This window comes from Micromonospora parva, assembly GCF_040649675.1.
GTDB lineage: Bacteria > Actinomycetota > Actinomycetes > Mycobacteriales > Micromonosporaceae > Micromonospora > Micromonospora parva.
The window spans coordinates 57,672-160,183 of record NZ_JBEZFX010000014.1; the positions used below are offsets into that span (position 1 = coordinate 57,672).

The 102,512-nt window shown below is 71.4% G+C and carries 96 protein-coding genes and 2 pseudogenes (1 of these 98 only partly in view); 53 read left to right on the plus strand and 45 right to left on the minus strand.

Going from position 1 to position 102,512, the window contains the following annotated elements; genetic code table 11:
• On the plus strand, window positions 1–918 hold the 3' portion of the coding sequence (locus tag AB0C03_RS28410) for an NADP-dependent isocitrate dehydrogenase (protein WP_030337461.1). The gene continues 300 nt to the left of window position 1, outside the view; 918 of the gene's 1,218 nt are visible here — the last part of the coding sequence; its start codon lies off the left edge, out of view; its stop codon occupies window positions 916–918.
• Between the two features lie 316 nt (window positions 919–1,234).
• Here AB0C03_RS28410 and galT read toward each other — a convergent pair whose 3' ends face one another.
• The 4 genes from galT to AB0C03_RS28430 form a co-directional block, all read right to left on the minus strand.
• A complete protein-coding gene (gene galT / locus AB0C03_RS28415; RefSeq protein ID WP_210858955.1) occupies window positions 1,235–2,311 on the minus strand; it encodes a galactose-1-phosphate uridylyltransferase in 1,077 nt (358 codons plus the stop codon).
• Window positions 2,312–2,323: 12 nt separating this feature from the next.
• Window positions 2,324–3,133 carry a DeoR/GlpR family DNA-binding transcription regulator gene (locus AB0C03_RS28420; protein WP_030337465.1) on the minus strand — a complete coding sequence of 270 codons (810 nt, stop codon included), beginning with the start codon at window positions 3,131–3,133 and terminating at the stop codon, window positions 2,324–2,326.
• 112 nt (window positions 3,134–3,245) lie between these two features.
• A complete protein-coding gene (gene cysC / locus AB0C03_RS28425) occupies window positions 3,246–4,775 on the minus strand; it encodes an adenylyl-sulfate kinase (protein WP_030337466.1) in 1,530 nt (509 codons plus the stop codon).
• A gap of 88 nt (window positions 4,776–4,863) precedes the next feature.
• Window positions 4,864–6,378, minus strand: coding sequence for a glycosyltransferase family 2 protein (locus AB0C03_RS28430; protein WP_357640025.1), 1,515 nt, complete (start codon window positions 6,376–6,378; stop codon window positions 4,864–4,866).
• A 237-nt stretch (window positions 6,379–6,615) separates the two neighbouring features.
• On the opposite strand from AB0C03_RS28430, the gene AB0C03_RS28435 reads away from it, so the two are divergent.
• From AB0C03_RS28435 to AB0C03_RS28455, 5 genes are all read left to right on the plus strand, one after another.
• Window positions 6,616–7,530: an ABC transporter ATP-binding protein gene (locus AB0C03_RS28435; protein WP_030337468.1), complete on the plus strand. Its 915-nt coding sequence runs from the start codon at window positions 6,616–6,618 to the stop codon at window positions 7,528–7,530.
• On the plus strand, window positions 7,523–8,428 hold the full coding sequence (locus AB0C03_RS28440) for an ABC transporter permease (RefSeq protein ID WP_051708851.1): 906 nt from the start codon (window positions 7,523–7,525) through the stop codon (window positions 8,426–8,428). Before AB0C03_RS28435 ends, AB0C03_RS28440 begins: the two co-directional genes overlap by 8 nt.
• Window positions 8,428–9,339, plus strand: coding sequence for an ABC transporter ATP-binding protein (locus AB0C03_RS28445; RefSeq protein ID WP_210866470.1), 912 nt, complete (start codon window positions 8,428–8,430; stop codon window positions 9,337–9,339). Before AB0C03_RS28440 ends, AB0C03_RS28445 begins: the two co-directional genes overlap by 1 nt.
• Window positions 9,340–10,050, plus strand: coding sequence for an ABC transporter permease (locus AB0C03_RS28450; RefSeq protein ID WP_030337472.1), 711 nt, complete (start codon window positions 9,340–9,342; stop codon window positions 10,048–10,050).
• A 93-nt stretch (window positions 10,051–10,143) separates the two neighbouring features.
• Complete coding sequence (locus tag AB0C03_RS28455) at window positions 10,144–10,788, plus strand: hypothetical protein (RefSeq protein WP_210861554.1); 645 nt, start codon at window positions 10,144–10,146, stop codon at window positions 10,786–10,788.
• 44 nt (window positions 10,789–10,832) lie between these two features.
• On the opposite strand, the gene valS is transcribed toward AB0C03_RS28455, so the two are convergent.
• From valS to AB0C03_RS28495, 9 genes and pseudogenes are all read right to left on the minus strand, one after another.
• Window positions 10,833–13,397 carry a valine--tRNA ligase gene (gene valS, locus AB0C03_RS28460; protein ID WP_357640030.1) on the minus strand — a complete coding sequence of 855 codons (2,565 nt, stop codon included), beginning with the start codon at window positions 13,395–13,397 and terminating at the stop codon, window positions 10,833–10,835.
• A gap of 93 nt (window positions 13,398–13,490) precedes the next feature.
• Window positions 13,491–15,371 (minus strand): ABC transporter ATP-binding protein, encoded by a 1,881-nt coding sequence (locus AB0C03_RS28465; RefSeq protein WP_051708852.1) that lies wholly within the window; start codon window positions 15,369–15,371, stop codon window positions 13,491–13,493.
• A complete protein-coding gene (locus AB0C03_RS28470) occupies window positions 15,368–17,224 on the minus strand; it encodes an ABC transporter ATP-binding protein (protein ID WP_030337476.1) in 1,857 nt (618 codons plus the stop codon). Before AB0C03_RS28470 ends, AB0C03_RS28465 begins: the two co-directional genes overlap by 4 nt.
• Window positions 17,225–17,262: 38 nt before the next feature.
• A complete protein-coding gene (locus AB0C03_RS28475; RefSeq protein WP_210861158.1) occupies window positions 17,263–17,772 on the minus strand; it encodes a methylated-DNA--[protein]-cysteine S-methyltransferase in 510 nt (169 codons plus the stop codon).
• A pseudogene (locus tag AB0C03_RS32370) lies at window positions 17,769–18,152 on the minus strand (DNA-3-methyladenine glycosylase family protein); the annotation flags it as partial. The gene AB0C03_RS28475 and the pseudogene AB0C03_RS32370, both read right to left, overlap by 4 nt.
• Before the next feature lie 72 nt (window positions 18,153–18,224).
• Window positions 18,225–19,247, minus strand: a pseudogene (locus AB0C03_RS28480) (bifunctional transcriptional activator/DNA repair enzyme AdaA); the annotation flags it as partial.
• 78 nt (window positions 19,248–19,325) lie between these two features.
• Window positions 19,326–20,723: an FAD-binding oxidoreductase gene (locus AB0C03_RS28485; RefSeq protein WP_357640038.1), complete on the minus strand. Its 1,398-nt coding sequence runs from the start codon at window positions 20,721–20,723 to the stop codon at window positions 19,326–19,328.
• A gap of 251 nt (window positions 20,724–20,974) precedes the next feature.
• Entirely contained in the window at window positions 20,975–21,475 is a 501-nt protein-coding gene (locus tag AB0C03_RS28490; RefSeq protein ID WP_051708854.1) for a hypothetical protein, read from the minus strand.
• Window positions 21,472–21,981, minus strand: a complete 510-nt coding sequence (locus AB0C03_RS28495; protein ID WP_030337483.1) for a SigE family RNA polymerase sigma factor — start codon at window positions 21,979–21,981, stop codon at window positions 21,472–21,474. The genes AB0C03_RS28490 and AB0C03_RS28495 overlap by 4 nt, the downstream gene beginning before the upstream one ends.
• Window positions 21,982–22,119: 138 nt before the next feature.
• Here AB0C03_RS28495 and AB0C03_RS28500 point away from each other — a divergent pair, with 138 nt between their 5' ends.
• A complete protein-coding gene (locus AB0C03_RS28500; protein ID WP_030337485.1) occupies window positions 22,120–22,623 on the plus strand; it encodes a hypothetical protein in 504 nt (167 codons plus the stop codon).
• Between the two features lie 153 nt (window positions 22,624–22,776).
• Window positions 22,777–23,511, plus strand: coding sequence for a Type 1 glutamine amidotransferase-like domain-containing protein (locus AB0C03_RS28505; protein ID WP_030337486.1), 735 nt, complete (start codon window positions 22,777–22,779; stop codon window positions 23,509–23,511).
• Window positions 23,512–23,557: 46 nt separating this feature from the next.
• On the opposite strand, the gene AB0C03_RS28510 is transcribed toward AB0C03_RS28505, so the two are convergent.
• Window positions 23,558–24,148, minus strand: a complete 591-nt coding sequence (locus AB0C03_RS28510) for a hypothetical protein (protein ID WP_030337487.1) — start codon at window positions 24,146–24,148, stop codon at window positions 23,558–23,560.
• Window positions 24,149–24,291: 143 nt separating this feature from the next.
• Between AB0C03_RS28510 and ychF the strand changes: the two genes are divergently transcribed.
• On the plus strand, window positions 24,292–25,377 hold the full coding sequence (gene ychF / locus AB0C03_RS28515) for a redox-regulated ATPase YchF (protein ID WP_030337488.1): 1,086 nt from the start codon (window positions 24,292–24,294) through the stop codon (window positions 25,375–25,377).
• 20 nt (window positions 25,378–25,397) lie between these two features.
• On the opposite strand, the gene AB0C03_RS28520 is transcribed toward ychF, so the two are convergent.
• Both AB0C03_RS28520 and AB0C03_RS28525 read right to left on the minus strand, forming a co-directional pair.
• On the minus strand, window positions 25,398–26,504 hold the full coding sequence (locus tag AB0C03_RS28520) for a tyrosine-type recombinase/integrase (protein ID WP_357640045.1): 1,107 nt from the start codon (window positions 26,502–26,504) through the stop codon (window positions 25,398–25,400).
• A 1,606-nt stretch (window positions 26,505–28,110) separates the two neighbouring features.
• Window positions 28,111–28,689 (minus strand): hypothetical protein, encoded by a 579-nt coding sequence (locus AB0C03_RS28525; protein WP_357640048.1) that lies wholly within the window; start codon window positions 28,687–28,689, stop codon window positions 28,111–28,113.
• Window positions 28,690–29,036: 347 nt separating this feature from the next.
• Between AB0C03_RS28525 and AB0C03_RS28530 the strand changes: the two genes are divergently transcribed.
• The 3 genes from AB0C03_RS28530 to AB0C03_RS28540 all read left to right on the plus strand — a co-directional run bounded on the left by AB0C03_RS28530 (window position 29,037) and on the right by AB0C03_RS28540 (window position 31,185).
• The gene (locus AB0C03_RS28530) at window positions 29,037–29,567 is read left to right on the plus strand and encodes a hypothetical protein (RefSeq protein WP_357640051.1); all 531 of its coding nucleotides are present in this window, start codon (window positions 29,037–29,039) and stop codon (window positions 29,565–29,567) included.
• A 454-nt stretch (window positions 29,568–30,021) separates the two neighbouring features.
• On the plus strand, window positions 30,022–30,792 hold the full coding sequence (locus AB0C03_RS28535) for a class I SAM-dependent methyltransferase (RefSeq protein ID WP_030337489.1): 771 nt from the start codon (window positions 30,022–30,024) through the stop codon (window positions 30,790–30,792).
• Window positions 30,793–30,840: 48 nt separating this feature from the next.
• Window positions 30,841–31,185, plus strand: a complete 345-nt coding sequence (locus tag AB0C03_RS28540) for an HflX GTPase family protein (RefSeq protein ID WP_156057966.1) — start codon at window positions 30,841–30,843, stop codon at window positions 31,183–31,185.
• 39 nt (window positions 31,186–31,224) lie between these two features.
• On the opposite strand, the gene AB0C03_RS28545 is transcribed toward AB0C03_RS28540, so the two are convergent.
• A complete protein-coding gene (locus tag AB0C03_RS28545; protein WP_030337493.1) occupies window positions 31,225–31,599 on the minus strand; it encodes a VOC family protein in 375 nt (124 codons plus the stop codon).
• A gap of 116 nt (window positions 31,600–31,715) precedes the next feature.
• On the opposite strand from AB0C03_RS28545, the gene AB0C03_RS28550 reads away from it, so the two are divergent.
• Entirely contained in the window at window positions 31,716–32,174 is a 459-nt protein-coding gene (locus tag AB0C03_RS28550; protein ID WP_030337494.1) for an SRPBCC domain-containing protein, read from the plus strand.
• The gene (locus AB0C03_RS28555; RefSeq protein ID WP_030337495.1) at window positions 32,171–32,518 is read left to right on the plus strand and encodes an ArsR/SmtB family transcription factor; all 348 of its coding nucleotides are present in this window, start codon (window positions 32,171–32,173) and stop codon (window positions 32,516–32,518) included. The genes AB0C03_RS28550 and AB0C03_RS28555 overlap by 4 nt, the downstream gene beginning before the upstream one ends.
• An 18-nt stretch (window positions 32,519–32,536) precedes the next feature.
• Here the strand turns inward: AB0C03_RS28555 and AB0C03_RS28560 are convergent, their stop codons facing one another.
• The 4 genes from AB0C03_RS28560 to AB0C03_RS28575 all read right to left on the minus strand — a co-directional run bounded on the left by AB0C03_RS28560 (window position 32,537) and on the right by AB0C03_RS28575 (window position 36,363).
• On the minus strand, window positions 32,537–33,814 hold the full coding sequence (locus AB0C03_RS28560; protein ID WP_030337497.1) for an MFS transporter: 1,278 nt from the start codon (window positions 33,812–33,814) through the stop codon (window positions 32,537–32,539).
• A gap of 247 nt (window positions 33,815–34,061) precedes the next feature.
• Window positions 34,062–34,796: a class I SAM-dependent methyltransferase gene (locus AB0C03_RS28565; protein ID WP_030337499.1), complete on the minus strand. Its 735-nt coding sequence runs from the start codon at window positions 34,794–34,796 to the stop codon at window positions 34,062–34,064.
• A 220-nt stretch (window positions 34,797–35,016) separates the two neighbouring features.
• The gene (locus tag AB0C03_RS28570; protein WP_030337500.1) at window positions 35,017–35,379 is read right to left on the minus strand and encodes a PH domain-containing protein; all 363 of its coding nucleotides are present in this window, start codon (window positions 35,377–35,379) and stop codon (window positions 35,017–35,019) included.
• A gap of 63 nt (window positions 35,380–35,442) precedes the next feature.
• Window positions 35,443–36,363 (minus strand): LysR family transcriptional regulator, encoded by a 921-nt coding sequence (locus tag AB0C03_RS28575; protein WP_051708855.1) that lies wholly within the window; start codon window positions 36,361–36,363, stop codon window positions 35,443–35,445.
• Between the two features lie 115 nt (window positions 36,364–36,478).
• Here AB0C03_RS28575 and AB0C03_RS28580 point away from each other — a divergent pair, with 115 nt between their 5' ends.
• Window positions 36,479–36,832 (plus strand): DUF1801 domain-containing protein, encoded by a 354-nt coding sequence (locus tag AB0C03_RS28580; protein ID WP_210859787.1) that lies wholly within the window; start codon window positions 36,479–36,481, stop codon window positions 36,830–36,832.
• A complete protein-coding gene (locus AB0C03_RS28585) occupies window positions 36,829–37,245 on the plus strand; it encodes a VOC family protein (RefSeq protein WP_030337505.1) in 417 nt (138 codons plus the stop codon). The genes AB0C03_RS28580 and AB0C03_RS28585 overlap by 4 nt, the downstream gene beginning before the upstream one ends.
• On the opposite strand, the gene AB0C03_RS28590 is transcribed toward AB0C03_RS28585, so the two are convergent.
• Window positions 37,232–37,540 (minus strand): 4a-hydroxytetrahydrobiopterin dehydratase, encoded by a 309-nt coding sequence (locus AB0C03_RS28590; protein ID WP_030337506.1) that lies wholly within the window; start codon window positions 37,538–37,540, stop codon window positions 37,232–37,234. The genes AB0C03_RS28585 and AB0C03_RS28590 overlap by 14 nt on opposite strands.
• A gap of 183 nt (window positions 37,541–37,723) precedes the next feature.
• On the opposite strand from AB0C03_RS28590, the gene AB0C03_RS28595 reads away from it, so the two are divergent.
• A complete protein-coding gene (locus tag AB0C03_RS28595; protein WP_357640061.1) occupies window positions 37,724–38,164 on the plus strand; it encodes a (deoxy)nucleoside triphosphate pyrophosphohydrolase in 441 nt (146 codons plus the stop codon).
• Between the two features lie 80 nt (window positions 38,165–38,244).
• Here the strand turns inward: AB0C03_RS28595 and AB0C03_RS28600 are convergent, their stop codons facing one another.
• The 6 genes from AB0C03_RS28600 to AB0C03_RS28625 all read right to left on the minus strand — a co-directional run bounded on the left by AB0C03_RS28600 (window position 38,245) and on the right by AB0C03_RS28625 (window position 45,700).
• Entirely contained in the window at window positions 38,245–39,309 is a 1,065-nt protein-coding gene (locus tag AB0C03_RS28600) for a succinate dehydrogenase/fumarate reductase iron-sulfur subunit (RefSeq protein WP_030337510.1), read from the minus strand.
• Window positions 39,306–41,234 carry a fumarate reductase/succinate dehydrogenase flavoprotein subunit gene (locus AB0C03_RS28605; protein ID WP_030337511.1) on the minus strand — a complete coding sequence of 643 codons (1,929 nt, stop codon included), beginning with the start codon at window positions 41,232–41,234 and terminating at the stop codon, window positions 39,306–39,308. Before AB0C03_RS28605 ends, AB0C03_RS28600 begins: the two co-directional genes overlap by 4 nt.
• A gap of 12 nt (window positions 41,235–41,246) precedes the next feature.
• Complete coding sequence (gene sdhC, locus AB0C03_RS28610) at window positions 41,247–42,053, minus strand: succinate dehydrogenase subunit SdhC (RefSeq protein WP_279519808.1); 807 nt, start codon at window positions 42,051–42,053, stop codon at window positions 41,247–41,249.
• Window positions 42,054–42,296: 243 nt separating this feature from the next.
• Entirely contained in the window at window positions 42,297–43,703 is a 1,407-nt protein-coding gene (locus tag AB0C03_RS28615; protein ID WP_400447924.1) for a TldD/PmbA family protein, read from the minus strand.
• Window positions 43,704–43,761: 58 nt separating this feature from the next.
• On the minus strand, window positions 43,762–45,198 hold the full coding sequence (locus tag AB0C03_RS28620) for a TldD/PmbA family protein (protein WP_210866483.1): 1,437 nt from the start codon (window positions 45,196–45,198) through the stop codon (window positions 43,762–43,764).
• A gap of 31 nt (window positions 45,199–45,229) precedes the next feature.
• Window positions 45,230–45,700, minus strand: coding sequence for a Uma2 family endonuclease (locus AB0C03_RS28625; protein ID WP_081884146.1), 471 nt, complete (start codon window positions 45,698–45,700; stop codon window positions 45,230–45,232).
• 637 nt (window positions 45,701–46,337) lie between these two features.
• Here AB0C03_RS28625 and AB0C03_RS28630 point away from each other — a divergent pair.
• From AB0C03_RS28630 to AB0C03_RS28675, 10 genes are all read left to right on the plus strand, one after another.
• Window positions 46,338–47,393 (plus strand): ABC transporter ATP-binding protein, encoded by a 1,056-nt coding sequence (locus tag AB0C03_RS28630; RefSeq protein ID WP_210862071.1) that lies wholly within the window; start codon window positions 46,338–46,340, stop codon window positions 47,391–47,393.
• Entirely contained in the window at window positions 47,390–48,481 is a 1,092-nt protein-coding gene (locus AB0C03_RS28635) for an ABC transporter ATP-binding protein (protein WP_357640066.1), read from the plus strand. Before AB0C03_RS28630 ends, AB0C03_RS28635 begins: the two co-directional genes overlap by 4 nt.
• Window positions 48,478–49,485, plus strand: coding sequence for an ABC transporter permease (locus AB0C03_RS28640; RefSeq protein ID WP_210866485.1), 1,008 nt, complete (start codon window positions 48,478–48,480; stop codon window positions 49,483–49,485). The genes AB0C03_RS28635 and AB0C03_RS28640 overlap by 4 nt, the downstream gene beginning before the upstream one ends.
• Before the next feature lie 10 nt (window positions 49,486–49,495).
• Entirely contained in the window at window positions 49,496–50,482 is a 987-nt protein-coding gene (locus AB0C03_RS28645) for an ABC transporter permease (protein WP_030337522.1), read from the plus strand.
• A 146-nt stretch (window positions 50,483–50,628) separates the two neighbouring features.
• On the plus strand, window positions 50,629–52,371 hold the full coding sequence (locus AB0C03_RS28650; RefSeq protein WP_030337523.1) for an ABC transporter substrate-binding protein: 1,743 nt from the start codon (window positions 50,629–50,631) through the stop codon (window positions 52,369–52,371).
• A gap of 157 nt (window positions 52,372–52,528) precedes the next feature.
• On the plus strand, window positions 52,529–53,398 hold the full coding sequence (locus AB0C03_RS28655) for an AraC family transcriptional regulator (protein WP_030337525.1): 870 nt from the start codon (window positions 52,529–52,531) through the stop codon (window positions 53,396–53,398).
• Window positions 53,399–53,502: 104 nt separating this feature from the next.
• The gene (locus tag AB0C03_RS28660; RefSeq protein WP_030337527.1) at window positions 53,503–53,820 is read left to right on the plus strand and encodes an ArsR/SmtB family transcription factor; all 318 of its coding nucleotides are present in this window, start codon (window positions 53,503–53,505) and stop codon (window positions 53,818–53,820) included.
• A complete protein-coding gene (locus AB0C03_RS28665) occupies window positions 53,817–54,341 on the plus strand; it encodes an SRPBCC domain-containing protein (protein ID WP_030337528.1) in 525 nt (174 codons plus the stop codon). The genes AB0C03_RS28660 and AB0C03_RS28665 overlap by 4 nt, the downstream gene beginning before the upstream one ends.
• On the plus strand, window positions 54,341–54,721 hold the full coding sequence (locus AB0C03_RS28670; RefSeq protein ID WP_030337533.1) for a VOC family protein: 381 nt from the start codon (window positions 54,341–54,343) through the stop codon (window positions 54,719–54,721). The genes AB0C03_RS28665 and AB0C03_RS28670 overlap by 1 nt, the downstream gene beginning before the upstream one ends.
• Window positions 54,722–55,028: 307 nt before the next feature.
• A complete protein-coding gene (locus AB0C03_RS28675; protein ID WP_030337534.1) occupies window positions 55,029–55,400 on the plus strand; it encodes a DUF805 domain-containing protein in 372 nt (123 codons plus the stop codon).
• Between the two features lie 136 nt (window positions 55,401–55,536).
• Here AB0C03_RS28675 and AB0C03_RS28680 read toward each other — a convergent pair whose 3' ends face one another.
• Window positions 55,537–56,439, minus strand: a complete 903-nt coding sequence (locus AB0C03_RS28680; RefSeq protein ID WP_030337535.1) for an NADP-dependent oxidoreductase — start codon at window positions 56,437–56,439, stop codon at window positions 55,537–55,539.
• Between the two features lie 107 nt (window positions 56,440–56,546).
• Here AB0C03_RS28680 and AB0C03_RS28685 point away from each other — a divergent pair, with 107 nt between their 5' ends.
• On the plus strand, window positions 56,547–56,945 hold the full coding sequence (locus tag AB0C03_RS28685) for a winged helix-turn-helix transcriptional regulator (RefSeq protein WP_210866487.1): 399 nt from the start codon (window positions 56,547–56,549) through the stop codon (window positions 56,943–56,945).
• A 96-nt stretch (window positions 56,946–57,041) separates the two neighbouring features.
• Window positions 57,042–57,425: a nuclear transport factor 2 family protein gene (locus AB0C03_RS28690; RefSeq protein WP_245233763.1), complete on the plus strand. Its 384-nt coding sequence runs from the start codon at window positions 57,042–57,044 to the stop codon at window positions 57,423–57,425.
• Window positions 57,426–57,435: 10 nt separating this feature from the next.
• On the opposite strand, the gene AB0C03_RS28695 is transcribed toward AB0C03_RS28690, so the two are convergent.
• Window positions 57,436–59,580 carry a S9 family peptidase gene (locus AB0C03_RS28695; RefSeq protein WP_030337539.1) on the minus strand — a complete coding sequence of 715 codons (2,145 nt, stop codon included), beginning with the start codon at window positions 59,578–59,580 and terminating at the stop codon, window positions 57,436–57,438.
• 86 nt (window positions 59,581–59,666) lie between these two features.
• Here AB0C03_RS28695 and mshB point away from each other — a divergent pair, with 86 nt between their 5' ends.
• The 3 genes from mshB to AB0C03_RS28710 all read left to right on the plus strand — a co-directional run bounded on the left by mshB (window position 59,667) and on the right by AB0C03_RS28710 (window position 61,607).
• Window positions 59,667–60,593: an N-acetyl-1-D-myo-inositol-2-amino-2-deoxy-alpha-D-glucopyranoside deacetylase gene (mshB, locus tag AB0C03_RS28700; RefSeq protein WP_030337540.1), complete on the plus strand. Its 927-nt coding sequence runs from the start codon at window positions 59,667–59,669 to the stop codon at window positions 60,591–60,593.
• Window positions 60,590–61,048: a hypothetical protein gene (locus tag AB0C03_RS28705; RefSeq protein ID WP_030337541.1), complete on the plus strand. Its 459-nt coding sequence runs from the start codon at window positions 60,590–60,592 to the stop codon at window positions 61,046–61,048. Before mshB ends, AB0C03_RS28705 begins: the two co-directional genes overlap by 4 nt.
• Window positions 61,049–61,142: 94 nt before the next feature.
• Window positions 61,143–61,607, plus strand: coding sequence for a hypothetical protein (locus AB0C03_RS28710; RefSeq protein WP_030337542.1), 465 nt, complete (start codon window positions 61,143–61,145; stop codon window positions 61,605–61,607).
• A 193-nt stretch (window positions 61,608–61,800) separates the two neighbouring features.
• Here AB0C03_RS28710 and AB0C03_RS28715 read toward each other — a convergent pair whose 3' ends face one another.
• Window positions 61,801–62,886, minus strand: a complete 1,086-nt coding sequence (locus AB0C03_RS28715) for a GNAT family N-acetyltransferase (RefSeq protein WP_210862135.1) — start codon at window positions 62,884–62,886, stop codon at window positions 61,801–61,803.
• Between the two features lie 79 nt (window positions 62,887–62,965).
• Here AB0C03_RS28715 and fdxA point away from each other — a divergent pair, with 79 nt between their 5' ends.
• The 5 genes from fdxA (at window position 62,966) to AB0C03_RS28740 (ending at window position 66,852) form a co-directional block, all read left to right on the plus strand.
• Window positions 62,966–63,292: a ferredoxin gene (gene fdxA / locus AB0C03_RS28720; RefSeq protein WP_007464872.1), complete on the plus strand. Its 327-nt coding sequence runs from the start codon at window positions 62,966–62,968 to the stop codon at window positions 63,290–63,292.
• Window positions 63,289–64,392 carry a succinyldiaminopimelate transaminase gene (gene dapC, locus AB0C03_RS28725; protein WP_036412562.1) on the plus strand — a complete coding sequence of 368 codons (1,104 nt, stop codon included), beginning with the start codon at window positions 63,289–63,291 and terminating at the stop codon, window positions 64,390–64,392. The genes fdxA and dapC overlap by 4 nt, the downstream gene beginning before the upstream one ends.
• Window positions 64,393–64,527: 135 nt before the next feature.
• The gene (locus AB0C03_RS28730) at window positions 64,528–65,547 is read left to right on the plus strand and encodes a prephenate dehydrogenase (protein ID WP_357640079.1); all 1,020 of its coding nucleotides are present in this window, start codon (window positions 64,528–64,530) and stop codon (window positions 65,545–65,547) included.
• A 10-nt stretch (window positions 65,548–65,557) separates the two neighbouring features.
• On the plus strand, window positions 65,558–66,205 hold the full coding sequence (locus AB0C03_RS28735; protein WP_357640082.1) for an SIMPL domain-containing protein: 648 nt from the start codon (window positions 65,558–65,560) through the stop codon (window positions 66,203–66,205).
• Entirely contained in the window at window positions 66,205–66,852 is a 648-nt protein-coding gene (locus AB0C03_RS28740; RefSeq protein WP_030337549.1) for a nucleoside/nucleotide kinase family protein, read from the plus strand. The genes AB0C03_RS28735 and AB0C03_RS28740 overlap by 1 nt, the downstream gene beginning before the upstream one ends.
• Before the next feature lie 21 nt (window positions 66,853–66,873).
• Here the strand turns inward: AB0C03_RS28740 and AB0C03_RS28745 are convergent, their stop codons facing one another.
• Window positions 66,874–67,512, minus strand: a complete 639-nt coding sequence (locus AB0C03_RS28745) for a dihydrofolate reductase family protein (RefSeq protein ID WP_357640086.1) — start codon at window positions 67,510–67,512, stop codon at window positions 66,874–66,876.
• A gap of 45 nt (window positions 67,513–67,557) precedes the next feature.
• Entirely contained in the window at window positions 67,558–68,115 is a 558-nt protein-coding gene (locus tag AB0C03_RS28750) for a sugar O-acetyltransferase (protein ID WP_357640089.1), read from the minus strand.
• A 138-nt stretch (window positions 68,116–68,253) separates the two neighbouring features.
• Here AB0C03_RS28750 and AB0C03_RS28755 point away from each other — a divergent pair, with 138 nt between their 5' ends.
• The gene (locus tag AB0C03_RS28755; RefSeq protein ID WP_357640092.1) at window positions 68,254–71,610 is read left to right on the plus strand and encodes a S8 family serine peptidase; all 3,357 of its coding nucleotides are present in this window, start codon (window positions 68,254–68,256) and stop codon (window positions 71,608–71,610) included.
• A gap of 50 nt (window positions 71,611–71,660) precedes the next feature.
• On the opposite strand, the gene dapD is transcribed toward AB0C03_RS28755, so the two are convergent.
• Window positions 71,661–72,620: a 2,3,4,5-tetrahydropyridine-2,6-dicarboxylate N-succinyltransferase gene (gene dapD / locus AB0C03_RS28760; RefSeq protein WP_030337555.1), complete on the minus strand. Its 960-nt coding sequence runs from the start codon at window positions 72,618–72,620 to the stop codon at window positions 71,661–71,663.
• Between the two features lie 78 nt (window positions 72,621–72,698).
• Here dapD and dapE point away from each other — a divergent pair, with 78 nt between their 5' ends.
• Entirely contained in the window at window positions 72,699–73,772 is a 1,074-nt protein-coding gene (dapE, locus tag AB0C03_RS28765) for a succinyl-diaminopimelate desuccinylase (RefSeq protein WP_357640096.1), read from the plus strand.
• A gap of 42 nt (window positions 73,773–73,814) precedes the next feature.
• Here the strand turns inward: dapE and AB0C03_RS28770 are convergent, their stop codons facing one another.
• Window positions 73,815–73,982, minus strand: coding sequence for a hypothetical protein (locus AB0C03_RS28770; RefSeq protein WP_156057972.1), 168 nt, complete (start codon window positions 73,980–73,982; stop codon window positions 73,815–73,817).
• Window positions 73,983–74,136: 154 nt separating this feature from the next.
• Between AB0C03_RS28770 and AB0C03_RS28775 the strand changes: the two genes are divergently transcribed.
• From AB0C03_RS28775 to AB0C03_RS28805, 7 genes are all read left to right on the plus strand, one after another.
• Complete coding sequence (locus AB0C03_RS28775) at window positions 74,137–75,003, plus strand: LOG family protein (protein WP_030337558.1); 867 nt, start codon at window positions 74,137–74,139, stop codon at window positions 75,001–75,003.
• Complete coding sequence (locus tag AB0C03_RS28780) at window positions 75,003–75,548, plus strand: LOG family protein (protein WP_210866493.1); 546 nt, start codon at window positions 75,003–75,005, stop codon at window positions 75,546–75,548. The genes AB0C03_RS28775 and AB0C03_RS28780 overlap by 1 nt, the downstream gene beginning before the upstream one ends.
• 140 nt (window positions 75,549–75,688) lie before the next feature.
• Window positions 75,689–79,243, plus strand: coding sequence for an ATP-dependent helicase (locus AB0C03_RS28785; RefSeq protein WP_357640101.1), 3,555 nt, complete (start codon window positions 75,689–75,691; stop codon window positions 79,241–79,243).
• Between the two features lie 86 nt (window positions 79,244–79,329).
• Window positions 79,330–82,821 (plus strand): ATP-dependent helicase, encoded by a 3,492-nt coding sequence (locus tag AB0C03_RS28790; protein WP_357640104.1) that lies wholly within the window; start codon window positions 79,330–79,332, stop codon window positions 82,819–82,821.
• 226 nt (window positions 82,822–83,047) lie between these two features.
• The gene (cspE, locus tag AB0C03_RS28795; protein WP_007464836.1) at window positions 83,048–83,251 is read left to right on the plus strand and encodes a transcription antiterminator/RNA stability regulator CspE; all 204 of its coding nucleotides are present in this window, start codon (window positions 83,048–83,050) and stop codon (window positions 83,249–83,251) included.
• Window positions 83,252–83,474: 223 nt separating this feature from the next.
• A complete protein-coding gene (locus AB0C03_RS28800; protein ID WP_030337563.1) occupies window positions 83,475–84,788 on the plus strand; it encodes a DEAD/DEAH box helicase in 1,314 nt (437 codons plus the stop codon).
• Between the two features lie 228 nt (window positions 84,789–85,016).
• Complete coding sequence (locus AB0C03_RS28805; protein ID WP_036412564.1) at window positions 85,017–85,217, plus strand: hypothetical protein; 201 nt, start codon at window positions 85,017–85,019, stop codon at window positions 85,215–85,217.
• Between the two features lie 246 nt (window positions 85,218–85,463).
• On the opposite strand, the gene AB0C03_RS28810 is transcribed toward AB0C03_RS28805, so the two are convergent.
• The 4 genes from AB0C03_RS28810 to AB0C03_RS28825 are packed head-to-tail and all read right to left on the minus strand — an operon-like array spanning window position 85,464 to window position 88,632.
• Window positions 85,464–85,916, minus strand: coding sequence for an RrF2 family transcriptional regulator (locus AB0C03_RS28810; protein WP_357640108.1), 453 nt, complete (start codon window positions 85,914–85,916; stop codon window positions 85,464–85,466).
• Between the two features lies 1 nt (window position 85,917).
• Window positions 85,918–86,802 carry an ABC transporter permease gene (locus AB0C03_RS28815; RefSeq protein ID WP_030337566.1) on the minus strand — a complete coding sequence of 295 codons (885 nt, stop codon included), beginning with the start codon at window positions 86,800–86,802 and terminating at the stop codon, window positions 85,918–85,920.
• The gene (locus AB0C03_RS28820; protein ID WP_030337567.1) at window positions 86,792–87,571 is read right to left on the minus strand and encodes an ABC transporter ATP-binding protein; all 780 of its coding nucleotides are present in this window, start codon (window positions 87,569–87,571) and stop codon (window positions 86,792–86,794) included. Before AB0C03_RS28820 ends, AB0C03_RS28815 begins: the two co-directional genes overlap by 11 nt.
• Entirely contained in the window at window positions 87,568–88,632 is a 1,065-nt protein-coding gene (locus tag AB0C03_RS28825; protein ID WP_357640113.1) for an ABC transporter substrate-binding protein, read from the minus strand. The genes AB0C03_RS28820 and AB0C03_RS28825 overlap by 4 nt, the downstream gene beginning before the upstream one ends.
• A gap of 354 nt (window positions 88,633–88,986) precedes the next feature.
• Here AB0C03_RS28825 and AB0C03_RS28830 point away from each other — a divergent pair, with 354 nt between their 5' ends.
• From AB0C03_RS28830 to nudC, 3 genes are read left to right on the plus strand one after another with little or no spacing between them, the layout of a single operon-like run.
• Window positions 88,987–90,297 carry a M16 family metallopeptidase gene (locus AB0C03_RS28830; RefSeq protein WP_357640116.1) on the plus strand — a complete coding sequence of 437 codons (1,311 nt, stop codon included), beginning with the start codon at window positions 88,987–88,989 and terminating at the stop codon, window positions 90,295–90,297.
• Window positions 90,294–91,634 (plus strand): M16 family metallopeptidase, encoded by a 1,341-nt coding sequence (locus tag AB0C03_RS28835; RefSeq protein ID WP_030337571.1) that lies wholly within the window; start codon window positions 90,294–90,296, stop codon window positions 91,632–91,634. Before AB0C03_RS28830 ends, AB0C03_RS28835 begins: the two co-directional genes overlap by 4 nt.
• Complete coding sequence (nudC, locus tag AB0C03_RS28840; RefSeq protein ID WP_210857825.1) at window positions 91,631–92,590, plus strand: NAD(+) diphosphatase; 960 nt, start codon at window positions 91,631–91,633, stop codon at window positions 92,588–92,590. The genes AB0C03_RS28835 and nudC overlap by 4 nt, the downstream gene beginning before the upstream one ends.
• 126 nt (window positions 92,591–92,716) lie before the next feature.
• On the opposite strand, the gene AB0C03_RS28845 is transcribed toward nudC, so the two are convergent.
• The 3 genes from AB0C03_RS28845 to AB0C03_RS28855 all read right to left on the minus strand — a co-directional run bounded on the left by AB0C03_RS28845 (window position 92,717) and on the right by AB0C03_RS28855 (window position 94,512).
• Complete coding sequence (locus AB0C03_RS28845; RefSeq protein WP_030337574.1) at window positions 92,717–92,992, minus strand: hypothetical protein; 276 nt, start codon at window positions 92,990–92,992, stop codon at window positions 92,717–92,719.
• Between the two features lie 227 nt (window positions 92,993–93,219).
• Entirely contained in the window at window positions 93,220–93,459 is a 240-nt protein-coding gene (locus AB0C03_RS28850; protein ID WP_030337575.1) for a DUF397 domain-containing protein, read from the minus strand.
• Between the two features lie 72 nt (window positions 93,460–93,531).
• Window positions 93,532–94,512, minus strand: coding sequence for a helix-turn-helix domain-containing protein (locus tag AB0C03_RS28855; protein ID WP_357640121.1), 981 nt, complete (start codon window positions 94,510–94,512; stop codon window positions 93,532–93,534).
• A gap of 213 nt (window positions 94,513–94,725) precedes the next feature.
• Here AB0C03_RS28855 and AB0C03_RS28860 point away from each other — a divergent pair, with 213 nt between their 5' ends.
• The gene (locus tag AB0C03_RS28860; RefSeq protein WP_051708858.1) at window positions 94,726–96,078 is read left to right on the plus strand and encodes an MFS transporter; all 1,353 of its coding nucleotides are present in this window, start codon (window positions 94,726–94,728) and stop codon (window positions 96,076–96,078) included.
• A 9-nt stretch (window positions 96,079–96,087) separates the two neighbouring features.
• Here the strand turns inward: AB0C03_RS28860 and AB0C03_RS28865 are convergent, their stop codons facing one another.
• Entirely contained in the window at window positions 96,088–96,330 is a 243-nt protein-coding gene (locus AB0C03_RS28865) for a mycoredoxin (RefSeq protein ID WP_030337579.1), read from the minus strand.
• 92 nt (window positions 96,331–96,422) lie between these two features.
• Here AB0C03_RS28865 and AB0C03_RS28870 point away from each other — a divergent pair, with 92 nt between their 5' ends.
• The 3 genes from AB0C03_RS28870 (at window position 96,423) to AB0C03_RS28880 (ending at window position 99,451) form a co-directional block, all read left to right on the plus strand.
• Window positions 96,423–98,585 carry an ATP-dependent DNA helicase UvrD2 gene (locus AB0C03_RS28870; protein WP_357640125.1) on the plus strand — a complete coding sequence of 721 codons (2,163 nt, stop codon included), beginning with the start codon at window positions 96,423–96,425 and terminating at the stop codon, window positions 98,583–98,585.
• Window positions 98,586–98,706: 121 nt separating this feature from the next.
• A complete protein-coding gene (locus AB0C03_RS28875; protein ID WP_357640127.1) occupies window positions 98,707–98,955 on the plus strand; it encodes a hypothetical protein in 249 nt (82 codons plus the stop codon).
• 130 nt (window positions 98,956–99,085) lie between these two features.
• Window positions 99,086–99,451: a WhiB family transcriptional regulator gene (locus tag AB0C03_RS28880; RefSeq protein ID WP_030337583.1), complete on the plus strand. Its 366-nt coding sequence runs from the start codon at window positions 99,086–99,088 to the stop codon at window positions 99,449–99,451.
• A gap of 332 nt (window positions 99,452–99,783) precedes the next feature.
• Here AB0C03_RS28880 and AB0C03_RS28885 read toward each other — a convergent pair whose 3' ends face one another.
• Both AB0C03_RS28885 and AB0C03_RS28890 read right to left on the minus strand, forming a co-directional pair.
• Complete coding sequence (locus AB0C03_RS28885; protein WP_357640131.1) at window positions 99,784–101,130, minus strand: ABC1 kinase family protein; 1,347 nt, start codon at window positions 101,128–101,130, stop codon at window positions 99,784–99,786.
• On the minus strand, window positions 101,127–102,239 hold the full coding sequence (locus AB0C03_RS28890; protein ID WP_357640134.1) for a TOMM precursor leader peptide-binding protein: 1,113 nt from the start codon (window positions 102,237–102,239) through the stop codon (window positions 101,127–101,129). The genes AB0C03_RS28885 and AB0C03_RS28890 overlap by 4 nt, the downstream gene beginning before the upstream one ends.
• Window positions 102,240–102,512 lie beyond the last annotated feature (273 nt).

Below are 102,512 nucleotides of genomic sequence, written 5' to 3' on the forward strand. Positions count from 1 at the left end.
AACATCCTCGGCGGCGTCGTCTTCCGTGAGCCGATCATCATGTCCAACGTGCCGCGGCTGGTCCCCGGCTGGACCAAGCCGATCATCATCGGCCGGCACGCCCACGGTGACCAGTACAAGGCCACCGACTTCGTCGTCCCCGGCCCGGGCACGGTGACCATCACCTACACCCCGGCCGACGGCGGCACGCCGATGGAGATGGAGGTCGCCAACTTCCCCGGCGGCGGCATCGCCATGGGCATGTACAACTACGACGAGTCGATCCGGGACTTCGCCCGCGCCTCGTTCCGGTACGGCCTGGACCGCAACTACCCGGTCTACATGTCGACCAAGAACACCATCCTCAAGGCGTACGACGGCCGCTTCAAGGACATCTTCGCCGAGGTGTTCGAGGCGGAGTTCAAGGCCGAGTTCGACGCCGCCGGCCTCACCTACGAGCACCGGCTCATCGACGACATGGTCGCCGCCGCGCTCAAGTGGGAGGGCGGCTACGTCTGGGCCTGCAAGAACTACGACGGTGACGTGCAGTCCGACACCGTGGCGCAGGGCTTCGGCTCGCTGGGTCTGATGACCTCCGTCCTGCTCTCCCCGGACGGCCGTACCGTCGAGGCCGAGGCCGCGCACGGCACTGTCACCCGGCACTACCGGCAGTACCAGAAGGGCGAGAAGACCTCGACCAACCCGATCGCGTCGATCTACGCCTGGACCCGGGGCCTGGCCCACCGGGGCAAGCTGGACGGCACGCCGGCGGTCACCGAGTTCGCCAACACGCTGGAGCAGGTCATCGTCGACACCGTCGAGGGTGGCCAGATGACCAAGGACCTCGCGCTGCTCATCTCGCGCGACGCCCCGTGGCTGACCACCGACGAGTTCATGAACGCTCTCGACGAGAACCTGGCCCGCAAGCTCGCCGCCTGATCCGGGCGTACCGCGTCATCGGAGCCCGCCGGCACCCTGCCGGCGGGCTCCGGTGTGTCCGGGGCCGCCACGCCGGCCGGCGTCACTGCTGCCGGCGCGCCTCGTTGACCAGGATGGACGAGATGCCAGTCGCGTCCAGGAAGGTTGACCACGGTCGACCCGCGGCACCGTGCGCCGATCAGCCAGCCTTCCCGGCTGTGCCGTGCACAGCCAGCCGTCCCTTCCCTGCGGGGGGCCCTGTCCCGGGCCCCCCGCGCCCTGTTTCCCGCAACGTCGGCCCGGCCGTGCTCAGCCCCACCGGCCACCGCGGGCCCGCTCAGGCGGCACGCAGCAGGTCGGCGGCGCGTTCCGGGGCGATGTCGTTGATGAAGACGCCCATCCCGGACTCGGAGCCCGCCAGGAACTTCAGCTTGTCGGTGGCCCGCCGGATGCTGAACAGCTGCAGGTGCAGGTAACCCAACTCGCGATCGATCCGTACCGGGGCCTGGTGCCAGGCCGAGATGTACGGCATCGGCATGTCGAACAGGCCGTCGAAGCGGCGCAGCAGATCCAGGTAGAGCGGACCGAACGACTCCCGCTCGCTGTCGCTGAGCGCCGGGATGTCCGGCAGCACCCGGTGCGGCGCGACGTGCACCTCGAACGGCCAGCGGGCGGCCGCCGGGACGTACGCCGTCCAGTGTTCGTTCTCGGCGACCACCCGGTCACCGGTGGCCCGCTCGGCGGCCAGCACGTCCGCGTACAGGTTGCCCCCGCCGGTCCGCTCGGCGTGCCGGCGGGCCGCGGCCAGCATCGCGCGGGTGCGCGGCGTCACGAAGGGGTACGCGTAGATCTGCCCGTGCGGGTGGTGCAGCGTGACACCGATCTCGACGCCCCGGTTCTCGAAGCAGAAGACCTGCTCGACGCCGGGCAGCGCGCCGAGCGCCTCGGTGCGGTCGGCGAGCGCGTCCAACACGGTGCGGACCCGGCGCGGCGGCAGGCTGGCGAAGGACGCGTTGTGGTCGGAGGTGAAGCAGACCACCTCGCACCGGCCGACGCCCGGCCGGACCGGTGTGAACGGGGTGATCTCCCCGGGCTCCTCGGCCACCCGACCGCTCAGCGACGGAAACCGGTTCTCGAAGACCACCACGTCGTAGTCGGGTGCGGGGATCTCGGTCAGCCGGTCGCCCACCGACGGGTCGAGCGGGCACTCGTTCGCCGGTGGGAGGAAGGTGCGGGTCTGCCGGTGCACGGCGACCGCCACCCACTCGTCGGTCAGCGGGTCGTAGCGCAGTTGCGACGCGGGGGGAGGCGGTGGCAGGTCCCGGCGGTCCGGCTGGTCGCGGACCGCGTCGTCGCGCTCGTCGAAGTAGATCAGCTCCCGGCCGTCGGCCAGGTCGATCGCGGTGCGCTTCACGGCGCCGTCCCCTCAGTTGTCGGCGTGCGCGTCACGCGGCCCGCCCCCTGTCGCCTTCACCATGATCAGTTCGCCCACCCGTTCGTCGAGTACCCGCCGTGCGGCTGGGGGCAACCGATCGTCGCTGACCAGTACGTGGGCCGCCGCCAACTCGACGATCGAGGAGATGCCCACGGTGCCCCACTTGGTGTGGTCGGCGAGCACCACCAGTTGGTCCGCCGCGGCCACCAGCGCCCGGTCGGTCTCCGCCTCCATCAGGTTCGGGGTGGTGAAGCCGGCCCGCTCGGTGATGCCGTGCACGCCCAGGAAGAGCAGATCCAGGTGCAGTGACCGGACGGCCCCCACCGCGAGTGGGCCGACCAGCGCGTCCGACGGTGTGCGTACCCCGCCGGTGAGCACCACCGTCTGGTCCGGACGACCGCCCGCGTGCATGATCTCGGCCACCGGCAGCGAGTTCGTCACGACGGTCAGGTCGGGGACGTCCACCAGCCGGCGGGCCAGCTCGGCGGTGGTGGTGCCGGCGGAGAGCGCGACCGCCGCGCCGGGCCGGACCAGTTGGGCGGCCCGATCGGCGATGGCCGCCTTCTCCGGCAGTTGGCGGACCGACTTGGCGCGGAAGCCCGGCTCGTCGGTCGCGCTCGGCCCGGTCGTGGTGGCACCGCCGTGCACCTTGGCCAGCAGGCCGCGCTCGTGCAGCGCGTCCAGGTCACGCCGGATGGTCATGTCGGACACGCCGAACTCGCCGGCCAGCTCGCTGACCCGGACGCCGCCGGTCGAGCGGACCCGCTCCAGGATGGCCGCCTGCCGCTGCTGAGCGAGCATCCGCCGTGCCTCCCCGGGGTCCACGTACCCTCACGCGGTCAAACGTGTTCCAACAAAGATGAACACTAGCGCGTGCCGGTCAGCGGCGGAAGAAACGGGGTACGGCGACGCCTCAGGTGGACGGGATGGTCAGCTCCACCCAACCGGTCTCGGTCAGATGGTGCAGCACCGCCTGAACCGCGTCCGCCACGCTCACGTCACTGGTGTCGAGAACCAGATCCGCGTCGGTCGGCTCCTCGTACGGGTCGTCGATGCCGGTCATCCCGGTGAGCAGGCCGGCCCGCGCCCGCGCGTACAGGCCCTTGCGGTCCCTGCGCTCGCACACCTCCAGCGGAGTGGCCACGTGCACCAGCACGAAACCCGCCCCGGCGGCGAGAGCCATCTCCCGGGCGGTGGCGCGGGCCGCCGCGTACGGGGCGATCGGGCAGCAGATGCTCACCCCACGGTGCCGGGCGATCTCGGCGGCCACCCAGCCGATCCGCCGGACGTTGAGGTCCCGGTCGGCCTTGCTGAAACTCAACCCGGCGGAGAGCTCCCGGCGCACCACGTCCCCGTCGAGCAGGGTCACCGTCCGGTCGCCGCTCTCCCGCAACGCGTCCGCCAGCCCCCGGGCGACAGTCGACTTGCCGGAGCCGGACAGGCCGGTCAGGAAGACCACCAGCCCTCGCTGCCGGCGCGGCGGCCGGGCCCGGGCCAACTCCCGCGCCACAGCGGGCGGCGTGTGCCACTCCGGCAGCGGGAAACCCCTGTCGAGCAGGTCGTCGATCTCCGCCTGGGTCAGCGCGAGCCGGCGGTTGCGCGGTGGGATGTCCTCCCGCCACCGCCACTGCCCGTCCCGGTTGTCGTAGGCGAGTTCGCGGGGCACCAGCACCCGCAGCCCGGCACCGGAGAGCATCTCCCCGGTGGAGAGCAGGTGGGTGACCCCGTACGCGGCGGAGACCCGGGCGCGCAGCAACGCGTCGCTGATCTCCTCGTGGCGGTGCGACAGCGGCACCGCGACCAGCGTGGCGGGCGGCATCCGGTCCCGGGCGGCGAAGATCGTACGGACCAGCGCCTCCGGCGGGAGCCCACCGACGCCGCCCTCACCGACCGGGATCATCACGAGCAGATGAGCGGCCAGGGTGCGGGCGGCATGGGCGATCTGGGCGAGCTGCGGACGATGCAACGGCCGATCGGCGATCACCCCGAGCACCCGGCCCGGGGGCAGCAGCGCGCGGACCTCCTCCGGGTCACGACGCAGCCGCTGGAACGGGCCGTGCCCACCGTCGCCCAGTCGTCGGACCTGGCCGCCCACCCCCGCCACACCCTCGCGGATCGGCCAGACGTCGGCCACGTCCAGGGCCGCAGCCGGGGCACCCTCCCCGTCGGTCAACACGAGCGCCCGGCGGGCCGGGTCGCGCGGATCGAAGCTCTGCGCCAGCGCGGTCGGCACCTGGAGAACCACCGCCACCTGCCACGGGGTGCCGTCGGCCAGCCGGCCGCGCCGGCTCACCGAGACCAGGTCAGCGCGGGTCATGAAGCCGGTCAGCGGGGCGTACGCGCCGGTCAGCAGCAGCTCCAGATCCGCGAGCTCACCGGGACGTGGCGTGTACGCCGGCGCGTCCCGTAGCACCTCGTCGGGCAGCACCCAGCCGTTGCTCATTCACGCTCCCCACTCGCTGACCGGCACACAGTTTCGCAGCCGACCGCCGATCGGTCGAGGGTGCCACTCCAAGACCCCCGCCGACGGGTCAGCGTTTGATCCGCCGGCCCACCGCCGACCGCAGCCGGTTCCACACCTTCCGCTCGTCGCGGATGCGCGGTCGCGAGCCGTCGGCACGGCAGATGAACACCAGCGGCAGTCGCGCGTCCTCGGTCCAGCCCACGTTGGTGATCCGGGCCTTGAGCAGCCAGCTACCCCGCGTCCGGCCGCCGTTGAGGGCGGCGAAGTCGATGGTGGCGGTGGCCCGGTGCACCAGGTGGACCGTGTCCGCCGCTGTCGTACCGGTGATCCGTTCGGTCTCGAAGGTGTTCGGCAGGAAGATCTCGGCGCCGGTCTCCCGGTGGCGGGCCACCAGGTCCAGGCGGGCCTTGCGCACCTGCGCGGTCGCGTCGAGCACCTCGGGCTCGATCTCCTCCATCGGCAGCATCAGCACGTCGCGGTCACCGTCGGCGCGAAAGCTGACCGGCTGGTCCGCGGAGCGCAGCTCGGCGGCGACGGTCACCGTGACGGCGTGATCGGCGCGCCGAAGCTCACCGACGGTGCCGTGGGCGCCGATGCCCGCCTCCCAGTGGGCAAGCCTGCGCAGGTCCGCGACCCGGCCCCGCTCCGCCAGGTACGCCATCGCCCGGAGCATCGGCGGCAGTCCACCGGCGACGCCAGGGGCGAAGCGGTCCTGCATGATCTTCTGGACCTCCAGCGCGACCTGCTCCACCCATGCCTCAGGGGCGTTCAGCAGCCGCTTGCCGCGCAGCCGGCTGAGCATCTCGTTGCGCAGCCAGCGCCGGTGCAGCCGGTCCCGCAGCGCACCCGGCTCGGTGTGGGCGTCCACCACGTCCAGCGCCTCCCGCACGCTGGCGTAGTAGCTCGACGGGTCCAGCGGGGCCGCGGTGACGTTGCGTGCGTCGCCCCGTTGAACGTGGTGGTAGCAGATGTAGTCGGACAACACGGAGGTCCGCCGGGACAGGAAGTAGGCCCGGACCACCAGCGAATGATCCTCCAGCCGACGCTTGCCGCCCTCCGGGAACCGTAGACCGTGCTCGTTGAGGAACGACCGCCGGAACAGCTTGTGGCAGGTCAGGCTGTCGATCAGAGGTGAGTTGCCGAGCGTCGCGTCGAAGCGGTTCTTCCGGAACAGCTCCCGCGGCACGGGCCGGCCGTACCCGGCCATCTTCCCGATCACGATGTCGGCGTCGTTCGCCGTCGCGCAGGCGTACAGCCGCTCCAACGCCTCGTCGGCGAACCAGTCGTCGTCGTCGGCGAAGAAGACGTACTCGCCGCGGGCCTGCTCGATGCCGAGGTTGCGCGGACGCGACGGCCAGCCGGAGTTCTCGATGTGCAGCACAGTGACGTGTCGGTGCTCAGCGGCCAGCCGATCCAGCCGCTCGGCCGTCTCGTCGGTCGAGCCGTCGTCGACGAAGATCACCTCGAACTCGTCGGCGGGCAGTGACTGGCGCAGCAGTGAGGCGACGAGCTTCTCGATGTGCGGGCCGCAGTTGTACGCCGGCACCACGACGCTCACCTTCGGGACGCCCACCTCGGCCATCAGGATCCCTCCCGCGTCGTCGGTCGATCGCCAGGCGGATCGATGCCCGGTGAACGAGAGGTGAATGGTGTCACCTCGGATGGGTCTTTCCGGAAGCGGGGTCCGACCGAACGCGGGACCGGCGAAAACGCCGCGAAAGCCCGCCGCGGACCTTAGGGGGCCGGCCGGGAAAGGATCAGGGGAGCGCCGGGGGCGTGCCGGTGTCCATGCTGGGCATCGACTCCCTACGCTGGGCGCGTGACACTGATCGCGACCCAGTCGCTCACCAAGACGTACGGAGGTCGGGTCACCGCGTTGGCCGACCTCACCGTCGCCGTCGAGCCCGGGATCATCGGCCTGGTGGGCGCGAACGGCGCCGGCAAATCCACCTTGATCAAGATCCTGCTCGGCCTGATCGCACCAACCAGCGGCCAGGTCTCGGTGCTGGGCATCGACCCGACCGCGGACCCGGCGGCCGTCCGCAACCGGGTCGGTTACATGCCGGAGCACGACTGCCTCCCACCGGACCTGTCCGCCGCCGAGCTGGTCACCCACCTCGGCCGGATGAGCGGCCTGCCCCGCACCGCGGCCCGCGAGCGGGCCTCGGAGGCGCTGCGGCACGTGGGGCTCTACGAGGAGCGCTACCGGCCGGTCGGTGGCTACTCGACCGGCATGAAGCAGCGCGTCAAGCTGGCCCAGGCGCTCGTGCACGACCCCGACCTGCTGTTGCTCGACGAGCCGACGAACGGTCTGGACCCGGCCGGCCGCGACGCCATGCTGGCCCTGGTGCACCGGATCGGCACCGAGTTCGGCATCTCCGTCCTGGTCTGCTCACACCTCCTCGGCGAGGTCGAGCGGATCTGCGACACGCTGATCGCCATCGACGGTGGCCGGTTGCTGCGCGCCGACAACATCTCCGCGATGACCACGGCCACCGACGTGCTCGCCGTCGAGGTCAGTGAGGGCACCGAGGAGCTCGCCGCCCGACTCGCCGAGCTGAAGCTGCCGGTCGCCCGGGACGGGCGGCTGCTCCTCGTGCCGCTCGCCGACGACGGCACCTACGACCTGATCCTCGGCGCGGTCGCCGACCTCGACCTGCCACTGCACCGACTCGACCAGCGCCGGCACCGGGTGGCCGAACTCTTCGCCACGAGGGAGCTCACTCATGCCTGAGCCGTCCACCACCACCGCCCGGCAGACGCCGACCGGAGTCATCCACGACATCGGCTACCAGCGCTACGAGGGCCCGAGGCTGGGCCGTCGGCAGGTCTTCGGCGCGCTCTACCTGCACGGTCTGCGCACCGCGTTCGGGTTCGGGCGCAGCGCCAAGGCCAAGATCTTCCCGTGGCTGGTGGTCGGCATCGTCACCCTGGTCGCGGTGGCCCTGGCCGCCATCCGTAGCCAGATCGGCGAGCCGGTCGCCACGTACGCCCAGTTCGCCGACTCGATGAGCTGGCTGGTCATCTTCTTCGTCGCGGTCGTCGCCCCGGAGCTGGTCTCCCGCGATCTGCGCAGCGGTGTGCTGCCGCTGTACTTCTCCCGGCCGCTGCCGCGCAGCGACTACGCGTTGGCCAAGCTGCTGGCGCTGGCCACCGCGCTCTGGCTGCTGCTCGGCGGGCCGCAGCTGCTGATGTTCCTGGGCGCCGCGTTCACCACCAAGCAGGGCATGCGCGGGGTGTGGAACGAGTTGCTCGACCTGCTGCCCGGGCTGCTCTACGCCGGCCTGTGGGCGGTGGTCTTCGCCTCGGTCGGCCTGCTCGTCGCGTCGCTGACCGGCAAGCGTGCCTTCGCCGCCGGCGGTGTGGTCGCGGTCTTCCTGATGACCACCCCGATCGTGGGCGTGCTGAGCATCCTGCCGTCGCGCGCCGCCAACGAACTGGCCGGGCTCGCCTCCCCGTCCACGCTGGTGCAGGGGGTGGGCATCTGGTCGCTCGGTGACCTGCTCGTCGAAGGTGACCAGGGCGGCCCGTCCATCGGCGGGTTCGGCCCGGTCTACGCCCTGGCCGCGGTGCTGCTGGTCGCCGGCGCGACCGCTCTGCTGCTGGCCCGCTACCGGAAGGTCGCCTCCTGATGAGCACGCTGAGCCTGACCGGGGTGTCCCGGTGGTACGGCAACGTGGTCGCCGTCAACGACATCAGCATGGCCCTGGGGCCGGGCGTGACCGGGCTGCTCGGCCCGAACGGCGCCGGCAAGACCACGCTGCTGCACATGATGGCCGGGTTCCTCGCCCCGTCGCGCGGCACTGTCACCCTCGACGACGAGCCGACCTGGCGCAACCCCGACGTCTACCGGCGGTTGGGGCTGGTCAGCGAACGGGAGGCGGTGCAGGGCTTCCTGACCGCGTACGAGTTCGTGCTGGCCAGCGCGAAGCTGCACCGGCTGCCCGACCCCGCGGCCGCGGCCCGACGGGCGATCGATCTGGTGGAGCTGGAATCGGCGCAGGACCGCCGGATCGGCACGTACTCCAAGGGCATGCGCCAGCGCGCCCGAGTGGCCGCCGCACTGGTGCACGACCCGCAGGTGCTGCTGCTCGACGAGCCGTTCAACGGCATGGACCCGCGCCAGCGGCTGCACATGATGCAGCTGCTGCACACCCTGGGCGACGCCGGCCGGACGATCCTGTTCAGCTCGCACATCCTGGAGGAGGTCGAGCAGGTCTCCGGAACGGTGCAGGTGATGGTGGCCGGCCGTTTGGCCGCCTCCGGCGACTTCCGGACCATCCGCCGGTTGATGACCAACCGCCCGCACGTCTTCGCGGTGCGCTCCACCGACGACCGGGCGTTGGCCGTCGCGCTGATCGCCGAGGCGTCGGTGAGCGGGGTCGAGTTGGAACCGACCGGCCTGACCGTGCGGGCCGGTGACTACGGCGCGTTCACCCGGGCGCTACCCCGGATCGCCCTGAGCAAGGGCATCCGGGTGCGGCAACTGGTGCCGTCCGACGAATCCCTGGAGAGCGTCTTCTCCTACCTGGTGGAGGCATAGATGTCCACGGTTACCTGGATCACCGCGCGCGGGTTGTTCGGCCGACGTCGGTTCCTGCTGCTGTTGCCGCTGCCGTTGGTGCTGCTCGGCCTGGCCGTGCTCTGTCGGTCGCTGGGGGTGGACCCGCGCGAGTGGGGGCCGCCGGTGCTCGTCGGTCTCGGGCTCGCCGTGGTGCTACCGGTGGTCGCGCTGATCATCGGCACGGGCGTGCTGGGCGCCGAGATCGACGACGGCACCGTGGTGCACATCCTGACCAAGCCGCTGCCGCGCTGGCAGATCGTGCTGCCGAAGCTCGCGGTGGCCGCCGGGGTCACCGCGGTCACCGTGGCGGTGCCGCTCTACGTCGCGGGCGTGCTCGCCAGTTCGGTACGCCTCGGTCTGGCGCTGGCCGCCGCGGCGGCGCTCGGCGCGCTGGCGTACTCGGCGTTCTTCCTCGCGCTCAGCCTGGTCACCAGGCGGCCGGTGCTCCTCGGCCTGGTCTACGTGCTGATCTGGGAGGGTCTGCTGGGCAACTTCGTCAGCGGCACCAAGGTGCTCTCCATCCAGCAGTACGTGATCGCCCTCGCCGACCGGATCGCCCCCACCGGGCTGTTGGAGGCGAGCGTGTCGGTGTCGGTGGCGTCGGTGATGACTGCGCTGGTCAGCGTCGGCTTCACAGTGCTCGCCATCGACCGCCTGCGCTCGTTCAGCGTGGCCGGCGAGACGAGCTGACAGCGGTGCGAGCTTCTGTTCCGGCCAGCCCCCGCCCGGCGGTAGGGCTGGCCGGATGGACCGGTCGGGCCCGCTCGGGTCAGGCTGACGGGCGTGAGCGTCGAAGCGGAGCGGACGTCGTTGGCTGAGCCGTACTCCCGGAGCAGCCGGCCGTGGCTGACCAGCCTGGCCGTCGCCGGGCTGGCCTGTGCCACGGTCGCCACGGCGGCCCAGGGCAGCGGCCAGTTCCACTGGTGGGCCGTGTTCATCCTGATTCCGGCCGCGTTGATCGCGGCCAGCGGTGGGCCGTTGCTGGCCCGCGGGGGTGGCCGGTCCTTCGCCGGGTACGTGCTGGCCTGCGTCGGCACGATCGTCTTCGCGGTCGGCGCGCTGCTGATGTTCGGCGTGATGGGGCGGGGCTGGCCGCTGCTGGTGGTGCTGCCCTGCCTGGCCGTCGCCGGCACCTACGGCTGGCGGGCGGCTCACCCGCTGGCCCGCGGCCTGCACCGGGCGGTCGCCCTGCTCGCGCTGACCGGCGCGCTGCTCGGCCTGACCCTGCAACTGATCCGGGTGGATCTGATCCACCTCAAGACCGGCTGGTGGGGCGCCTTCCTGATGTTGGCCGGGGCGATCGTGCTGGGCAACGCGGGGGAGCTGACCCGGCACCGGATGCCGTACCGACTCCAGGCGATCACCCTGCTGGTGGGGCCCTCCGTGGTCGCGTTCCTGCTCGGGCTGCGGTTCCTGCGCGGCTGGTGACCCGCCGGTCCGCCGCCGCCCGTCCGGGCGGCGGCGGCCCCGGGTCAGAAGGCGCAGGCGATGACCAGCTCCGGGGCGCGGTCCGGGAGCAGGTCGAGCTTGCCGATCCGGCCCGCCGCCCGTAGGTCATCGGCGACCAGGGTGAGCTGCTCCAGCAGCGCCGCCGGGCCGAGCGCCTCGGCCAACGGCACCTCCGCCTTCATCGACAGCTTCCGCTCCGACTTGGCCCGGCGCACCTGGCTCAACGCGTCACCGGCGAGCCGCAGCAGCGCCGGCTCCCCCGACCCCTCGATCGTCCGGGCCACCTCGTGGGTGGTGGGCCAGGGTGCCCGGTGCACCGAGCCGTACCGCCACCACGACCAGACCTCCTCGGTCACGTACGGCAGCACCGGGGCGAACAACCGCAGCTGCACCGACAGCGCCGAGGCCAACGCCGCCCGTGCCGAGTCGGCCGCCGCGCCGGTGCCGTAGGCGCGCTCCTTGACCAGCTCGATGTAGTCGTCGCAGAACCGCCAGAAGAACGCCTCGGTCACCTGCAACGCCGCCGTGTGGTCGTACGAGTCGAAGGCGGCACCCGCGGCGGTGACCACGGTGGCCAGCTCGGCGAGCATGGCCCGGTCCAGTGGTGTGGTCGCCGGGGCGCGCAGGGCGTCCGCCGCGCCCAGCCCGAGCGCGAACTTGGACGCGTTGAGCAGCTTGGTGGCCAGTCGCCGGCCCACCTTGATCTGCGCCGGGTCGAACGCCAGGTCCATGCCGGGCTTGCCGCTGGCCGCCCAGTAGCGCACCGCGTCCGAGCCGTGCTGCTCCAACAGGGCCAGCGGGGTCACCACGTTTCCCTTGGACTTCGCCATCTTCTTGCGGTCGGGGTCGAGGATCCAGCCCGAGAGCACGGTGTCCCGCCAGGGCAGCACCCCGTGTTCGAAGTGGGAACGGACCACGCTGTCGAAGAGCCAGGTCCGGATGATCTCCTGCCCCTGCGGGCGGAGGTCCATCGGGAAGACCCTGGCGAACAGGTCCGGGTCGGTCTCCCAGCCACCGACGATCTGCGGGGTCAGCGACGACGTGGCCCAGGTGTCCAGCACGTCCGGGTCGCCGATGAAACCGCCCGGCTGGCCGCGCTGAGACTCGTCGTACCCCGGCGCCGGATCGCTGGATGGATCGACCGGCAGCGCGGACTCGTCCGGCGTGAGAGGGTGGGACCAGTCCGGCTCGCCAGCGTCGTCGAGCCGGTACCACACCGGCACCGGCACCCCGAAGAAGCGTTGACGGCTGACCAGCCAGTCCCCGTTGAGGCCGCCCACCCAGTTGTCGTAGCGGTGTTTCATGTGCGCCGGCACCCAGTGCAGCTCCTCGCCGCGACCCAACAGGGTGGCGCGCAGCGCCTCGTCCCGGCCGCCGTTGCGCAGATACCACTGTCGGGTCGAGACGATCTCCAGTGGCCGGTCACCGCGTTCGTAGAACTTGACCGGGTGCATGACCGGGCGCGGCTCGCCGATCAGGTCACCGGCGTCGGCCAGCATCCCGACGATCTCCCGGCGGGCACCGTTGACGGTCTGCCCGGCCAGCGCCGCGTACGGCTGCGGGGGCACCCCGTCCGGCGGCTCGGGGAGCAGTCGACCGTCCCGGCCGATCACCACCCGGGTGGCCAGCCCCAGCTCACGCCACCAGGTCACGTCGGTCAGGTCACCGAAGGTGCAGACCATCGCGATGCCGGTGCCCTTGCCGGGTTCGGCGAGGGGATGGGCGTACACCGGCACCTCGACGTCGAACAGCGGGCTGCGCACCGTGCCGCCCACCAGGTCGGCGTACCGCTCGTCGTCGGGGTGGCAGACCAGCGCCACGCAGGCCGGCAACAGCTCGGGCCGGGTGGTGTCGATGAGCACCGCACGCCCGTCGGCAGTGGCGAACCGCAGCCGGTGGTAGGCGCCGGGGCGCTCCCGGTCCTCCAGCTCCGCCTGGGCGACAGCGGTGGCGAAGCCGACGTCCCAGAGCGTCGGCGCCTCCGACTGGTACGCCTCGCCGCGGCGCAGGTTGCGCAGGAACGCCCGTTGGCTGGTGGTCCGGGCGATCCGGCCGATCGTCGTGTACGTCAGGGACCAGTCCACCGAGAGCCCCAGCCGCCGCCACAGCGCCTCGAAGGCCTGCTCGTCGGTGACCGTCAGCCGTTCGCACAGCTCGATGAAGTTGCGCCGGGAGATCGGGGTGGGGTCGCGGCGGGCCGCGTCGTCGACCGGGGCCGCCGGTGGCCGCCACACCGGGTCGTACGGCAGCGCCGGGTCGGGTCGCACCCCGTACACGTTCTGCGCCCGACGCTCGGTGGGCAGGCCGTTGTCGTCCCAGCCCATCGGGTAGAAGACGGCCTTGCCGCGCATCCGCTGGTAGCGCGCCGAGGTGTCGGTGTGCGTGTACGAGAACACGTGCCCCATGTGCAGCTCGCCCGATACGGTCGGCGGCGGGGTGTCGATCGCGTACACGTCCTTGCGCTCCTTCGAGCGGTCGAACGCGTACGTGCCTTCCTCCTGCCAGCGGCGCGCCCAGCTCTCCTCGAGCCCGTCCAGGGTCGGACGCTCGGGAACGCCGGCGCGGGCCGTCCTCGCCGTGTCGGTCATCCTGCGATCGTAGGCATCCGCCGGGTGCGGGGCGACGTAGTTGCGGCCGAACACACCGGCCGGTGGGGAACGGCCACCACCGGGGCGGCCCGGCTAGATCAGCGAGTCGCGCCACTGGCGGTGCAGGGCGGCGTACCGGCCGCCGGCCTGGGCCAGCACGGCGGGTGGGCCGTCCTCGACGACCTTCCCGCCGTCGATGACGAGCACCCGGTCGGCGGTCTCCACCGTGGAGAGTCGGTGGGCGATCACCAGTGCGGTCCGGTCGCGCAGGATGGTGCCGAGTGCCCGCTGCACCAGACGTTCCGTCGGCACGTCCAGCGACGACGTCGCCTCGTCCAGGATGAGCACGCTCGGGTCGGCCAGGAACGCGCGGGCGAACGCGACGAGCTGCCGCTGCCCGGCGGAGAGCCGCCCGCCTCGTCGGTGCACCTGGGTGGCGTACCCGTCGGGTAGCGCGGCGATGAAGTCGTGCGCCCCGATCGCCCGCGCGGCGGCCTGCACGGCGGCGTCGTCGGCCCCCGGGCGACCGAACCGGATGTTCTCCGCGACGGTGCCGCTGAACAGGTGGTTCTCCTGCGTCACCAGCACCACCGCCCGGCGCAGGTCGGCGTCGCGTACGTCGCGCAGGTCGACCCCGTCCAACGTGACGGTGCCGGTGTCCGGGTCGTGGAACCGGGCGACCAGCTTGGCGATTGTCGACTTGCCCGCCCCGGTGGGCCCGATCAGCGCGACGGTCTGCCCGGCCGGCACCGTCAACTCCAGCCGGCGGAGGATCGGAGTGTCGGTCCGGTAGCCGAAGCTGACCGCCCGGAAGGTCAGCTCGCCACGGCCGGGCCCGGTCGGCAGTGGTGTGGGCCGGGCCGGTTCGGCGACGGCCGGTCGTTCGTCGAGCACCCCGGCCAGCTTCTCCAGGGCGGCGGTGGCCGACTGCAACGAGTTGTAGAACTGGCTCAGCTCCTGCATCGGCTCGAAGAAGCGGCGCAGGTAGAGCAGGAACGCGGCGAGCACACCGATCTCGGTCTGCCCGCCGAGCACCCGCCACCCGCCGTAGCAGAGCACCACGGCCACCGTGACGTTGCCGATCAGCTTGATCGCCGGCGAGTACGTGGCGATCAGCCGGAACGCGTGCAGGCTGGTCCGTCGGTAGTCGTCGCCGAGCGCCACGAAGATCCGTTGGTTGCGGGGTTCCCGGCGGAACGCCTGCACCGCCCGGATGCCCCGCATCGACTCGACGAAGTGCACGATGACCAGCGCGACAGCGTCCCGGGTCCGTCGGTACGCGCTGGCCGACGACCGGGCGAACCAGCGGGAGAGCGAGAACAGGAACGGAAACGCGAACAGCGTCACGCCCGCCAGCGGCAGGTCCAGCCAGAGCAGGATGGCGGCCACCGACAGGATCGAGAGCCCGGCCAGCACCAGGCTGTCGATCCCACCGTCGACCAGCTCGGCGATCGAGTCCAGGTCGCTGGTGAGCCGGGACACCATCCGGCCGGACGTGTACCGCTCGTGGAAGTCCACCGACAGCCGCAGGAAGTGCCCGAACACCTGTTTGCGCAGGTCGAGCAGGACGGCCTGGCCGATCCGGGCGGACAGGGCGAGGAAGCCGCGGCGGGCCGCGTACTCGGTCACCGAGGCCACCGCGAATGCCCCGGCGACGGCGATCAGCAGCCCGGGGTCGCCGGCGCGCAACGGTGGGATGGCCCGGTCGATGCCGATCATGACCAGGTACGGGCCGGCCATCGCGGCGGCGTTCTGGACCAGCAGCAGGGCGACCGCCGCGGCGAGCCGCTTCCGGTGCCCGCGCAGCAGGTCGCCCAGCAGGCTGCGGCTGAGCCGGCGCAGCCGGGCCACCGCCTCGGGGCTGGTGTCCTCCGCTCGACTGCGGTCGGCCTCCGGGTCGGTGGCGGTTCCGCGCCAGCGGGTGAGCTCGGGCTCCTCCTCCGGAGGTGGGTCGGCCTGCCTGGGCACGCTCACGAACGCACCAGTCCCCACCCGTCCGAAGGGGACGGGCTGGGCCCGCCGGCCCCGGCCGGTGGGGGATGCCCGGCGGGCGGCTCGGCGGCGAGCAGCGCCCGGTACGCCGGGACGGTGGCCAGCAGGTCGGAGTGTGTGCCGGTCGCGGTGATCCGCCCGTCCTCCAACAGGGCGACCCGGTCGGCCAGCGCGATCGTCGACGGCCGGTGCACCACCAGCAGCGCGGTGCTGTCGCGCAGGACCCGGCGAAGCGCCGCCTCGACCAGGGCTTCCGTGTGCACGTCGAGGGCGGAGAGCGGGTCGTCCAGCACCAGCACCGCCGGTCGGCCGAGCACGGCCCGCGCCAACGCGAGCCGTTGCCGTTGCCCGCCGGAGAGGGACAACCCCTGCTCGCCCACCCGGGTGGCCAACCCCCAGGGCAGGTCGTACGCGAAGTCGGCCTGGGCCAGCGCGAGGGCCGCGCGGACCTCGTCGTCGCCGGCGTCCGGGCGACCCAGGGTGAGGTTCTCGCGCACCGACATGGAGAAGAGCGTGGGTTCCTCGAACGCCACCCCGACCAGCCGGCGCAGCGAGGCCAGCCGCAGGTCGCGCAGGTCGTGGCCGTCCACTGTGATCCGCCCGGCGGTCACCTCGTGTAGCCGGGGCACCAGGGAGAGCAGTGTGCTCTTGCCGCTGCCGGTGGCGCCGACCAGGGCCAGTGTCTCGCCCGGCTCGATGCTCAGGTCGATCTCACGCAGCACCGGCGTGCTGGCACCCGGATAGCTGAACGCGACGCGCTCGAAGCGCAGCCGGCCGCGCACCGCGTCGCGGGGCAGAGCGACAGCGCCGGGAGAATCCACGATCTCCGGTGGGGTGTCCAGCACCTCCTGGATCCGGTCGGCGGCGGTGGCCGCCTCCTGACCGTTGGCGATGATCCAACCCAGTGACTGCACCGGCCAGATGAGCATCAGTTGCAGGCTGACGAACGCGACCAGCTCGCCGATGGTGAGCGCCCCGTGCGCGGCGGCGGCCGCCCCCGCCGCCAGCACCACGCCCAGTGTCACGTTGGGCACCAGGTCGAGCAGCGCCGAGGTGTTGGCCAGCAGCCGCCCCTTGCCGACCCCGGTGTCGTGCAGCCGCCGGGCCGCGCCGGCGAAGCGGGCGGCCAGTTCGGGCCCCCGCCCGTACGCCTTCATGGTGCGCAGACCCTGTGCGGTCTCCTCGACCAGGGTCGCCACGTCGCCCTGCAGGTCCTGCATCCGGCGGGACGCGGCGTGGTAGTGCCGCCCGAACCGGCGACTGATCAGCAGCAGCGGCACCGCGCTGGCCGCTACCAGCACCCCGAGCACCGGATGCAGGTTGATCAGCAGCAGCACCACGACCACGTACGTGGTCAGGTTGAGCACCAGGAAGAACACGCCGAAGGAGAGGAACCGGCGGATCACCGACAGGTCGCTGGTGATCCGGGAGAGCAGCTGGCCGGACTGCCAGCGGTCGTGGAAGCTCGTCGGCAGCCGTTGCAGGTGGGCGTAGACGTCGGCGCGCAGCGCCGCCTCCATGCCCACCGCCGAGGATGACTGCACCCACCGGCGGATGAAGATGAGCACCGCCTCGACGACACCCAGCAGCAGCGCCAGGCCGCCGAGCTGGAGCAGCCCGGCCGGTTCGTGTCGGGCCACCGGCCCGTCCACGACCCGCTGCACGACCAGCGGTACGGCGATCCCGGCGGCGGTGCCGGCGAGCCCCGCGACGAGCAGCCAGGCGAACTCGGCGGCGTACGGGCGCAGGTAGCGGCGTAGCCGCCAGAGGTTGTGCGCGGGGCGGGTTCCCGCGGCGGCCCGGGTGGCCGGGTCGCCGTCGCTCTCCACAGGCACTACCAGACGGTAGCGTCTAACAGGTGTCGATGCTTCTGTCAGCTTGCCGTCAAGCGGCGCTCATGACCGAGAAGCCACTTCTTCACCTCCAGCCCCCAGCGGTAACCGCCGAGCGTGCCGTCGGTGCGAAGAACCCGGTGGCACGGCACGAAGAGGGCTGCCGCGTTCCGGGCGCAGGCCGCCGCGGCGGCCCGCACCGCCGGTGGCCGACCGGCCAGCGCGGCGTACCCGGTGTAGGTGACCGGGGTGCCGGGCGGCACCTCGCGCAGCACCTGCCAGGCGTGCGCCATGAACTCGCCGCCGGTGCGTTGCTGGACCGGCACCGCGTCGATGGCGGCGAGGTCACCGTCCAGGTAGGAGGTGACCGCCGCGCTGACCGGCCCGAGGTCGGTGCGCTCCCGCAGCGGTGCCCGCAGGGTCGGGTGGACCAGGGGCAGCAGTGCCGCCGGGTCCGGGGTGAAGCCGGCCGCCCGTACGGCACCGTCGGGGCCGGCGAGGATGCTCAGTGGACCGGCCGGTGTGCGCAGTACGGTGCTGTCGATGGTCATGCCGTTCTCCAGAGTCTGATCGTGGCGTAGGACCGCCAGGGACGCCATCGCTGGGCGTGCCGGTCGAGGGTTGTCGGGGTGTCGGGCAGGCCGAGCGCGGCGGCACCGCGCCGGACCGCGAGGTCGGAGCTGAGCAGGATGTCCGGGTCGCCGAAGGCGCGCATGGCCAGGTAGTTGGCGGTCCACGGGCCGATGCCCGGGAGCGCGAGCAGCCCTCGGACGGCCTCCCCCCGATCCACCCCGGGGGCGAGGTCGACAGACCCGTCCACCACGGCCCGGGCCAACCCCCGCAAGGACTCCCGCCGCCCCACCGGCATTCCGAACGCCGAATCCGGCAGCGACAAGAGCTCCTCCGCCCCCAAGAACCCCCGCAGCCCACCCCGTTGATCATGAGGTTGACCTGGGGTTTGATCTTCATCGACCTCGTCAACTTCATGATCAACGCGGTGGGAGAGGAGGCGGGTGAGGGTGGTTCTTGCCGAGGTGATCGAGACCTGCTGGTTGATGATGGCGCGGACGGCCACCTCGAAGCCGTCGACCGACCGGGGAACGCGGATGCCGGGTTCAGCGGCGACCGCCGGGGCCAGCGCCGGGTCGGCGGCCAGCGTGGCGTCGATGGCCACCGGGTCCGCGTCCAGGTCGAGCAGCCGGCGGCAGCGGGCCACAGCGGGCGCCAGGTCGCGCAGGTCGGTCAGCCGCAACGTCGCCGCCACGTGCCCGTCCGCCGGGGTCAGGGCCACCTGGCCGGTGCCGTGTGGCAACCGCAGACCCCGGTGGTACGTCCCGTCGCGGACCTCCTCCACACCGGGCAACGCCCGCACCGCGAGGAAGTCCAGCAGCGCCCGGGCGTGCAGCGGCGGGCGGTACGCCAGCCGGAGCGTGATCGTCCCCGCCCCGACCGCCGTCCGCTGGCGACCACGGGCCGTGCGCAGGTCGGACGGGGCGCTCGCGTACACCTCGCGGAGCGTGTCGTTGAACTGCCGCACGCTGCCGAAGCCCGCGGCGAACGCGATCTCGGCCATCCCGAGGTCGGTCGTCTCGATGAGGATCCGGGCGGTCTGGGCCCGCTGCGCCCGGGCCAGCGCGAGCGGCCCGGCGCCCATCTCGGCGCTGAGCATCCGGTGCAGGTGCCGCTCGGTGTACCCCAGCCGGGAGGCCAGCCCCGGCACGCCGTCCCGGTCGATCACCCCGTCCGCGATCAACCGCATCGCCCGGCCGACCACGTCGGCGCGGACGTCCCACTGCGGTGAGCCGGGCGCGGCGTCCGGCCGGCAGCGGCGGCAGGCGCGCAGCCCGGCGCCCTGCGCCGCCGCGGCGGACGGGAAGAACCGGACGTTCTTCCGCTTGGGCGTGATCGCCGGGCAGGACGGCCGGCAGTAGATGCCGGTGGACGTCACACCGGTGTAGAACCAGCCGTCGAACCGCTGGTCACGGCTGTCCACGGCCCGGTAACACCGCTCGAAGTCCAGCTCCATGTCACCGATGATGCCCCGCTCGACCGGTCATCGGCTGGCGGGAATCGGACCTGGGCGTGCCGGTGCGAAGCGACCCGGTCAACGGGGGCGTCGACGACGCCGGTGTGGTTGACCAGACCCGCTGGGCTGGGCGGCGCGGTTGGGCTGGGCGGTGCGGTTGGGCTGGCCGGTCAGCAGGGCCGGTCGGAACACGCCGTCCGGGTCGTACCGCTTCCACAGCCGCCGGACCCGGGCTCCGGTCTCGCCCGGGTAGATCCGGGCGAACGCGGCCGGGTCCGGCCGGCTCTCGAAATTGACGTACGCACCGTCGGCCCGCGCTCCGACCGCCCGCCAGGCGGCGTTCAACGCGGCGTCGGCCTGCGGCGGAAACACCGACGCCACGATCAGGGTGTCCTGGTGGCGATGCGGGTACGCGGTCGCGTCGGGGGCGACGTCGTTGACCGCCCCGCCCAACGAGCGGAGTTGGACCACGGCCCGGCCCGGCCCGGTCACCGCTCGCGTCACGGCCCGCGCCCCGGCGTCGTCCAGCGCGGCAAACAGCCCGTTGGTGGTGGTGCCACGCTGCTGCCCGACGTTGGGGTTGAGGTGCGCGGTCGGCACCAGCGTCGGGTAGGGCAACAGGTCGGTCCGGTGTTCGAGCACCTTGCCGATGGCGAGCAGCGGCTCCACCGCCGGTCGGGCCCGACGCAGGCTCTCGGCGGCGACCACGGCGGTGATGGACATGAGCACCGATCGGCCCTCCGCGAACACCACAGCGGCGGCGGACAACTCCCGGGGCGCCTGCGCGAGATAGCTCGTCCACTCCCGGACCGTGCGACCGTCCGGATGCGCCTCGACGACCAGCTGCGCGACACCGACGTTGCGCTGCTCGGCCGCCTCGATCTCGAAGGCCACCACGATCCCCGCGCCGGCTCCGGCCCCGCGGACCAGCCAGAACAGCTCCGGCTCGTGGTCGGCGTCCGCGCGCACCAGCGTCCCGTCCGCCAGCACCACCTCGACGGCGCGGACCCGGTCGACGGTCAGGCCGTGCGCGCGGACCAGCCAGCCGACACCACCGCCGGTGGCCAGGCCGCCGACCCCGACGCCGCCGTAGTCACCCGAACTGATCACCAGGCCGTACGGGGCCAACGCCTTCGCGACGTTCGCCCAGCGGGCACCGGCCTCGACCCGGACCAGCCCGGCCCGCTCGTCGATCACCTGAACCCGGTTGAGCATGGACAGGTCGATGACCATCCCACCGTTGTTCGACGAGGCCCCGGACAGGCCGTGCCCGCCGCTGCGGACCGCGATGGGCAGCCGCTGCTCGCGGGCGTAGCGGAGCGCGTCGACCACCTGGGCGGTGGTCTTCGGCAGCAGGACGGCGGCCGGCGACGCCGACCTGGTGTACGTCGAGCGCAGGTTGGCGTACCGGCGGTCGCCGGGCGTGACGATCTGCCCTCGGAGGGAGTCGGGCACCCGGGCCATGGCGGTGCTCATCGGTGCCCCCGCGGCGCGCGCCTCGGGTGTCCGGGATCGGTCATGGCCCAAGGATGAGCGGGCACGTCGGCGTCGACAAATCTGGTGCGCCGGTGCCCGCTGGTCGCCGCGCCGCACGACGCTCGCCGGTGCGGGGGAGTGGCGCGCGAAGGTGACCGGAATCTCCGACCGGCCGGCTCCCGCCTCCGGCGGTGACGGTGAGACGGCCGGTCCGGCCGGCGTGCGGTGACCGCCGACCGGACCGGTGGTGCTCAGGACAACGGGCTCGGCGAAGCCGTCGGCCGGCCCGGCACACCGGGCGGGCCCGCCGAGCTCGACGGGCTCGGTGAGACGGTCGGTCCGCCCGGCTTGCCCGGCACGCCCGGCGGCGTCAACGGGGTCGGCGACACAGTCGGCCGGCCGGGGACGCCGGGCGGACCCACCGGGCTGGCCAGTCCGCCACCGGGGCTGGGCTCGACCGTCGGCACCGCGGTGGGCGCGGACGGGATGGGTGCCGACGGGCTGGGTACGGCCGCCGGGCCGGCCGGGCTGGGCACGGCCGGGGGCGGTTCGTCCGAGCCGGTCGCGGCCACTGCGAGCGGAGTGGCGATCAGGATCGCCGCCAGGGTGCTCACCGCCCCCACCGTCACCGTGGCGCGGCGTCGGTTGCGCACCCGCCGTTCCGCTCGGCTCAACTGGTCATGCACGATCGGTGCCTCCTCGGCCAGGTCGGTGAGGGTGGAGCGGATGAGGTGCTCGAAGGGGTCCGTCATCGCCGTACCTCCAGCATGTCGACGTCGGGCAGTAGTTCCCGCAGTCGCTGCACCGCTCGATGGGTACGGCTGCGCACGGTGCCCACCGAGCAGCCGAGCAACTCGGCCACCCGGGCTTCGGGCAGGTCCTCGTAGTAGCGCAGGACCACCACCGCCCGCTGTGTCGGTGGCAGGTGACGCAGCGCGGCACGCATCGCCAACCGCACGTCGGAGCCGCCGCTGGGGTCACCGCCGACCGGTTCGTCCGCCGGGTTGAGCGGGGTCTCCCGCCGCCGTCGAAACCGCCGCCACCAGCTGATCTGCTCGCGGTACATCACCACCCGCAGATAGCCCTCCGGATCGGCGTGTCGAATGCTGTCCCACTTGGGGATGGCCCGCGCCAACGCCGACTGGAACAGGTCCTCGGCGGCGTTGCGGTCCCCCGTCAACAGGTACGCGACCCGCATCAGCGCCGGAGTACGGCTGCCGACGAACTCGGCCAGCCGCGCGCGCTCGTCCTCGTCCACCCACCACCCCGTTTCGTTGTCACAGATACAGACGTCCCAGGTCATCGTCGCTATCCACGATCGGTGGGGTTTTTCGGCCCGAAAGTGTCGGTCGCGCCGGGTAGCGTCCGGCCACCAACTGAAGAAGGGGTGCGGCGAATGACGAGCGTGGCGGGTTGGACGACGGCGTCGACACCGGGTGCGTTCCCCCCGCTGCCCCGCGCGGTGGCGCAGTCCTTCTACCGCCGGATGCGGGCCGTCGCGCCGGCCGCCGTCGGCGCCATCGAACGGGACCGGACGGGCGATCCCGAGCAGCGCTTCCCCGACACCGCCTGCGGCCGGTTGGTGGGCTCGCTGGACGACGCCGGCCTGCGGGCGCTCGGGATGTGGACGCACCACTGGTGCATGCGTTTCTACGACGACGACACGACTGTTGGTCGGCGGTTGATCCGTGAGCTCGCCGCCCGGCCGGGGCTGGGCTGGACGGCCGACGAGGTGCGGTGGATGCTGCGCGAGTCGGCTTCGGCCGGACCGGCCGCCGCCGACCGGTTCACCCTGCCCCGGGCCGCCGCAGGGCAACTGCCGCCGGCCGACCGTCCCGCCCTGGGGCTGTGGCCCGACGTCGAGGTGCCCCGGCAACGGCGTCCCGACCAGTCTGGTTGATCATGGAAGTTGGCGGGGGCTGCGACTGTCGGACACCCCGCCACCACCATGATCGCCACGGGTGGAGGTCGGGCCCCGCGCCGGAACGCAACGGGCGGGAGGCCGGCTGCGGCAGGATGGACGCCGCACCGCCCGCAACGGAAGGACGCCCCGATGCCCGCCAGCGAACCGACCATCATCGCCACCAGCATGGGCTTCCTCCGGGGCGACCGTGGGCCCTACGACCTGCGCCCCGGCCCGGTCTTCGAGCTGGCGGCCGAGCTGGCTGAGGCCGGTTCGCGGCCGCGAATCTGCTACCTCGGGCAAGCCGTCGGTGACCAGCCCACCTCGCTGACCGGGGTCTACGGCGCGTTCGCCGGCACCCGGTTCGAGCCGTCACACCTCGCGCTGTTCCCGATGCCGAACGTCGAGGACGTCCGCGCCCATCTGCTCGCCCAGGACGTGATCTGGGTCGGTGGCGGCAGCGTCGCCAACCTGGTCGCGGTGTGGCGGGTGCACGGGCTCGACGAGATCCTGCACGAGTGCTGGCAGGCCGGTGTGGTGCTGGCCGGTGTCTCCGCCGGCTCGATCTGCTGGCACGTCGGCGGTGCCACCGACAGTTTCGGGCCGCGGCTGCGCGGCTTCACCGACGGCCTGGCCTGGTTGCCGTACGGCAACGGGGTGCACTACGACAGTGAGGGCCAGCGCCGCCCGCTCATGCACGAGCTGGTCGGCGACGGCACGCTCCCCACGAGTCACTGCACCGACGACGGCGTCGGCCTGGTCTACCGGGGCACCCGGCTGGTCGAGGCAATCGCGGACCGCGAGGGCGTCTCGGCGTACGAGGTCAGCCGGGGCGTGGACGGCAGCGTCCGGGAGGCGGTCATCGCCCCTCGCCTGCTCGGCTGAGCGTCACGCCTCGCTGAGCGTTACGCCTGCTCGGTCGGTCAGGGCGTCACGCCTGCTCGGCCGGGGGTGACGCCTCTTCGGCGGGCTGCCGGCGGCGGAGCACCGCGTCGAAGACCTGGGCCAGCTCGGCGGCGTCCTCACCGGCGTGGTGCGTGTGCGACACGTCGTGCAGGCCCAGCTCGTGCTTGATCGTGCCTTTGCGGGTCTGGACCCATTCGCTGCCGGTCAACCCCATCCAGTAGCTGCGCAGATCGACGCCGGAGCCGGTCGCGCCGAACGGGCTGTGCCCGACGAAGCGGACGAAGTACCAGTGCACGAACATGCCGTCCCAGACGGCCGGGGCGGCCAGGAAGACCGGACGGCCGACCCGCCGCAGCCCGTTGACCCAGGCCGCGGCGGCGGACATCGCCTCCTGCGCGGTGGGCGCTTCCCGCAGCAGACGGTCCCGGTCCAGGCCGGAGACGGCCAGCGCCGCCGGGACGAACTCGTCGGAGATGGGACGCAGCTCGGTGTAGAAGGTCAGGTCCGGGCGGCCGGCCACGGCCATGCCCAGCGAGATCATGCTGTACGGCCCGGGGATCGGCCCGTCCGCCTCCACATCGACGGCGATGTACAGCTCAGGCAACGTCGAGGTCATCTCACCTCCATCGGTGGAAGATCGAACCGGCAGGGTAGCAACGCCAACCGGGGCCCGGCGGGCCCGACGATCGACCACCTGCCGACCGCCGAATCGGAGCCGCCTGGACCGGCCCGGCCGGGACCGGCGTAAGCTGGCCCGTCGTGAGTCTCACCATCGGCATCGTCGGCCTGCCCAACGTCGGCAAGAGCACGCTTTTCAACGCGTTGACCAAGAACGACGTGCTGGCGGCGAACTACCCGTTCGCCACCATCGAGCCCAACGTCGGCGTGGTCGGGCTCCCCGACGAGCGGCTGGGCAAGCTGGCCGAGATCTTCTCCTCGCAGAAGGTGCTGCCGGCGCCGGTGTCGTTCGTCGACATCGCCGGCCTGGTCCGTGGCGCGTCGAAGGGGCAGGGCCGGGGCAACGCCTTCCTGGCCAACATCCGGGACGCCTCGGCGATCTGCCAGGTCGTCCGGGCCTTCTCCGACCCGAACGTGGTGCACGTCGACGGCAAGGTCTCCCCGGCCGACGACATCGAGACGATCAACACCGAGCTGATCCTCGCCGACCTGCAGACCCTGGACAAGGCGCTGCCCCGGTTGGAGAAGGAGGCCAAGCTCCGCAAGGACCGGGCCGCCGCCGTCGCCGCCGCGAAGGCCGCGATCGAGGTGCTCGACGGTGGCACCACCCTGTACTCCGGGGCCGCCGCCGCGAAGATCGAGCTGGAGCACCTGCGCGAGCTGCACCTGCTCACCACCAAGCCCTTCCTGTACGTCTTCAACGTCGACGAGGCCGAGTTGGCCAACGAGACGTTCCTCGACGAGCTGCGCGCCCTGGTCGCCCCCGCCGAGGCCATCTTCATGGACGCCAAGATCGAGTCCGAGCTGGTGGACCTGCCCGAGGAGGAGGCCCGCGAACTGCTGGAGTCGATCGGGCAGAACGAGCCCGGCCTCAACCAACTGGTCCGGGTGGGCTTCCGCACCCTCGGCCTCCAGACGTACCTCACGGCCGGCCCGAAGGAGGCGCGCGCCTGGACCGTCCCGATCGGCGCCACCGCGCCGGAGGCCGCGGGCGTCATCCACAGCGACTTCCAGCGCGGCTTCATCAAGGCCGAGGTGGTCTCGTACCAGGACCTGGTCGAACACGGTTCGATGGCGGCGGCCAAGGCGGCGGGCAAGGTCCGCATCGAGGGCAAGGAGTACGTCATGCAGGACGGCGACGTGGTGGAGTTCCGCTTCAACGTCTGAATCAGGCCTGTTCCCGCAGGTCAGGCGATTGAGTCGCTGCCGTGGGGCACGTCGGGGGCACAACCCCACGCGTCATCGACGGCGCGGCGGGTGCGTTCTTCCGAGTCCGGCATCAGGTGGCCGTACGTCGACAGGACCAGGGTCGCGTTCTCGTGCCCCAGCCGCTCGGCGACCACGATGACGGACTCGCCCTGCATCGGCAGTACCGAGGCGTAGTGGTGCCGCAGGTCGTGGCTCGTGGTGCCCTTCTGTAGCCCGGCCCGCTCGACGGCTGCTGAGAAGATCAGCGAGCCGTAGTAGTCGTGCCGGTACGGCCCGCCGTAGCGGGTGGTGAAGATGGCGCCGTCGGCAGCCGGCGGGAACTGTGCCGAGTGCTCGCTGATGGCGGTCGCCACGACCTGGGGGAGTGGGACGGTTCGGCGCGAGCGGCGGGTTTTCGGCTCGGTACGCACCTTGGACTGCGGCGCGAACTGCCATTCGATCCGAACGGTCCGGGCCGTGTGGTCGACGTCTTGGACTCGCAACGCGAGCAGCTCGCCGAGGCGCAGCCCGAGGCCGGCTTGCACGATCACCATGGCCCGGTTGCGAGCGGGCATTGCAGCGGCCAGGGCGCGCACCTGGTCGACGGTGAGCGGCACGATGCGTTCCCGGTGGGCTGACGGCAGGCTAACTCTGACCACGGGAGAACGGCCGACAAGCCGATCCAGCACCGCAGCCGCGTAGATCGACCGCAGCAGGCCAACCAGGTTCCGCAGGGTCGATGGTGCGAGCACCTTGGATCGGTCAGCCGCCCATGCCTGGACCTCGGAGGGCACGACGGCCGCCAGTCGACGGGAGCCGAGCGGAGTGCCGGCGATGTGCGTTTCGACTAGCCCGGACACCCGTCGGGCAGTCGTTGGCCGGTGGGCGCGGGCAGCGGCCCGGCGTCGGGCGTACTCGATGACGGTCGTCTTGTCGGACGGGTCGACGTACTGGCCGCGCAGGATGTCGCCTTCGACCTGAGCGAGGAATCGGTCAGCGTCGCCCTTTCGGGTAAAGGAGCGTTTCCGCTGCCGGCGAGCGTCGTCCCGCCAGCGAGCAAGGCAGGTGACCTTACCGTCGCGGATGCGCTTCTCGACGCTACCCATGTCAGGCCGCCTGTCCGGCGAGCCAAGTCCTGACGTCGACCGGGTCGTACCGCAGGTGCCGACCGACTTCAAGGCGGCCCGCAACGGGCCGCACGCGCCGCCGCCTGGGCGCGTGTCCGTCGCTCCGCTGGCGCTCCGACTCCGGCCACGCAACACGCCCGGCGGCTGGCGCGGAAGCGGGTAGCCCAAGGGGCCGCCGCATGACGACTGGGCGGTTGACCGGGTAGTGGTGGGCCGGCAGCCGGCTGGGCCGCGCGGCGGGACCGCGCGGCGTAGGGGAGCGCCCGCCGGGCCGCATCGGCGAACTGGCGGTGGGTGGTGGGGTTGCGGTTACTGCGCCTCCGGCGGGGGCGCTCTGGCTCCAGGATGGCCGGGGCTGCGTCGGCGGGTCACGGTCCGTGGGTGGTTGCGGTAGGCCATCCCGCCTGCCATCGACCCGGGCAAGCCGAGCAAACCGCCGCCCGACCCGCCAGCGTCCGAACATGCGTCAAGGTCCGCTTGACATGGCGGGCCGGGCGGCGGCCCGCTCCCTCGGAGGGCGGGTCGACGGCAGACTGGACGGCGCATTAATTGCGGAATATCGGAGGCGTTTTCCCATATGCATTAGTGCGTAAGGTAGAACAGCTCCCAATTCCCGGGAATCGTAGCGGTGCCCCGCAGTGGGAACCCTGCCACGTTCAGCCTTGCACTCACGAACTCATCGTTGCTGGGGATAACTAAATTGTAGCCGCCATCTTTCGGGCGGAAACGAAACACCTCCCAAGCTCCAATGCTGTCAGCAGTTGCCCGCAGTGGGTGGCCCGCCTCATTCAACCTCGCGCTGACGAACTTGTAATTGATTTCCGATCGGATTGCGTATGTCCTAAAGCCCAATTGATCATAACCCCATGGCCATATGCAGAATCGCTCCCATGCGCCTGCCGACGGAGAATTGGCTCGTAAAGGGCTGCCGCTCTCGTTGTATCGAGCACTGACAAAGTTGTTGCCGCTGTAGGGGAACATGAACCAGCAGTCGTCGAGTGGATCATCTGCGGCCGCCGAGGTGGGGGCGCCATCCGGTTTCGCCGGCACTGCTGGCGCAAGCAAGGTGGGTTCCTGCCCGAATGCAGGAGTCCCCGCAGTCAGCATCGCAACAGCCGCAGTGGATGCGAGTATTAGGCGGGCAAATCTGCGCTTTAACAAAATTCTCCCCTCGATTGATTTACCCGCCAAGGACGCCGCGCATGCCTCTAACGCGCGTCTTTACGGGCCATCGTCGGGGAGAATATCAAGGGGAGCATCCTCGCGCCGTCCGACGCTCCATACCGGTGCTTTTCGGCGAATTAGGCAGAATTGCCGCTAGTCCCGAGGTGCTGCGGCACGTGCTGAGCCCTCGTCCGGCAGACGCGCCCCGGCCCGCGCACGAGAGGTAACCGACAACCAGGCTGAGTGACTAAATGGGTGACGATCACGGCGTACACGCGTGGACGGTGGCGGACGATGAAGGACGCCGATGCCAGCCCACGACGTGGGTTAGGGCAGGTTGATGAGTCCTGATCGTTGCCTGGGGGTCAAGGGGTCGGGGTTGACGTCCATAGGAGCATCGGAATGGCTAGCTGGCGCTGAGTCATTCTGAGGCGTAGGTGCCGTCCGAGAGACCGAGATCTTCTTGCATTGCTTTGTAGACGGTGAGGTAGTCGTTCACGCGGGCGAGGACTTTTTTGGGTTTCAGCTCACCTTCTTCAAGTACCTCTATCTGTTCCTCGATCACACCGTAAAGCATCCATATGGCCTTCATTACCTTTTTCGGCGCAATCAGCCTAAGTGAATTGCATGACCGTTCCCAGTTCGCCTCCAACTCTGCTAGTTCGCTGAGTTCGTCATCAGATGCACGACTGTTACGTCTTTTGACCTCCCGATAAACACGGTCGATGGCCTTCGTCAAGGTATGGTAGTCCGCGAGCGATGCGGCGTAGCCATCACGCCGATCCGCGAGCCAACGCGCACGATCTTCTCGCTCCCACTGGGCCGCACGCTCATCTCGTTCCCGAGTCCAGCGAACGTTCTCTGCTTCTCGCTCTCGCCGCCACCTGCGCTCATCCATCTTCCGGGACCAAAACTGGCTAAAGACCGTAGCCCCAAGAGTTCCGGCCACGCCGACGATTGCAACCGCCAGTGGCACCCAGAGGGGTGTGGATGTAGTCATTCGAGCATCTTCCCATCGATGGCCACGACAGCGGACCCAGCGATCTCCGGCGGGCACAACGATCGGATTGTCGACACTAACCGGGTGACGATCGGGTTGACCGCGACAGACGGTCTGGATTCCACTACCCGGTCTGACACCTAGACAGAAGATCATCTGGCACAGAATCGACACAGCTGACAGCGAGAACGTGTGCGAGATGTCGAGAGATGCCGAGGGCTGTCGGCCAGGTCATCGCACCGGTACGTCCGCCTTGGCCGGCTTCTTGGTCACGTCTCGGGTTAGGGGTTCAAGCCCCTTGCGGCGCGTCATCGCTATGGCCTGCGCCCCGCTCGTATAGTAGGCCGATGCTCGTGGGATCGACCACAGACTCGGGCGAAGGTGCTGCGGCCTGGATTAGCGCCATCGGCCAGGCGCTGGGAGCCCTTGCTACCGCTGCTGCCATCGTTGTGGCGCTCTACCTGGCTGGCAAAGAAGGTAGAGACCGCAAGAATGGAGACTTCAGGCGGTCCTTGGCTCAGGCGAAGTTGGTGCGTGTTGGTGGCCCCGGGTCTGTGTCACCTGAAGAACGTTTCGGGCAGAATGAGTACAGGATTGAATTTAAGGTTGAGAACCACAGTGATCGACCGATACTAGACCTCTACGTCGAAGTATGGACGGTACCGACAAAGCTCACAGAACAGCCAAGCATGGCCGGGCATTCAGACGTATGGAAGCCGGAGCAAGCGGAGTCCCTGCGCCTGAACGCGGGTGAACAAGAGCCATCAGTGGTGGCATGGCGGGTGCGGTGGACGGACGCCGATGGCCAGCAATGGTGTGTTGACAAGGTGAGAGCTGATCCCTACCCCTATGTAAGCGAACCTCCTCGTCCTTATTGACCTGCAAGCCGCGTCCTTGTCTCGGGCCCGCCCTTGGGTGGCGACCTGATCCCCTCGCGGTCGGTTGCTGGGTGTCGGCAGCTAGGCCACGCCGCGCCCGGCCGTGGGGCACGCCGGGGCCACAAGACACCGTGAAACGTCGTTAAACAGCGAGCAAGCATGGCAGCTTGAGACGCCTTGGGAGCAGGTGTCCGAAGATATCGCCGCTGGTAGCGCAGCAGCGGCCTTTAGTTCCGCTTCAACGTCTGACATGCATGATCGACTCGGCTTCATTGATGTCGCGGTGTCCCTCCGACCTCGATAGCGCGGTATTCAGGAAGGCGAGTGGATCATGATCAACCTGACCGGGATGCCGAGCACGTAGACGGGCTGGCGGGACGCCCCACCGGCTCCGCAGGATCTGCACGCCGGCCACGGGGCAGTCGATGCCCACGAGCGGCGGTAGGTTGACCGCATGGCCGAACAGCTGCTGCGATCGTCGTTCGGCGCGGCCGCTGCCGCGTACGCCGAGCACCGCCCGGACTACGCGCAGGCCGCGGTGCGGTGGGCGCTGGAGCCCGCGCCCGGCCTGCGTGTGCTCGACCTGGGCGCCGGCACCGGCAAGTTGTCGGCGACGCTGATCGCGGTGGGCGCGGACGTCGTCGCGGTCGAGCCCGACCCGGCGATGCTTGCCGAGCTACGCCGTGCGCTGCCGGCCGTCCGTGCCCTGCCGGGTAGCGCGGAGGCGATCCCGTTGCCGGACGCGTCCGTCGACGCCGTGCTGGCCGGCAACGCCCTGCACTGGTTCGACATGACCGTCGCCGGGGCGGAAGTCGCCAGAGTCCTCGCACCGGGCGGTGTCCTGGCCGGTCTGTGGAACATCATGGACGACCGGATCGACTGGGTTGCCGGGCTCGAACGCGTCAGCGGGAGTGCCGCCATCGGCCCGCGTGACACGTTGAGTAGTTGGCGCGCGGCGACGGCGGACATGGTCGTTGCGCGCACCGGCCTGATCGCCCGGTTCGGGTCGGCGGAGCAGGTCGAGTTCCCGCACGGTCAGCGGCGTACCGCCGACTCGCTCGTCGCGACGCTCGCGACGCGGGCCGGGATGCTGGTGATGCCGGGCGCGGAACGAGCGGCCACACTCGACCGGGTCCGCGCCTTCCTCGGGAGTCGACCGGAGACCGCCAACGGTGAGTTCACAGTGCCCATGCTGACCGGCGTGCTGCGCGCCCGGCGACGCTGACAGCCGGCGAACCGGCGAGCAGATATCGGGACGGGGGCGTTGAAAGCTGTGCTGGCAGGCACCGACGTGGCGCTGGTGGGCCTGTTCTCGGCGAAGGACAAGGAGTTCGAAAGCAAGCTCGACCTGCTGGCCGGCTTGGTGGAAGCCCGTGGTGGCCGGGTCGTGAGCCGGCACGTGCAGCGGCGGGGTGTCTCATCCGGCGGCGCGGACAAGATGGGCGACCCGTTCTCGCGGCGGACGTTGCTCAGCCCCGGTAGGGCCCGCGACGTAGCCGACGCGTGCCAGCAGTTCGGGGTTGGCGTTGCGGTCTTCGTGAACCCGTTGACCGACCACCAGCGGGCCGTCCTCACGGACATGTTCGGCTGCCTCGTCCTGAGCGGCGAGGACCTCTGACAGGTCAGGGACGGAGAGCCTTCTCGTCAGGAACGCGTCCTACTGCTCGGCCCAGGCACCCAGCTCGTTGCCGCTGGGGTCGGTGAAGTGGAACCGCCGGCCACCGGGGAACTCGTACGGCCCGTTCACCACCTGGCCGCCGGCTTCCTTGACGGCCTGCACCGACCGGTCCAGGTCGGTGGAGTAGAGCAGCACGAGTGGGCCGCCCGCCCGCACTTCCGCGTCCAGCCGGAGACCGCCCACCTCGGGTGCGTCGTCGCCGTGTGGACTGCGGATGCCGGCGTACTCCGGCCCGTAGTCGGTGAACTGCCAGCCGAACGCGTCGGCGTAGAAGCGCTTGGCCACGGCGAGGTCGGTCACCGTGAGCTCGATGTAGTCGATGGCGTGGTGGCGGTGCGGCGACGGCTCAGACATGCCCGGCATTGTGCATCCCGGGTACGACGGATTCCGCGACATGCAACGAAAGGTTGCGCGACGGCGTTCGGCTGTCGTAGGTTGAGTGCAACCAAAGGTTGCGAAAGGTGGTGGGTATGGAACAGGGAACGATCGAACGCGACATCCACGTCAACGCGTCCCCCGAGGTGGTCTTCGAGGTGGTCAGCCAGCCCGAGCACATGCGGGAGTGGTGGCCAGACGACGCGCGGTTCGAGTCGGTCGCCGGTGCGCCCGGCGAACTGGTGTGGCGCGACGCCGACACCGGCGAGACGACGACCGTCGCGTTCGCCGTGGTCGAGGTCGACCCGCCGAAGCGGTTCTCCTTCCGGTGGTGCTTCACCGAGCCGGACCGCGGCGGGCAGGCGCTGCTCGTCACCTTCGACCTGATCCCCAACGGCACGGGGACGCAGATCCGGATGACCGAGACCGGGTTCCGTGAGCAGGGGTGGGAGGTCGCCGTCCTGGAGGAGCAGTACCGCGACCACGAGAACGGTTGGGACCACTACATTCCCCGGCTGGGCGTGTACGTTTCGCGGCTGGTCGCGACCGCGTGAGCACTGTGGTCGACGACGAGCTGTGGTCGGCGATCGGCGACCCGATTCGGCGTACGATGATCGATCTTCTGCTCTCCGACGGACCGGGCACCGCCACCTCGTTGAGCAGGCAGCTACCCGTCACCCGGCAGGCCGTCTCGAAACACCTGGCGGTGCTGGACCGCGTTGGGCTGATCCACGCCGAGCCGGCCGGTCGCGAGCGTCACTACCAGGTCGACGAGGCGCAACTCGCCCGCGCGGTGGCCCAGCTGTCGGCGGTGGGCTCCACCTGGGACGCCCGACTCCGCCGGATCAAGCGCATCGCCGAGACGGTCGAACGCCACCGCACCAACGAGGGAAGCTGACAGTGGTCGACGTCCAGCTCAGCGACGGGCACTGACCTCGGTGACTGCCGGGTCGCCGGAGGATCGTGTCTTCCGCCAGGGAATCGCGAATCCTCCGGCGACCAGGCCGACGGTCACGATCGCCGTGGCGCAGAGCAGCATCGTCGGCCGGGCACCGATGGCACCCACCAGTGGCCCACCCAGCATGGTGCCCAGGGGCACCGCCACCACGAGGACCGCGCCGTTGGCGGCGAGCACCGCCGGTAGCTGCGCGATGGACGTGCTGCGCTGGAACAGCGCCATCGACGTGGACATGTACGGTGCCCAGATCAGGCCCGCCAAGGCGAACGCCGGCAGCGACACGCCGACGGGCGCACCGAGGCCCAGCGGCAACATGGCCACGCCGAACGCGACGACGATGGTGATGGTGGTGGCCCGCAGCGGCCAGCGGCGCAGGTGTCCGGTGATCAGCCCTCCGACGAGGCCGCCGACGCCGAACGCGGTGTAGTAGGCGCCCAACAGCGTCGCCGAGGCGTGCAGGTCATCGGTGATGTGGATCGGCATGGCCACGTACACCGGCCCGAACAGGAAGAAGAACGCGAGGCTCAGCGCCAGCAGGCCCAGGAGGGCGGGATTGCGGCGGATGACAGCGAACCCGGCGGTCCGCGACGCGCCGCGTTCGTGCCGGTGGTCGCTGTCCGCGGCGGACACCGCGAAGCGGTAGGTGAGGGCCAGCGCGGCGAAGGTGGCGGCGTCGATGGCGATCACCCATACCGGCCCGACCCAGGCGATCAGGAGGCCCGCCAGTGGTGGACCGACGATGGTGGCGAACCCGCCGATGGTGGAGAGCACCGCGTTGGCCGGCAGATGGTGTCGCTGCGGCAGCAGTTCGGCGATCAATGTGAACCGCCCGGCGGAACCCCACGAGTGCAGCAGTGCGGACGCGGCCAGCAGCACGACGTACAGCCCGATGGTGAGCGCGCCGAAGAGGTAGGCGACGGGTATCGCCGCGAGTGCCGTGGCCCGCAGGATCGCGTCCCACCCGGCGAGCTGGGCGCCGCCGCGACCGCGCAGCAGCCGGCCGAAGACGACAGTTCCGGCCGCGCTGGGCAGTGTGTACGCCGCCATGGTCACCGCGATCCAAAGGCCCCATTGATCATGCGGGACGAGTTGGATGACGAGCCAGGACACCGCGACAACCGCCATCCCGTCGCCCAACGCGGAGACGGCGAGCCCGGGCAGCACGCGCCGGAGCTGAGGGTGACTGACCACCGGCCAGTACGGCGAGGAGCGTGGGAATCGGGAGGCGTACGGCATGCCGTCAGCTCACCCCGGTGTGGCCCTCGCAGACCAGCAAAACCTGCTCTCAGCAGAATCCGCCCAAGGCGGAACGTGGCCGGATCTCAGCCACGCCCCGGTCTGGGCAGCCGCTGTCGTGGGAGGCCGGGAAGGACAAGTCGATGGCCGCCTTCGGGCGGCGGGAGATCGACTCGGGTTCCTTGAAATCGGGGTGTCGTCGTGGCGATGACACCCCGACTTTCCGGAACCCGAGTCGATCAAACCGCTACTCCGCCCGGTAGACGGAGATGTGCGACGGGCTGTCGGCCTGGAACGGTCGCCGGTGCCAGTCGGCGTACCGCTCGGTGAGCCGGAGCCCTGCCTGCTGCGCCATCTCGTCGATCTGGTGTGGCCAGGCGTACCGCATGGCGAACGGCTTCAGGTGCACACCGTCGGCGTCGAACGTGATGGTCTGCCGGATGAACCGCTGCGCCGGCCGGTCGTACTTGTGCAGCCGGATCGTCGCGGAATCCTCGGTCACCTCACGCACCTGCACCTGCTCGTCCGAGTCGAAGCCGCGAGGGTCGGGCACGAACGTCTCGACGACGAACGCGCCGCCGGGCGACAGCACCCGGGCGACGTTGCGGAAGCAGTCCGCCTGCCGCTCGGCGTCCACCAGGTTGAACAGGGTGTTGAAGACCAGGTACGCGAGCCGGAACTCACCGGTCACCGGGACGTCCGCCATGTCGGCGACGACCACCGGTATCCGCTCGCCGCCGGGTTTCGCCCGCAGCAGCGCCAGCATCTCCTCGGACGCCTCGACGCCGTGCACGTCGAGGCCCCGTTCGGCCAGCGGAAGCGCGACCCGGCCGGTGCCGATCGCCAGTTCGAGAACCGGGCCGCCGTCGGCCAGGTCGGCCAGGAAATCCACGGCGGGGGCCGGGTCAGGGTTGGTGTCGCCGTCGTCGTAGTCGGCGGCCCACAGCCGGCCGAAGAGGCCGGGATCGTCGAAGACCGACATCAGCGGCCTCCGGGGTTGGCGTCAGTGGCGCCCAGCGCCAGGGGAACGGTGCTGCTCACGAAGTCTCGATTCGTCAGATCGGATGACGGTGGGTTCGGGGGACTTCGTCGTGTCGGGCATGGCGGCTGCTCCCTTCGCGCGGCTGTCGACCGAGGACACCAGAGACACCGCGGGCCCAGCAAGGCAATTACGCCAGCCGGGCCCACGCCGGGACGTGCCGTCAGGAGATGTGGTGCAGGATCACGTTGTGTACGTGGTGGCTCTTCTGCGCGCCACGGAACTCCACCTCGTAGGTGTGCGTGCCGACGTGGATGGCGATGGCGCCGGTGGAGAAGAACGAACCACCCCACGACTTGTTGCTGACCACGCTCACGCTGGTGATCTTCGAGTACGGGATGCTGGTGATCGCGAACCGCTTCCCGACGAACGAGCGGTCCTGGATGATCACCCGGCGGTCGGTCAGCCCGATGAACCCGGTGCCGGTGCCGACGGCGTCGTAGACGGCGATGATCTGCTCGCCTTCGAGGAGGCCACTCTCGATCTGCTGGACCTGCTCCTTGCGGTCGTACGCGATGTTCGCCATGCCGTTCAGGCTAGAAAACCGGTGCCAACGGGCCCACCCGGGCGAGGACCCCGAGCGTCCGGGTCAGCTCGGCGGGGGTAAGCGCCCACTCGGCGTGTCTCGTCGGGGGTTCGCGTCGGTCGCGGCGCGGACGAACTCGCGCACGCGGGTGGTGGTGTTGCCGGGCAGCCAGACCGGCCCCCGTTCGATCGGTGGTGCGTCGTGGATGGGCACGTACGCCACGTCGGGACGCGGGTAGTAGCGCCGCGTGTGCTCGCCCACCGGCAGCACACCCCGGCCCAGCGCGACCAGTGACAGCATCTCGGAGAAGGTGTTCCCGGCGGGTCCCTTCGGCACCGGACGGCCGCCGGGGGTGCGCTCCGGGGTGCGGTCCCGCTTGAACTCCGCCGAGGTCACGCTCGGGTACTGCACCACCGGGTGGTCGGCGAGCACCTCCAACGACACCGACCGTTCCCGGGTGAGCGGGTGACCCGCCGCCACCGCCAGCACCCGAGCCTCGCGAAGCAGCGCCGGGCCGGTGGCCATCCCGTCGAACGGGTACGAGGCGATCAACACGTCCGTCGAGCCGTCGAGCAGCCCGGAGCGGGTGGTGGACAACTGTGCCTCGTGCACCTCCACCCGACAGTCGGGGTGCCGCTCGCCGAACAGGGCCACCGCCCGGAGCAGCACCGGCGCGGTCCACTCGCCGAGGAACGCCACCCGTAGCGTCCCGGTCACACCCCGGGCGGCGTCGGTCGCGCGGCGGACGGCCTCGTCCATCCCGGCAACCAGCGGGGCCAGTTCCTCGGCGAGCTGCCGGCCGATCGGGGTGAGCTGGACGACCCGACTGGTACGGGCGAACAGCGGTGCCCCGATCCGGCGTTCCAGCTTCTTCACGATGTGGCTGACCCGACCGGTGCTGACTGTCAACCGCTCGGCGGTGCGGCCGAAGTGCAGTTCCTTCGCGAGCGTCAGGAAGGTCTCGACCTCGTACCGCTCCAGCACACCCGCTCCCATCGTTGACCTGTGGGCAACGATCGTAGCGACATCAGGTCTTGGTCGGTGTCCCTCGTCAGGGGATCGTGAACGCGGCAGGGAACACCGAGCGAAAGGCGAGAACGTGAGCGTTGACGACTACCTGGCCGGCCTGGCCGGCCCACTGCGCGAGATCGGCGAGAAGCTGACGCCGATCATCGCGGCGGCCCTGCCGGCGGCGACGGGGGCGATGTGGCACGGGCACCCGGTCTGGGGCCTGGGCGACCGGCCCGGCCAGCGCCCGGTCTGCCTGATCAAGGCGTACGGGTCCTTTGTCACCTTCGGGTTGTGGCGGGGACAGGAGATCGCCGACCCGTCAGGACGGTTGGTGCCCGGTGCGCGCTCGATGGCGGCGGTGAAGCTGCGCGACCTCGCCGACGTCGACCCGGCGCTGTTCAGCGGCTGGTTGCGCGCGGCGGCCGACTTGGAGCAGGCATGAGCGCGGTGCGGGTCACCGGTTTCGACCACCTGGTGCTGACCGTCGCCGACGTGGAACGGTCCCTGGACTTCTACTGCGGCCGGCTCGGGCTGGCGCCGGTACGGGTCGACGAGTGGCGGGCGGGCGCAGTCCCGTTTCCGTCGGTGCGGATCAGCCCCGACAGCATCATCGACCTCGTTCGAGGTGAACCGCAGGGCGCGAACGTGGACCACTTCTGCCTGGTGGTGGCGCCGTTGGACTGGGCGCAGGTGATCGGGTCGGAAGTCTTCACGGTGCTGACGGGGCCGGTCAGCCGGTTCGGCGCCCGCGGTTCGGCGACCTCGATCTACGTGCGGGACCCGGACGGCAACTCGGTGGAGCTGCGCTGGTACCCGCAGGACGCGGAGTCGGCGTCGGTCGTCAGCCCTCGGTGACCGCCCGGTACGCGTCCTCGATGCGGGCGGCCAACAGGACCTCGCCCTCGGTCAGGGGCTCGCCGCTGCCGTGCCCGACCCGGATCTGGGTGCTGTCGGCCCGGCGGCTGATCTCGGGCCGCAGATGCAGCGCGTCCGCGACGACCTTGACCCGTTCAGTTAGTGCGGCGTGTTGGGTATCGTCGATCATGAGCGTCCGTCGGATCTGCTCGCCCTCGCGTGTCCAACCAGATAGCAAGGTCAACGCGTCGGAAAGGTAGTCGTGCTTGGCCCTGCTGTTGAACAGCACGCGCATCACCGCACCCCCCAAGCGCCGTTGCCGGCTCGTGGCCAAATCGTCGCCATCCCGTGTCTTGTCGGTGTCCCCTAGTCTCTCGCTGCTCGGAGGGGGTGTCCACGCCCACACTTCCGTGTCTTATTGGCCTAGCGGACGGCTACGGTACCCAAACCGCCGATTGATCTGGCACCCTGGACGCCCGTGCGGACCGAACGGGCGAATGGTGGCGGGCAGGCCGAGCGACGGGACCTGAAGGTGATCGTCGGCGCGGCGATCATCCGGGATGGGCGGGTGCTCGCCTGTGCGCGTTCCGCGCCACCCGAGGTAGCGGGCATGTGGGAGTTTCCGGGCGGAAAGGTCGAGCCGGGGGAGGCCGAGACCGACGCGTTGATCCGGGAGTGCGCCGAGGAGTTGGCCGTACGCGTCGAGATCGGCGACCGGGTCGGCCGCAACGTACGGATGGCGCACGGCCGCTCGGTGCTCAAGGTGTACGCGGCCCGCCTGCTCGGCGGCGACCAACCGCAGGCGCTGGAGCACGAGGCGCTGCGGTGGCTCACCGCCGACGAACTGGACTCGGTCACCTGGCTCCCCGCCGACGCCCCCATCGTGGCAGCCCTCCGCCCCCTCCTCACCCCCCGGTGATCACGCCCAGCCCCCGTTGATCACGCAAGTGGGACGGGGGCCGTGGCAACTGCCACGGCCCCCGTTGTTGTTCCGGGTGATTAGTGCTTGTTGTCCTGCTCCGGGTGGGCGAAGTTGAGGTGCTCCGGAGGCAGCGGGAAGGTCACGTCGTCGCCGAACGGCGACGGCGCGGCGGCCCGGTCGAAGGTGAGCTCGGTCAGCGGCAGCTTGCCCCGGTCGTCGACCGCCGGAGCGGTCGGGTGGGGCACCTCCCGGTGCCAGTTGACGCCGCTCTGCGCCTGCGCCTCAGCCCGCGAGTCGTGGGAGCCACCCGCGTGCGAGTGCACCCCACCCCGGGCGGAGCCCGGCGTCGCCGAGCCCTGACGGGCGGTGGTCACGCTGGTCTGGGGCGTCTCGCCCCGACGGAAGATCTTGCTACCAAGCCACACAAGGGGATCGTACCTGCGGTCGACGACCCGTTCCTTCATGGGGATGATCCCGTTGTCGGTGATCTTGATGTGCTCGGGGCAGACCTCGGTGCAGCACTTGGTGATGTTGCAGAAGCCGAGGCCCTGTTCGGCCTGCGCGTACTCCTTGCGGTCGGTCCGCGCGTCCAGCGGGTGCATGTCCAGCTCGGCCGCCCGGATGAAGTACCGCGGGCCGGAGAACGCCTGCTTGTTCTCCTCGTGGTCGCGGATCACGTGGCAGACCGTCTGGCACAGGAAGCACTCGATGCACTTGCGGAACTCCTGCGAGCGCTCGACGTCGACCTGCTGCATCCGGTAGTCGCCCGGAGCGACGTCCGCCGGAGGCGCGAACGCCGGGGTCTCCCGTGCCTTCTCGTAGTTGAACGAGACGTCGGTGACCAGGTCCCGGATCACCGGGAAGGTGCGCAGCGGGGTGACAGTGACGGTCTCGTCGTCGCCGAAGGTCGACATCCGCGTCATGCAACCCAACCGCGGCTTACCGTTGATCTCCATGGAGCAGGAGCCGCACTTGCCGGCCTTGCAGTTCCACCGGCAGGCCAGGTCGGGCGCGTCGGTGGCCTGCAGACGGTGGATGACGTCGAGGACGACCTCGCCCTCGTTCACCTCCACCATGTAGTCCTGGAGGTCACCGCCGCTCTCGTCGCCCCGCCAGATCCGGAACTGACGCTTCGCGCTCATCGGTTGTCCGCCTCTCCAGCGTCGGCGACGAGGGCGTCGAAGTCGGCGAGCTCCTCGTCGGTGAGGTACTTGGCCAGCTCGGCCCGGTCGAAGAGGCCGATCAGCTCCGGCCGCATCTTCGGCAGCGGCTTGCGGGTCAGCTGCACGGTGTCGCCGTCCAGTGCGCAGACCAGGTTGACCTGCCGCCACTTGGGCTCCATCGCCGGGTAGTCCTCCCGGGTGTGCCCGCCGCGCGACTCCTGCCGCTCCAGCGCCGCCTTCGCTGTGCACTCCGAGACCACCAGCATGTTGCGCAGATCCAGGGCCAGGTGCCAGCCCGGGTTGTAGCGTCGGCCGCCGGCCGCGCTCACCTTGGCCACCCGCTCCCGCAGCTCGGCGAGCCGGACCAGCGCGTCGGCCAGCTCACCCTCGCGCCGGATGATGCCGACCAGGTCGCCCATGACCGCCTGGAGGTCCTGCTGAAGGGTGTACGGGCTCTCGCCGGTGTCCCGTTGCAGCGGGGCGAGGGCGGTCTCCACGGCGGCCTCGACCTCGTGCACCGCCACCTTCGGCCGGGTGGTCAGCCCGTCGGCGTAGCTGGCGGCGTGCCCGCCCGCCCGCTTGCCGAAGACCAGCAGGTCGGACAGGGAGTTGCCACCGAGTCGGTTGGAACCGTGCATGCCGCCGGAGACCTCACCGGCGGCGAACAGCCCGCGTACGTGGCCGAAGGCGGCACCCGAATCCGGGTCCACCTCGACGCCGCCCATCACGTAGTGACAGGTCGGCCCCACCTCCATCGGCTCGGCCGTGATGTCGACGTCGGCCAGCTCCTTGAACTGGTGGTACATCGACGGCAGCCGCCGGCGGATCTCGTCGGCGGAGCGTCGGCTCGCGATGTCCAGGAAGACACCACCGGCGGGGGAGCCCCGACCGGCCTTGACCTCGCTGTTGATGGCGCGGGCCACCTCGTCGCGGGGGAGCAGCTCCGGCGGACGCCGGTTGTTGTCCGGGTCGGTGTACCAGCGGTCCGCCTCCTCCTCGGTCTCCGCGTACTGCTTGCGGAAGACGTCGGGGACGTAGTCGAACATGAACCGCTTGCCTTCGGAGTTCTTCAGGACACCGCCGTCACCGCGCACCGACTCGGTGACCAGGATGCCCTTCACCGAGGGCGGCCAGACCATGCCGGTGGGGTGGAACTGGAGGAACTCCATGTTGATCAGTGTCGCCCCGGCGCGCAGCGCCAGCGCGTGCCCGTCCCCGGTGTACTCCCACGAGTTCGAGGTGACCTTGTAGGAGCGTCCGACGCCACCGGTGGCCAACACGACCGCCGGCGCCTCGAAGAGGATGAACTCGCCCGACTCCCGGTAGTAGCCGAACGCGCCGGCCACCCGGTCACCGTCGAGCAGCAGCTCGGTGATGGTCGTCTCGGAGAACACCCGGATCCGGGCGTCGTACGAGCCGAACTCGCGCTGGTCCTCCTGCTGGAGGGAGACGATCTTCTGCTGGAGGGTGCGGATCAGCTCCAGGCCGGTCCGGTCGCCCACGTGCGCCAGACGCGGGTACTCGTGGCCGCCGAAGTTGCGCTGCGAGATCTTGCCGTCCTTGGTGCGGTCGAAGAGCGCACCGTACGTCTCCAGCTCCCAGATCCGCTGCGGCGACTCCTTCGCGTGCAGCTCGGCCATCCGGAAGTTGTTGAGGAACTTCCCGCCGCGCATGGTGTCGCGGAAGTGCACCTGCCAGTTGTCCCGGCTGTTCACGTTGCCCATCGCGGCGGCCGCGCCGCCCTCGGCCATCACCGTGTGCGCCTTGCCGAACAGCGACTTGGAGATGATCGCGGTCTTCTTGCCGGCGAGCCGGGCCTCGATCGCCGCGCGGAGACCGGCGCCGCCGGCCCCGATGACGACGACGTCGTAGTGGTGTCGTTCGATGCGAGTGGTTGTGGTCATGTCAGGGGCCCTTTAGTTGATGAACCGCAGGTCGGAGAACCAGCCGGCAGCGAGCGCCATGATGTAGAAGTCGGCCAGCGCCAGGGTGCCGAGGGTGATCCAGGCGAGCTGCATGTGCCGGACGTTCAGGGCCGAGACGAACGTCCAGGCCCGGTAGCGCACCGGGTGCTTGGAGAAGTGCTTGAGCCGGCCGCCGATGATGTGCCGGCAGGAGTGGCAGGAAATCGTGTACGCCCAGAGCATCACCACGTTGAGCACCAGGATGATGTTGCCCAGCCCGAAGCCGAAGCCCTTCGGCGAGTGGAACGCGAGGATCGCGTCCCAGGTGTTGATCAGCGAGATGATCGCCGCGGCGTAGAAGAAGTAGCGGTGCAGGTTCTGCCCGAGCAGCGGGAAACGGGTCTCACCGCTGTACTCCTTGTGCCCGTCCGGGACGGCGCAGGCCGGCGGCGACAGCCAGAACGACCGGTAGTACGCCTTGCGGTAGTAGTAGCAGGTGAGCCGGAACAGCAGCAGGAACGGCAGCGTCAGCGCGGCGTCCGGGATGATCCACCAGCCGGGCAGGAAACGGCCGAAGTGCGAGGCGCCCTCGATACACCGCTCCGTGACGCAGGGCGAGTAGAACGGGGTCAGGTAGTGGTAATCCGCGACCCAGTAGAAGTCGTGCATGAAGACACGGACCGTCGCGTACACGACCCAGGCGCTGAGCCCGATCACGGTGATCAGCGGGGCGAACCACCATCGGTCGGTACGCAACGTCTTCGCCGCGATGGCGGCGCGCGCCCGCGCCCCCCTCGGCCTCGTTGCCGTTGAAGTCATTCGAGTCGTCTCCTCGACGGGCCCGTACGGGCGGGCTGATCTCTCTCCGGTCGGCACGCGGACCGGCGAACCCGCACCCGCTGCCACGTCATGCGCACACCAACGACCGCGCCGGATCGACCGACGCAGCTAAGTGACACACGTTACGCCGATCTCTGCGGGCCGTCCGCGCAAGGGAGTGTCCCGTGTGTCTGGCCTGCGGAAAAGCCCCCAGCGAGCCGGTTTCCGCGCGCCGGTTGACCATCAACCGGAGGCGCCTCCGGTGAAGTGCCAGGACGCCAGCCGCAACGAGGGCGCCGCCCACCAGGCACCGTCCACCCGATCCGGTTGACGCACCGCCCGCGCACCCAGCCCGAGCACCGCCCCCGGCCCCAGCGCCCTCGGGTACGACTCGGTGAACCGCAGGTCACGGACCGCCCTGACCACAGTGCCGTCCTCGATCAGCCAGACACCATTGCGGGTCAGCCCGGTGACGACGAGGCTCTTCGGGTCGAGCACCCGCGTGTACCAGAGGTCGGTGACCAGCAGGCCCCGGCGTACCCCAGCCACCAACGCGGCGGTGTCCGCGTCGACGACAGCGCCGGCCGCCGCGCCGGTGGTGCTCCGGCCCGCGGCACTGGCCGGGCCCGCCGCCGCACCACTCAGCCGCAGGTTGCGGGGCATCGGGCCCCAGGTGGCACCCCCCGCGACAGCGTGCCCGGTGGACTCCGTGCCCGCCTCGGCGGCGGTCCGGCGATCGTGGGCCACCGCCCTGGTGGTGCCCGCCTCGACCAACGTCAACGCCCCCCGGCCGGTGCCCTCCGCGTCGAACGGCAACCCGGACCCGCCCAGCGGATCGTCCACCACTGTCACCGCCCTGTCGAACTGGGCCGCGCCCGGCTCGGCGAACGACTGCCGCTCGTTGTACCGCTTGCCGTTGAAGCCGTAGAACGACAAATTCTGCAACAGGTCCGCCACGGCGGCCGGCTCGAACACCACCTCGTAGTGCCCCGGCGGCAACTCGACCGGGTCGGCCGCCGCCTGCGCCTTCGCCGCCGCCTGCGCGCCCAACTCGGCGCCGTCGAGGTCGGACAGCCGGTCAGCGCTGCGCCGGGCCACCCCGTCCGCGCCGTCGCGGCGGGCGATGCCGTCCATCGCCGCCTCCACCGAGCGGCCGTACGCCGAGTGCCCGGCCGAGTTGGCGAACGCCGACGAGCGGTGCGCGGTACGGCAGTAACCGGCGGTGCTCAGGCCCCCGGCGGCGGCCACGAACGCCCCCACCCGGTCGGCCCGCTGATCCGGCTCGGCCTGCGCGGTGGCCTCGTCGACGGGCGGCGCCTGCGGCATCGGCACGGGCGCGGTCAACCCCGGCCAGCCCTGGTCAGGTGGGCACAGCCGCGCCGCCGTCAGGGTGCGCTCCACCAGTGCGGACAACCCGTCGGCGGTGACCACGCTGCCGCCGCCGGCAGCCGTCCGACCGTCGACGTGCACCCGCAGTCGGACCCCCACTGTCGACTCGGAAACGTTCTGATGGATGCCCGAGTTGGCGAACCGGGTCAACGCCAGGTCCGCCCGGGTCACCACCGCCTCCGCCTGCGCGGCCGGCCCGCCGAGCCGCCGCACCAACTCCACAACCTGCCCCGCCAGCTCCAGCTCGCTCCTCGCGCTCACGCTGAGCCACCTTTCGTTCGCGACTGCGGGGCTCGCAAACCCGGCTCACTCCTCGCGCTCACGCTGAAACCCCCACCCGGACGTTGCGGAACCGGGCCGGCGCGGCCGGGTGGCCGGTGTGCCCGATCTGGCCGGGCTGGCCCTTGCCGCAGTTGGGCGTCCCCCAGGAGACCGTCTCACCGGAGAGCATGTCCATCGAGCGCCAGAACAGCGGGCCGATCCCGGTGTACGTGGGATTGCGCAGCATCCGCCCCCGCCGCCCCTTCTTGATCTCCCAGCCGACCTCGCAGCCGAACTGGAAGTTGAGACGCTTGTCGTCGATCGACCAGGACCGGTTGAGGTCCATCAGCACCCCGTCGTCGGTGGCCGCGATGATCTCCTCCAGGGTGTGCGGGCCGGGTTCCAGGCCGACGTTGGTCATCCGCACCATCGGCAGCCGCGCCCACCCGTCGGCCCGTACGCTGCCGCCGTAGTCGAGGCTGGCCATCGCTGCGGAGTCCCGGCCGGCGAGCACCCCCACCCAGCGACCGTCGCGGACCGCGTCCCGCTTGACCGCCGGGGAGCCCTCGTCGTCGAAACCGAAGCTGCCCAACGCGCCCGGGATCGTCGGGTCGATGGTGATGTTCATCAGCTCCGAGCCGTAGCGCAGCGAACCGAGCTGGGCCAGGTCCAGCCAGGACGTGCCGGCGAACGCCGCCTCCCACCCGAGGATCCGGTCCAGTTCGATGGCGTGCCCCACCGACTCGTGGATCTGAAGGGCCAACTGCTCGCCGCCGAGGATCAGATCCGTCTCACCGGCCGGGCACTGCGGCGCGGTGAGCAGCGCCCGGGACTCCTCGGCGATCTGCGCGGCGTGCGCGGCCAGGTCCAGCGACTCGACCAGCTCCCACCCGGTCGTGCCGTACTGGCCGCGGTAGCTGGGCCAGGACCGGCGCTGCGTCTCGCCGTCGCCGATGGAGGTGGCCGAGATGCCACCACCGCACTCGCGGATGCGCTGGTCGATCCGGTGGCCCTCGCTGGAGACGAACCACTTCGCGGTGTCCCAGATCTGGTAAAGGCCCTCGGCCAGATCCGCGCCGTGCTCGGCCATCGTGCGGGTCGCGTCGACCAGCAGATCGCCCTTGTCGGACAGGGGCACCCCGAGCGGGTCGATCTGGCAGCCGGAGGCCCAGCTCGCGGTGACCGCCTCGACCGGCACCAGGTCGACCGGAGGGCCCGGCACCCGCGCGCTCGCCATCGCGATCCGGGTCGCGCGCCGGCCGGCGTCGCGGGCGGCGGCGTCCGACAGATCGGGTACGGCGTGGAAGCCCCAGCTCGCCCCGACCAACGCGCGGACTCCCAGCCCGATGCTCTCGTCCTGGGTCAGCTCCTCCACGTCACCGTTGCGCGCGGTCATCGACTCGTAGCGGCGGTGCATCACCCGGGCGTCGGCGTACCGCGCGCCCGCGTCGAGGGCGGCCTGTACGGCGGCGGTCGCCGCGTCGAACTCGGTCATGGACCGACCCTAGGCCAGCCGCCCACACCTGTCAGGGAAGCAGTTCCTCCGGCCGGATGGTCGCCCGCACCGGCTCGGTCAGTTCCAGAACCTCGCCGCGCTTGGTCGTTGCCCTCTCCAGGTAGTGGCCGCCCTGCCGTTGGTGGAGACGCACGGTCAGGCTCTCCTGGTCAACGAGCAGATACCACTCGATCCCGGCCGCCGCGTACAGGTGCGGCTTCAACACCCGGTCGATGACGGCGGTGTGTGGCGCGGCGACCTCACCGACCAGGAGGACCGCGTCTGCCGGTACGCAGGACGCCTCGAAATCCAGCTCCGTGGCCACCACGAGGTCAGGGTTGAGGATCCGCACGGCGTTCAGCCGCAGGTTGATCACCGGGAGCACGGTGCGACTCGTCCTGGCGCAACCTCGTTCCAGAGCGACTAGCAGGCCACCGACGATCACCTGGTGTCGGACGGACGGAGACGGGCCGATGAGCAGGCCGCCGTCGAGGAGTTCGATGCGCGCGGTCGGTGAAGGGGGGCCACGCCGCCGACTATCTGCACCTCACCTGATCGCCCCTGAGTCGCGGCAGTCCCTGCTGTCGAAGGGCAAGGCGCATCGGGGGATGGTGCAGATAACTCAGCTGAGTTACAAGATCGCGCCCGATTTTGGATGAGTGGTATCGGCGCGTCGGCGATGCCACTACATCCTGGTTCGAGCGTGACCTTGGCGGCAGGGGGCGCGCCAAACTCCGCTTCCGGTCTGTCGGGGGCGGTGTTCGTCGTCAAGATCCGCGCAGTATCGGGGATGTTGCTGTCTCCTGCCTGTCGGAGACAGCAACTTCGGGGAAGTTGCTCGGATCTTGGCGCGGGGCGCGGGGCGCGGGGCGCGGGGCGTGGGGCGCGGGGCGTGGGGCGCGGGGCGCGGGCGGCAGCGCATCCAGCGTGCGATCGCGGCATGAACGGGTGTGGATGGGGAGGTGACGGGGGTGCGGGGCCGATGCCGACTCGTTACGCTCGGGCCCGCTGACACGTGCCGACTTTGTAGCTTATTTTCACCCTCGGGACTTTCCTGTAAGTTCCCTTCGTCACTGAGGGAGGTGGCCGTGGACAGCTCGGAACCGTTGCCGTCCGGCGAACCGGACGACCGTCCCGCCGTGCCGGCACAACGCTCCGACCAGGACGCCTACCTGCGGGTGGATGACCTTCGGGTCCGGTTCGACACCTCGGACGGCGTGGTGCGCGCCGTCGACGGGGTGTCGTTCTCCGTCGACCGGGGTCGCACCCTCGGCATCGTTGGTGAGTCCGGCTCCGGCAAGAGCGTCACCTCGCTGGCCATCCTCGGCCTGCACGACCCGAAACGGACCACCATCACCGGGGAGATCTCCGTGGGCGGCCGGCAGGTGGTCGGTCTCGCCGACGAGGAGGTACGCCGGCTGCGCGGCCGGGACATGGCGATGATCTTTCAGGATCCGCTGTCGGCGCTGCACCCGTACTACACGGTGGGCCGGCAGATCGCCGAGGCGTACCGGGTGCACCACCCGAAGGCCAACCGGCGGGAGGCCCGCCAGCGGGCTGTCGACATGTTGGACCGGGTGGGCATCCCGCAGCCGGCGCGTCGCTTCGACCAGTACCCGCACGAGTTCTCCGGCGGCATGCGACAGCGGGCGATGATCGCGATGTCCCTGGTCAACGACCCGGCGCTGCTGATCGCCGACGAGCCGACCACGGCGCTGGACGTGACAGTGCAGGCGCAGATCCTGGACCTGCTCGCCGACCTGCAGGCCGAGTTCCACTCCGCGATCATCCTGATCACCCACGACCTCGGCGTGGTCGGCCAGGTCGCCGACGACGTGCTGGTCATGTACGGCGGGCGGGCCGTCGAGCGGGGCAGCGTCGAGCAGGTGCTCCGCTCGCCGCAGCACCCGTACACCTGGGGGTTGCTCTCCAGCGTGCCGTCGCTGCACGGCGACGCGGACGCGGACCTGGTGCCCATCCCCGGCAACCCGCCCAGCCTGATCAACCTGCCGCAGGGCTGCGCGTTCCACCCACGCTGCCGGTACGCCGACCGGGCCGGCAGTCGCTCCCGCACCGACGTGCCGGAGCTGCGCCCGGCCGGCGCGGCCGGTCACCTGGTCGCCTGCCACCTCGGCGAAGAGGAGCGTGCCACGTTCTACGCCGAGGACATCGCATCCGTGGGGGTGGCCCGATGACCGACGAACCACTGCTGCGGGTCCGCGGCCTGACCAAGCACTTCCCGGTACGGCAGGGGCTGCGCGCCACCGGCCTGGTGCGGGCGGTGGACGGGCTCGACTTCGACGTGCGCCCGGGCGAGACGCTCGGCCTGGTGGGGGAGTCGGGCTGCGGCAAGACCACCACCGGTCGGATGCTGGTGCGGCTGCTGGAGCCGACCAGCGGCAGCATCGAGTTCGCCGGCCGGGACATCACGCACGCCGGCCGCCGGGAGTTGCGTCCGCTGCGACAGGAACTCCAGATCATCTTCCAGGACCCGTACGCGTCGCTGAACCCCCGGCACACCGTCGGCCGGATCGTGGCGATGCCGTTGCAGGTCAACGGGATCAAGCCGCCGGGCGGGATCAAGGCGCGGGTGCAGGAGTTGCTGGAGCTGGTCGGGTTGAACCCGGAGCACTACAACAGGTACCCGCACGAGTTCTCCGGCGGCCAGCGCCAGCGCATCGGCATCGCCCGCGCGCTGGCCCTGCGGCCCAAGCTGATCGTCGCCGACGAGCCGGTCTCCGCGCTGGACGTGTCGATCCAGGCGCAGGTCGTCAACCTGCTGCGTGACCTGCAACGGGAACTCGGCCTGGCGTTCGTCTTCATCGCGCACGACCTGGCGGTGATCAGGCACTTCTGCCAGCGGGTCGCGGTGATGTACCTGGGCCGGATCGTGGAGATCGGCGACCGGGAGGACATCTACGAGCGCCCGCAGCACCCGTACACCCGGGCTCTGCTCTCGGCGATCCCGGACGTCACCCAGCTCGGCCCGGCGGGCCGGATCCGGCTGACCGGTGACGTGCCCACCCCGCTCGACCCGCCGTCGGGCTGCCGGTTCCGCACCCGGTGCTGGAAGGCGCAGGACATCTGCGCCACCGAGGAGCCCGCGCTGGTCCCGCGCGACGGCGGCCGGCAGGCCACCGCGTGTCACTTCCCCGAAGGGGAATCAGCCGGCACGAGCCCCGAAGGGGAATCAGCCGGCACGAGCCCCGAAGGGGAAACGGCCGGCACCACCCCCGAACCAGCCGGGTCGATCACCCAGGTCGACGAGGAGGTGTCGTCGTGAGTCTCTCCCCGGTGGAGGGTGTGGCGCTGGCCGAGATCGAGTCCGACCCGGACGCGAGCACGACCGCCGCCAGGGGTGTCGTCGGCCGCTCACCCGGGCAGCTCGCCTGGCTGCGGCTGCGCGGTGACCGGACGGCAGTGGTCAGCGGCGTACTCCTGGTGTTCTTCATGGTGTTGGGGTTGGCCGCGCCGCTGATCGAGATGGTCTACGGGGTCGGGCCGCGGGAGCAGTTCCAGAATCTGCTGGACGGCAACGGCATGCCGCTGGGGTACGCCGGCGGTGTCACCGGTGACCACTGGTTCGGGCTGGAACCGGGGCTGGGACGGGACATCTTCGTCCGGCTGATCTACGGGTTGCGCACGTCGCTGTTCATCGCGCTCGCCGCCGCGCTGATCACCGCGACGATCGGCGTCACGCTCGGCACGCTCGCCGGCTATCTCGGTGGCTGGCTCGACGCGGTGGTCAACTGGATCACCGACCTGACCCTGGCGATGCCCTTCCTGATCATCGCGCTGGCCCTCACCCCCGCCATCACGCTGCGCTTCTACGGCGAGCGGGGGCAGGTGTCGTCCGCGTTCGGGGTGGGTGTGCTGATCGCCGTCTTCGCCATTTTCGGCTGGACCAGCACCGCGCGGTTGGTCCGTGGGCAGGTCATCGCGCTGCGGGAGCGGGAGTTCGTGGAGGCGGCCAAGGCCAGTGGCGCCGGGTTGGGGCACATGCTCTTCCGGCAGCTGCTGCCGAACATCTGGGCGCCGATCCTGGTCTCGTTCTCGCTGGCGGTGCCGCAGTTCATCACCAGCGAGGCGGCGCTGTCGTTCATCGGCGTCGGGCTCAGTGATGAGACGCCGAGCTTCGGCCGAATGATCTACGACAGTCTGGACTACCTCCAGACCGACCCGGCGTACGTGTTCTTCCCGGGCGTCATGATCTTCGCCCTGGTGTTCGCCTTCAACCTCTTCGGCGACGCGTTGCGGGACGCGCTCGACCCGAAGTCGTCCCGGTAGGGGGTACCCCATGGCGCGGTTTCTGCTCAAGCGGCTCTTCTCGGCCACGCTGACCCTGTTCGCGGTGAGCGTGTTGACCTTCCTGATGTTCTTCGCCCTGCCGCGTGACCCGGTGAGCAGCATCTGCTCGAAGAACTGCAACCCGGAGCGGTTGGAACGGGTCCGCGACGACCTGGGCCTCAACGACCCGCTGATCAGCCAGTACGCCGGTTACATGAAGGGCATCGTGACCGGCCGGGACCTGGGCAGCGCCCAGGGTGGTCGGTGCGACGCGCCCTGCCTGGGCTGGTCGTACGTCACCAACGAGGCCGTTTCGGACACCATCGCCCGGGTGCTGCCGGTGACGCTGAGCATCGTGATCCCGGCGGCGATCCTGTGGTTGCTGCTCGGTGTCGGTCTTGGCATGATCTCCGCGTTGCGTCGGGGCACCTGGCTGGACCGGGCCGCCATCGGCTTCTCGTTGACCGGCGCGTCGTTGCAGCTGTACTTCGTGGGCGCGGTGCTGCTGATGGTCTTCGTCTACAACCTGCGGCTGCTGCCGGTGCCCAGCTACACGTCGGTGTTCGAGAACCCGGCGAAATGGGCCAGTGGGTTGGCGCTCGCCTGGGTGTCGCTGGCGTTCCTGTTCTCGGCCATCTACGCCCGGCTGTCCCGGGCGCAGATGTTGGAGACGCTGTCGGAGGACTTCGTCCGGACCGCGCGGGCCAAGGGCCTGGCCAAACCCACCGTGTACGGGCGGCACGCGTTGCGCGCGGCGATCACTCCGGTGGTGACGATCGCCGGGTTGGACGTGGGCGGGGCGCTGGGCGGGACGGTGATCACCGAGACGACGTTCGGCATCCAGGGGTTGGGGCGTACGGCGGTGGACGCGGTGCGCTCGGGCGATCTGCCCACCATCATGGCCACCGTGCTGATCGCGGCCGTCTTCGTCGTCCTGGCGAACGTGTTGGTGGATCTGCTCTACGCGGTGATCGACCCCCGGGTCCGGCTGCGCTGACCCCACGGTGCCCGCCACGCCGACGGATGGCGAAATTTATCGACAACTGTTACACAACTCGTAGGTTTTCTTCCTTACGATCCTCGGGACGTCGGCGGTTCTCGCCCCGACGAAACCGCACGGCACATGGCTGAAGGAGGTACTTCATGCGACCACGCGTGGCGGTTGCCGCAGGCGGCGCGATTGCTCTGGTTGTGGCACTGGGTGCGTGCTCGAAGAACACGGGCGAGGGCACGACGGTGGACACCGACCGGAAGCAGACCGGGGTCATCGCGACCGACCCCAAGGACTCGCAGGGGCCGGCGGCCGAGGTGAGCGGCGCCGCGAAGGGCGGCACCTTCACCGTCATCCGGGAATCGCCGATCTCCCACCTCGACCCGCAGCGGACGTACTCGTTCGCCGGTCTCATGGCCAACCCGCTCTGGTCCCGCTACCTGACCACCTGGAAGGACGACGGCAAGGGTGGCCTGGTCCTGGTGGGTGACCTGGCCGAGACCCCGGGCAAGAACGTCAACAACGACTGCAAGGTCTGGGAATTCACCATCAAGGACGGGGTGAAGTTCGAGGACGGCCGGCCGATCACCGCCAAGGAGATCGCGTACGGCATCGCCCGGTCCTTCGACCCCGACCTCGCCGGCGGCCCCACCTACATCCAGGAGTGGCTGGCCGACACCGCGCAGTTCGACACCAAGTGGGACTTCAAGAAGAACAAGACGTCGCTGCCGCCCGGCCTCTCCACGCCGGACGCCAAGACGCTGCGCTTCGAGTTCGCCAAGCCCCGCTGCGACCTGCCGTTCGCCGCCTCGCTGCCGACCACCGCGCCGCTGCCCGCCGACAAGGACACCGGCATCAACGTGGACAAGCAGCCGTTCTCGTCCGGCCCGTACCGGGTCGCCGAGAACCAGGTGGGTGTCCAGCTCACCCTGGAGCGCAACCCGAACTGGGACGCCAACACCGACCCGGTGCGCCACCAGTACCCGGACCGGTTCGTCTGGACCTTCGGGCCGACCGCGGACGCCGCCAACAACCGGGTGATCGCCGACAACGGCGCTGACCAGAGCGCACTGGCGTTCAACACCGTGCCCGCCTCGCTGGTCGCCAAGGTGGCCGGAGACGCCGCGCTCAAGTCCCGGACGATCCTCTCGCCGACCCCGAGCGCCAACCAGTTGGTCATCAACAACCAACGGGTCACCGACCTCAAGGTCCGGCAGGCGCTCAACTACGCCATCGACCGCGAAGGCATGATCAAGGTGCTCGGCGGCCAGAACGTCGCCGCACCGCTGACCACGCTGATGCCGTCGTCGACCATCGGCTACAAGGCGTACGAGGCGTACCCGGCCGGGCCCAACGGCAACGTCGACAAGGCCAAGGAGTTGCTCGGCGGCAAGACGCCGGAGCTGGTCCTCGGCGTCGCCGACAACTCGACCGAGCAGCAGCAGGGCGCCCAGCTCAAGGCCAACCTGGAGCGGGCCGGCTTCAAGATCACGCTGCGGAACATCTCCGACGACGCCAAGCTCGACGAGATCAAGAAGAAGAACAACCCCTGGGACCTGTACATCGGTAACTGGGCTGCCGACTGGCCGAGCGGGGCGTCGATCCTGCCGGTGCTCTATGACGGCCGCACCATCAAGGCCGAGGGCAACAGCAACCAGTCCTTCTTCAACGACCCGGCCGTCAACGCCGAGATGGACCGCATCCTGGCGCTCGCCCCGGCCGACCAGGGCCCGGAGTGGGCCAAGCTCGACGAGCGGATCATGAAGGAGCACGCGCCGGTGGTGCCGCTCTACGTGGACGTGGCGTACAACGTGCACGGGTCCAAGGCCGGCGGAGTCTTCATCTCCAGCGTCTTCGGCTACCCGTCGTTCGTGAACGCGCACGTCAAGCCGTAAGGCGCAGCGCAGAAGTTCAGGGGTCCCCTTCCGACAACGCCGTCGGGAGGGGACCCCTGTCGTCGTCCGGGAAGCCGCGCCCCTGATCGGATCGGACCGCTACGGTCGGGTGCGGGGCAGGGTCCTTCGGTCAGGCTTGACGTCGAAAGGAGGCCTCGTGATCGCGGCACTCAACAGGCTTGTCGACCTGCTCGAAGAGCACCTTGCCGAGGAGTTCGACGTCAACGCGGTGGCCAGGACGCTCGGCACCACCGAGTACCACCTGCGCCGGATGTTCTCCTCGTTGGCCGGCATGCCGCTGTCCGAGTACGTGCGCCGACGCCGCATGACCGTCGCCGCCGCCGACGTCGTTCGGGGCGAGGACGATCTGCTGGGCATCGCCGTCCGGCACGGATACGGCTCGACCGAGGCGTTCGGGCGGGCGTTCCGGGCGGTCCACGGTGCCAGCCCCGGTGACGTACGCCGCGATGGAGGCCCCCTTCGCACACAACCGCAGCTCAGGTTCCGCCTGACCGTCGAAGGGAGCACCCCCATGGACACCCGCATCGCCGACCGCCCCGCGTTCCGGCTCGTCGGACACGCCGCCCGGGTACCACTCATCCACCAGGGCATCAACCCGCACATCCAGCAGCACATCGCCGGGCTGGCACCGCAGGAGCATGTCCGGCTCAAGGCGCTCAGCGACACCGAGCCCGCCGGGCTGCTGCAGGTCAGCGACGACGTCGACGCCGAGGCCACCGAGGGCACCGAACTGACGTACCTGCACGGGGTCGCGGTGTCCCGGGACACCCCGGTCCCCGACGACCTGGACGCCATCGAGGTGCCGGCCGGCCAGTGGGCGGTCTTCCGCACCGCCGGACCCCATCCGCAGGCCCTGCAGGACACCTGGGCCGCGACCGCGACCGAGTGGTTCCCGTCCAACCCGTGGCGGCTGCGGCCGGGCCCATCGATGGTTGCCATCCTCGAACGCGCTGCCGACTTCAGCACCGCGACCTGCGAACTGTGGTTGCCCATCGAGCCGGCGTGACGTGAGACCCAGGGCCAGACCGGCGTGAGTCGGCTGCAACCTGCGCCATGAGAGGGCTGAATGTAACCTTGTGGATACGTACCCATCCGGTTACGTTAGCTGCCATGGACGCCGTGTTGCACGCGCTGGCAGACGAGAGTCGGCGCACGGTTCTCGATATTCTCCGCGACCGCCCGGCGAGTGCGGGAGAGCTGGCCGAGGCCCTCCCGATCGCTCGTCCGGGCGTCTCCCGGCATCTCCGCGTACTGCGGGAAGCCGGGCTGGTCGACGTACGGCAGGACGCGCAGCGCCGGATCTACACCCTCCGCCCGGAGGCGCTCGTCGAGGTCGACGAGTGGCTGGGGGAGTACCGCCGGCTCTGGGAGAACCGGCTCGGCGCTCTTCAGACCGAGATCGCACGAGGAAAGAAGGCGCGACGATGACCACGATCGCGACGATGCGGACGCTCGATGAAAACCGCGGAGCAGTCCGGGTCGAGACCCTTTACGACACGGGCATCGACGACCTCTGGGAGGCGTGTACGACGCCCGAGCGGCTGGCCCGCTGGATCGCCCGGGTCGACGGCGACATGCGGGTCGGCGGCACCATCCAGGCCGTCTTCACGAGCAGTTGGACCGGTCCCGCGCGCATCGAGTTGTGCGATGCGCCTCACCACCTGCTGCTGACGACGAAGCCGGGTGCGGACGACGAGGGGCAGATCGAGGCGTGGCTGACCGAGGAGGGCTCCAGGACTCGGCTGGTGGTCGAGGAGCGCGGCCTGCCGACGGGGCACCTCCCGTCCCACGCCTCTGGTTGGCGGGTCCACCTCGAGGATCTCGGTCGGTCGCTGGAGGTCGACGGACCGGTCCATCCGGAGGGCTGGAACTCCGATTCCCGAGCGCCCGGCTGGACGGAGCGCTGGGAAGAACTCACGCCGACATACCAAAAGATAGGGATCGGTTGATGTCGAACCTGATCAGGCTCAGCCTGACGACGGTAAATGCTCCCGACGCCATCGCGCTCGCGCGGTTCTACGCAGAGATCACCGGCGGGGTCGCGAAGGGTGACGAGTGCTGGGCGCTGGTGGAAGGGCCGAACGGTGACATCGGCTTCCAGCAGGTCGACGACTACCGGCCCCCCACCTGGCCGGATGGCGAGGTGGGGATGCAGATGCACCTCGAGTTCTTCGTCGACGACCTGGAAGCGACCGGAGCGCGTGTGCTGGCAGCCGGTGCCACCCGATTCGAGCATCAGCCCAACGCGGACCACTGCTTCGTGTACGCAGACCCGGCCGGGCACCCGTTCTGCCTGTCGATGTGGGGGGCACCGAGAGTCGGCGACTGACTCAGCTCGTTCGGGCATCGGTCTTCAGGCGCGGGCCACAGCGGCTCCGAACCCGCACCCGCAGCCTGCTCATCGAAGCCACGAATCAGTTCCTCGTGCCAATGTGATTGTGAGGCGACGCAGTGGCCTGTTGAGGGGAATCTGTGTACTTCGGTGCGGGCGCTCCCGGTGATGTTGGCTGCGCCTCTCAGAGTGTGGGCGTTGCGGCTACTGCTCCTCGGCTGCTCGGCCGTTGACCCCGGGATATCGATCTGCTTGGCTGCCTTCGCGATGACCTTGAGAACCCCTCAAACAACGGGAGATAGTCATGTCCTTCGGTGCCGCGATCAAGTCGGTCCTCAGCCAGTACGTCGGATTCTCGGGTCGGGCCCGCCGATCTGAGTACTGGTGGTTCACCCTGTTCACATTCCTTGTCAGCATTGCCGCCGCCATCCTGGACAGCGCGCTGGGATTGACCTTCGAGGGCTCGTCGACCGGCTTCATCGGTCTTGTCGCCTCCCTGGCGCTGCTGCTGCCGGCGCTGGCGGTCGCGGTGCGGCGCCTGCACGACACCGACCGGACGGGGTGGTGGTTGCTGATCGGCGTGGTGCCGCTCGTGGGCGCCATCGTCCTGATCGTGTTCTTCGTATCGGACAGCACCCCCGGAGCGAACCGCTTTGGCCCCAGTCCCAAGGGCTGACCGCTGTCCGCGCCCAGCATCGCGTGAACATCCCGAACGCGCACGTCAGGCGGTAGCTTGACCGCGGGCAGGGGAGGGTCCCTTCTCGACATTCTTGGCGGGAGGGGACCCTTCCGTCTGGCGGCGGCGCGGCGGATCAGGGGACGAGCACCACTCCGCCGCGCACGCCGCCCTGGGCCACCCGCTCGTGGGCGGTCGCCGCGTCGGCGAAGTGGTACACGTGAGCGACCCGGAGCGGGAGGTCGCCGGTGGCGACGAGTTTGACCAACTCGCCCAGCCGGGATCCGTCCGGTTGCACCTCCAGCGCGGAGGTCCGGATTCCCCGCACCGGCTCCGGGCGCAGCGGGGGTGACGCGGCCACGTAGCCGCCGCCGTCCCGAACGAGGTCCAGCAGCGAGGGGCCGATCACCGCCAGGTCGATGACCGCGTCGTACGTCCCGGTCGGGTCGTCGGCGCGCGACAGGAACGCCGCGCCCAGCGACTCGACGAACTCTCTGTCGTCGGCCCCGGCGAGTCCCGTGGCGTGCAGACCGGTCGCCCGGGCCAGCGCCAGCACGAACCCGCCAACCTGCCCGGCGGCGCCGGTGACGAGCACTGTCGACCCCGCGGGGAGCGCGAGCAGGTCGAGGGCCTGGGCGGCGGCGAGGCCATTGGTCGGCAGCGTCGCCGCCTCGGTGGCGGGGACACCGGTGGGCGCGGAGGTCAGCCAGGCGACGTCGAGGACCACGTACTCCGCGTGGGTGCCGACGGTGGTCTGTAGCCACGGCGAGAAGCCGATGACCTCGTCGCCGATGGTGAACTCCTCGACCGACGGGCCGACCGCGTCGACGCTGCCGGCGACGTCCCAGCCGGGCGTGTACGGCAGGCCGGTCGGCAGCGGGGCCGGGAACCGACCGGAGCGGATCATCAGATCGACCGGATGTATCACCGACGCCGCGACCCGTACCCGCACCTGTCCCGGCCCGGGCTCGGGCATCGGCACGTCGACCACCTGCAGGACCTCCGGCCCTCCGAACTGTGCATAACTGACCGCGCGCATCGCCGTCTCCTTCGTGGCTTTTTTTCTGATCACCACGACCGTACGAATCACAGGCACTGTCAGTAAGTAGGTACCGTAAAGTGCCTAGGGCACCCGAGGGGGAATCGATGGCGACGACATCCGCGGCGCAACGCCGCGAGCAGGCCAAACGCGACTACGACGCGTTCCTGGAGGGTTGCCCTACCCGTGAGCTGCTGAGCAGGCTCACCGACAAATGGGTCGCCCTGGTGATTCCGGCGCTCGCCGGCGGCCCGCTGCGGCACGGCGAACTCGCCCGCCGCATCGCCGGTGTCAGCCAGAAGATGCTCACCCAGACCCTGCGCACGCTGGAGCGCGACGGCCTGGTCACCCGTACGGTCACCCTCTCGGTGCCGGTCCGCGTCGACTACGCGCTCACCCCGCTCGGCCATGAGCTGTTCCCGGTCATGGTCGCGATCAAGAACTGGGCGGAGACACACATGGACCGCGTCTTCGAAGCCCGGACCCAGTTCGACGCCCGCCCCTGAAGGCACCGCGGACCGTCCTGACGTATCGCTCGCCGGCTTGCCTGCGCCCGCCGAGGGCGCGCCGTCGTGTCGTGGGTGGCGGCTAGGGTCCGCGCCGTGGATGACACCTCGACGGCCCGGCGGGCCGCCCACGCCTACGTTGATCTCTTGGAGCGCCGCGACTGGTCTGGGTTGGCGGCTCTGCTCACCGACGATGTGGTCTACGAGATGCCGCAGACCCGGGAGCGGATTCGCGGCAAGGACGCGTTCGTGCGGTTCAACACCGAGTATCCCGGAGACTGGCACCTCCGGCCACGACGGGTGATCGTCGATGGCCGCCTCGCTGCCCTGTGGCTCGACGTCCGCGTCGGCGTGGAGCAGCAGGACGCGTGCGTCTGGCTGGAGCTGTCCGAGCACTGGTTGATCAGCAAGATCATCGACTACTGGCCCGAGCCGTACGACCCGCCGCCGGGCCGGGAACACCTCGTGGAGCGTTGGTGATCGCGGCCCTTTACAGCAGGTGGGTGCGGAGGAAATCCAGCTCCAGGGGGAGTAGCCGCTCGGCGGTGCCGTTGGAGGCCATGTGGGTGGCCCCGGTCAACGGCAGCACGGCGTGCGGCCGGCCGGCGCTCAGCAGGGCCGCGGAGAGCCGCAGCGTGTGCGCTGCCACCACGTTGTCGTCCGCCATGCCGTGCACCAGCAGCAACGGGCGGGCCTGGTCCGGGCCGGTGACCGGCTCGCCGGCCAACTCGACCAGCGAGTGGTGCGCGTAGATGTCCATGCCGTCTTCCGGCAACCCCAGATAACGCTCGGTGTACGCGGTGTCGTACAGCGCCCAGTCGGTCACCGGCGCACCCGCGATCCCGCACCGGAACAGCTCCGGGTGGCGCAGCACCGCCAACCCGGCCAGCCACCCGCCGAACGACCAACCGCGCACCCCCACCCGACCCAGGTCCAGATCCGGGTGCTTGCCGGCGAGCGCGGTCAGCGCGTCGATCTGGTCGGTCAGGATCACGTCGGCGACCCGCCGGTGGATCGCCTTCTCGAACGACGGGGCGACGCCCGGCGTACCCCGGTTGTCGATGGTGACCACCGCGAACCCGGCGTCGGCCCACCACTGCCGTTCCAACCACGCGGCCCGCGCCGCCACGACCTCCTGGTGCCCCGGGCCGCCGTAGATGTCCAGCAGCACCGGCAGCCGTCGGCCCGTCACGTGGTTGTCCGGGTAGAGCACCGCCGCCGGCAGCCGTCGATCAGTCACCCGTTCCAGCAGCGGCAGTGGGGAGTACGGCGGGGTGGCGGCGAACGACTGCAGTTCGGCGATCTCCTCGTTGCCGCGGCGGACCGTCCAGCGCACCCCGGCGTGGTCCAGTGACGCGACGCCGACGGCCAGCACGTCCCCACCCACCGCTGCGGTGTACCAGCCGGAGTCGGTGGTGAGCCGGCGCGCGTCCACCCCACCGCCGATGGTGGTGCGGACCCGGAACAGGTGCCGTTCGCTCGGCTCGCCGTCGCTCGCCTCCACCAGCAGGTCGGCCGGGCCGGCGGCGGCCGGCAGCCGACCCACCACCCGCCGCACGTACAGCGACGGCGGGGTCAGCAGGGTGCCGTCCGCGAACAGGCACCGGGCGTCGTACCCGTCGTGGGCCAGCTCCCCACCGACCAGCACCCGGCCGTCGGGCAGGTGGGCGGGGGTGCCGGCGATCGGTTCGACCCAGCGCGGGTCGGCCAGTTCGGCGTGCACCTGCGTCTCACCCGTTCGTGGGTCCACGGCCAGCACCAGCCCGTGCTGCTGCGAGCGGCGCAGCACGGTGATCAACGGGCTGCCCTCGCCCCAGCTGACCCCGGTCAGGTACGGGTAGGTCTCCCGGTCCCAGTGCACGTCGACCCAGCCGTCGTCCAGGTCCAGCAGGTGCAGGCTGACCTCCGCGTTCGGCCCACCGGCCCGGGGGTACGCCACCGCCGTCGGCGGGCTCGCCGGCTGCGCCGGGTCGTGCAGGTGCCACCGCTCCAGGCGGGACTCGTCGACCCGGGCGGCGAGCACCATCCGGCCGTCCGGCGCCCACCAGTACCCCCGGTACCGGCCGAACTCCTCCGCCGCGATGTGCTCGGCCAACCCCCAGCTCACCCCGGCGTCCTCGCCGGCCAGCAGGGTGTCGGTGCCGTCGCTGTCGATCACCCGCAGCTCACCCCGACGCACACCGTCGGCGGCGTCCGTCACGTACGCCAGGCGTTGCCCGCTCGGGTCCGGACGGGGGTCCAGCACCGGGCCGACGGCCGCCACCTCCACCACGTCGCCGTGCACCAGGTCGGCCCGGAACAGCCGCCCGGCCAGCGCGAACACCGCAACCCGGCCGGCCGCGTCCAACGCGTACGAGCCGATGCCGGCGGCGCTGAGCCGCAGACGCTCGCGCAGCGCCCGTTCGCCGGGGGAGAGGGACCGGACGTCCCCGCCCTCGCCCAGCAGGGTCGCCGGATCGGCGACCAGCCGCTCCTCGCCGGTGCTGACGTCCAGCAGCCAGAGCGCGTCCGCCGGATCCTCGGGGCCGGCGGAGCGCAGGAAGATCACCCGGGAGCCGTCCTCAGCCACCGAGACAGCGCGTGGCGCGCCGTGGCTGAACCGGCGGGTGCGGGCGGCCAGCTCCGGAAAGTCCACACGCCAAATCGTAGAGCCGCAGCGGAGGTGATGTGGCCGACCTGGGCGGACGCGTCAGCCTCGGCCGGGGAGAACTGCCAGTTAGAGTGACCGTCGTGACGATGCTGCCCGACCGCCGCCTGCTGCTGGTCCACGCGCACCCCGATGACGAGTCGATCGGCACCGGCTCGACGATGGCTCACTACGCCGCCGCCGGCGCGCACGTCACCCTGGTGACCTGCACGCTCGGCGAGGAGGGCGAGATCCACGTGCCCGCGTTGGCCCAGCTCGCCGCCGCCGAGGCCGACCAGCTCGGCGGGTACCGCATCGCCGAGCTGGCTGCCGCGTGTGCCGCGCTCGGCGTCCGCGACCACCGCTTCCTCGGCGGCGCGGGCCGATACCGCGACTCCGGGATGATGGGGCTCGCGACCAACGAGCACCCCCGGGCCTTCTGGCAGGCCGACCTCGACGAGGCCGCCGGGCATCTCGTGGAGATCATGCGGGAGGTACGCCCACAGGTGCTCGTCACGTACGACCCGAACGGCTTCTACGGCCACCCCGACCACATCCAGGCGCACCGGGTGGCCATGCGCGCCGTCGAGCTGGCCGCCGCGCAGGGCTGCGCCCCGGCGAAGGTCTACTGGACGGCCATGCCGCTCAGCGTCCTGGAAGCCGGCATGGCGCACTTCGCCGAGTCGTCCGACAACCCGTTCGGCGGCATCGAGGACATCGCCGACCTGCCCTTCGGCACCCCGGACGCCCAGATCGCCGCCCGGATCGACGGCACCGACCAGCACCTGGCCAAGGAGGCCGCGATGCGGGCGCACGCCACCCAGATCCCGGCCAACTCCTGGCTCTACTCGATCGCCGGCAACTTCGGCGGCGAGTTCATGGGTGTGGAGTTCTTCACCCTCGCGGTCGGCGAGAAGGGTCCGGGCGCCGGGCCGTACGGCTGGGAGGACGACCTCTTCGCCGGTCTGCCCGCGCAGCCCGCCCCGGACCGTTCCCCGGTCGCGGCGGCGGGTCTGCGGTGACGCTGCCGGCCGCACCGGTGACGGTCGTGGACGACCAGGAAGCCCCGCCCCCGGCGGGGCCACCGCCGCGACTGGTGGACCTGGGTCTGCGGCTGGTCGGTGCGCTCGTCGTGGCCGTCGCCGGGGTGGTGACCGGCGTGCTGGAGCTGCTGCTCGCCACGGTCCGCGTCGGCGGGCAACTGGTCGGTGTGTCGGTGCTCCTCGCCATCGGCGCCAACATCGTGTTGAGCTGGTTCGCGCACGAGGCGGTCGGCCGTCGCTGGGCGGTGGCGCTGCCGGCGGTGCCGTGGTTCGCGCTGATGGCGGTCGCCGCCATCCGGACCAGCGAGGGCGACCTGCTGCTGGCCGGCGACAACTGGGTCGGGCTGGCCATGATCGTGGCGGGCGCGATGACGTTCGCGGTGATGGGTTTCCGGCAGATTCTCGCCCCGCAGCCGCCCATGCTCGGCGGCTGACGCCGGGCTGATGACGGATCCCAGGTAAGGGTGGTAGATATTCCTGCCAGGGATGCGAACCCCACGACGGGGCGTACGGCAGGAGGGTCCGGCGATGGACAAGCGGTGGCGTGACATCGGGGTGCTCGTAGCAGCGTTGTTCGCGGTCAACGTGGTCGCCCGGCTGATCACCGAGTTCGGCTTCGACGGTGACGACACCGCCGCCGACCGGGTGTCGCTGACGATGTTCGCGGTGATCGGGTTGATCCTCGCCGTTGTCGCCTTCCGCTGGGGTCGACGCCGGCCGTTGGCGGACTGGGCGGCTGACATGGCCCTCGTGGTGCCGGTGGCGATGGTGTTGACAGTGCTGGTCGGGCCCCTGCTGGTCGGTCACAACCCGTTCGCCGGTGGCGCGGGGACGTTCTTCGCCCAGATCTGGCTCTACCTGCTCGCCACCGGCGCGGGGGTGCTGGTCGGTTACCTGGTGCTCACCGCGCTCGGCCGTGACTACCGCTCTCAGCAGCTCAAGCGGTACGCGGAGGTCAAGGCCGCCAAGCCGCGTCGGGTCGTGCGCCGCTGACCACCGGCCCAGCCCGACCCGCGCCAGCCTCGGCCCGTCCGGCGGTACGGGTGGCGGTCCGTCCCACGCCCCCAAGCTTGATCGACTCGGTTTCCGTGAAGTCGGGGTGTCCCGAGGCGCCGGAATGCCGCGATTTCCGGAAAGTCGAGTCGACCACCGCCGGGACGCCGCGACTTGTTGACAGTCGAGTCGATCATCTGCTCGGGGCGACCCGGGTCAGGTAGGTGTGGTGGGTGACGAACCCGAGCCGCTGGTAGAGCGCGACCGCCGCTTCGTTGCGCTGCTCGACCTGGAGAAAGGCGTGCGTTGCGCCGCCGGACGCCCCCCAACCGGCCAGTTCGTTGATCACACGGCGAGCCAGTCCCTGTCGGCGGGCCACCGGCAGCACTTCGATCAGGCTGAGGCCCAGCCAGCGCCCCTGGCCGGTCACCGTGCCACGGCCGATCGCCACCAGGGTGCCGTCGGCGTACACGTGGGCGAAGCGGACCTGGTCCACCGCGGAGAGGACGTGCCGGGCGGCCTCCGGTAGGCCGCCCTTGCGCCCGGCGGCGATGGCCAGCCACTCGTCGCTCGGCGTGGCGGCCAGATCGACGACCGCACTGCTCCCGCCGGCTGGCGCACCGGCGGCGGCGTCGATCCGAGCGGCGGCGTCCGGTGTGCCGGAGGCGGGGTCGGCAGTATCGGTCGGTGCACCCCTGGCGTCGCCCTGGTCGGTGGCCGTGCCGCAGTGCTCGTCGGCGGAGGCCGACGCGAGCCGGGGGAGCGGCGCGGTCTGCACCAGCGTCGGTGGGCGGGTGCCCCAGCCGCGGGCGTCCAGTTCGGCGCCGACCGGGGCGGCGAGCGGCAGCGGCGTGTTGACCAACGCGGGGCGGCCCAACTCGGCGTACCAGCGCTGCACGGCGTCGACAGCGGCGGCCAGCGGCCGGTCCGGATCGCCGATCGGCAGTGCCGAGTTGGCGCGCCCGGTCCAGCCCTCGGCCGACCGGAGCAGCCAGTCACCCAGCCGGCCCCGGGTCGGTGCCGGCCAGGCCTCGTCGGCGGCCCGCTCCAGCGCCACCACCGCGGCGGCGGTCGGCCGACGGGTCGGCGGTACGCGCTTGGCCCGGTGGACCTGCGCCACCGGAACCCGAAGCTGCCCCTGCGCGGTGGCCAGCGTGAGATGAGTCTCGCTCAGCTCGACCAGCTCGCCGAGAGCGTCGGAGAATAGCGGGCGGCCCTCGCGAATCCCCACAATCCGGCGGACCACGATTCGGTGTCCCACATCCTGCTGTCGGAGCACGATCGACCCCCTCCCCGGCGAGATACTAGGCTCTTACCGTCGCGGGAGATCGCGGCGAGTCTTGCGGAGGAGAAGACCGGTGACCTACATCATCGCCGAGCCGTGCGTAGATGTGCTCGACAAGGCATGCATCGAGGAGTGCCCGGTCGATTGCATTTACGAGGGCAACCGGATGCTCTACATCCACCCCGACGAGTGCGTCGACTGTGGTGCCTGTGAGCCCGTCTGCCCCGTGGAGGCGATCTTCTACGAGGACGACGTCCCGGAGCAGTGGAAGGACTACACCGGCGCGAACTACGAGTTCTTCGAGGACCTGGGCTCGCCCGGTGGTGCCTCGAAGATCGGCAAGGTGGAGAAGGACGCCACCTTCGTCGCCGCGCAGCCGCCGCGCGGCGAGGGCCACTGAACCGGCCCGCGCCGGTCTCGTCGCGGCTGCCCGAGTTCACCTGGGACACCCTGGACGCCGCGGCCACACTGGCCGCGGCGCATCCGGAGGGCCTGATCAACCTCTCCATGGGTACGCCGGTCGACCCGGTGCCCGAGGTGATCCGGCGGGCGCTTGCTGACGCGTCCGACGCTCCCGGTTACCCGCTGACCGCCGGCACCCCGGCGTTGCGGGCCGCCATCGCGGCGTGGGTGTCCCGGGCCTGTGGCGCTGGCGTCGACGGTCTCGGAGTGCTGCCGACCATCGGCTCGAAGGAGCTGGTGGCCTGGCTGCCCACGCTGCTCGGGATCGGCCCGGGGGACGTGGTGGTGGTGCCGTCGATCGCGTACCCCACCTACGAGGACGGTGCCCGGCTGGCCGGCGCCACCGTCGTCCGTACCGACTCGCTCACCTCGCTCGGGCCGACCCCACGGGTCCGGCTGGTCTGGGTCAACTCGCCCGGCAACCCGACCGGCCGGGTGCTGCCAGCGGCGCACCTGCGCAAGGTGGTCGACTGGGCCCGCGAGCGCGGCGCCGTCGTCGCGAGCGACGAGTGCTACCTGCCCCTGGGCTGGTCGGCCGACCCGGTTTCGGTGCTGTCTCCGCAGGTCAGCGGGGGCAGCTACGCCGGGGTGCTGGCCGTGCACTCGCTCTCCAAGCGGTCCAACCTCGCCGGCTACCGGGCCGGGTTCGTCGCCGGCGACCCGGCGCTCGTCGCCGAGCTGCTCAAGGTGCGCAAGCACGCGGGCATGATCGTGCCCGCGCCGGTGCAGGCGGCCATGGTGGCAGCGCTGGAGGACGAGCGACACGCCGAGGAGCAGCGGGAGCGTTACCGCGCCCGGCGGGAGGTGCTCACCGCGGCGTTCACCGGTGCCGGGTTCACCGTCGAGCACTCCGAGGCGGGCCTGTACCTCTGGCTGACCAGAGGTGAGGACTGCTGGCAGACGGTCGACTGGCTGGCCCGACGCGGCATCCTGGTCGCCGCCGGCGTCTTCTACGGCCCCACGGCCGGGCAGCATGTCCGCGTCGCCCTGACCGAGTCCGACGAGCACGTCGCCGCCGTCGCCGCGCGCCTGGCCTGATCGCGGTCCGGGCGGGTCGAGCCGTCCCGGGTCCGCGGCGCGACGACCGGCCCGAGCCGACCGATATCCTCGGCGCCGGACCTGGTCGGGGCCGTCGCGGCCCCGCGAGCCCAGCAGGAACATCGAGGTGTGCGGATGGTGGACAGGCCAGGTGCGCGGGTGCGGGCGGCGGTGGTCGGCACCGGCCTGATCGGTGGTTCGCTGCTGCTCCGGCTGGTGGCCGCCGGCGTCGACGTGGTCGGGTGGGACCCGGACGAGGCCACCCGGCGGGAGACCCGACGGGCGGGCGTACCCGCGCCGGACCGGCTGGTCGAGGCGGTGGCCGACCGGGACGTGGTCTTCCTGTGCGGGCCGCTGCCCACCCTGCCGTCGACGCTGGTCGAGGTGGCGGCGATGACCGGTGAGCGGTGTGTGCTGACCGACGTCGGCAGCACCAAGGAACAAATGGCGGCGTTCGCCGCCGCGCAGGGGCTGACGCACCGGTTCGTGCCCGGCCACCCGATGGCGGGCACCGACCGGGCCGGGCTGACCGCCGCGCGGGCGGACCTGCTCACCGGCGCGGCCTGGGTGCTCTGTCCGGCCCCCGGGCCGGCGATCACCGCGTTCCGCTGGCTGGCCGCGCTGCTGGTGGAGCACTTCGAGGCCCGGGTGGTGCCGATGTCGGCCACTGAGCACGACTCGGCCGCCGCGCTCGCCTCACACGTGCCGCACCTGCTCGCCGGCGCGCTGGCCGGTGCTGTGCAGCGCGCACCACTGCGCGACGCGATACTCGCGCTCGCCGCCGGCAGCTTCTCCGACGGCACCCGGGTCGCCGGGACCCCGGCCGATCGGACCGCCAACATGCTGCTGGGCAACCGGGACCAGGTGCTGCGGGAGCTGGCCGAGGTCACCAGGTTCCTGGACGACCTGACCACCGCGCTGCGCGCCGACGACGCCGCCGGGCTCACCGCCCGGTACGACGAGGCGCGCGCCGCCCGCGCGGCGCTGCGCGACCGGCGGTTCGACGCGGACGACAGGCGGTTCCCGGCCGGTGGTGACCACGCCGCAGAGGTGTCCTGGCTGCGGGAGCTGGGGGTGAGCGGCGGCCATCTGAGCGGTCTGCACGTCGACGCGGACACTGTCTCCTACGCGGCGCGGCGTCCCGTGGCTGACTAGGCTGAGGGGCATGGCGGTGGACGGTCCGGTGGTGCAGGTGCGCGGCGAGGCGTACCAGGAGGTGCCGCCCGAGCTGGCCCGGTTCGCGGTCACCGCGACAGCCCGCGACCGGGACCGGGAGGCGACGCTGACCCGGTTGGCCGAGCGGGCCGCGGCGGTCCGGGTGCTGTTGGACGGCTCCGAGCCGGCGGTGGCCCGGCGGGAGACCGGCGACCTGCGGGTGTGGCCGGAGACCCGGCGCTCGGGTGAGCGGGTGGTCGCCTGGCACGGCAGTGTCACCACCACCGTCACCGTCACCGACTTCACCGCGCTGGGTGAGCTGATGCTCCGGCTCGCCGACCAGGACCAGGTCGAGGTGGCCGGCCCGTGGTGGGAGCTCCGTCCGGACAGCCCCGCCCATCGTGCGGCCCGGCACGCCGCGATTAGCGACGCGCTGCTGCGCGCCCGGGAGTACGCGGAGGCGCTGGGCGCGCGGGTCACCTCGTTGATCGAGCTGGCCGACGCGGGCCCCGTCGACCGGCCGATGTTCGCCCGTGCGGCCTTCGCCGGGGCCGCCGACGCGGGCGGTCCGCCGGAGCTTCAGCTGGACCCGCAGCCGCAGACCGTGCAGGCGGCCGTGCAGGCGCGGTTCACCATCAGCGACCCGGTTCTGGGCTGATGCCGCCGGCCCGGGTGCTCTCCGTCGACGAGCTGGTGGCGCGGGCGAAGGCGCTCGCCGAGGCGGGCCCGCGACAACTGCTCGGCATCGCCGGCGCGCCGGGGGCCGGGAAATCCACCCTGGCGGAACGGATCGTCGCCGAGGTCGGGTCGGCCGCCTGTCTGGTGCCGATGGACGGCTTCCACCTGGCGCAGGCGCAGCTGGTCCGCCTGGGCCGCGCCGACCGCAAGGGCGCGGCGGACACCTTCGACGTCAACGGGTACGTCTCGCTGCTGCGCCGGTTGCACCGGTTGGAACCGACGTCGGTCTACGCCCCGGAGTTCCGCCGGGAGTTGGAGGAGCCGGTGGCCGGCGCCATCGAGGTGCTGCCCTCGGTCCGGCTGGTGGTGACCGAGGGCAACTACCTGTTGTTGCGGGATTTCCCCTGGCAGGAGATCCGACCGCTGCTGCACGAGGCGTGGTTTCTCGACCTGGAGGCCGAGGTGCGGCACCGCCGGCTGACCGCCCGGCACGAGGCGTTCGGTAGGTCCCCGGAGCAGGCGCGGGCGTGGGCGCTGGGCAGCGACGAGGCGAACGCGGCCCTGATCACCCCCACCGCCGACCGGGCTGACCTGGTGGTCCGTCTGTCGGAGCCCCCGCCGGCCTGACCACGGGCCAGCCGGGACGCGCTACTGCTCGACGCCGCGTCCCGGGCGGCTCATGTCCCCGGTGCCGGGCGTCCCGGCGGCGAGGCCGTACCGCAGGAGCACCGCGCCCCTGCCGGAGGTGGCTGGCGGTTCGAGCAGGGTCAGGTTCGCGGGCACCGCGCCGCCGTCGAACACCTTCTTGCCGACGCCCAGCACGATGGGGAAGATCCACAGGTTGAGCTGGTCGAAGAGGCGCTCGTGCAGCAGCGTCTGCACCAGGTTCAGGCTGCCGATCACGTGGACCTTCTCGTGCTTGTCCCGCACCGCCCGGACGGCGGTCACCAGGTCGGGTCCGAGGTGTGTCGAGCCCTCCCAGCCCAGATCCGGGTTGCCGCGTGAGGCGACGTACTTCGGGATGCTGTTGAACAGGGTGGCGATTCCGCCGTCGACGCCGTCGGCCTGGTGCGGCCAGTAGGCGGCGAAGATGTCGTAGGTCCGGCGGCCCAGGAGCAGCGCGTCCATGCCCCGCATGCCGTCCATGACCTGGCGACCGCCCGTCTCGTCGAACAGGGGCGCCTGCCACCCTCCGTACGGGAAGCCTTCGGGGTCCTCCTCGGGACCACCCGGCGCCTGGCCGACCAGGTCGAGTGTCGCGAAGAGGTCGATGTGGATGGTGCCCATGCTGTCCTCCGTGTTCCCGCTCGGGTTAGCCCTTGATGGCGCACCCTAGTCGAGCTGACGGACAGGCCGGGCGGGGTTGCCGACCGCCACGACGTTGGCGGGCAGGTCCCGGGTGACCACGGCGCCCGCCCCGACGACGGTGTTCACGCCGATCGTCACGCCGGCCAGCACGATCGCGCCACCGCCGAGCCACACGTTGTCGCCGATGGTGATCGGTCGGGCCGCCTCCCACTTCTCCCGTCGCGGGCCGGGCTCGACCGGGTGTGTCGGGGTGAGCAGCTGCACGTTCGGGCCGACCTGGACGTCCGCGCCGAGGGTGATCCGGCCGACGTCGAGGAAGACGGCGTTGTAGTTGACGAAGCTGCGCGGGCCGATTCGGATCTGCCAGCCGTAGTCGCAGTAGAACGGCGGGCGGATCCAGGTGTCCTCGCCCAGTTCGCCGAGGAGGTCCCGCAGCGCCGCGATCCGGGCCTGGGGGTCGTCGGCGGGACTGGTGTTGAAGCGTTCCATCAGCCGGGCGGCCCGGGCCAGGTCGGCGACGATGTCCGGATCGTCGGCCAGGTACGGCTCGCCGGCGAGCATCTTGTCCTTCATGGAGGTCACCGCCCGATCATGCCGGCCCGGTTCGTCGGCTCGTGGCGGGTCCGTCATTTTTTGTACTTCATTTTGCATACCCAGTATGTAATTGTGGGATGTCAATGCGACTCCCATGTATCAAAGACGCTTGACCAGGAGGATCCGTTGCATCAGACAAGAAGATTGGCCGCCGTCGGCCTCGTGCTCACGCTGGCGCTCTCCGCGCCGGCTCCCGCCTCAGCCACGGCCGCCGCGCCCGCCTTACCCGGCGGCACCGGCCAGACCACGCCGGGTGGACCCACCGCCAACCGCTCGAGCACCGTCACGCTGATCACCGGTGACCGGGTCACCGTCACCGGTTCCGGCGCCGCGGTCCGGCCCGGCGCCGGCCGGGAGAGCGTGCAGTTCCTCGTCCGGCGCGAGCGCGGACGCCTCTCGGTGACGCCGACGGACGCGCTGCCGTTGCTGCGTTCGGGCCGGGTGGACCGGCGACTCTTCGACGTCACCGGGCTGGTCGAGGCGGGTTACGACGACGCCCACCGGGACACCCTGCCGCTCCTGGTGACGTACGGCTCGACGGGTGCCGCCCGGCGTGCCCCGGCCGCGCTGCCCGGCACCCGGCAGACCCGCGACCTGCCGGTGATTCGCGGCGCCGCGCTGGCCAGCGACAAATCCTCTTTGGGCGCGGTCTGGGAGACGGTGACCACCGGTCCCGCTGGGGCCCGGCTCGACGCGGCAGGGGGCGTCGAACGGATCTGGCTGGACGGCCGTCGACGGGTGACCCTCGACCACAGCGTGCCGCAGATCGGCGCGCCCGCCGCCTGGGCGGCCGGGTTCACCGGCGCGGGAGTGTCCGTCGCGGTGCTGGACACCGGCGTCGACGCGACGCACCCCGACCTGGCCGGCAAGGTGGCCGAGGCGCGCAACTTCACCGAGGCCACCGACGCTCGGGACACGGTCGGCCACGGCACCCACGTGGCCTCGACCATCGCGGGCAGCGGCGCGGCCTCCGGCGGCAAGTACCGGGGTGTGGCGCCGGACGCGACGCTGCTGGACGGCAAGGTCTGTGAGGACGCCGGCTGCAGTGACTCGGCGATCCTCGCCGGGATGCAGTGGGCCGCTGTCGAGAAGAAGGCCGCCGTGGTCAACATGAGCCTCAGCGGCTGGGACACCCCCGAGGTGGACCCGCTGGAGGAGGCCGTGCAGACGCTGACCGCGCAGACCGGCACCCTCTTCGTCCTCGCCGCCGGCAACGACGGCTCGGACGGCTCGGTGGGCTCCCCGGCCAGCGCCGACGCCGGGCTCGCCGTGGGTGCGGTGGACCGGGACGACGAACTGGCCGACTTCTCCAGCCGGGGTCCCCGGGTCGGCGACGACGCGGTGAAGCCGGACATCACCGCGCCCGGCGTCGACATCGTCGCCGCCCGGTCCGCCAACGGCTTCATCGGCGATCCGGTCGACGACCGTTACGTCACCATCTCCGGCACCTCGATGGCCACCCCGCACGTGGCCGGGTCGGCCGCGCTGCTGGCCCAGCAGCACCCGGGATGGCGGGCCGACCGGATCAAGGCCACCCTGATGGCCGCCGCCAAGCCGCACCCGGAGCAGACCGCCTACCAGCAGGGAGCCGGGCGGGTCGACGTCGCGCACGCGATCACCCAGCAGGTCACCACCGACCCGGTGAGTGTCTCGTTCGGGCGTGCGCTCTGGCCGCACGGTGACGACGCGCCGATCACCCGCACGGTGACCTGGCGCAACGACGGTCCGGCGGCGGTCACCCTGGAGCTGAGCGTCGAGGGCGCCGGCCCCGGCGGTCGCGCGCTGCCAGCCGGCCTGTTCCAGTTGGGTGCCAACCAACTCACCGTGCCGGCCGGCGGCACGGCCGCCACGACCGTCACCACCGACACCCGCCTCGGCGACGCCGACGGCTACTGGACCGGGCGGATCGTGGCCCGATCCGGGGCGGCGGTCGCGGTCACCCCGTTGGCAGTGAACCGGGAGGTGGAGAGCTACACGCTGACAGTGGAGCACCTGAACCGGGCCGGTGAGCGCACCGCTGACCACTGGACGTTGCTGCTCGGGATGGACACCTTCGGCGCCTGGGACGTCGTCAGCTCCGACGGGGTGGCCAGCGTTCGGGTGCCGAAGGGGCGCTACGGCCTCAGCGGTCTGGTCTTCGAGCCCGGTCCGGAGGATGAGCCGCGCGGGATGTCCCTGTTGGCGCAGCCCGAGGTGACAGTCGAGCGGGACACCCGGATCGTGGTGGACGCCCGCCGCGCCAAGCCGGTGCGGACGACCATTCCGGACCGGACCGCCGTACCGCTCCTGATCGACGTCAGCGGCAACTTCACCGCCGACGACGGCAGCGCGTACGCCGTCGGCCTCTGGGCCGAGACGTTCGCCGACCTGACCAGCGGTCAGCTCGGCAAGCCGAGCCCCGCCGACCGGTTCGTCGCCACCGTCAGCAGCCAGTGGACCACGCCGGACCCGACCAACAGCCCGTACCTGTACGCACTGGCCGAGGCGATCCCCGGTCGGATGCCGACCGGGTTCGTCCGCGACTACACCCGACGGGACCTGGCAACCGTCGTGCACCGGTTCCGTGGCGGCTACCCGGGCATGCAGGCCGAGCGGATCGTGTACCCCGTACTGGAGTACAACGTCGGCGGCTCCGCCCTGATCCTGCCCACCGCCGTGCCCGGCCAGCGGGTCGAGCACTACAACACCAAGGGGGTGACGTGGGAATCCGAGGTCTCCTTCGGGACGGTGGACGACGAAGGCTGGTTGAACCCGCAGACGGTGCTGTTCTCCGTCCCCACCGCGTACCGGGCTGGGCGGACGGTGCAGGAGATCTGGAACCAGGGCCCGTACGGACCGTCGTTCCCGAAGCCGCGCTGGCCGCACCAGAGCGTCACCCGCGACGGCGACACGATAGTGGTCGACGTGCCGATCCACAGCGACGCGGCCGGGCACCCGGGCGGCTCACTGAACGACAGCGCGCAGACCAAGCTCTGGCGCAACGGCAAGCTGGTCGGCGAGAGCGAGTACGCCGGCTACGGCGAGTTCACAGTGCCACCGGGCAAGGCGGACTACCGGCTCGTCACGTCGGCGAAGCGCAGCTTCACCGACCTGAGCACCGAGGTGGAGTCCAGCTGGACCTTCCGGTCGCGGCACGTCGCCGGTGACACGCCGGCCCGACTGCCACTGTCGGTGGTGCGCTTCGCGCCGCCGCTGCGGGTCGACAACAGCGCTCCGGCCGGTCAGGGCTTCGTCATCCCGGTACGGGTGCAGCGGCAGCCCGGCGCGCCGAGCGCCCGGGTGGAGAAGCTCACCGTCGACGTCTCCTACGACGGCGGGAAGACCTGGGGCAGGGCGAAGCTGGTCCGCACCTCGGCCGACGGCTGGTCGGCGCTGTTGCGGCATCCGGCCGGCACCGGCCACGTGTCGCTACGGGCCACCGCCCGGGACACCGCCGGTAACACGGTGACCCAACGGATCATCCAGGCGTACCGGTTGCGCTGAGGCGTACCCGTCCGGGTCCGCGGCCGAACGCCGCGGACCCGGCGGGGCCGTCAGTCGTTGGCGTGCAGGGCGGCGTTCAGCTCGATGCCCCGGCCGGTGCGCGGCCGGGCCTCCAGCCCGCCGGTGACCGAGTTGCGCCAGAACAGCAGCCCGTCGACGCCGGACAGCTCCCGGGCCTTGACGACCCGGCCGTCGGGAAGCGTGATCTTCGACGCGGCGGTGATGTAGCAGCCGGCCTCGACCACACAGTCGTCGCCGAGCGAGATGCCGACGCCGGCGTTCGCGCCGACCAGGCTCCGCTCGCCAATGCTGATCTTGTCGGTGCCGCCGCCGGAGAGGGTGCCCATGATGGAGGCCCCGCCGCCGATGTCGGAGCCGTCGCCGACCAGCACGCCCTGCACGATCCGCCCCTCGACCATCGAGGTGCCCACGGTGCCGGCGTTGAAGTTGACGAAGCCCTCGTGCATCACTGTGGTGCCGGCGGCCAGGTGCGCGCCCAGGCGGACGCGGTCGGCGTCGGCGATCCGCACCCCGGACGGCACCACGTAGTCGGTCATCCGGGGGAACTTGTCCACCCCGTACACCGACAGGTGCCGGCCGGCCGCCCGCTCGATCACCCGCAGCTCGTCCACCCGCTCCGGTGGGCACGGCCCGGCGGACGTCCAGGCCACGTTGGCCAGCTTGCCGAAGATGCCGTCCAGGTTGACCTGGTTGGGTCGCACCAGGCGGTGCGAGAGCAGGTGCAACCGGAGGTACGCGTCGGAGGCGTCCTTGATCGGATCGTCCAGCGAGCCGATCACGGTGACCACCTGCACGGTACGCAGACCGGGCAGCGGCCGGTCACCGAGCGCGGCCGGCGGCAGGTCGAGCACGTCCGCCTTGTCCTCGCCGGCGACCAGCGGCAGCTCGCCCAGGCCCAGCTTGCCGGTCGGGTACCAGGTGTCGAGCACCTGCTCGTCTGCGGTGACCGTAGCCAGGCCGATGCCCCAGGCGGAATCTGCGGACGTCACTGTTACACCTCTCGGTCACGGCCGGGCTGACCTCGGCTCGCTCCTCGCACTGACAGACCTGAAGGTACCGTGCGAACCATGGAGAACCCGCTGACCCCCGAGGTCCTCGCCGATCCGGTGCAGCTGACCCGCGCTCTGGTCGACATAGAGTCCGTGTCCCTCAACGAGAAGGCGATCGCCGACTGTGTCGAGGAGGTGCTGCGGGGCGTACCGCACCTGACCACCCACCGGCACGGCAACACGGTGATGGCGCGCACCGACCTCGGTCGGCCGCAGCGTGTCGTGCTGGCCGGGCACCTCGACACGGTGCCGTTGAACAACAACTTCCCGTCGACCATGCGCGGCGACCTGATGTACGGCTGCGGCACCTCCGACATGAAGTCCGGGACCGCGTACGCACTGCACCTGGCGGTCACCCTGCCCGAGCCGCGCTACGACGTGACGTACTTCTTCTACGAGGCCGAGGAGATCGAGTCCCGGTACAACGGTCTCAACCTCGTCGCCCAGGCGTTCCCGGAGTGGCTGCAGGCGGACTTCGCGGTGCTGCTGGAGCCGACCTACGGCATCGTCGAGGCGGGCTGCCAGGGCACCATGCGTTCGGTGGTCACCACGACCGGGGTACGCGCCCACTCGGCGCGCTCCTGGCACGGGGTGAACGCCATCCACGCCGCCGGTGAGGTGCTGCGCCGTCTCCAGACGTACGAGGCTCGCCGGGTCACCATCGACGGTTGCGACTACCGCGAGGGCATGAACGCGGTACGGATCAACGGCGGGGTCGCCGGCAACGTGGTTCCCGACCACTGCGAGGTCGAGGTCAACTACCGGTTCGCGCCGGACCGTACGCCGGCCGAGGCGGAGGCGCACCTGCGGGAGGTCTTCGACGGCTTCGAGGTGACGGTCACCGACATGGCTGGCGGTGCCGCGCCCGGGCTCGAAGCGGCCCCCGCGAAGGAGTTCCTGGCGGCGGTCGGCGCCGCGCCGATCGGCAAGCTGGGCTGGACGGACGTGGCCCGGTTCGCGGCGATGGGCATCCCCGCGCTCAACTTCGGCCCCGGCGACCCGAACCTGGCCCACCATCCCGACGAGCACGTCGAGATCAGCAAGATCCGCGACGGCGCGGCAACCCTGCACCGCTGGCTAGCCCCAGCCTGACCGGTCGCGGCCCGGCTTCCGTCGGTGATCAAGAGGTTTGCGTCAGCCTGGCCCGTTGTCGGCGACGCAAACCTCTTGATCGGCTCCGGACGGGGTGGGGGAGGTGGGGATCGGGTTCTGCTGGCGGGTGCGGCGGCGTTCGGCCACCACGTCTCGGATCCGTCGCTGCATCTGGCGACGGATCCGGATCATCTCGCTGTTGCTGATCACGCTGTCTCCTCCCCCGAAGGCGCGCGCCGGGGCATACCCGGTATGTGAATAGTAAGACGTACGGGAGCGTCGAATAGTTGCCCTTGATCGCGAACAATTTCTCGGCGTCCCCGCCCCGCGCACCCGGCCGGTGCTGCTCCACTACGGTTGCTCCATGAGCCAGAGCAACGGGCGGGAGGCCGGTCGCGGTCCGGGCCAGGAGCGGCATCGCGGTGCGGTCACCCTGCGCAGGGGGGCGATCCCGAGCAGCACCGCCGACCAGCGTCTGCTGGATTCGCGGGGGCGCGGCGACTGGAAGACCAAGGACGCCTGGCGCGCGCTGCGCATCCTCGCCGAGTTCGTCGAGGGCTTCGACACCCTCGCCGACGTGCCGTCGGCGGTCAGCGTCTTCGGCTCCGCGCGCAGCGCGCCGGACAGCGCCGAGTGCCAGTTGGCCGAGGAGTTGGGTGGCGCGCTGGCCCGAGCCGGCTACGCGGTGATCACCGGAGGTGGGCCCGGAGTGATGGAGGCCGCCAACCGCGGCGCCAGCGAGGCCGGCGGGCTCTCCGTGGGCCTCGGCATCGAGCTTCCGTTCGAGCAGGGCATCAACGAGTGGGTCGACCTGGCCATCGACTTCCGCTACTTCTTCGCCCGCAAGACGATGTTCGTCAAGTACGCCCAGGCGTTCGTCGTGCTGCCCGGCGGGTTCGGCACCATGGACGAGCTGTTCGAGGCGCTCACCCTGGTGCAGACCGGCAAGGTCACCCGGTTCCCGGTGGTGCTGATGGGCGTCGCCTACTGGCAGGGCCTGCTGGACTGGCTGCGCGACACGATGGCCGCCACCGGCAAGATCGGGCCGGTCGACCTGGACCTGATCTGTCTCACCGACGAGGTCAACGAGGCGGTCCGGTACATCGTCGAGGCGGAAGCCGTGCTCTCCGCCGAGCAGGAGGCGGTCCGCGAGGAGGCCGTCGCCCGGACCGGGGCGGACCAGCAGGCCGCCGCCGTCCAGGCCACCGAGCAGCCCCGGGATCACGACTGATGGCGGCGATCTGCGTCTTCTGCGCCTCCTCTCGTACCCTCGACCAGCGCTGGTTGGACCTGGCCGCCGAGACCGGTGCGGAGCTGGCCCGGCGCGGGCACACGCTGGTCAGCGGCGGTGGCTGCGTCGGCATGATGGGCGCGTTGGCCGACGGCGCCCGCTCCGCCGGTGGGCGCACCCTCGGCGTGATCCCGCAGTCGCTGGTCGACCTGGAGGTCGCCGACCTGGCCTCGGACGAGCTGCTGGTGACCGACTCGATGGCCACCCGCAAGACCGTGATGATCGACAAGTCGGACGCCTTCCTCACCCTGCCCGGCGGCCTGGGCACCCTGGACGAGTTGTTCGAGGTCTGGACGACCGCCACCCTCGCCCTGCACGCGAAGCCGATGGTGCTGATCGACACCGACGGGTTCTACCGCCCCCTGTTGGACTGGCTCGACGCGCTGGCCGATCAGACCTTCCTGAAGCCCGCCGGCCGCGACCTGCTGACCGTGGCCACCACCGTCACCGAGGCCCTGGACATCCTCGAATCCCACCTGACCTGACCCGCACCCCCTCCGCCCCCTGCGGTGATCATGAAGTTGTCGACGTCGCTGTCGGCGTGTCGCGCCGCTAACTTCATGATCGACGAGGTGGGTTGGGGTGTGGGTGGGTTGGTGTCGGATGGGTCTGATGGGATGAGCTGATGCAGGCGTACCGGTTGGTGCGGCGGCCCGGTGGGCCGGCGCGGGGGGACGGGGCGACGCCTGACGGCGCTTCCGTGCCTGCCAGCGACGGCACGTCCGGCGGCGGTGTCGGGGCGGCGGGTGGGTCCGCGCGCTCCGATGGGCCCGTAGGCGTTGGTGGGGCCGAGCGTGTGGTCGGGCCTGAGGTGGCGGTCGGCGGCGGCTGGCGGGCCGATCCGGTGCAGGCCGAGGTGGTCGGGCACACCGACGGGCCGATGCTCGTGCTCGGTGGTCCGGGCACCGGCAAGACCAGCACGCTGGTCGAGGCGGTCGCCGCCCGGGTGGCCGAGGGGGTCGACCCCGAACGGATCCTCGTGCTGACCTTCGGCCGCCGAGGCGCCACCGCACTGCGGCAGCGCATCGAGGCCCGCATCGCGCAGGACGGCCACCGGGTGCTGCGGGAGCCGCTGGTGCGCACCTTCCCGGCGTACGCCTTCGGGTTGCTCCGCCGCGCCGCCGCCGAGCGGGGGGAACCGTCGCCCCGGCTGCTCACCGGCCCCGAGCAGGATCTGATCATCCGTGAGCTGCTGGACGTGGTGGGCGAGGAGCCCGAGGACGACCCGGTCGGCTGGCCGACCGACCTGCGCCCCGCCCTGCGGACCAGGGCGTTCGCCGGCCAGCTGCGTGACCTGCTGATGCGCGCCGCCGAACGCGGGGTGGGTTCGGCCGACCTGGCCCGGCTGGGTGAGAAGCTCGGCCGCGCCGACTGGCCGGCTGCCGCCCGCTTCCTGCGGGAGTACGTGGCAGTGCTCGCCCTGCGCGACGTCAGCAACCGCGGCTCCATCGCGTACGACCCGGCGGAGCTGGTCCGGGCGGCCACCGGGCTGCTGCGCGACGACGAGGAGTTGCTGGCCGCCGAGCGCCGCCGGCTCGCCCACGTCTACCTCGACGAGTTGGCCGACACCGACCCCGCCCAACTGGAGCTGCTCTCGGTCATCGCGGGCGGCGGCAAGTCGCTTGTCGCGTTCGCCGACCCCGACTCGTCCACGTACGCCTTCCGGGGCGCCGACCCGGCCGGGGTGACGACGTTCACGCACCGGTTCCGGACGGCCTCCGGTGCGCCCGCCGCACAGGTGCTGCTGTCCACGTCGTACCGGGCCGGCCCGGGTCTGCTCGCGGCGATCGCCCGGCTGGGTCGCCGGTTGCGGGGTCCGGCCGCGCACCGCCGGCTGCACCCGCTGCCGGACGCGCCGCCCGGTGTGGTCGAGGTGCACACGTTCCGCTCGGCGACCAGCGAGGCCGCCTGGTTGGCCCACGCGCTGCGCTCGGCGCACCTGCTCGACGGCGTGCCCTGGTCCCGGATGGCGGTGCTGGTGCGGTCCACCGCGTTGCAGCTGCCCACCCTGCGACGGGCGTTGCACGCGGCCGGGGTGCCCACAGTGGTGCACGGTGAGGACCTGCCCCTGCACCTGCAACCGGCGGTCGCGCCGCTGCTGCTCCTGCTGCGGTGCGCACTGGAGCCGGAACGCCTCGACGAGGAGTCGGCTGTCGCACTGCTGCACTCGCCGCTGGGTGGGGCGGACCCGCTGGCCGAGCGGCGGCTGCGGCAGGGCCTGCGGGCGCTCGCGCTGGCTGCCGGTGACCGACGTCCCTCCGGTGAGCTGATCGTCGAGGCGTTGCGCGATCCGGAGGAGTTGGCCGGCATCGACCGTCGCTGGGCGGAACCGGCGCAGGCGGTGGCCGGGCTGCTGGCCATCGCACGCGAGGCCGCCGATCGGCCGGGTTCGACAGCCGAGGACGTGCTCTGGGCCGTCTGGCAGGCCAGTGGTCTCGCCGAACGCTGGGCCGGCGCGATCAACCAGGGCCGCCCGGAGGCCGGCGAGGGTGACCTGGCCCGGCGACGGCGGGCCGAGGCGGCCGACCGTGACCTGGACGCCGTGCTGGTCCTCTTCGACGCGGCGGCCCGGTTCACCGACCGGCTGCCCGGTGCCCGTACCGAGGTGTTCCTCGATCACGTGCTCGCCCAGGATCTGCCGGCCGACACCATCGCGCCGACCGCCGACCGGGGTGCGGCGGTACGCCTGCTCACCGCGCACGCGGCGAAGGGCCTGGAATGGGACCTGGTCGCGGTGGCCGGCGTGCAGGAGGGCATCTGGCCGGACCTGCGGCTGCGCGGCAGCCTGCTCGGCTCCGAGCGGCTGGTCGACGTGCTGGCCGGCCGGTCGGTCGACGGCGCGAGAGCGGCGAACGTGGTGGGTCAGACCTCGGCGTTGCTGGACGAGGAGCGTCGGCTCTTCCACGTCGCCGTCAGCCGGGCCCGGCACCGGTTGCTGGTCAGCGCGGTGGCGTCGGCCGCCGTCGGCGGTGACGATCACGAGGAGCAGCCGAGCCGGTTCCTGCACGAGCTGATCCCGAACACCCCGCCCGGCACGCCGCCGCCCGGCGCCCCGCCGACAGCGCCGGGCCCGCCGCCCGGTCCCCGCACCGAGCCGTCCTCCGGTGGCACCATCGCGGGTGAGGCCGGCGACGAGGGGCCGGACCATCCGGGGGCGCTGCCGGTGACCCGTCCACCCCGGGCGCTCACCCTGCCGGCGTTGGTGGCGGAACTCCGTACCGCCATCACCGACCCGGCCGCCCCGGCGACCCGGCGGCGCGCCGCGGCGGCCGAACTGGCCCGGCTCGCCGCCGCCGGAGTGCCCGGCGCGCACCCCGACGACTGGTGGGGGTTGCGGGCGCTCTCCGACGACCGGCCGCTCGTCGACGACGGCGACCCGGTGCGGGTCACCCCGTCGGCCATGGAGAGCGCGCTGCGGTGCAGCCTGCGGTGGCTGTTGGAACGGCATGGCGGCAGCGGGCCGACCAGCACCGCGCAGGGGGTGGGCAACCTGGTGCACGCCGCCGCGATGCTCGCCGAGGACGCCAGTGCCGACCGGGGCGCGCTGCTCGACTACGTGGCCGCCCGGTTCGACGCGATCGAGCTGGCGGCCCGGTGGATGGCCGGGCCGGAGCGGGAGCGCGCCGAGGCGATGGTCGACAAGCTGCTGCGCTGGCTGGCCACCAACCCGCGTCGGTTGCTCGCCATCGAGCACGAGTTCGCCGTCCGCCTGGACGATCCCCACCGGCCCGTCGAGCTGACCGGTCGGGTCGACCGGCTGGAGGTCGACGAGGCCGGGCGGTTGGTGGTGATCGACCTGAAGACCGGCAAGTCCACAGCTGTCACCGGCGCCGACCTGGCGGAGCACCCGCAGCTTGGCGCCTACCAGGCGGCGGTGGAGGCGGGGGCGTTCGCCGAGTTCGGTGACGAGTCCGGGGGAGCCGCGCTGGTGCAGCTGGGGACCACCGCCAAGGACGCCAGGGAGCAGAACCAACCGGCGGCCAGCGAGGGGCCGGCGGCCGGTTGGGCGACCGCGCTGGTCCGGCGAACCGCCGATACGATGGCAGCCGCCACGTTCGCGGCGGTGGCCAACTCGAAGTGCCGGGTCTGCCCGGTGCGCACCAGCTGCCCGGTCTCCGGGCAGGGGCGCCAGGTCGTCGAGCCGCCCACCGTCCGGCGCACCAGTGAGGGCGAGGAGTGAGCCGGTGTTGCGAGCCCCGCAGTCACGAACCAAGACGGCACAGTGAGGGCGAGGAGTGAGCCGGTGTTGCAGCCTGTGACGACACCGTGAGTCAGCCCACCCTGTTCGGCGCGGGTCCCGCACCGACGCCCCGGCTCGCGGACTCCGGCCCCCGGTACACGCCGGTGGAGCTGGCCAAGCTGCTGCGGTTGCCGGCACCGACCCGGGAGCAGGCCGCGATCATCGCCGCTCCGGTGGAGCCGCTGCTGGTGGTCGCCGGTGCCGGGTCGGGCAAGACCGAGACGATGGCCGCGCGGGTGGTCTGGCTGGTGGCCAACTCGTACGTGCGGCCGGAGCAGATCCTCGGGTTGACCTTCACCCGCAAGGCGGCCGGCGAGTTGGCCCATCGGGTACGCACCCGGCTCGACCAGCTGATCCGCCGCGTCGGCCGGCAGGGGCGGGACCCGTTGGACGATCCGCTCGCCGGTGAGCCCACCGTCTCCACCTACCACTCGTACGCGGGGCGGATCGTCACCGAGCACGGGCTACGGGCTGGCTACGAGCCGTCCACCCGGCTGCTCACCGAAGCGTCCCGCTGGCAGTTGGTGGACCTGCTGGTGCGCAACTACGACGGCGACATGTCCGAGGTGGACCGGATGCCGAGCACCATCACCGACGCGGTGCTGGCGCTCGCCGGGGAGTTGGACGAGCACCTGGTCGCGCCGGACGAGTTGGCGGCCTGGACCGGTCGATTCTTCGCCGAGGTGCAGTCCCGGCCGGGTCGGGTGTACGCCGACGTGCGCAAGGCGCTCACCCTGCAGCAGACCCGGTTGCGGCTGCTGCCGTTGGTGCGGGCGTACGCCCGACGCAAGGTGGACTTCGAGGCGATGGACTTCGCCGACCAGCTCGCCCGGGCGGCGCGGGTGGCCCGGGGCCATCCGGCGGTCGGCGCGATCGAGCGGGACCGGTTCCGGGTGGTGTTGCTCGACGAGTACCAGGACACCAGCCACGCCCAGGTGGTGTTGCTCAACGCGCTGTTCGGTGGGGGGCACCCGGTGACCGCGGTGGGCGACCCGTGCCAGTCGATCTACGGCTGGCGGGGGGCCAGCGCGGGCACCCTGGACCGGTTTCCCACCGAGTTCGCCCGCGCCGACGGTGAGCCGGCCCCGGCGCTGGGGCTCACCACGAGTTGGCGCAACCGTCCGGAGATCCTCCGGGTGGCGAACGCGCTCTCCACCCCGCTGCGGGCGGCGGGTGCCCGGGTGCCGGAGCTGCGCTCGGCGTTGACCGTCCGGGACCCGATCCCGCACCGCAGCCCGGCCGGTGCGGCCGGGGGCACCGTGCACTGCGCGATGCTGCCCACGTACGCCGACGAGGCCGACTGGATCGCCGACAGCGTGCTGGCCGCCTGGCGTGGGGCGGCCGGGATGCCGGGCGTGGCCCCGGAGCACATCCCGGTGGCGCGGCGCCCGACGACCGCCGTGCTGGTTCGGGTACGCAGCCAGATCCCGGCGATCGAGTCGGCGCTGCGCGAGCGTGGTCTGCCGGTCGAGGTGGTGGGGCTGGGCGGCCTGCTGGACACTCCCGAGGTGCGCGACGTGGTGTGCACGTTGCGGGTGCTGGCCGACCCGACCGACGGGGCCGCGCTGTTGCGGCTGCTCACCGGTGCCCGTTGGCGGATCGGGCCGCGTGACCTGGTGGCCCTGCACCGCCGGGCTCGGGCCATCGCTACAGCTCGACGGCAGGTGGCCGCCGACGACGACGCGGAGATCAGCCCCGACCTGTTGGACGAGGCGACTCTGGTGGAGGCGCTGGCCGACCTCGGGCCGGCGCAGGCGTACTCGGCGGAGGGGTTCGCGCGGCTGCGCGCGTACGGCCGGGAGTTGGCGCTGCTGCGCTACCGACTGGACCAGGCGCTGCCGGACCTGATCGCGGACATCGAGCGAACCATCGGCCTGGACGTGGAGGTCGCGGTGCGGGCCGGCCGCGACGGCGCCGGCGACGCGGGCCTGGCCCGGGGGCACCTGGACGCGCTCGGCGACGTGGCGGCCCGGTTCAGCGGGGAGACGCCCGGCGCCACCCTGTCCGGTTTCCTGTCCTATCTGGCCGCCGCCGAGGACGAGGAGCGTGGTCTGGCGCCGGGCGAGGTCGAGGTGGTGGAGGGCGCGGTGCAGGTGGTCACCGCACACGCCGCCAAGGGTCTGGAGTGGGACGTGGTGGCGGTGGCCGGGCTCAGTCGCGGGCTGTGGCCCGGGCCGGTCCGCAACTCCGACCACTGGTTGGGCGGGCTGGGCGTGCTGCCGTTCCCGCTGCGCGGTGACGCCGACGGGCTGCCCGAGTTGGCGCTCGACGAGGCGGGCGACCAGCGGGCCGTGGCGCGGGCGGTGACCGACTTCACCGACGCGTGGCGGGCCCACGACGAGCGGGAGGAACGCCGGCTGACGTACGTGGCGGTGACCCGGCCGCGCCGGCTGCTGCTCTGCTCCGGTTACTGGTGGGGGGAGGGCACGAAGCGACCGCGAGGTCCGTCGGTCTTCCTGCGTGAGGTGTACGACGCCTGCCTCGACGGTGGGCCGGGGCACCTGATCGACGTGTGGGCACCGGAGCCGACCCCGGACGCGACGAACCCCACGGCCGAGGTGGTGCTCCGCGCGGAGTGGCCGGCCGACCCGTTGGGTGGTCGCCGGCCGGCGCTGGCCGAGGCTGCCGGGCTGGTGCGTCGCCTGATGGCCGACGGTCCGGCGGCGGCGCTCCCGGGACCGGTCGGGCCGGTCCTCCCCGGGCCGGTCGGGTCGAGTGGCTCGGTGCCCGCCGGATCGGTGGCGGCGGCCGGCTCGGCGCCCGCCGGGTCGGTGATGCCGGGCGGGCCGACTGTCGAGGCGGCCGAGCCGGAGGTGGACCCGGAGGTGGCGCGCTGGCAGCGTGAGGCGGACCTGCTGCTGGCCGAGCGCGCCGAGCTGACCCGGCTCTCCGGTGCGGTCGAGGTGGCGCTGCCCGGGGCGCTGAGCGTCACCCAACTCGTCGCGTTGCGGCGCGATCCGGCGGCGCTGGCCCGTACGCTGCGCCGGCCGGTGCCGACCGAACCCAACCCGTACGCGCGTCGGGGCACCGCCTTCCACGCCTGGTTGGAGCAGCGCTTCGGCGCGGACCGCCTGTTGGACCTGGACGAACTGCCCGGCGCTGCCGATGCCGATGCCGCACCCGACGAGGCGCTTGTCGAGCTTCAGGAGCGGTTCCTGGCCAGCGAGTGGGCCGACCGGTCACCGGTGGAGGTGGAGGTGCCGTTCGCCACGGTGATCGCCGGGGTGGTGGTACGAGGCCGGATGGACGCGGTCTTCGCCCGGCCGGGTGGCCGGTTCGACGTGGTCGACTGGAAGACCGGCGCGCAGCCCACCGGGCCGGCGGCTGAGGTGGCCGCCGTGCAGCTGGCCGTGTACCGGCTGGCCTGGGCGGAGTTGGCCGGTGTGCCGGTCGAGCGGGTGGGCGCGGCGTTCCACTACGTCCGGCACGGGGTGACCGTACGGCCCGCCGACCTGCTGGATGTGGCGGGCCTCACGGCCATGATCGCCCAGTTGCCCGAGGATTCTGCCCAACATTGACCACTGCGGGGAAAACCGTGGTAGGTTGACCGGGTTGCAGTTTTGGTTACCAGAGACTCTGTGTGCGCCTGGCGGGATTGTGGCCCCAGGCGCTCTTTGTTGTGTCCGGAGTTCTCCGGGCGGGGCGACCAGAAGCGACAGGCGATTCGCGCATCCCCGCGCGGAGCGCTCCTCTTCGGGCGTGCAACAAGTGCGCGTCCGACGTTCCGTCAAGGAGACGAAACACATGGCTATTGGCACCGTGAAGTGGTTCAACGCTGACAAGGGCTTCGGCTTCATCACCCCGGACGGCGGCGGCGCTGACGTCTTCGCCCACTTCTCGGCGATCCAGTCCTCCGGCTACCGGAGCCTGGACGAGAACCAGCGGGTCGAGTTCGAGGTGACCCAGGGCCAGAAGGGCCCGCAGGCGGAGAACATCCGCCCGCTCTGATCTTCGGATCGGTCAGCATTACCTGTCGCGCCCTCCGGGTGTGACGGTGACGGGACCGGCCCGCCCCGCCGCCGCCTGCGTCCGCAGGCGGCGGCCCGGCGGCGGGCCGGCCTGTACTCCCTTCGGTTCGTGCTTGTGAGTCCTGGCGGTCTCTTTCCGCTGGTTGACAGCGCCGACTTCGGCGCCCTCCCTCGACACGTGCCGCGTCGAGGAAGGCTTCCGCATGACCACAGTTATTCCCTCTTTCGCCCATACCGGTCTGGCGCCGGCGCTGCTCACCGCGCTGACCGCGCAGGGCATCACCGAGCCGTTCCCGATCCAGTCGGCGACGCTGCCCGACTCGCTCGCCGGCCGGGACGTGCTGGGAAGAGGCCGTACCGGCTCCGGCAAGACCCTCGCCTTCGGGCTTCCCCTGCTGTCGCGCACCGCCGGCCGTAAGGCCCGGCCGGGTCGCCCGCTGGCCCTGGTGCTGGTGCCGACCCGCGAACTGGCCCAGCAGGTCACCACCGCCCTGGCCCCGTACGCCCGCGCCGTCGGGCTGCGCTGCGCCACCGTCGTCGGCGGGCTGTCGCTGCAACGGCAGGCGGACGCGCTGCGTGCCGGTGCCGAGGTGGTCGTCGCCACCCCCGGCCGGCTGCACGACCTGATCAACCGTGGCGACGCCCGGCTCGACCAGGTCGAGATCACCGTGCTCGACGAGGCCGACCAGATGGCCGACATGGGTTTCCTGCCGCAGGTCACCAAGCTGCTGGAGCAGGTCGCGCCGCAGGGGCAGCGGATGCTCTTCTCCGCGACCCTGGACGGCGGCGTGGACCGGCTGGTCCGCCGCTTCCTGAGCAACCCGGTCACCCACTCGGTCGACCCGGGCACCGCGACCGTCACCGCGATGACCCACCACGTGTTGCACGTCGACGCCGCCGACAAGCCCGACGCGTTGACCCGGATCGCCGCCCGTGAGGGCCGCACCATCCTGTTCATGGGCACCAAGCACCGCGCCGACCGGCTGGCCCGTCAGCTGCTCTCCAAGGGCGTACGCGCTGCCGCGCTGCACGGCGGCAAGTCCCAGCCGCAGCGCACCCGGATCCTGGAGCAGTTCCGCAACGGTCAGGTGACCGCCCTGGTCGCCACGGACGTGGCGGCCCGTGGCATCCACGTGGATGGCCTGGACATGGTGGTCAACGTGGACCCGCCGACCGAGGCGAAGGACTACCTGCACCGGGGCGGCCGTACCGCCCGGGCCGGCGAGTCCGGTTCCGTGGTCACCCTGGTCCTGCCGGAGCAGCGCCGGGACGTGTCCCGGCTGATGGCCACTGCCGGCATCCGACCCGAGTCGGTCCAGGTGCGCCCCGGTGACGCGGCGTTGGCCCGGGTGACCGGTGCCCGTGAGCCGTCCGGTGTGCCGGTGACCATCGTCGCGCCGCCGGTGCCCGCCTCTCGGACGCGTACCTCCGGTGGTTCGGCCTCCGACGGCGGCGCCCGGCCGGCGCACCGCGCGTCGGGACGCTCCCGGCGCCCGCGTCGCCCCCGTACCGTCTAATCTTCCGCTCGTCGACCGACCCGTCCCGCTTCGGCTGGGCGGGTCGGTGTCGTTCCCGCCCATCGCGTGCCATCCGGGCCGCCTCGTGATGAGGGCTCGGTCACCCGTTCGGCTGAGTCGGTAATCAGCCTCCGCTGGGTCGGCTGGCCGACTGCGCCCCGGCCGGTGGTGGTCGAGGCTGACGGACGGGGGAAGTCGGGCGGGGGGCCCGACACGGGAGGGGTGACCATGGCGGGCGAAGCCGGCTCGGGCGCACTGCGTGAACTGATCCTGGTGGTCGCGGTCGCGCTCGCCGGGTTGTTGCTCGCCATGGTCGCGGCCTTCGCGCCCTGGCATGCCACCCCGGCGGGCAATGCTCCCGCCGGTCTGGTGGAGCTGCACAGTCCTGGCGGCCCGGGCTCCGGCCCGGCGGACGCACACGTGGGCTGAGCAGCGACCGGCCTACCGGTGCCGGCGGAGGGGCAGGCCCGGTCAGGATCGGTGCGAGGTGTGGTCGGGTCGGCGGGGCACCGACCCGACCACATCACCGTCGCCGCAACCCACCGCAACCCACGCATGCGCCGATCTTGCGCTTTCGGTTGTCAATTCGGCAGGATGCGTCCCTTTTGCCGCGACAGAAAGTGCAAGATCGCGGGACACGGGGGCGCGGGGGCGCGGGGGCGCGGCGCGGGCGGGCTAGGGGGTTGTGGGGGTTTGGGTTTGGGTGAGCAGGTTGGCGAGGGTGGTGCTGTCGACGACGGTGGCGATCGCCCCGTGCACCGCCAGCCAGACGTCGGTGAGCCCCGCGGCCACTCCGTGATAGTCGGCCCGCTCGGCCGGCAGGCCGCGCACCGTGGTGAGCGAACCGCCGACCGCGCGCAGCACGTCCCCGACGGTGATCTCGTGGGGCGGGCGGGTCAGCGCGTACCCGCCGTCGGCACCGCGGTGGCTGTGCAGCAGACCGGCCCGGCGCAGGTCGAGCAGGATGCCCTGCAGGAAGCTGAGCGGGATGCCCTGCACCTCGGCCAGGCTGGCAGCCTTCACCAACTCGCCGGCCCTGTCGCCGTCGCCGTCGCCGTCGCCACCACCGGCGGCGGCGACGGCGAGCATCGCCCGGAGCGCGTAGTCGCTGCGCGCGGAGACGAACACGTCACTGACCAGCCTGGTCCAGTACGCCCCAGCGACGCCGGATCGCCTTGTCCGCAGCGCCGAACGCGGCGTCCACGACCAGGCCGACGACCAGGATGACGATCATCGTGGAGAGCAGCCAGGGCGCGTCGGACAGTTCGCGGGAGTAGGTGAGCTGGGCGCCGAGTGAGGTCTGCGAGATGCCGACCACGAGCAGCTCACCGGCCATCAGGCTGCGCCAGGAGAACGCCCAGCCCTGCTTGAGCCCGGCGACGATCGCCGGCAGGGCGGCCGGAGCGATGACGTACCGGTAGAGGTTGAGCCCACGGGCGCCCAGGTTGCGGCCGGCGCGCAGCAGCAGCGGCGGCACGTAGTCCACTCCGGAGATCACCCCGTTGGCGATGGACGGTGCCGCTCCGAGCACCACCACGAAGAAGATCGCCTTCTCGCTCAGCTCGAAGAGCAGGATGGCCAGCGGGAACCAGGCGATCGACGGCATGGTCTGCAACGCGGTGATCATCGAGCCGATGGCGGCGCGCAGCACGGTGGACCGGGCCACCGCGAGGCCGAGCAGCAGGCCGACGGCGACCGAGAAGACGTACCCGAGGGCGGCCCGGCGCAACGTGGTGACCAGGCCGTCCCAGAGCTGCGGGCTCTGGGCCTGGGCCATCAGCTCGCGGCCGACCTCCAGCGGGCCGGGCAGCGAGTACGGCGGCTTCCAACCCGAGAGGACCACGAGTTGCCAGGCGGCGATGGCGATGGCCAGCGCGGCGAGCTTGGGCCAGGTGGCCGCCCAGAGGCGGGTGCCCCGGGAGACGTCCTTGTCCCGACCGGCGATCTCCAGGGCGTCCAGGCCGGTGATCTCGGCGTCGGTACGCGCCGAACTGGTGAGGGTGTCACTGGCCATGGCGGCCCACCTCCGTACGGAGCCGCTCGGTGACCTCGGCGGCGATGGCCGCGACCTCGGGGGAGTCGATCCGACGGGGGCGCGGGATGGTCACCTCGGTGGAGTAGATGATCCGGCCGGGTCGGCTGGAGAGCAGGATGATCCGGTCGGCCAGTCGGGCCGCCTCGCGGACGTTGTGCGTCACGAAGAGCACCGAGAGTTGGCGCTCGGACCAGATCCGTTCCAGCTCGTCGTGCAGGATGTCCCGGGTCATCGCGTCCAGCGCGCCGAACGGCTCGTCCATCAGCAGCACCGGGGTGTCCAGGGCCAACGTGCGGGCCAGCGCGACCCGTTGCCGCATCCCGCCGGAGAGTTCGTGCGGGCGCTTGCGGCCGAAGTCGCCCAGGTGCACCGTCCGCAGCAGTTCGGCGACCCGCTCGCGGCGTTGGGCCCGGGGGAGCCGGCGCAGCTTGAGGGGGACCTCCACGTTGGCGTCGACGGTCAGCCACGGAAAGAGCGCCGGTTCCTGGAACATCAGGCCCGGGTTGACGTCGCCGGCCAGGGTGATCTGGCCACCGCTGACCCGGTCCAGCCCGGCCACCAGGTTGAGCAGGGTGCTCTTGCCGCAGCCGGACGCGCCGACCAGGCAGACGAACTCGCCGGGCGCGACGTCCAGCGACACACCGTCCAGGGCCAGGACGGCGCTCGACCCGCGTCCGTACACCTTGGTCACGCCGGAGAGCGCGACGGCTGTGGTCGCGCTCCGCGGCGTCGTCGTGGTCGACGTCATGGCTGGACGACCTCGGGCTTGCCGGCGGCCTTCAGCGCGTTGTTGAGGTACTTCAGGTCGTACAGGCCCTTGAGGTCCACCGGCTCGGTCAGCTGCACGTCGACGGCGTGGTCGAGCCCGGCCTTGAGGGAGGACGGGATCGGGTCGTTGGTGAACTCCAACGTCGGCCACGCCTGCTTGATCAGCTTCAGGTCCAGCGGCTTGCCGGTGATCTTGCCGATCGCGTCGGAGATGGCCTGCTGCGCCTCCTCCGGCTTGGTGTTGACGAACTCGTTGGCGGCCACCTGGCCGTCGACCAGCTTCTGCACCACGTTCGGGTGCGCCTTGAGGAACTTCGTGCTCACCAGCAGGTTGGTGATGACGAACTTCTTGTCGGGCCACAGGTCACGCTCGTCGACGAGCACCGTGCCGCCGGCGTTGACCAGGCGGGAGACGAACGGCTCGGGCACCCACGCCCCGTCGATCGCGCCGCTGGTGAACGTCTCGATGGTCTGGGCGTTCTCCTGCGGCACGATCTTGACGTCACCGCCACCCTCCTTGGTGGTGGTGAGGCCCTGCTGCTTGAGCCAGTACCGGACCGCCACGTCCTGGGTGTTGCCCAGCTGCGGGGTGGCGATCTTTTTGCCCTTCAGGTCCTGCGCCCCGGTGATGCCGGGCTTGACCACCAGCGCCACGCCGCCGGACGCCGCTCCGGAGATGACCCGGACAGCCTCGCCCTTGGACTTGGAGAAGGCGTTCACCGTCGGGTTCGGACCGATGTAGGTGGCGTCCAGCGCGCCGGAGAAGACCGCCTCGATGGCGGCCGGGCCGGCGTTGAAGGTCTTCGGGTCCAGCTTGACGTCGGTGCCGAGCTTCTCCGCGAAGATGCCCTTCTCCACGCCGACGACCGCTGGCGCGTGGGTGATGTTGGGGAAGTAGCCGAGGCGCAGCGTCACCGGGCCGGAGCTGCCGCCCGCGCCCTCGCTGTCGTCGCCGCACCCGGCGGTGCTGCCCAGGGTCGCCGCGCCGAGGGCGGCGAGGGTCATCAGCGTGACCGTCCGGCGCAGGGGGAGCCGTCTCATCGTCCATCCAATCCGCAGTATTCCTACTTAGTTGGTAGGAAGAGTGGGCCAGGCCATGGTCAGCGTCAAGACCCATCCACATGGCGGGATAGCGCGTCTCAGTTATGTCGGTATTTCCTACCAGCTTGCTGCGATAAGCGACGAGGCGTGGGCGGGGAGCGACCGGCTGCTGGCCGGGGTGAGCCCGGAGCGGATCGCCGCCGCAAAGGCCCGGTTCCGTCGGATGGACTCGGCCGCACCGCGAGGAGGCCGAACGGGTCGCCAACGAGGTGCTGACCCTGGTGACCGCCCCCGTCGCGGCGGCTCCGGGAAGGTCGCGGGTGGCGACCGTGTCGACGCGCTAGGGTCGACTCCGTGGCGGCGCGGAGATCCAGAATTCCAGCGACGAAGTATCCGGTCGAGCGGTTCACCCTCGACAACGGCCTGCGGGTGGTGCTCACCCCCGATCGCAGTGCCCCGGTGATCGGGGTGGCGGTGGTCTACGACGTCGGCATCCGCTCGGAGCCCGAGGGGCGCACCGGCTTCGCCCACCTCTTCGAGCACCTGATGTTCCAGGGTTCGGAAAACCTGGAGAAGCTGGCTCACTTCCGGCACGTGCAGGGCGCGGGTGGCACCTTCAACGGCTCCACCCACCTGGACTACACCGACTACTTCGAGACGCTGCCGAGCAACGCGCTGGAACGCGCACTGTTCCTGGAGGCGGACCGGATGCGCGGCCCCCGGCTGACCGAGGAGAACCTGCGCAACCAGGTCGACGTGGTCAAGGAGGAGATCCGGGTCAACGTCCTCAACCGGCCGTACGGCGGTTTCCCCTGGCTGACCCTGCCGCCGGTCATGTTCGACACCTTCCCCAACGCCCACGACGGCTACGGCTCCTTCGACGACCTGGAGTCGGCGACCGTCGCTGACGCAGCGGACTTCTTCCGCCGCTACTACGCCAGCGGCAACGCCGTGCTCGCCGTCAGCGGTGACATCGACGTGGCCGAGGCGACCGAGCTGGTCAGCCGGCACTTCGGCGACGTGCCGGCCCGGCCGGCACCGCAACGGCCCGACTTCACCGAACCCGACCTGAGCGCCGAGCGGCGCACCTCGTACACCGACGCCCTGGCGCCGCTGCCGGCGGTGGCCGGCGCGTGGCGGGTGCCCGACCCGGTCACCGACTTCGCCGGCTACCTGCCGTACGTGGTGCTGGCCGAGGTGCTCACCGACGGCGACGCGTCGCGGCTGGTCGAGCGGCTGGTGCAGCGCGACCGCGCAGTGACCAGCCTCGGCGGATACCTCGGTTTCATGGGCGACCCGTTCGACGTCCGCGACCCCACCGCGCTGCTGTTGCAGGCGCACCTGCCGCCCGGGGGTGACGTGGACAAGGTGCTGCGCACCATCGACGAGGAGCTGGACCGGCTGGCCACCGACGGGCTGACCGACGGTGAGCTGGCCCGCACCCAGGCCCGGATGGCGACCCACCTGCTGCGGGACACCGACGCGGTGCTCGGTCGGGCGCTGCGGATGGCAGTGCTGGAGCAGCAACGCGGCGAGCCGGGCCTGCTCAACGAGTTGCCCCGGCTGGTCGGCGAGGTCACCGAGGAGCAGGTCCGGGCCGCCGCGGCCACAGTGCGCCCGGAGCGTCGCGCCGCCATCGAAGTCATCCCCGGAGGTGCCCGATGACCGGGACTGTGGCCGCCGCGCCGCGCACGCTTCCCCCGCTCGGTCCGACCCGCAAGCTCAAGGTGCCCAAGCAGGCCGAGCGGACGCTGCCCAACGGGCTCACCGTGATCGCGGTACGCCGGCCCGCCGTGCCCCTGGTCGAACTGCGGCTCTGGGTGCCGTTCGGACGGGTGCACCTGGCCCGCGGCGCGATGCTCTCGCAGACCATGCTCTCCGGCACCGGGTCGATGACCAGCGTGCAGATCGCCGCCGAGTTGCAGAAGGTGGGCGGCGGGCTCTCCGCGGGCGTCGACCCGGACCGGCTGATGCTCTCCGGCGCCGGCCTGGTCACCGGTCTGGACCGGATGCTGGAGCTGCTGGCCGAGGTGCTGATGGGCGCCAGCTACCCCAGCGACGAGGTGGCCACCGAACGGGACCGACTGGTCGACCGGATCCAGGTGGCGCAGAGTCAACCGGCGCACCTGGCCCGGGAGGCGCTGCTCAAGCGGATCTACGGCCGGCACCCGTACGCGACGCAGACGCCCGAGCCCGACCAGATCCGGGCCGTCCGACCGGCGGCCCTGCGCACCCTGCACTCGGAGCGGGTGCACCCGACCGGCGCGCAGTTGGTGCTGGTCGGTGACGTGCAGCCAGAGAAGGCGCTGGACGCCGCCGAGCGGGCACTCGGCGGCTGGTCGGGTGCCGGGCGTACGGCCGACCTGCCGGCGACCCCGCCGCTGGAGCCGGGGCCGCTGCTGCTTGTCGACCGGCCGGGCTCGGTGCAGTCGTCGCTGCGGATCGCGCTTCCGGCGGTGTCGCGCACCGACCCGGACCACGCCCCGCTGCAACTGGCCAACCTGATCTTCGGCGGCTACTTCTCCTCCCGGTGGGTGGAGAACATCCGCGAGGACAAGGGCTACACGTACGGCCCGCACTCGGGTATCGAGCACTCCGTCGCCGGGTCGGTGCTGGTCGCCGCCGCCGACGTGGCCACCGAGGTCACCGGTCCGGCGCTGCTGGAGACGACGTACGAGCTGGGCCGGTTGGCGTCGCTGCCACCGAAGCCCGAGGAGTTGGAGCAGGCCCGGCAGTACGCTCTGGGCACCCTTCAGCTCGGCATGTCCACCCAGGCCGGGCTGGCCGCGTTGACCAGCGCGTACGCGGGCAACGGGCTACGCCTGGACTTCCTCGCCGAGTACGCGGCGCGGTTGGCGAAGGCGAGCATCGAGGACGTGGCGCAGGCGGCGGCCCGCTACCTGGCACCGGCTCGGGCGGCGATCGTGGTGCTCGGCGACGCGGAGCGGATCACCCCGGGGCTGGCCGCGCTGACCGCTGTCCACACCGAGCGACAGGCGTGAGCGGGGAGGCGGCGCCGCCGTTGGCGCGGTCCACGCTGGATCGGGCGGCGCACCGGCGGGGCGACTCGCAGTGGTTGACCGAGGCGTGGTTGCGCGCCCGGGTGCTGCTGATCGACTCGACCGACGACGGTCGGACGCTGGCCCGCACCGAGACGTCGCCGCCGACGTTGGTGCTGTTCGGGGCGGGTGACGTGCCCGCCGGCTCCGAGTCGGCGGCGATGTTCCTGGGGGTCGAGCCGGACGGGGTGCCGGTCTTCGCCGTCGACGCGCCGCTGCCGGCGATCCCGGGGACCCGGGCGGTCCACCTCCGCGAGGTGGGTCACCTGCTCGCCGACCGGGAGGCCGGCATCTTCACCACCGCGCTGGCACTCGTCAACTGGCACACCCGGCACGGTTACTCGACCAGCACCGGTGCGCCGACCGCGATGGACGAGGCCGGTTGGTCCCGGGTGGACCGCAACGGCGGGCGGATCTGGCCGCGTACCGACCCGGCGATGATCGTGCTCGTCCATGACGGCGTGGACGGCCCGGACGGTCGCTGCCTGCTCGGCAACAACGCCGGCTGGCAGGGCACCCCGGGTGGTCGCCGCTACTCCTGCCTGGCGGGCTACGTGGAACCGGGGGAGTCGGCGGAGGCGGCCGTGCTGCGCGAGGTCCGCGAGGAGGTGGGCATCGGGGTCGAGCGCATCGGGTACGTGGGCAGCCAGGCCTGGCCGTTCCCCGGCTCGCTGATGCTGGGCTTCCTTGCCACCGCGAACCCGGCCGAGCCGGTGCGGGTCGACCCGTCCGAGATCGCGTACGCCCGGTGGTTCTCCCGCCAGGAGATCGGGGCGGCACTGGCCGGGCAGACGGTCGACGTGGGCGACGGGGCCCGACTGGTCCTGCCGCCGCCGTCGTCGATCGCGCTCTTCCTCATTCACCGGTGGCTGGACGGCTGGGTGGACGCCGACCGCTGAGCGCGGTCCCGGCCCGTGGCCGCCGTTGCCGCGACGGTCACGGGCCGGGAACACGGGCCGTCGTGGTCGGTGGGTGCGAGTAACGCGGCGGGGGAGCCGGTCCGACCACGACGGACGACCTGTGAATCAGGTGCCGAGGCGGCCCGGTCTCTGTCGGAAGGCGGGCCGTGGCTCGATCAGCGGGAGGACCTTGACCCGCTGCTTGCCGGCGCGGACCGCGCCGACCGTGGCGAGGGCGCGGGCCAGCAGGAGCGCGGCGTCCCGGTCCTCGGCGTGCACGATCTGCCGTCGCGGCTCGGGCGCGGTCGTCTCGTCGCGAAGTCGATGGCCGTCCGCCCAGGCGGCGGCGATGTCCCCGTCGGCGACGGCGCGGATGTCGGTGCGAACGATCAGGAACCGCATGTGGGTCTCCGGATGAACCGCGACGGATGAGCAGTGTGGAAGTTCCACGTATCCGAGGGCCATGTTACGCCCCGTGTTCGTCTCAGCAACTGAAACGCGCCTATCGGTTTCGAGCCTCGTCCGATCAGTCGATGGCTGCTCAGCAGGGTTGGCGGGTCACCGGGCGACGGGTGTGACGAGACGGGGCCGCCGGCGCTACGCCGACGGCCCCGTACCCGATGACCGGGTCAGTTCAGATCGAACTGGCCCTTCTTGGCGCCGGTGATGAAACCGAGCCACCCTGCGCGGTTGAACAGCAGCACCGGGCCGCCCCGGTCCTTGCTGTCGCGTAGGGCGACCGCCGACGGGCCGGTGGCGAGCGGGGCGACCTCCACGCAGTTGGAGGTCTGGCTGCGGGTGCTGGTACGCCACGGGGCGTCCGCCAACGAGTGGGCGGAGACGGACGGCGTGTTGCGGATGTCGTTCATGGTTCTGCTCCTGATGTGCAGCGATCCGATGGGACGAGTGGTGCCGCACGCCCGACGGAGGTCCCCCGTGGATCACCGGTCCGTCAGTCGCCCCGAACCCTGGCGGCGTTGGGTCGGCGCCGTTGCCGGCCCGAACGCCACTGTGGATGGGGGCGTCGCCTCGGCCAGCCGTCCCGCCGCCTCGATCAGCCAGGAGAGGGTGTCCGAGGCGTTAAGTGCCGCCGTGCATAGCCACTCGAACACCACTTTATAGCGATTTAGCGTGATTGCCTCGGTCGACATGACGTCGGTGAAGCCACCTTCGATGGCCAATGTCTCCGGATCGAGGGGATCGGCGAACCGATAGACCGAGAACGCGGTCGGCGGAAGGAACCAACTGCCGATCTGGGTGTCCCGGAGCAGCACGTGCAGGGTCACGTTCGGCAGCAGGGCCAGCTCGCAGAGTTGGAGCAGCTGCTCGTGCAGCACCTCCGGCGGCCCGGCCCGGCGGCCGAGAGCGGCCTCCTCCAGCACGGCGGTGTAGCGGGGAGCGTGCGGCTCCCGGGTGAGCAGCGACTGGCGGGCCAATCGCGCCTGCACCTCGGTCTCCGGCTCGTCGCCGGGCTCCGGCTCGCCCGCGCCCGCGCTCACCTGGCGGGCCGACACGATCCGCAGCTGGGCGTACCCGGGGGTCTGCAACAGGCCCGGCACCAGCACCGGGTTGTACTCGGAGATTTCCGCGCAGCCCGCCTCCAACTCGGCCCAGCCGCGCTGCTGCTGCGTCATCACCGGGAAGTTCTTCAACCAGCCGCGCATGTCGCCGGCCTCGTTGGTGATGCCCAGCAGCTCGTCGTGCAGCGCCTGGTCGGCGCCGTAGAGGTCGAGCAGGTCGCCGACGTCCTGCGGGTCCGGTCGGCTGCGGCCATTCTCCAGGCGGGACAGTTTGGACGCGGAGGCCCAACCGATACGCTCGATGACCTGATCGCCGGTGAGGCCCGCGGCCTCACGCAGGCGGCGCAGCTCGATGCCCAACCGGCGACGACGCAGGATCGGGCTGGGTGCGGCAGGAGGCACAGTGTCCTCTTTCCCGTCGACCGCCGCAGACGCGACGGTAACTGTATGAAATTCGCCCCCCACGGTCAGTATGGACGGCGCGACCGGTGTCGGAGGTTCCGGCGAGGGCGTGTCTTGCGAAAATCGGACCACGGGAATGCCGGACGACGACGGACCCGCGGTCGCGGCCGTCGACCTCGCCCACCTGGGCACGCCATCCCGCCGGAGGGACCCATGCGCACGATCCTGCGCCGACCCGACTTCCGTCTGCTCTTCGGCGGCCTGCTGGCCAGCATGACCGCCGAGTCGATCCTGCTGCTGGCGCTCGCCATCTGGGTCAAGGATCTGACTGGCTCGAACGGGTTGGCCGGTGCCACGATCTTCGCGGTCATCGCGCCGATGACGCTGGCACCGCTGGTCGGCTGGGTCGTGGACCGCTACCCGCGCCGACCGTTCTTCGTCGCCGCGAACGTGGCGACCGCCGCCCTGCTCACCCCGCTGTTCACCGTCCACGACGCGGGCGACGTCTGGGTCGTCTACCTGGTGGCCGCCCTCTACGGACTCTCGTCCATCACGCTCGGTGCGGCGCTCAGCGGGCTCATCCGCGAGTTGGTGCCGGTCGAGCTGCTGGCCGAGGCGAACGGCGTGCTGCAGACCGTACGCCAGGGGATACGACTGGTCGGCCCGCTGGTGGGCGCGGCTCTCTACGCGGCGCTCGGCGGCTGGGCGCTGGCCGGAATCGGCATGGTCGGATTTCTGACCGCGGCTGCGGTGGTGACCGCGCTGCCCGCCCCGCAACAGGTGCCGCCGACCGTACGGCTGCGGTGGCCGGCCGAGCTGGGCGCCGGCCTGCGGCACCTGGCCGGCGAGCCGGCCCTGCGGCGGGCCCTGCTCGGCTACGGGCTCGGCTCACTGGTGATGGGCTTCAGCGAGTCGCTCATCTTCGCCTACGTGGACCAGGGGCTGAACCGGGATGCCGCGTTCGTGGGTGTGCTGGTCACCGTGCAGGGCGTTGGTGGTCTGCTCGGCGGACTCTGCTCACCGACGCTGGTCCGCCGGCTCGGCGAGGTCGGCACGCTGGCCGCCGGGGTCGCCTTCTTCTCGCCGGCCGCGCTCGCGCTCGCGTACCCCGATCTGCGGCTCGGGTTCGCGGCGGTGCTGCTGGCCGGGGTCTCGCTCCCGCTGACGATGGTGGGTTTGCACACGCTGATCCAGCGCCGCACCCCGCCCGCGCTGGTCGGCCGGGTCGCCGCGGCCACCCAGGCGGTGGTCAGCGGGCCGCAGGCGTTCTCCATCGGGGCGGGTGCCCTGCTGGTCGGGTTACTGGACTACCGGCTGCTGTTCGCGCTGGTCGGAGTGGCCACCCTGGCCGCCGGTAGCTACCTGTGGCGGGGCCGCCACCTGAGCGCGCCGCCCGGGGCACCCGCACCGACGCCACCCACCCGCCCGACGCTCCCGGCACCCCGCCGACCGGTTGAGGACACCGACCGACCCGGGCTTCCAACGCCCGCCGACCGTCGCCACCGTGACTCGTGCCCGGACACGACGAACGGCCGCCCCGATGGGGCGGCCGTGCGCCGAGGATGAACCGGCAGATCAGGCGTTGAGGGTTTCCAGGTGCTGCTTGACCTGGGTGATCGAGGGATTCGTCAGCGCGCTGCCGTCGGCGAAGCGCAGCGTCGGCACCGTCTGGTTACCGCCGTTGACACTCATCACGAACTCCGCGGCCTTCGGGTCCTGCTCGATGTCGACCACCTCGTAACCGATGCCCTCCCGGTCGAGCTGCGACTTCAGCCGGTGGCAGTAGCCGCACCAGGGGGTGGAATACATCGTCAACATGGTCGGATCCTCCAACTCCTCCGGCCGCGGCTTGCCGATCAAGCCGAGGCTGTTCGCTGCAACGCTGGGAGGAGCTGAGATGATTCCTGGTTGTGGCGGTTCACTCAGCGTCGGAACAGGTGCTCGCCGGGCTGGACCCGGAGCAACGCGCCGCGGTGACCGCACCCGCCGGCCCGGTCTGCATCCTGGCCGGCGCCGGCACCGGCAAGACCCGCGCGATCACCTCCCGAATCGCCCACCGGGCGCTCTCCGGGGAGATCTCCCCCCGACACGTGCTCGCTGTCACCTTCACCGCCCGCGCCGCCGCCGAGATGCGGAGTCGTCTCACGGTGCTCGGGGTGGGTGGCGTCCAGGCGCGGACGTTCCACGCCGCCGCGCTGCGTCAGGTGCGGTACTTCGCGCCCCGGCTGCTGGCCGGGCGTGCCATGCCCGAACTGCTGGACAGCAAGGTACGACTGGTCACCCTCGCTGCCGCCCGGGTCGGCCTGCGTACCGACCGGGCCGCCGCCCGCGACCTGGCCGGCGAGATCGAGTGGGCGAAGTCGTCGCTCGTCGAACCGACGGACTACGTGGTGGCCGCGGCCCGGGCGCTGCGCGACACACCCCACGAGCCGGCGAAGGTGGCCGACGTGTTCACCGCGTACGAGCAGCTCAAGCGCTCGAACGGTGTGATCGACTTCGAGGACATGCTGCGGGCCGCGGTGTGGGGGATCGAGGAGCACCCGGACGTCGGTGAGCAGGTCCGTGGCCAGTACCGGCACTTCGTCGTCGACGAGTACCAGGACGTCAACCCCCTCCAACAGCGGTTGCTGGACGCCTGGCTCGGCGGCCGGGACGACCTGACAGTGGTCGGGGACGCCAGCCAGACGATCTACTCGTTCACCGGGGCGACGTCGGCGTACCTGGTCGACTTCCCGCGCCGACACCGCAACGCCACGGTGGTCCGGCTGGTCCGTGACTACCGCTCCACCCCGCAGGTGGTCGGGCTGGCCAACGCGGTGATCTCCCAGGCCCGGGGCACCGAGGCGCGCCTGCGCCTGGAACTGAGCGGCCAGCGCCCCCCGGGCCCCGAACCGGATCTGCGGATCTTCACCGACGAGCCGGCGGAGGCGAACGCGGTGGCCGCGCGTTGCCGGTCCCTGATCGACGCGGGCACCCCGGCGAAGGAGATCGCCGTGCTGTTCCGGGTCAACGCGCAGTCCGAGGCGTACGAGAAGGCGCTCACCGAGGCCGAGGTGCCGTACGTCGTGCAGGGCGCGGAGCGGTTCTTCGAACGAGCCGAGGTGCGCCAGGCGATGGTCGCGCTGCGTGCCGCCACCCGCTCGATCCCGGGAGAGACACCGTTGCCGGCCGCCGTCGTCGAGGCGCTCACCGCCGTCGGCTGGACCCCGGACACCCCACCGACCGGCGGTGCCGCCCGCGAGCGGTGGGAGGCGCTGTCCGCGCTGGTCCAGCTCGCCGAGGAGTACGCGGCGACCCCCGAGGTCGTGCCGATCGGCGAGGCCGCCTCGGTGGAACGCCCGGTCACCCTCACCGACTTCACCGAGGAACTGGCCCGCCGGGCCGCCCAGCAGCACGTACCGACCGTGAGCGGCGTGACGCTGGCGTCCCTGCACTCGGCGAAGGGCCTGGAGTGGGACGCGGTCTTCCTGGTCGGTCTCGCCGAGGGCACCCTGCCCACCACGTACGCGAAGACCGTCGAGCAGGTCGAGGAGGAGCGCCGGCTGCTCTACGTCGGGATCACCCGCGCACGCGAGTGGCTCTGGCTGTCGTACGCGGCCGCGCGGTCGCCGGGCGGACGGGCCCGGCGGCCGTCGCGGTTCCTGCCCCAACTGGACCGCTCCGGCGGCACCGAACGGGCGACGGGTACCACTGGGCCGGCCCGCCGTCCCGAGCGGCGCACCCAGATCGTCTCCTGCCGGATCTGCGGCGCCACCCTGCTCGCCGGCCCGGACCGAAAGCTCGGCCGCTGCCCCACCTGTCCGTCCGACATCGACGATGAGCTGCACGAACGGCTGCGCGAGTGGCGGCAGCGGGTGGCCGGTGCGCAGAAGGTCCCGGCGTACGTGGTCTTCACCGACGCGACGCTCGTCGCGTTGGCCGAGCGGCGACCGGCCCGGTCGGAGGAGCTGATCGCCATCGCCGGCATCGGCCCCCGCAAGCTGGGCCTCTACGGGGAGTCGGTGCTGGCCCTCGTGGCAGGTGCCGGGGTGGACGATGTCTGCCCGGAGAAAACTTTCGAAATCTCGTCGTAAATTCGTTTGCCCTCGCCCCGGCGCGAGGAATAGCCTCAGGACACACCACGCGAGCGGCGCCATTCCGGCTGCTCACGGGGGCGGTCCAGTCGATTCGAGGAACGTGAGGGAGGTGACCACCGTGAAGATCTTCACCTATGAGCGTCTGACGGTGATGCCGTCTGTCTGCGCTCCGCTGTCGGCTGTCCGGGTGGCCCTCACGGCTGCACGACCGTCGGTTCCGCAGGTGCACCAGGTTCAGGCCGAGCTGACCCTGACCGTCGCGCCCGTCGGAGTCGAGGGGACCAGTGGCTTCACGGGCAATGGCATCGATGACGTCAAGAAGCGCATGGATGTCCGCGGCGTTCCACCTCGAGGTAGACCGGTCTGACCATCAGACTCCGGCTCACCTCGAGGCCGCGGAACCCGCTTACCGGGATCCGCGGCCTCAGTTTTTTGCCCGCCGTAAGTACGTCGGAATGCGATCCACGAGATCGAAGTGAGAGAGAGGTGACCGGGAGATGAGTCTGGCGTTGGCCCCCCTCGACATGAGCGTCGAGATGGAGGCGAACCTGCCCTGCCGGAAGTTCGACCCCGACCTGTGGTTCTCCGACTCGCCCACGGAGCTCGAGCTGGCCAAGTCGCTCTGCGGGGACTGCCCGCTGCGCGTCGAGTGCCTGGCCGGAGCCGTTGAGCGAGCGGAGCCCTGGGGCGTCTGGGGCGGCGAGATCTTCGAGCGTGGCGCGGTTGTCCCGCGTAAGCGGCCCCGTGGTCGTCCGCGTAAGGAGGACGTCGCCCGTGACGCCGCGCTTCGGGTCGAGGCCGAGGCGCGCCTGGCGGCCAGTGGGCTGTCCGAGGTGCGTGGCGCGGTCCGGCTGGCAGCCTGACATGTTCCCGACCCGTTCCAACGACGCCGGTGTCGTACCGGCAGTGAGTGAGAAAACGATGTTGAACATTCCGAGTGGAGCCTTCGAGATGCAACTACTCAACGAAGCGTTGACCAGGGCTCGAATGCGCCGGCCTCAGGCCGGTCGTACCACCACGAGCACTGAGGCAGCCCGATCCGCCCGTACCGTCGCCATGACCGGCCGCAATCAGGCGGCTCGCGACCTGGGCGTTCTCTAGTACCACTCCACTCAGAAGGGCGGGTGCCGACCGGCACCCGCCCTTCCTCACGTTCTCAGCCCCTCACGTTCTCGGCGACCCGGCCGCGACCTGCTCAGGCGACCGGGGCGAAGCCGGGCAGCCAGCGCTCCAGGATGCTCCGGTAGGGGGCCTTCGCCTCCAACTGGCAGAGCACCCCGATCGACCCGAGCGTCACCCGGTGGATCAGCAGGTACGACGGTGGCAGGTTGAGCTGCCGGCTCAGCTGGTACGTGGGGGAGCGGGGGCTGGCCAGTCGACCCGCCTCGGCCCGCAGCCAGGCTCGGGTGAACCGGAAGCCGTCCGCCGCGATGGGCTCCAGCATGGGGCGGATGAAGTCGAGCACCCCCTCGGCGTCGATCTCGTCGGCCGAGCCGATGAACCCCTCCGACCGCAGCCCCGCCACGACCTCGTCGGCGTTGCCGCGCAGGGCCATCGCGGCGATCCGACCGATCGGCTCCGGAGTGCCCTCCGGCATCCGGGCCACCGCCCCGAAGTCGATCACGCCGAGCCGACCGTCGGGCAGCAGCCGGAAGTTCCCCGGGTGCGGGTCGGCGTGCAGCAGCCCGGCCCGCTGCGGCGCGGAGAGGTGCAGGGTGGCCATCAACCGGCCGGCCTCGTTCCGATCCTCCTCGGTGCCCTCGCGGATGATGTCGGCCAGCGGGGTGCCCGTCACCCACTCGGTGACCAGCACCCGGGGCGAGGCGTTGACCACCTCCGGGATGTAGATCTCCGGGTCGTCGGCGTACGCGGCCGCGAAGGCGCGCTGCGACTCGGCCTCCAGCTCGTAGTCCAACTCCTCGGTGATCCGTTCGCGCAGTTCGGCCAGGAGCGGCTTGACGTCCAGGCCGGGCTGGATGGCCCGGAACATCCCGCCCAGTCGGGAGAGCTGCTTGAGGTCGGCGAGCAGGGCGTCGCCGGCTCCCGGATATTGGATCTTGACCGCCACGTCGCGGCTGTTCGGTGCGCCCGCCGCGTCGAACCCCGGCTCGCGCCAGCGCGCCCGGTGCACCTGGCCGATGCTCGCGGCGGCGGCCGGGACGTCGTTGAACTCGACGAACAGGTCCCGCCAGTCGGGGCCGAGCTGCTCGGCCAGCACCTTGTGCACGCTGGCGGCCGGCAGCGGCGGCGCGGCCTCCTGCAACTTCGTCAACGCCTGCCGGTAGGGCGCGGCGATCTCCTCCGGCAGAGCCGCCTCGAAGACCGACAGCGCCTGGCCGAACTTCATCGCCCCGCCCTTGAGCTGACCCAGGACGCTGAACAGCTGCTCGGCGGTGCGCTGTTGGATCTCCGCCGAGATCACGTCGGAGGCGAGCCCGGTGACGCGCTTTCCCATCCCGAGAACGGTCCGGCCGGCGAAGCCGAGCGGCAGGGCGGCGAGCTTGGCGGTGCGGGACACGGCGCGGCGCGGGATGTCGGTCACCCGGTCATTGTTACCGACCGGAGGGCCCCCCTGCTGCTCTGCGGCCGGGCTGGTGCGGACACTCGACCCTGCGAGCACCCGCACGCCGGGTGTGGCGGCCAACCCCGACGACGGAAACGGCCGGCACCGGCGATCTCCATGGCACCACCAAGCGTCTCCGGTTGGCCCCCGTCCAGCTGCGTCAGCGCCTCGGCCAGCGCGTACCCGCAGGCCGCGAGCAGGGTGCCGGTCGTTCCGGCGGCCACCGGGTCGGCGACGGCGAGTTGAGCGGCGAGCCGTGGCCAGTCCGGGTCGCGGTCGGCCCGGTGCAGCTCGACGCAGTGCAGGCAGGGCCCGGCGGGCGGGCGGACCAACGGCCCGATCACCGGTACGCCTTCGCGGAGTGTGACGAGCAGGTGCGGCTGCCGGCGCTGGGCGAAACCGGCGGCGAGCAGCGCGGGAGGCCGGTCCATGCCGAGCTGGATCACCAGGTCGACCCGCCCGGCGCGGCTCGGGTGGGTGCCGGTGCCCGGCGCGACGCGATCGACCGCGGCCCGCACCGCCGATGCCAGCGGGCGACCCAGGTCGGCGGCGGGGATGCCCGTGCCGATCAGGTCGACGGCGCGTACCGGGCCGGTGAGCTGGGGAATCACCTGGCCCACGCCGGACTGGGCCAGCGCCACCGTCAGGGGCCCGCCGAGCGCCCCCGCACCGGTGAGCAGGACGCGGGCCGCCCGCCGCCGACGCAGGACCTGAGCCGGGGTGCCGGGCAGCCGGGTGGCGGTCAGGGCCAGCGCGCCGGCCTCCGCCGCGAGTCGGGCCCGGACCGGGCCGGTCAGGTCGCGGGGGACCAGGCTGTGCGCCGGCACCAACAGGCCGGCAGCTTGCAGCGCGTCGAGCAGGGTACGCGCGTCGTTGGCGCTGACCTGGGCGGTCGTCGCCTCGGCCAGCACGGTGCGCTCGCTGCGAGTGCCGTCGAGCAGGTCGAGCAGGTGGGCCGCGCGGGGGTTGGCCAACTCCAGCAGGACTGCCGGACCGGGGCCGACGCCGAGCTGGAGGGTGTGCCGGTCCCGCCAGAGCCGGTTGAGGCCGGGCAGCAGGGTGGGGCGGAGCAGTGCGGTGCGGCTCATGTCACGAATCGTGACCGCGTCTTCGCGCTCGGTCGATCGTTGTCCACAGGCGGTCAGGCCGCTGTCCAGCGCTATCCACAGGATCTGGCGGGTTTTCCACAGCCCGCGAGCCGTGTTGTCAGCCAACCGACAGGGCCGCCCCCGACGCCGGTGGCGTCGAGCGCCGATCGGCAACGGGGGTGGGGGGGGGGCGGGCCCCCCCCCCCCCCCCCCCCCCCCCCCCCGGCGCCCCCGCCCCCCGCCCCCCCCCCCCGCGCCGCCCGCGGGCCAACA

Excerpts from the sequence above, each read along its gene's own strand:
- AB0C03_RS28420 (WP_030337465.1), bottom strand. The coding sequence starts at position 3,133 with ATGCTCGCTCAGCAGCGGCAGGCGGCCATCCTGGAGCGGGTCCGCTCG.
- cysC (WP_030337466.1), bottom strand. The coding sequence starts at position 4,775 with ATGAGCAACGGCTGGGTGCTGCCCGACGAGGTGCTACGGGACGCGCCG.
- AB0C03_RS28430 (WP_357640025.1), bottom strand. The coding sequence starts at position 6,378 with ATGGCCGAGGTGGGCGTCCCGAAGGTGAGCGTCGTGGTGCCGGCGTAC.
- AB0C03_RS28440 (WP_051708851.1), top strand. The coding sequence starts at position 7,523 with ATGCCTGAGCCGTCCACCACCACCGCCCGGCAGACGCCGACCGGAGTC.
- AB0C03_RS28445 (WP_210866470.1), top strand. The coding sequence starts at position 8,428 with ATGAGCACGCTGAGCCTGACCGGGGTGTCCCGGTGGTACGGCAACGTG.
- AB0C03_RS28450 (WP_030337472.1), top strand. The coding sequence starts at position 9,340 with ATGTCCACGGTTACCTGGATCACCGCGCGCGGGTTGTTCGGCCGACGT.
- valS (WP_357640030.1), bottom strand. The coding sequence starts at position 13,397 with ATGACCGACACGGCGAGGACGGCCCGCGCCGGCGTTCCCGAGCGTCCG.
- AB0C03_RS28475 (WP_210861158.1), bottom strand. The coding sequence starts at position 17,772 with ATGACCATCGACAGCACCGTACTGCGCACACCGGCCGGTCCACTGAGC.
- AB0C03_RS28485 (WP_357640038.1), bottom strand. The coding sequence starts at position 20,723 with ATGAGCACCGCCATGGCCCGGGTGCCCGACTCCCTCCGAGGGCAGATC.
- AB0C03_RS28490 (WP_051708854.1), bottom strand. The coding sequence starts at position 21,475 with ATGACGGACCCCTTCGAGCACCTCATCCGCTCCACCCTCACCGACCTG.
- AB0C03_RS28500 (WP_030337485.1), top strand. The coding sequence starts at position 22,120 with ATGACGAGCGTGGCGGGTTGGACGACGGCGTCGACACCGGGTGCGTTC.
- AB0C03_RS28505 (WP_030337486.1), top strand. The coding sequence starts at position 22,777 with ATGCCCGCCAGCGAACCGACCATCATCGCCACCAGCATGGGCTTCCTC.
- AB0C03_RS28510 (WP_030337487.1), bottom strand. The coding sequence starts at position 24,148 with ATGACCTCGACGTTGCCTGAGCTGTACATCGCCGTCGATGTGGAGGCG.
- AB0C03_RS28520 (WP_357640045.1), bottom strand. The coding sequence starts at position 26,504 with ATGGGTAGCGTCGAGAAGCGCATCCGCGACGGTAAGGTCACCTGCCTT.
- AB0C03_RS28525 (WP_357640048.1), bottom strand. The coding sequence starts at position 28,689 with ATGACTACATCCACACCCCTCTGGGTGCCACTGGCGGTTGCAATCGTC.
- AB0C03_RS28530 (WP_357640051.1), top strand. The coding sequence starts at position 29,037 with ATGCTCGTGGGATCGACCACAGACTCGGGCGAAGGTGCTGCGGCCTGG.
- AB0C03_RS28535 (WP_030337489.1), top strand. The coding sequence starts at position 30,022 with ATGGCCGAACAGCTGCTGCGATCGTCGTTCGGCGCGGCCGCTGCCGCG.
- AB0C03_RS28545 (WP_030337493.1), bottom strand. The coding sequence starts at position 31,599 with ATGTCTGAGCCGTCGCCGCACCGCCACCACGCCATCGACTACATCGAG.
- AB0C03_RS28550 (WP_030337494.1), top strand. The coding sequence starts at position 31,716 with ATGGAACAGGGAACGATCGAACGCGACATCCACGTCAACGCGTCCCCC.
- AB0C03_RS28560 (WP_030337497.1), bottom strand. The coding sequence starts at position 33,814 with ATGCCGTACGCCTCCCGATTCCCACGCTCCTCGCCGTACTGGCCGGTG.
- AB0C03_RS28565 (WP_030337499.1), bottom strand. The coding sequence starts at position 34,796 with ATGTCGGTCTTCGACGATCCCGGCCTCTTCGGCCGGCTGTGGGCCGCC.
- AB0C03_RS28570 (WP_030337500.1), bottom strand. The coding sequence starts at position 35,379 with ATGGCGAACATCGCGTACGACCGCAAGGAGCAGGTCCAGCAGATCGAG.
- AB0C03_RS28585 (WP_030337505.1), top strand. The coding sequence starts at position 36,829 with ATGAGCGCGGTGCGGGTCACCGGTTTCGACCACCTGGTGCTGACCGTC.
- AB0C03_RS28590 (WP_030337506.1), bottom strand. The coding sequence starts at position 37,540 with ATGCGCGTGCTGTTCAACAGCAGGGCCAAGCACGACTACCTTTCCGAC.
- AB0C03_RS28600 (WP_030337510.1), bottom strand. The coding sequence starts at position 39,309 with ATGAGCGCGAAGCGTCAGTTCCGGATCTGGCGGGGCGACGAGAGCGGC.
- AB0C03_RS28605 (WP_030337511.1), bottom strand. The coding sequence starts at position 41,234 with ATGACCACAACCACTCGCATCGAACGACACCACTACGACGTCGTCGTC.
- sdhC (WP_279519808.1), bottom strand. The coding sequence starts at position 42,053 with ATGACTTCAACGGCAACGAGGCCGAGGGGGGCGCGGGCGCGCGCCGCC.
- AB0C03_RS28620 (WP_210866483.1), bottom strand. The coding sequence starts at position 45,198 with ATGACCGAGTTCGACGCGGCGACCGCCGCCGTACAGGCCGCCCTCGAC.
- AB0C03_RS28635 (WP_357640066.1), top strand. The coding sequence starts at position 47,390 with ATGACCGACGAACCACTGCTGCGGGTCCGCGGCCTGACCAAGCACTTC.
- AB0C03_RS28645 (WP_030337522.1), top strand. The coding sequence starts at position 49,496 with ATGGCGCGGTTTCTGCTCAAGCGGCTCTTCTCGGCCACGCTGACCCTG.
- AB0C03_RS28650 (WP_030337523.1), top strand. The coding sequence starts at position 50,629 with ATGCGACCACGCGTGGCGGTTGCCGCAGGCGGCGCGATTGCTCTGGTT.
- AB0C03_RS28660 (WP_030337527.1), top strand. The coding sequence starts at position 53,503 with ATGGACGCCGTGTTGCACGCGCTGGCAGACGAGAGTCGGCGCACGGTT.
- AB0C03_RS28665 (WP_030337528.1), top strand. The coding sequence starts at position 53,817 with ATGACCACGATCGCGACGATGCGGACGCTCGATGAAAACCGCGGAGCA.
- AB0C03_RS28670 (WP_030337533.1), top strand. The coding sequence starts at position 54,341 with ATGTCGAACCTGATCAGGCTCAGCCTGACGACGGTAAATGCTCCCGAC.
- AB0C03_RS28675 (WP_030337534.1), top strand. The coding sequence starts at position 55,029 with ATGTCCTTCGGTGCCGCGATCAAGTCGGTCCTCAGCCAGTACGTCGGA.
- AB0C03_RS28680 (WP_030337535.1), bottom strand. The coding sequence starts at position 56,439 with ATGCGCGCGGTCAGTTATGCACAGTTCGGAGGGCCGGAGGTCCTGCAG.
- AB0C03_RS28685 (WP_210866487.1), top strand. The coding sequence starts at position 56,547 with ATGGCGACGACATCCGCGGCGCAACGCCGCGAGCAGGCCAAACGCGAC.
- AB0C03_RS28710 (WP_030337542.1), top strand. The coding sequence starts at position 61,143 with ATGGACAAGCGGTGGCGTGACATCGGGGTGCTCGTAGCAGCGTTGTTC.
- AB0C03_RS28730 (WP_357640079.1), top strand. The coding sequence starts at position 64,528 with ATGGTGGACAGGCCAGGTGCGCGGGTGCGGGCGGCGGTGGTCGGCACC.
- AB0C03_RS28735 (WP_357640082.1), top strand. The coding sequence starts at position 65,558 with ATGGCGGTGGACGGTCCGGTGGTGCAGGTGCGCGGCGAGGCGTACCAG.
- AB0C03_RS28740 (WP_030337549.1), top strand. The coding sequence starts at position 66,205 with ATGCCGCCGGCCCGGGTGCTCTCCGTCGACGAGCTGGTGGCGCGGGCG.
- AB0C03_RS28745 (WP_357640086.1), bottom strand. The coding sequence starts at position 67,512 with ATGGGCACCATCCACATCGACCTCTTCGCGACACTCGACCTGGTCGGC.
- dapE (WP_357640096.1), top strand. The coding sequence starts at position 72,699 with ATGGAGAACCCGCTGACCCCCGAGGTCCTCGCCGATCCGGTGCAGCTG.
- AB0C03_RS28775 (WP_030337558.1), top strand. The coding sequence starts at position 74,137 with ATGAGCCAGAGCAACGGGCGGGAGGCCGGTCGCGGTCCGGGCCAGGAG.
- AB0C03_RS28780 (WP_210866493.1), top strand. The coding sequence starts at position 75,003 with ATGGCGGCGATCTGCGTCTTCTGCGCCTCCTCTCGTACCCTCGACCAG.
- AB0C03_RS28785 (WP_357640101.1), top strand. The coding sequence starts at position 75,689 with ATGCAGGCGTACCGGTTGGTGCGGCGGCCCGGTGGGCCGGCGCGGGGG.
- cspE (WP_007464836.1), top strand. The coding sequence starts at position 83,048 with ATGGCTATTGGCACCGTGAAGTGGTTCAACGCTGACAAGGGCTTCGGC.
- AB0C03_RS28800 (WP_030337563.1), top strand. The coding sequence starts at position 83,475 with ATGACCACAGTTATTCCCTCTTTCGCCCATACCGGTCTGGCGCCGGCG.
- AB0C03_RS28805 (WP_036412564.1), top strand. The coding sequence starts at position 85,017 with ATGGCGGGCGAAGCCGGCTCGGGCGCACTGCGTGAACTGATCCTGGTG.
- AB0C03_RS28815 (WP_030337566.1), bottom strand. The coding sequence starts at position 86,802 with ATGGCCAGTGACACCCTCACCAGTTCGGCGCGTACCGACGCCGAGATC.
- AB0C03_RS28820 (WP_030337567.1), bottom strand. The coding sequence starts at position 87,571 with ATGACGTCGACCACGACGACGCCGCGGAGCGCGACCACAGCCGTCGCG.
- AB0C03_RS28825 (WP_357640113.1), bottom strand. The coding sequence starts at position 88,632 with ATGAGACGGCTCCCCCTGCGCCGGACGGTCACGCTGATGACCCTCGCC.
- AB0C03_RS28835 (WP_030337571.1), top strand. The coding sequence starts at position 90,294 with ATGACCGGGACTGTGGCCGCCGCGCCGCGCACGCTTCCCCCGCTCGGT.
- AB0C03_RS28845 (WP_030337574.1), bottom strand. The coding sequence starts at position 92,992 with ATGCGGTTCCTGATCGTTCGCACCGACATCCGCGCCGTCGCCGACGGG.
- AB0C03_RS28850 (WP_030337575.1), bottom strand. The coding sequence starts at position 93,459 with ATGAACGACATCCGCAACACGCCGTCCGTCTCCGCCCACTCGTTGGCG.
- AB0C03_RS28860 (WP_051708858.1), top strand. The coding sequence starts at position 94,726 with ATGCGCACGATCCTGCGCCGACCCGACTTCCGTCTGCTCTTCGGCGGC.
- AB0C03_RS28865 (WP_030337579.1), bottom strand. The coding sequence starts at position 96,330 with ATGTTGACGATGTATTCCACCCCCTGGTGCGGCTACTGCCACCGGCTG.
- AB0C03_RS28880 (WP_030337583.1), top strand. The coding sequence starts at position 99,086 with ATGAGTCTGGCGTTGGCCCCCCTCGACATGAGCGTCGAGATGGAGGCG.
- AB0C03_RS28890 (WP_357640134.1), bottom strand. The coding sequence starts at position 102,239 with ATGAGCCGCACCGCACTGCTCCGCCCCACCCTGCTGCCCGGCCTCAAC.